This is a genomic window from Rhodoferax sp. GW821-FHT10B06, from assembly GCF_059415605.1.
The window spans coordinates 114,655-225,020 of the sequence record NZ_JBWKNO010000005.1; the positions used below are offsets into that span (position 1 = coordinate 114,655).

109 protein-coding genes and 1 pseudogene (1 of these 110 running past the window's edge) are annotated in these 110,366 nt (G+C 61.9%); 69 read left to right on the top strand and 41 right to left on the bottom strand.

Annotated elements, in window-relative coordinates:
- Nucleotides 1–8: 8 nt before the first annotated feature.
- From AC07O2_RS09975 to AC07O2_RS10000, 6 genes and pseudogenes are all read right to left on the bottom strand, one after another.
- Nucleotides 9–431 carry a hypothetical protein gene (locus tag AC07O2_RS09975; protein ID WP_495075577.1) on the bottom strand — a complete coding sequence of 141 codons (423 nt, stop codon included), beginning with the start codon at nucleotides 429–431 and terminating at the stop codon, nucleotides 9–11.
- Nucleotides 419–988: a type II toxin-antitoxin system MqsA family antitoxin gene (locus tag AC07O2_RS09980; RefSeq protein ID WP_495075578.1), complete on the bottom strand. Its 570-nt coding sequence runs from the start codon at nucleotides 986–988 to the stop codon at nucleotides 419–421. Before AC07O2_RS09980 ends, AC07O2_RS09975 begins: the two co-directional genes overlap by 13 nt.
- Before the next feature lie 12 nt (nucleotides 989–1,000).
- Nucleotides 1,001–1,387: a hypothetical protein gene (locus tag AC07O2_RS09985; RefSeq protein ID WP_495075579.1), complete on the bottom strand. Its 387-nt coding sequence runs from the start codon at nucleotides 1,385–1,387 to the stop codon at nucleotides 1,001–1,003.
- 125 nt (nucleotides 1,388–1,512) lie between these two features.
- The gene (locus tag AC07O2_RS09990; protein WP_495075580.1) at nucleotides 1,513–1,977 is read right to left on the bottom strand and encodes a restriction endonuclease subunit S domain-containing protein; all 465 of its coding nucleotides are present in this window, start codon (nucleotides 1,975–1,977) and stop codon (nucleotides 1,513–1,515) included.
- A gap of 52 nt (nucleotides 1,978–2,029) precedes the next feature.
- Nucleotides 2,030–2,263: pseudogene (locus tag AC07O2_RS09995) on the bottom strand (hypothetical protein); the annotation flags it as partial.
- A gap of 111 nt (nucleotides 2,264–2,374) precedes the next feature.
- Nucleotides 2,375–3,310 carry a LysR family transcriptional regulator gene (locus AC07O2_RS10000; protein ID WP_495075581.1) on the bottom strand — a complete coding sequence of 312 codons (936 nt, stop codon included), beginning with the start codon at nucleotides 3,308–3,310 and terminating at the stop codon, nucleotides 2,375–2,377.
- Between the two features lie 170 nt (nucleotides 3,311–3,480).
- Between AC07O2_RS10000 and AC07O2_RS10005 the strand changes: the two genes are divergently transcribed.
- The 10 genes from AC07O2_RS10005 (at nucleotide 3,481) to AC07O2_RS10050 (ending at nucleotide 12,633) form a co-directional block, all read left to right on the top strand.
- Nucleotides 3,481–4,182, top strand: coding sequence for a pirin family protein (locus AC07O2_RS10005; protein WP_490591959.1), 702 nt, complete (start codon nucleotides 3,481–3,483; stop codon nucleotides 4,180–4,182).
- 171 nt (nucleotides 4,183–4,353) lie between these two features.
- Entirely contained in the window at nucleotides 4,354–5,007 is a 654-nt protein-coding gene (locus AC07O2_RS10010) for an isochorismatase family protein (RefSeq protein WP_495075582.1), read from the top strand.
- A 47-nt stretch (nucleotides 5,008–5,054) separates the two neighbouring features.
- A complete protein-coding gene (locus tag AC07O2_RS10015; protein ID WP_495075583.1) occupies nucleotides 5,055–6,941 on the top strand; it encodes an amidohydrolase in 1,887 nt (628 codons plus the stop codon).
- Nucleotides 6,941–7,348, top strand: a complete 408-nt coding sequence (locus AC07O2_RS10020; RefSeq protein WP_495075825.1) for a DoxX family protein — start codon at nucleotides 6,941–6,943, stop codon at nucleotides 7,346–7,348. Before AC07O2_RS10015 ends, AC07O2_RS10020 begins: the two co-directional genes overlap by 1 nt.
- Nucleotides 7,338–8,333, top strand: a complete 996-nt coding sequence (locus tag AC07O2_RS10025; protein ID WP_495075584.1) for an SLAC1 anion channel family protein — start codon at nucleotides 7,338–7,340, stop codon at nucleotides 8,331–8,333. The genes AC07O2_RS10020 and AC07O2_RS10025 overlap by 11 nt, the downstream gene beginning before the upstream one ends.
- Nucleotides 8,334–8,569: 236 nt before the next feature.
- On the top strand, nucleotides 8,570–9,406 hold the full coding sequence (locus tag AC07O2_RS10030) for an alpha/beta fold hydrolase (protein ID WP_495075585.1): 837 nt from the start codon (nucleotides 8,570–8,572) through the stop codon (nucleotides 9,404–9,406).
- Complete coding sequence (locus tag AC07O2_RS10035; protein ID WP_495075586.1) at nucleotides 9,403–9,765, top strand: helix-turn-helix domain-containing protein; 363 nt, start codon at nucleotides 9,403–9,405, stop codon at nucleotides 9,763–9,765. The genes AC07O2_RS10030 and AC07O2_RS10035 overlap by 4 nt, the downstream gene beginning before the upstream one ends.
- 148 nt (nucleotides 9,766–9,913) lie before the next feature.
- The gene (locus AC07O2_RS10040) at nucleotides 9,914–10,804 is read left to right on the top strand and encodes a helix-turn-helix domain-containing protein (RefSeq protein ID WP_495075587.1); all 891 of its coding nucleotides are present in this window, start codon (nucleotides 9,914–9,916) and stop codon (nucleotides 10,802–10,804) included.
- A 132-nt stretch (nucleotides 10,805–10,936) separates the two neighbouring features.
- On the top strand, nucleotides 10,937–11,302 hold the full coding sequence (locus tag AC07O2_RS10045; protein WP_495075588.1) for an H-NS histone family protein: 366 nt from the start codon (nucleotides 10,937–10,939) through the stop codon (nucleotides 11,300–11,302).
- Between the two features lie 125 nt (nucleotides 11,303–11,427).
- Entirely contained in the window at nucleotides 11,428–12,633 is a 1,206-nt protein-coding gene (locus AC07O2_RS10050) for a DUF2252 domain-containing protein (protein WP_495075589.1), read from the top strand.
- 54 nt (nucleotides 12,634–12,687) lie between these two features.
- On the opposite strand, the gene AC07O2_RS10055 is transcribed toward AC07O2_RS10050, so the two are convergent.
- From AC07O2_RS10055 to cyoA, 7 genes are all read right to left on the bottom strand, one after another.
- On the bottom strand, nucleotides 12,688–13,224 hold the full coding sequence (locus tag AC07O2_RS10055) for a response regulator transcription factor (RefSeq protein WP_495075590.1): 537 nt from the start codon (nucleotides 13,222–13,224) through the stop codon (nucleotides 12,688–12,690).
- Nucleotides 13,214–14,539 (bottom strand): ATP-binding protein, encoded by a 1,326-nt coding sequence (locus tag AC07O2_RS10060; RefSeq protein WP_495075591.1) that lies wholly within the window; start codon nucleotides 14,537–14,539, stop codon nucleotides 13,214–13,216. The genes AC07O2_RS10055 and AC07O2_RS10060 overlap by 11 nt, the downstream gene beginning before the upstream one ends.
- Before the next feature lie 8 nt (nucleotides 14,540–14,547).
- Nucleotides 14,548–15,339: an SURF1 family protein gene (locus AC07O2_RS10065; protein WP_495075592.1), complete on the bottom strand. Its 792-nt coding sequence runs from the start codon at nucleotides 15,337–15,339 to the stop codon at nucleotides 14,548–14,550.
- 2 nt (nucleotides 15,340–15,341) lie between these two features.
- A complete protein-coding gene (gene cyoD / locus AC07O2_RS10070) occupies nucleotides 15,342–15,761 on the bottom strand; it encodes a cytochrome o ubiquinol oxidase subunit IV (RefSeq protein WP_495075593.1) in 420 nt (139 codons plus the stop codon).
- A complete protein-coding gene (cyoC, locus tag AC07O2_RS10075) occupies nucleotides 15,758–16,393 on the bottom strand; it encodes a cytochrome o ubiquinol oxidase subunit III (protein ID WP_495075594.1) in 636 nt (211 codons plus the stop codon). The genes cyoD and cyoC overlap by 4 nt, the downstream gene beginning before the upstream one ends.
- Complete coding sequence (cyoB, locus tag AC07O2_RS10080; protein WP_495075595.1) at nucleotides 16,386–18,389, bottom strand: cytochrome o ubiquinol oxidase subunit I; 2,004 nt, start codon at nucleotides 18,387–18,389, stop codon at nucleotides 16,386–16,388. Before cyoB ends, cyoC begins: the two co-directional genes overlap by 8 nt.
- Nucleotides 18,390–18,476: 87 nt before the next feature.
- Complete coding sequence (gene cyoA, locus AC07O2_RS10085; protein WP_495075596.1) at nucleotides 18,477–19,550, bottom strand: ubiquinol oxidase subunit II; 1,074 nt, start codon at nucleotides 19,548–19,550, stop codon at nucleotides 18,477–18,479.
- A 166-nt stretch (nucleotides 19,551–19,716) separates the two neighbouring features.
- Here cyoA and AC07O2_RS10090 point away from each other — a divergent pair, with 166 nt between their 5' ends.
- Nucleotides 19,717–21,060, top strand: a complete 1,344-nt coding sequence (locus tag AC07O2_RS10090; RefSeq protein ID WP_495075597.1) for an MFS transporter — start codon at nucleotides 19,717–19,719, stop codon at nucleotides 21,058–21,060.
- Nucleotides 21,061–21,167: 107 nt separating this feature from the next.
- On the opposite strand, the gene AC07O2_RS10095 is transcribed toward AC07O2_RS10090, so the two are convergent.
- The gene (locus tag AC07O2_RS10095; RefSeq protein ID WP_495075598.1) at nucleotides 21,168–21,767 is read right to left on the bottom strand and encodes an SIS domain-containing protein; all 600 of its coding nucleotides are present in this window, start codon (nucleotides 21,765–21,767) and stop codon (nucleotides 21,168–21,170) included.
- A gap of 262 nt (nucleotides 21,768–22,029) precedes the next feature.
- On the opposite strand from AC07O2_RS10095, the gene hppD reads away from it, so the two are divergent.
- From hppD to AC07O2_RS10120, 5 genes are read left to right on the top strand one after another with little or no spacing between them, the layout of a single operon-like run.
- Nucleotides 22,030–23,139: a 4-hydroxyphenylpyruvate dioxygenase gene (hppD, locus tag AC07O2_RS10100; protein ID WP_495075599.1), complete on the top strand. Its 1,110-nt coding sequence runs from the start codon at nucleotides 22,030–22,032 to the stop codon at nucleotides 23,137–23,139.
- Nucleotides 23,136–23,477 (top strand): 4a-hydroxytetrahydrobiopterin dehydratase, encoded by a 342-nt coding sequence (locus tag AC07O2_RS10105; protein WP_495075600.1) that lies wholly within the window; start codon nucleotides 23,136–23,138, stop codon nucleotides 23,475–23,477. Before hppD ends, AC07O2_RS10105 begins: the two co-directional genes overlap by 4 nt.
- The gene (phhA, locus tag AC07O2_RS10110; protein ID WP_495075601.1) at nucleotides 23,474–24,361 is read left to right on the top strand and encodes a phenylalanine 4-monooxygenase; all 888 of its coding nucleotides are present in this window, start codon (nucleotides 23,474–23,476) and stop codon (nucleotides 24,359–24,361) included. The genes AC07O2_RS10105 and phhA overlap by 4 nt, the downstream gene beginning before the upstream one ends.
- A gap of 1 nt (nucleotide 24,362) precedes the next feature.
- Nucleotides 24,363–25,067 carry an SDR family oxidoreductase gene (locus AC07O2_RS10115; protein ID WP_495075602.1) on the top strand — a complete coding sequence of 235 codons (705 nt, stop codon included), beginning with the start codon at nucleotides 24,363–24,365 and terminating at the stop codon, nucleotides 25,065–25,067.
- 9 nt (nucleotides 25,068–25,076) lie between these two features.
- Nucleotides 25,077–26,327, top strand: coding sequence for an amino acid aminotransferase (locus tag AC07O2_RS10120; RefSeq protein ID WP_495075603.1), 1,251 nt, complete (start codon nucleotides 25,077–25,079; stop codon nucleotides 26,325–26,327).
- A 108-nt stretch (nucleotides 26,328–26,435) separates the two neighbouring features.
- On the opposite strand, the gene AC07O2_RS10125 is transcribed toward AC07O2_RS10120, so the two are convergent.
- Entirely contained in the window at nucleotides 26,436–26,744 is a 309-nt protein-coding gene (locus AC07O2_RS10125; RefSeq protein ID WP_495075604.1) for a BON domain-containing protein, read from the bottom strand.
- A 192-nt stretch (nucleotides 26,745–26,936) separates the two neighbouring features.
- A complete protein-coding gene (locus AC07O2_RS10130) occupies nucleotides 26,937–27,407 on the bottom strand; it encodes an Lrp/AsnC family transcriptional regulator (protein ID WP_495075605.1) in 471 nt (156 codons plus the stop codon).
- A gap of 130 nt (nucleotides 27,408–27,537) precedes the next feature.
- Between AC07O2_RS10130 and AC07O2_RS10135 the strand changes: the two genes are divergently transcribed.
- From AC07O2_RS10135 to AC07O2_RS10155, 5 genes are all read left to right on the top strand, one after another.
- Nucleotides 27,538–31,086: an indolepyruvate ferredoxin oxidoreductase family protein gene (locus AC07O2_RS10135; protein ID WP_495075606.1), complete on the top strand. Its 3,549-nt coding sequence runs from the start codon at nucleotides 27,538–27,540 to the stop codon at nucleotides 31,084–31,086.
- Nucleotides 31,087–31,280: 194 nt separating this feature from the next.
- A complete protein-coding gene (yajC, locus tag AC07O2_RS10140) occupies nucleotides 31,281–31,616 on the top strand; it encodes a preprotein translocase subunit YajC (RefSeq protein WP_495075607.1) in 336 nt (111 codons plus the stop codon).
- A gap of 27 nt (nucleotides 31,617–31,643) precedes the next feature.
- A complete protein-coding gene (gene secD / locus AC07O2_RS10145) occupies nucleotides 31,644–33,524 on the top strand; it encodes a protein translocase subunit SecD (protein ID WP_495075608.1) in 1,881 nt (626 codons plus the stop codon).
- A gap of 12 nt (nucleotides 33,525–33,536) precedes the next feature.
- Nucleotides 33,537–34,487 carry a protein translocase subunit SecF gene (gene secF, locus AC07O2_RS10150; RefSeq protein ID WP_495075609.1) on the top strand — a complete coding sequence of 317 codons (951 nt, stop codon included), beginning with the start codon at nucleotides 33,537–33,539 and terminating at the stop codon, nucleotides 34,485–34,487.
- 14 nt (nucleotides 34,488–34,501) lie between these two features.
- Nucleotides 34,502–36,934, top strand: a complete 2,433-nt coding sequence (locus AC07O2_RS10155) for a DUF1631 family protein (protein WP_495075610.1) — start codon at nucleotides 34,502–34,504, stop codon at nucleotides 36,932–36,934.
- A 22-nt stretch (nucleotides 36,935–36,956) separates the two neighbouring features.
- Here the strand turns inward: AC07O2_RS10155 and AC07O2_RS10160 are convergent, their stop codons facing one another.
- Genes AC07O2_RS10160 through AC07O2_RS10170 form a run of 3 tightly spaced genes read right to left on the bottom strand, consistent with a single transcriptional unit; the run spans nucleotide 36,957 to nucleotide 39,877 of the window.
- A complete protein-coding gene (locus tag AC07O2_RS10160) occupies nucleotides 36,957–37,460 on the bottom strand; it encodes a Smg family protein (RefSeq protein WP_495075611.1) in 504 nt (167 codons plus the stop codon).
- 45 nt (nucleotides 37,461–37,505) lie between these two features.
- Nucleotides 37,506–38,651, bottom strand: a complete 1,146-nt coding sequence (gene dprA, locus AC07O2_RS10165) for a DNA-processing protein DprA (RefSeq protein WP_495075612.1) — start codon at nucleotides 38,649–38,651, stop codon at nucleotides 37,506–37,508.
- Nucleotides 38,652–38,662: 11 nt separating this feature from the next.
- Nucleotides 38,663–39,877, bottom strand: a complete 1,215-nt coding sequence (locus tag AC07O2_RS10170; protein WP_495075826.1) for a LysM peptidoglycan-binding domain-containing protein — start codon at nucleotides 39,875–39,877, stop codon at nucleotides 38,663–38,665.
- A 271-nt stretch (nucleotides 39,878–40,148) separates the two neighbouring features.
- Here AC07O2_RS10170 and def point away from each other — a divergent pair, with 271 nt between their 5' ends.
- From def to AC07O2_RS10190, 4 genes are read left to right on the top strand one after another with little or no spacing between them, the layout of a single operon-like run.
- The gene (gene def, locus AC07O2_RS10175) at nucleotides 40,149–40,670 is read left to right on the top strand and encodes a peptide deformylase (RefSeq protein WP_495075613.1); all 522 of its coding nucleotides are present in this window, start codon (nucleotides 40,149–40,151) and stop codon (nucleotides 40,668–40,670) included.
- The gene (gene fmt, locus AC07O2_RS10180) at nucleotides 40,670–41,635 is read left to right on the top strand and encodes a methionyl-tRNA formyltransferase (protein ID WP_495075614.1); all 966 of its coding nucleotides are present in this window, start codon (nucleotides 40,670–40,672) and stop codon (nucleotides 41,633–41,635) included. The genes def and fmt overlap by 1 nt, the downstream gene beginning before the upstream one ends.
- Nucleotides 41,635–42,369, top strand: a complete 735-nt coding sequence (locus AC07O2_RS10185) for an AzlC family ABC transporter permease (RefSeq protein ID WP_495075615.1) — start codon at nucleotides 41,635–41,637, stop codon at nucleotides 42,367–42,369. The genes fmt and AC07O2_RS10185 overlap by 1 nt, the downstream gene beginning before the upstream one ends.
- The gene (locus AC07O2_RS10190) at nucleotides 42,366–42,704 is read left to right on the top strand and encodes an AzlD domain-containing protein (protein ID WP_495075616.1); all 339 of its coding nucleotides are present in this window, start codon (nucleotides 42,366–42,368) and stop codon (nucleotides 42,702–42,704) included. The genes AC07O2_RS10185 and AC07O2_RS10190 overlap by 4 nt, the downstream gene beginning before the upstream one ends.
- A 12-nt stretch (nucleotides 42,705–42,716) precedes the next feature.
- On the opposite strand, the gene AC07O2_RS10195 is transcribed toward AC07O2_RS10190, so the two are convergent.
- Both AC07O2_RS10195 and AC07O2_RS10200 read right to left on the bottom strand, forming a co-directional pair.
- Nucleotides 42,717–43,499: an anti-sigma factor gene (locus tag AC07O2_RS10195; RefSeq protein WP_495075617.1), complete on the bottom strand. Its 783-nt coding sequence runs from the start codon at nucleotides 43,497–43,499 to the stop codon at nucleotides 42,717–42,719.
- 20 nt (nucleotides 43,500–43,519) lie between these two features.
- The gene (locus tag AC07O2_RS10200; RefSeq protein ID WP_495075618.1) at nucleotides 43,520–44,113 is read right to left on the bottom strand and encodes an RNA polymerase sigma factor; all 594 of its coding nucleotides are present in this window, start codon (nucleotides 44,111–44,113) and stop codon (nucleotides 43,520–43,522) included.
- Between the two features lie 129 nt (nucleotides 44,114–44,242).
- Here AC07O2_RS10200 and AC07O2_RS10205 point away from each other — a divergent pair, with 129 nt between their 5' ends.
- From AC07O2_RS10205 to AC07O2_RS10215, 3 genes are all read left to right on the top strand, one after another.
- Nucleotides 44,243–45,433: a phosphoglycerate kinase gene (locus tag AC07O2_RS10205; protein WP_495075619.1), complete on the top strand. Its 1,191-nt coding sequence runs from the start codon at nucleotides 44,243–44,245 to the stop codon at nucleotides 45,431–45,433.
- Between the two features lie 131 nt (nucleotides 45,434–45,564).
- The gene (locus AC07O2_RS10210) at nucleotides 45,565–47,298 is read left to right on the top strand and encodes an ABC transporter permease (protein WP_495075620.1); all 1,734 of its coding nucleotides are present in this window, start codon (nucleotides 45,565–45,567) and stop codon (nucleotides 47,296–47,298) included.
- 9 nt (nucleotides 47,299–47,307) lie between these two features.
- Nucleotides 47,308–48,609: an ABC transporter ATP-binding protein gene (locus AC07O2_RS10215; protein WP_495075621.1), complete on the top strand. Its 1,302-nt coding sequence runs from the start codon at nucleotides 47,308–47,310 to the stop codon at nucleotides 48,607–48,609.
- 64 nt (nucleotides 48,610–48,673) lie between these two features.
- On the opposite strand, the gene AC07O2_RS10220 is transcribed toward AC07O2_RS10215, so the two are convergent.
- Entirely contained in the window at nucleotides 48,674–49,264 is a 591-nt protein-coding gene (locus AC07O2_RS10220; RefSeq protein ID WP_495075622.1) for an OmpW/AlkL family protein, read from the bottom strand.
- 112 nt (nucleotides 49,265–49,376) lie between these two features.
- Nucleotides 49,377–50,504, bottom strand: coding sequence for a fatty acid desaturase (locus AC07O2_RS10225; protein ID WP_495075623.1), 1,128 nt, complete (start codon nucleotides 50,502–50,504; stop codon nucleotides 49,377–49,379).
- 262 nt (nucleotides 50,505–50,766) lie between these two features.
- Here AC07O2_RS10225 and pyk point away from each other — a divergent pair, with 262 nt between their 5' ends.
- The 3 genes from pyk (at nucleotide 50,767) to AC07O2_RS10240 (ending at nucleotide 54,112) form a co-directional block, all read left to right on the top strand.
- Nucleotides 50,767–52,200, top strand: a complete 1,434-nt coding sequence (gene pyk / locus AC07O2_RS10230; RefSeq protein ID WP_495075624.1) for a pyruvate kinase — start codon at nucleotides 50,767–50,769, stop codon at nucleotides 52,198–52,200.
- 280 nt (nucleotides 52,201–52,480) lie between these two features.
- Complete coding sequence (gene fba, locus AC07O2_RS10235) at nucleotides 52,481–53,545, top strand: class II fructose-bisphosphate aldolase (RefSeq protein ID WP_495075625.1); 1,065 nt, start codon at nucleotides 52,481–52,483, stop codon at nucleotides 53,543–53,545.
- 45 nt (nucleotides 53,546–53,590) lie between these two features.
- Nucleotides 53,591–54,112 carry a YidB family protein gene (locus AC07O2_RS10240; RefSeq protein WP_495075827.1) on the top strand — a complete coding sequence of 174 codons (522 nt, stop codon included), beginning with the start codon at nucleotides 53,591–53,593 and terminating at the stop codon, nucleotides 54,110–54,112.
- Between the two features lie 69 nt (nucleotides 54,113–54,181).
- Here the strand turns inward: AC07O2_RS10240 and AC07O2_RS10245 are convergent, their stop codons facing one another.
- The 3 genes from AC07O2_RS10245 to AC07O2_RS10255 form a co-directional block, all read right to left on the bottom strand.
- Nucleotides 54,182–55,666, bottom strand: coding sequence for a M20 family metallopeptidase (locus AC07O2_RS10245; RefSeq protein WP_495075626.1), 1,485 nt, complete (start codon nucleotides 55,664–55,666; stop codon nucleotides 54,182–54,184).
- An 85-nt stretch (nucleotides 55,667–55,751) separates the two neighbouring features.
- A complete protein-coding gene (locus AC07O2_RS10250; protein ID WP_495075627.1) occupies nucleotides 55,752–56,639 on the bottom strand; it encodes an alpha/beta hydrolase in 888 nt (295 codons plus the stop codon).
- Nucleotides 56,640–56,712: 73 nt separating this feature from the next.
- The gene (locus AC07O2_RS10255; RefSeq protein WP_495075628.1) at nucleotides 56,713–57,315 is read right to left on the bottom strand and encodes a TetR/AcrR family transcriptional regulator; all 603 of its coding nucleotides are present in this window, start codon (nucleotides 57,313–57,315) and stop codon (nucleotides 56,713–56,715) included.
- A gap of 172 nt (nucleotides 57,316–57,487) precedes the next feature.
- On the opposite strand from AC07O2_RS10255, the gene AC07O2_RS10260 reads away from it, so the two are divergent.
- The 7 genes from AC07O2_RS10260 (at nucleotide 57,488) to AC07O2_RS10290 (ending at nucleotide 63,748) form a co-directional block, all read left to right on the top strand.
- Nucleotides 57,488–57,913 carry an RbsD/FucU family protein gene (locus AC07O2_RS10260; RefSeq protein ID WP_495075629.1) on the top strand — a complete coding sequence of 142 codons (426 nt, stop codon included), beginning with the start codon at nucleotides 57,488–57,490 and terminating at the stop codon, nucleotides 57,911–57,913.
- The gene (locus AC07O2_RS10265) at nucleotides 57,913–58,593 is read left to right on the top strand and encodes a GntR family transcriptional regulator (RefSeq protein ID WP_495075630.1); all 681 of its coding nucleotides are present in this window, start codon (nucleotides 57,913–57,915) and stop codon (nucleotides 58,591–58,593) included. Before AC07O2_RS10260 ends, AC07O2_RS10265 begins: the two co-directional genes overlap by 1 nt.
- Before the next feature lie 42 nt (nucleotides 58,594–58,635).
- Nucleotides 58,636–59,550: a dihydrodipicolinate synthase family protein gene (locus tag AC07O2_RS10270; RefSeq protein WP_495075631.1), complete on the top strand. Its 915-nt coding sequence runs from the start codon at nucleotides 58,636–58,638 to the stop codon at nucleotides 59,548–59,550.
- A gap of 22 nt (nucleotides 59,551–59,572) precedes the next feature.
- Nucleotides 59,573–60,889, top strand: coding sequence for an extracellular solute-binding protein (locus AC07O2_RS10275; RefSeq protein ID WP_495075632.1), 1,317 nt, complete (start codon nucleotides 59,573–59,575; stop codon nucleotides 60,887–60,889).
- An 82-nt stretch (nucleotides 60,890–60,971) separates the two neighbouring features.
- The gene (locus AC07O2_RS10280) at nucleotides 60,972–61,835 is read left to right on the top strand and encodes a carbohydrate ABC transporter permease (protein ID WP_495075633.1); all 864 of its coding nucleotides are present in this window, start codon (nucleotides 60,972–60,974) and stop codon (nucleotides 61,833–61,835) included.
- On the top strand, nucleotides 61,828–62,658 hold the full coding sequence (locus tag AC07O2_RS10285; protein WP_495075634.1) for a carbohydrate ABC transporter permease: 831 nt from the start codon (nucleotides 61,828–61,830) through the stop codon (nucleotides 62,656–62,658). The genes AC07O2_RS10280 and AC07O2_RS10285 overlap by 8 nt, the downstream gene beginning before the upstream one ends.
- 25 nt (nucleotides 62,659–62,683) lie before the next feature.
- Nucleotides 62,684–63,748, top strand: a complete 1,065-nt coding sequence (locus AC07O2_RS10290; protein ID WP_495075635.1) for an ABC transporter ATP-binding protein — start codon at nucleotides 62,684–62,686, stop codon at nucleotides 63,746–63,748.
- A 1-nt stretch (nucleotide 63,749) separates the two neighbouring features.
- On the opposite strand, the gene pdxR is transcribed toward AC07O2_RS10290, so the two are convergent.
- Nucleotides 63,750–65,201, bottom strand: a complete 1,452-nt coding sequence (pdxR, locus tag AC07O2_RS10295; protein ID WP_495075636.1) for a MocR-like pyridoxine biosynthesis transcription factor PdxR — start codon at nucleotides 65,199–65,201, stop codon at nucleotides 63,750–63,752.
- 96 nt (nucleotides 65,202–65,297) lie between these two features.
- Here pdxR and AC07O2_RS10300 point away from each other — a divergent pair, with 96 nt between their 5' ends.
- Complete coding sequence (locus AC07O2_RS10300; RefSeq protein ID WP_495075637.1) at nucleotides 65,298–65,960, top strand: pyridoxamine 5'-phosphate oxidase family protein; 663 nt, start codon at nucleotides 65,298–65,300, stop codon at nucleotides 65,958–65,960.
- Between the two features lie 87 nt (nucleotides 65,961–66,047).
- Here the strand turns inward: AC07O2_RS10300 and fusA are convergent, their stop codons facing one another.
- Entirely contained in the window at nucleotides 66,048–68,042 is a 1,995-nt protein-coding gene (gene fusA, locus AC07O2_RS10305; protein ID WP_495075638.1) for an elongation factor G, read from the bottom strand.
- 3 nt (nucleotides 68,043–68,045) lie between these two features.
- On the opposite strand from fusA, the gene AC07O2_RS10310 reads away from it, so the two are divergent.
- Nucleotides 68,046–68,354 carry a hypothetical protein gene (locus tag AC07O2_RS10310; RefSeq protein ID WP_495075639.1) on the top strand — a complete coding sequence of 103 codons (309 nt, stop codon included), beginning with the start codon at nucleotides 68,046–68,048 and terminating at the stop codon, nucleotides 68,352–68,354.
- Between the two features lie 128 nt (nucleotides 68,355–68,482).
- Here AC07O2_RS10310 and AC07O2_RS10315 read toward each other — a convergent pair whose 3' ends face one another.
- Complete coding sequence (locus AC07O2_RS10315; protein WP_495075640.1) at nucleotides 68,483–69,157, bottom strand: response regulator; 675 nt, start codon at nucleotides 69,155–69,157, stop codon at nucleotides 68,483–68,485.
- Nucleotides 69,158–69,191: 34 nt separating this feature from the next.
- Entirely contained in the window at nucleotides 69,192–69,665 is a 474-nt protein-coding gene (locus AC07O2_RS10320) for a MarR family winged helix-turn-helix transcriptional regulator (protein ID WP_495075641.1), read from the bottom strand.
- Between the two features lie 148 nt (nucleotides 69,666–69,813).
- Here AC07O2_RS10320 and recA point away from each other — a divergent pair, with 148 nt between their 5' ends.
- Entirely contained in the window at nucleotides 69,814–70,917 is a 1,104-nt protein-coding gene (gene recA, locus AC07O2_RS10325; protein ID WP_495075642.1) for a recombinase RecA, read from the top strand.
- A 54-nt stretch (nucleotides 70,918–70,971) separates the two neighbouring features.
- A complete protein-coding gene (gene recX / locus AC07O2_RS10330) occupies nucleotides 70,972–71,436 on the top strand; it encodes a recombination regulator RecX (RefSeq protein WP_495075643.1) in 465 nt (154 codons plus the stop codon).
- Between the two features lie 80 nt (nucleotides 71,437–71,516).
- Here the strand turns inward: recX and argC are convergent, their stop codons facing one another.
- On the bottom strand, nucleotides 71,517–72,428 hold the full coding sequence (gene argC, locus AC07O2_RS10335; RefSeq protein WP_495075644.1) for an N-acetyl-gamma-glutamyl-phosphate reductase: 912 nt from the start codon (nucleotides 72,426–72,428) through the stop codon (nucleotides 71,517–71,519).
- Nucleotides 72,429–72,553: 125 nt separating this feature from the next.
- Here argC and sucC point away from each other — a divergent pair, with 125 nt between their 5' ends.
- From sucC to AC07O2_RS10380, 9 genes are all read left to right on the top strand, one after another.
- Nucleotides 72,554–73,720, top strand: a complete 1,167-nt coding sequence (sucC, locus tag AC07O2_RS10340) for an ADP-forming succinate--CoA ligase subunit beta (protein WP_495075645.1) — start codon at nucleotides 72,554–72,556, stop codon at nucleotides 73,718–73,720.
- A 9-nt stretch (nucleotides 73,721–73,729) separates the two neighbouring features.
- A complete protein-coding gene (sucD, locus tag AC07O2_RS10345) occupies nucleotides 73,730–74,626 on the top strand; it encodes a succinate--CoA ligase subunit alpha (protein ID WP_495075646.1) in 897 nt (298 codons plus the stop codon).
- 89 nt (nucleotides 74,627–74,715) lie between these two features.
- Nucleotides 74,716–75,414, top strand: coding sequence for a TerC family protein (locus AC07O2_RS10350; protein WP_495075647.1), 699 nt, complete (start codon nucleotides 74,716–74,718; stop codon nucleotides 75,412–75,414).
- Nucleotides 75,415–75,651: 237 nt separating this feature from the next.
- The gene (locus AC07O2_RS10355) at nucleotides 75,652–76,437 is read left to right on the top strand and encodes a Stp1/IreP family PP2C-type Ser/Thr phosphatase (protein ID WP_495075648.1); all 786 of its coding nucleotides are present in this window, start codon (nucleotides 75,652–75,654) and stop codon (nucleotides 76,435–76,437) included.
- Between the two features lie 46 nt (nucleotides 76,438–76,483).
- On the top strand, nucleotides 76,484–77,164 hold the full coding sequence (locus AC07O2_RS10360; RefSeq protein WP_495075649.1) for an FHA domain-containing protein: 681 nt from the start codon (nucleotides 76,484–76,486) through the stop codon (nucleotides 77,162–77,164).
- A gap of 116 nt (nucleotides 77,165–77,280) precedes the next feature.
- Complete coding sequence (locus AC07O2_RS10365) at nucleotides 77,281–78,069, top strand: 3',5'-cyclic-nucleotide phosphodiesterase (RefSeq protein WP_495075650.1); 789 nt, start codon at nucleotides 77,281–77,283, stop codon at nucleotides 78,067–78,069.
- Between the two features lie 189 nt (nucleotides 78,070–78,258).
- Nucleotides 78,259–78,693, top strand: a complete 435-nt coding sequence (locus AC07O2_RS10370; protein WP_495075651.1) for a pilin — start codon at nucleotides 78,259–78,261, stop codon at nucleotides 78,691–78,693.
- A 102-nt stretch (nucleotides 78,694–78,795) separates the two neighbouring features.
- The gene (locus AC07O2_RS10375; RefSeq protein ID WP_495075652.1) at nucleotides 78,796–80,505 is read left to right on the top strand and encodes a PglL family O-oligosaccharyltransferase; all 1,710 of its coding nucleotides are present in this window, start codon (nucleotides 78,796–78,798) and stop codon (nucleotides 80,503–80,505) included.
- Nucleotides 80,506–80,734: 229 nt separating this feature from the next.
- Nucleotides 80,735–82,087, top strand: a complete 1,353-nt coding sequence (locus AC07O2_RS10380) for a PglL family O-oligosaccharyltransferase (RefSeq protein WP_495075653.1) — start codon at nucleotides 80,735–80,737, stop codon at nucleotides 82,085–82,087.
- Nucleotides 82,088–82,099: 12 nt separating this feature from the next.
- Here AC07O2_RS10380 and AC07O2_RS10385 read toward each other — a convergent pair whose 3' ends face one another.
- Both AC07O2_RS10385 and moaC read right to left on the bottom strand, forming a co-directional pair.
- Complete coding sequence (locus AC07O2_RS10385; RefSeq protein WP_495075654.1) at nucleotides 82,100–83,182, bottom strand: adenylate/guanylate cyclase domain-containing protein; 1,083 nt, start codon at nucleotides 83,180–83,182, stop codon at nucleotides 82,100–82,102.
- Nucleotides 83,183–83,242: 60 nt separating this feature from the next.
- Nucleotides 83,243–83,731 (bottom strand): cyclic pyranopterin monophosphate synthase MoaC, encoded by a 489-nt coding sequence (moaC, locus tag AC07O2_RS10390; RefSeq protein WP_495075655.1) that lies wholly within the window; start codon nucleotides 83,729–83,731, stop codon nucleotides 83,243–83,245.
- Nucleotides 83,732–83,787: 56 nt separating this feature from the next.
- Between moaC and tfpZ the strand changes: the two genes are divergently transcribed.
- Both tfpZ and AC07O2_RS10400 read left to right on the top strand, forming a co-directional pair.
- A complete protein-coding gene (gene tfpZ, locus AC07O2_RS10395) occupies nucleotides 83,788–84,546 on the top strand; it encodes a TfpX/TfpZ family type IV pilin accessory protein (protein WP_495075656.1) in 759 nt (252 codons plus the stop codon).
- 80 nt (nucleotides 84,547–84,626) lie between these two features.
- On the top strand, nucleotides 84,627–86,105 hold the full coding sequence (locus tag AC07O2_RS10400; RefSeq protein ID WP_495075657.1) for a M48 family metalloprotease: 1,479 nt from the start codon (nucleotides 84,627–84,629) through the stop codon (nucleotides 86,103–86,105).
- Nucleotides 86,106–86,132: 27 nt separating this feature from the next.
- Here the strand turns inward: AC07O2_RS10400 and AC07O2_RS10405 are convergent, their stop codons facing one another.
- Together AC07O2_RS10405 and AC07O2_RS10410 are read right to left on the bottom strand one after the other, a co-directional pair.
- Entirely contained in the window at nucleotides 86,133–86,468 is a 336-nt protein-coding gene (locus tag AC07O2_RS10405; RefSeq protein WP_495075658.1) for a phage holin family protein, read from the bottom strand.
- 33 nt (nucleotides 86,469–86,501) lie between these two features.
- Entirely contained in the window at nucleotides 86,502–87,197 is a 696-nt protein-coding gene (locus tag AC07O2_RS10410; protein WP_495075659.1) for a TerC family protein, read from the bottom strand.
- Nucleotides 87,198–87,581: 384 nt separating this feature from the next.
- On the opposite strand from AC07O2_RS10410, the gene AC07O2_RS10415 reads away from it, so the two are divergent.
- Nucleotides 87,582–88,007 (top strand): DUF3717 domain-containing protein, encoded by a 426-nt coding sequence (locus tag AC07O2_RS10415; RefSeq protein ID WP_495075660.1) that lies wholly within the window; start codon nucleotides 87,582–87,584, stop codon nucleotides 88,005–88,007.
- 172 nt (nucleotides 88,008–88,179) lie between these two features.
- Here the strand turns inward: AC07O2_RS10415 and AC07O2_RS10420 are convergent, their stop codons facing one another.
- Both AC07O2_RS10420 and purB read right to left on the bottom strand, forming a co-directional pair.
- Nucleotides 88,180–88,740, bottom strand: coding sequence for a YaeQ family protein (locus AC07O2_RS10420; protein ID WP_495075661.1), 561 nt, complete (start codon nucleotides 88,738–88,740; stop codon nucleotides 88,180–88,182).
- Between the two features lie 70 nt (nucleotides 88,741–88,810).
- Complete coding sequence (gene purB / locus AC07O2_RS10425) at nucleotides 88,811–90,214, bottom strand: adenylosuccinate lyase (RefSeq protein ID WP_495075662.1); 1,404 nt, start codon at nucleotides 90,212–90,214, stop codon at nucleotides 88,811–88,813.
- Nucleotides 90,215–90,334: 120 nt separating this feature from the next.
- Here purB and AC07O2_RS10430 point away from each other — a divergent pair, with 120 nt between their 5' ends.
- The 3 genes from AC07O2_RS10430 to metW all read left to right on the top strand — a co-directional run bounded on the left by AC07O2_RS10430 (nucleotide 90,335) and on the right by metW (nucleotide 92,830).
- Nucleotides 90,335–90,949, top strand: coding sequence for a glutathione S-transferase C-terminal domain-containing protein (locus AC07O2_RS10430; RefSeq protein ID WP_495075663.1), 615 nt, complete (start codon nucleotides 90,335–90,337; stop codon nucleotides 90,947–90,949).
- Between the two features lie 166 nt (nucleotides 90,950–91,115).
- A complete protein-coding gene (gene metX, locus AC07O2_RS10435) occupies nucleotides 91,116–92,249 on the top strand; it encodes a homoserine O-succinyltransferase MetX (protein WP_495075664.1) in 1,134 nt (377 codons plus the stop codon).
- Entirely contained in the window at nucleotides 92,246–92,830 is a 585-nt protein-coding gene (metW, locus tag AC07O2_RS10440) for a methionine biosynthesis protein MetW (protein ID WP_495075665.1), read from the top strand. The genes metX and metW overlap by 4 nt, the downstream gene beginning before the upstream one ends.
- Here the strand turns inward: metW and AC07O2_RS10445 are convergent.
- Nucleotides 92,811–93,776, bottom strand: coding sequence for a helix-turn-helix transcriptional regulator (locus AC07O2_RS10445; RefSeq protein WP_495075666.1), 966 nt, complete (start codon nucleotides 93,774–93,776; stop codon nucleotides 92,811–92,813). The genes metW and AC07O2_RS10445 overlap by 20 nt on opposite strands.
- A gap of 86 nt (nucleotides 93,777–93,862) precedes the next feature.
- Between AC07O2_RS10445 and AC07O2_RS10450 the strand changes: the two genes are divergently transcribed.
- Nucleotides 93,863–94,504 carry a LysE family translocator gene (locus AC07O2_RS10450; RefSeq protein ID WP_495075667.1) on the top strand — a complete coding sequence of 214 codons (642 nt, stop codon included), beginning with the start codon at nucleotides 93,863–93,865 and terminating at the stop codon, nucleotides 94,502–94,504.
- 84 nt (nucleotides 94,505–94,588) lie between these two features.
- Here the strand turns inward: AC07O2_RS10450 and AC07O2_RS10455 are convergent, their stop codons facing one another.
- Entirely contained in the window at nucleotides 94,589–95,017 is a 429-nt protein-coding gene (locus AC07O2_RS10455) for a universal stress protein (protein ID WP_495075668.1), read from the bottom strand.
- Nucleotides 95,018–95,160: 143 nt separating this feature from the next.
- Here AC07O2_RS10455 and AC07O2_RS10460 point away from each other — a divergent pair, with 143 nt between their 5' ends.
- Genes AC07O2_RS10460 through AC07O2_RS10480 form a run of 5 tightly spaced genes read left to right on the top strand, consistent with a single transcriptional unit; the run spans nucleotide 95,161 to nucleotide 100,598 of the window.
- Nucleotides 95,161–96,054: a phosphoribosylaminoimidazolesuccinocarboxamide synthase gene (locus AC07O2_RS10460; protein ID WP_495075669.1), complete on the top strand. Its 894-nt coding sequence runs from the start codon at nucleotides 95,161–95,163 to the stop codon at nucleotides 96,052–96,054.
- A gap of 13 nt (nucleotides 96,055–96,067) precedes the next feature.
- Nucleotides 96,068–97,429 carry an adenosylmethionine--8-amino-7-oxononanoate transaminase gene (gene bioA / locus AC07O2_RS10465; protein WP_495075670.1) on the top strand — a complete coding sequence of 454 codons (1,362 nt, stop codon included), beginning with the start codon at nucleotides 96,068–96,070 and terminating at the stop codon, nucleotides 97,427–97,429.
- Entirely contained in the window at nucleotides 97,395–98,606 is a 1,212-nt protein-coding gene (gene bioF / locus AC07O2_RS10470) for an 8-amino-7-oxononanoate synthase (RefSeq protein ID WP_495075671.1), read from the top strand. The genes bioA and bioF overlap by 35 nt, the downstream gene beginning before the upstream one ends.
- A complete protein-coding gene (gene bioD / locus AC07O2_RS10475; protein ID WP_495075672.1) occupies nucleotides 98,593–99,366 on the top strand; it encodes a dethiobiotin synthase in 774 nt (257 codons plus the stop codon). The genes bioF and bioD overlap by 14 nt, the downstream gene beginning before the upstream one ends.
- Nucleotides 99,363–100,598: a cytochrome P450 gene (locus AC07O2_RS10480; protein ID WP_495075673.1), complete on the top strand. Its 1,236-nt coding sequence runs from the start codon at nucleotides 99,363–99,365 to the stop codon at nucleotides 100,596–100,598. Before bioD ends, AC07O2_RS10480 begins: the two co-directional genes overlap by 4 nt.
- Nucleotides 100,599–100,636: 38 nt before the next feature.
- Here AC07O2_RS10480 and AC07O2_RS10485 read toward each other — a convergent pair whose 3' ends face one another.
- Together AC07O2_RS10485 and AC07O2_RS10490 are read right to left on the bottom strand one after the other, a co-directional pair.
- Complete coding sequence (locus tag AC07O2_RS10485; protein ID WP_495075674.1) at nucleotides 100,637–101,392, bottom strand: FadR/GntR family transcriptional regulator; 756 nt, start codon at nucleotides 101,390–101,392, stop codon at nucleotides 100,637–100,639.
- 24 nt (nucleotides 101,393–101,416) lie between these two features.
- Nucleotides 101,417–102,337 (bottom strand): dihydrodipicolinate synthase family protein, encoded by a 921-nt coding sequence (locus AC07O2_RS10490; RefSeq protein WP_495075675.1) that lies wholly within the window; start codon nucleotides 102,335–102,337, stop codon nucleotides 101,417–101,419.
- 230 nt (nucleotides 102,338–102,567) lie between these two features.
- On the opposite strand from AC07O2_RS10490, the gene AC07O2_RS10495 reads away from it, so the two are divergent.
- The 6 genes from AC07O2_RS10495 to AC07O2_RS10520 form a co-directional block, all read left to right on the top strand.
- The gene (locus AC07O2_RS10495; protein WP_495075676.1) at nucleotides 102,568–104,526 is read left to right on the top strand and encodes an ABC transporter substrate-binding protein; all 1,959 of its coding nucleotides are present in this window, start codon (nucleotides 102,568–102,570) and stop codon (nucleotides 104,524–104,526) included.
- Nucleotides 104,527–104,624: 98 nt separating this feature from the next.
- Entirely contained in the window at nucleotides 104,625–105,611 is a 987-nt protein-coding gene (locus AC07O2_RS10500) for an ABC transporter permease (protein ID WP_495075677.1), read from the top strand.
- A gap of 6 nt (nucleotides 105,612–105,617) precedes the next feature.
- Complete coding sequence (locus AC07O2_RS10505) at nucleotides 105,618–106,766, top strand: ABC transporter permease (protein ID WP_495075678.1); 1,149 nt, start codon at nucleotides 105,618–105,620, stop codon at nucleotides 106,764–106,766.
- 2 nt (nucleotides 106,767–106,768) lie between these two features.
- Nucleotides 106,769–108,487, top strand: a complete 1,719-nt coding sequence (locus AC07O2_RS10510) for an ABC transporter ATP-binding protein (protein WP_495075679.1) — start codon at nucleotides 106,769–106,771, stop codon at nucleotides 108,485–108,487.
- A 38-nt stretch (nucleotides 108,488–108,525) separates the two neighbouring features.
- The gene (locus AC07O2_RS10515) at nucleotides 108,526–109,722 is read left to right on the top strand and encodes a mandelate racemase/muconate lactonizing enzyme family protein (protein ID WP_495075680.1); all 1,197 of its coding nucleotides are present in this window, start codon (nucleotides 108,526–108,528) and stop codon (nucleotides 109,720–109,722) included.
- Nucleotides 109,715–110,366, top strand: partial view of an aldose 1-epimerase gene (locus AC07O2_RS10520; RefSeq protein ID WP_495075681.1) — the 5' portion only. It continues 269 nt past the right edge of the window; only the first 652 of its 921 coding nucleotides appear in the window; it begins with the start codon at nucleotides 109,715–109,717; its stop codon lies off the right edge, out of view. Before AC07O2_RS10515 ends, AC07O2_RS10520 begins: the two co-directional genes overlap by 8 nt.

Sequence of the window (110,366 nt, forward strand, 5' to 3'; positions counted from 1 at the left end):
CTTAGCGCCTACTGCAAGCCCAAAGGAAGCGCCCTTGCGTCAAGACCGAGGGCTTGCAACTCACGCCGAAAATGGGTCATCGCCAACGGGTAGGCTTGAGCCACCAGCACATACTGGTATTCGTTGTCCTCCATCAGAGGGTTCACGGACTCCTCGTTAACTTCCGGCGCGTAATAAAACTTGGCTTCATAGTCACCGGCAAATGTTGCCTGGTCTTTCGGGTCTTTTGAATTGGTTGCCGTCGCGTTCAACTTAATAAGAACCGACACTTGTAAAGACCCTCCTTGCACGGAAGGAACAGCCAGGCCAAGCTCAATATCTTGGTGCAAATCCAGTTGCATCTCGGTGCCTGTCGCATCGCCTCGGTTCTCCCCATGGAAAGCCAATGCGCGGAAGCTGCGCAGAATCGGGCGCGGATTTATTGCTTCCATGGCACGGCTCCTACCGAGAAGGAGCGCAATTGGCGCGGGTTGTACCGAGGGTCAGGTCGATCCACTTTCTCACGTACTACCGTGAGGTGAATAACATTGGACTGCATGGGTACAGTGATGGGCTCGGCCATAAAGTCGGCCTCCATACCTTTCTCTGCCACTAAAGCCCAAAAGGCCTCTTTGCTACGGCGTACCAGCCGCAACAGCGTGTCCATGGACTCTGACTGGACTACATCGTCGTTTTCGTATTTGCTGAAAGCCACTGGGCCGCCGCCGAAGAGTTTGGCCGCTTGTGCCTGTGTCAATTTGAACTGCTTGCGTAAGGCTATGATCTCGGCCCCGGTGAGCAGACCGTCCACCTGCTTGCGCCACGCCATCAGCGCACGCTTGTTTAGCTTGCTTTCTGCTGCACCGGCAAAGTCGGAGCCACAGGCATCGCACTGCTTGAACAACAAGGGCAACATCGTTTTTTGCGCCTTGTATTCGCTCTCTACCATTTCGCTATGGACGGATACGTGCCCCTCGCCGCACAGCGGGCAAAGTTCTTGTGTATTCATCATGCTTTTCCTTTAACTCAGGTGGCAAGACACTAGAAGCATCAACTTCCCGCTCTTGCCCACCGCAAACTTCACAAAATATTCCAACGTTGCCGACTTACCGGTCGCCGCCATGACCTCAGAGCGTCGTATCCGGTAAGCATCGCAGGCTGCTATGCCTGACTTACCGTTTTCGCACCATTCTGAATCGATGTAATCGCGCGGGTCCAGCGACTGCATCAATGCAGCGACTTGCTCTGTGTCGCTGTCAAACAGCTTGTGCACATCGCCAATGCAGGTCCGGGTAAAAAGATGGATGCAGTCAGGGTCGTCCACCAACTGTTTGACGCGTGCCAAGTCATACAACGGCCCTCCTTCAATCTTTATCCGCCCGGTACCCGGTTGGGTGGGCGGATTCATACTGTACTCTGAAAGGACAAATATTTTTACCATTATGGTAATTTTAAAGGTAAAAGTAGGGGCATTTTTCCGACTGAACTGGTTGTAATCACAGCTATTTTGGTGGATTCAGTTCTAAAAACAAGTCATTGGCTTTGCTGCGCCACCAGCGCCTCTGCCAGATGGGCTTGGGTGGATTGGCTGGCGGACAGCCGCTGGCGCAGTTGGGCTACGCGGGTGACGATGCGGGATTGTTCGGCGAGGGGAGGTACGGGAACGACAAAGTTCCCAATCTTGCCCACGCTAAGGTTGTAAAGCCCACTCGTTGTAATCGCCAAACGCTTCATTTCGTCCATGCCGCTCGGGGCATTCAAAAACAGCTTGATGAAAGCCATGCAATCTTGCTGAAGGCAACGAACGCGGATGAGGTGGTTCTGGAAAACACAAGGATCTATTGATCCATCCCAAACTGCGCAGCGTCCAATTTCGTCTGCGCTGCCATTGCCTTCCACGATCAGCAAATCACCTGCGATCAAGCGCCACTTTGCCAAATCTTCTTGCGTGAGTTCAAAGCGTTCAATCTCACCGAGTCTCAGAGCGTCACGCTGCACGTTTGCGACCCGTAAGTATGGATAGTGCTCTCTGACGGGCCTGCACAACTGTGTCCTTGACCTCCACCACGGCCAGCGGAATGTTGGGCTTGTAGAACAGGGCGTAGTTGGCGCGCAGTACGGTGCTGGCATCGCGCCGGGCTGTTTTGCCGCGCACCACGACGCGACCAGCGCGCAGGGGGAATTCGCGGTAGATCTGGTCTAGCGGGTGCCACCCTGCGCGCTCCATGGCGGGGCGGATGCACTTATCGCAAATGTCACTCTCGGAAAGCGATTTTTTATCCATGCCGCTGGGTGTTTCCCTGGTGCGTTGCGTTCACACGGTGGAACGCGTCACGGGTGGATGAAGCTTGATTTTGCCATTCGTGTGGCGGGTATCGACCGCGTACTTGGATGGCTAGCGCCCTGCTCTCGCTGCTGGCTCCTGGGCCCACGGCGCCTGCGCGAAATGGCTGGCCAGGAACTCGATGAGCGCTTGCACCCGCGCCGGCCGCGCGCGACCCGGGGGGGTGACGATGTGCAGGGCGATGGGGGGTACTTGCCAGTCGTCCAGCGCGGTCTCTAGCAGCCCCGATTGCAGGTCTTGCCAGGCCAGAAACTCGGGCTGCAGCGCCAGGCCCAGGCCGGCCCGCAGCGCGGGGATCAGGCCTTCGGCGTTGTTGGCGCGCAGCGTGGCCGGGACCACCTGTGAAAACTCACCCAGCCGCGCGTGCTGGAAGCGCCAGGCCTCGCCAGTGCGGGTGTGCACATAGCGCAGTGCGCGGTGTGTGGCTAGGTCGCGCGGATGGCTGGGGCGGCCATGCTGCGCGAAGTACGCGGGCGCGCCCACCAGCAGCAGGCGCACCGTACACAGGCGTCGCGCCAGCAGGCTGGAATCTGGCAGGTTCGAGATGCGTAGCGCCACGTCAAACCCGTCGGCCACCATGTCGATCAGCTCGTCGCTGAAATGCAGGTCCGGGGCCACGTCGGGGTGCAGGGCCATGAACTCCGGCAGAGCGGGTGCCAGGTGCGACACACCAAACGACATGGGCGCTGCAATGAGGATGGGGCCGCGCAGGTTCTTGGATTGCTCTGTAACTTCGGCCTCTACCGCTTCACCTTCGCTGAGGATGCGCGCCGCGCGCTCCAGCGAGGCCTGGCCGCTGGCGGTGAGCGACATGCGCCGCGAGGTGCGGTGGAACAAGGTGGTTTTGAGCCGGCCCTCCAGACGCGTGAGCGCCTTGGATACGGTGGGTTGCGAGATGCCCAGCTCGGCGGCCGCCTTGGCGAAAGAGCCGGTTTCGGCCACCTTGGCGAAGATGGCCCAGGCTTCGAAGTCAGGCAGTCTGGTCATGTGTCAGTGGCGCCCGGCCGCCCGAAGCCACTGAGCGCCCCCTCGGGGGGCAGCGATGAGCGTGGAGCATGTAGATTTTGGAATGGATTGTTTTCCATCTTTTCTATTCTCTTATTGATCGCCGAATCATAAAGTCTCTCCATCGCAACACAACTTCTCGGAGAAACACCATGATTGAACGCAGACCTTTCGACTCCCTCGGCGGCGCAGACCACGGCTGGCTCAATGCCAAGCACCACTTTTCGTTTGCCGAATACCACGACCCGGCACGCATGGGCTGGGGTGCCCTGCGGGTGTGGAACGACGACACGATTGCGGCTGGCACGGGCTTCCCTCCGCATGCCCATGCCAATATGGAAATCATCACCTACGTCCGTGAAGGTGCCATCACCCACCAGGACAACCTGGGCAACAAGGGCCGCACCGAAGCGGGCGACGTGCAGGTGATGAGCGCGGGCACCGGTATCCGCCACTCGGAATACAACCAGGAACCCGGCGTGACCAAGATCTTCCAAATCTGGATCATGCCCGACGGCCGCGGCCTGCCACCTTCCTGGGGTGCCAAGCCCTTCCCCAAGGGCGACCGCTCCGGCAGTTTTGTGGCACTGGCCAGCGGCCTGCCAGGTGATGAAGGAGCCTTGCCCATCCGTACCAACGCACGGGTGTCCGGGGCCACGCTGAAGGCCGGTGAAACGGCGGAGTACCACCTGGGTAAGAACCGCCGCGCCTACCTGGTGCCCGCCATTGGCGAAGTGGAAGTGGACGGCGTGCGCCTGCTGGCCCGCGATGGTGCCGCCATCAGCGACGTGGAGACCATCCGCGTCACGGCCATCGCCGATGCCGAGCTGGTGCTGGTGGACACCGCACCCTAAGTTTGGGGCGACGCTGCAAGGGCTTGTAACAAGCTCTTGCACTGCCAGCGCACATTTGTTCAAAAAATAGCGCAAACCATCTATCTGCTGCGGCTCTGCGTATCTAACGTGCACCGGGTACGTACCTAGTCGTTCGCAATACACATTTTTCAGATGCAAGGAGTTCCCACCATGGCCATTACCGCGACACCCACCGCAGGCGCCAAGTTGCTCACCCCCCATGATCACACCCTGGTCATGATCGACTTCCAATCGCAAATGGCCTTTGCCACCAACTCCATCGACCCGGTGCTGCTGCGTTCCAATGCGGCCCTGGTGGCCAGCGCCGCCGCCGGCTTTGGTGCCTCGACCATCCTCACCACGGTGGCCGAGAAAAGCTTCTCTGGTCCGATGTTTGAGGAAGTCACTGCGCCCTTCCCTGGCCAGGCCCTGCTGGACCGCACCTCGATGAACACCTGGGAAGACGCGGCTGTGATTAAGCGCATCAACGCCATTGGCAAGAGCCGCATCGTGCTGGCCGGTCTGTGGACCAGCGTGTGCATCGTTGGCCCGGCTCTGTCGGCGCTGGATCAGGGCTTCGAGGTGTATGTGATTGCCGATGCCTGCGGCGATATTTCCAATGAGGCACACAACCGCGCCATGGAGCGCATGGTGCAGGCCGGCGCGCAGCCCATGACTTCGCTGCAATACCTGCTGGAACTGCAACGCGACTGGGCGCGTACCGACACCTACGACATGACCACCGGTGTGGCCAAGAGGTTTGGCGGTGGCTACGGCATCGGCATCAACTACGCCCGCGCCATGTTTGGTGCGCACGAAGGCTAAGCCGCGACCGACGCAACACAGTTCTATCTGACTGAGAAGGACCCACCATGGCTGAAGCAAGCTACCCCGACCTGATCCTGCACCGCGGCATGTTCACTACGCTGGACCGCGCCAACCCAACGGCCAGTGCGGTCGCCATCCGGGACGGCCGCTTCACCCATGTGGGGCGCGACCACGAAGTCATGCCGCTGGCGGGGCCGAACACCAAGCTCATCGACATGCGTGGCAAGCGTGTGCTACCAGGCCTGATCGACAACCACCTGCACATCATCCGGGGTGGGCTTAACTTCAACCTGGAGCTGCGCTGGGACGGTGTGCGCAGCCTGGCCGATGCCATGGGCATGCTCAAGCGCCAGGTGGACATCACGCCCGCGCCGCAGTGGGTGCGGGTGGTGGGGGGGTTCACCGAACACCAGTTCGTGGAGAAGCGTTTGCCCACCATTGCCGAGTTGAATGCAGTGGCGCCCGACACACCCGTTTTCCTGCTGCACCTGTACGACCGCGCCTTGCTCAACGGCGCTGCACTGCGTGCTGTGGGCTATACCAAGGACACGCCTGCACCACCCGGCGGCGAGATCGTGCGCGACAGCGCGGGCAACCCGAGTGGCTTGCTGCTGGCCAAGCCCAACGCCTCCATCCTCTATGCGACGCTGGCCAAAGGCCCGAAGCTGCCGTACGAATACCAACTGAATTCCACCCGCCACTTCATGCGCGAACTGAACCGCCTGGGCGTGACCGGCGCTATCGACGCCGGTGGCGGCTTCCAGAACTACCCGGACGACTACCAGGTCATTGAGGAATTGGCCAAGGCTGACCAACTGACCATCCGCCTGGCTTACAACCTGTTCACGCAAAAGCCCAAGCAGGAGAAGGCCGATTTCCTGAACTGGACGGCCACTTCCCAATACAAGCAGGGCACGGACTACTTCCGCCATAACGGTGCGGGCGAGATGCTGGTGTTCTCCGCCGCCGACTTCGAAGACTTCCGCCAGCCGCGCCCCGACATGGCGCCCGAGATGGAAGGCGAGCTTGAAGAAGTGGTACGCCTGCTGGCGCAGAACCGCTGGCCCTGGCGCCTGCACGCCACCTACGATGAGACCATCAGCCGTGCGTTGGACGTGTTCGAGCGCGTGAACCAGGACGTACCGCTGCAAGGCCTGAATTGGTTCTTCGACCACTGCGAAACCATCTCTGACCAGTCTATCGACCGCATCGCTGCACTCGGTGGTGGCATCGCCGTGCAGCACCGCATGGCCTACCAGGGCGAATACTTTGTCGAGCGCTACGGCCATGGTGCGGCCGAGGCCACGCCGCCAGTCAAGAAGATTTTGGAGAAAGGCGTGAAGGTTTCCGCCGGTACCGACGCTACCCGTGTCGCCTCCTACAACCCCTGGGTCTCGCTGTCCTGGCTGGTCACCGGCAAGACCGTCGGTGGCATGCAGCTGTATCCGCAACGCAACTGCCTGGACCGCGAAGCCGCGCTGCGCATGTGGACCGAGAACGTGACCTGGTTCAGCAACGAAGTCGGCAAGAAGGGCCGGATCGAAGTCGGCCAGTTTGCCGACTTGGTGGTGCCCGACCGCGACTTCTTCGCCTGTGCCGAATCCGAGATTGCCGACACCACGGCGCTGCTCACCATCGTCGGCGGCAAGGTGGTGTATGGCGCGGGCGATTTCGCCGCGCATGACGAGAACCCATTGCCGCCGACCATGCCCGACTGGTCGCCGGTGCGCCGCTTTGGTGGCTACGCCGGTTGGGGCGAACAGGGTGCGCCCCTGCAGGCCGTGATGCGCCAGGCGGCAGCGGCCTGTGCCTGCGCCAATGACTGCAATGTGCACGGGCACCAGCACGCCACCGCCTGGAGCAGCAAGCTGCCGATTGCCGACCTGAAGAGCTTTTGGGGCGCGCTGGGCTGCGCCTGCTGGGCCGTTTGATGGACGCGCTGCGGCAACTATTCATCGCGCCCTGGGTGCATTGGCTGGCGCTGCTGTGCCTGTGCGCGGCCTATCTGCAGGGCGCATTCGACAAGGCGCGTGACTTCCCTGCGGCAGCAGCCGAGATGCGGCGCTTTGGCCTGGCGCCGGCGGCACCCTTGGCGGCCCTCACCATCGCTTTTGAATTCGGAGCTTCGGCCATGGTGCTGACCGGCTATTACCGCTGGCTGGGGGCTGTGATGTTGGCGGCCTTCACCGCGCTGGCGAATTGCCTGGCGGATCGCTTCTGGTCCACAGACGGTGCGCAAAAGCGCGTGCTGGCGAATGCATTTTTCGAACATTGGGGTTTGGTCGGGGGCTTCATCGTGGTTGCCTGGTACGACCTGGGAGGTCACAGTGGTATCTGAAGCAAGCTCCGTCCCTACGCTGGCACCCGCAGCGGAGAAACCGCTGTTGGCGCGGTTGTCGATTTCCATGTTTTCCATGGTGATGGGCATTGGCGGCCTGGCCAATGCCTGGGCGGGGGCGCACCGGGTTTTTGGTCTGCCCTTGGTCATCAGCCAAATCTTGTTGTTCATCGCCGTGCTCAGTTTCGTTGTACTGGTGCTGCTGCACCTGGCCAAGCTGAAGTTTTGTTTTGCCGAGGTGATGGAGGAGTTTGCGCACCCTGTGCGGTCCAGCTTCTTCCCGGCGGTGTCGGTGGCGACCGTGGTGTTGTCCATCGGTCTGCGGCCTTATTCCTGGGCCTTGGCGGATGCGCTGTGGTGGATAGGCGCAAGCATGCATTTCACATTCGCCGTGACCCTGATCCGGCGCTGGATATTGCATGCGCAGGACGAAGGTGTGTTGACGCCGGCCTGGTTCATACCGGTGGTGGGCAACATCCTGGTGCCGGTGGGCGGTGTGCCGCTGGGCCATGTGGAGATCAGCTGGTTCTTCTTCTCCATCGGTCTGATTCTGTGGCTGTCGTTCTTCACCATCGTGCTGCACCGCGTGCTGTTTGTGCCGACGATGAGCCAGCGCAGCATGCCCACGCTGTTCATTTTGCTGGCGCCGCCATCGATTGGTTTGTCGGCCTATCTTGCCTTCACGGGCGGGCAGCCGGGGGCGCTGGGCGACATGCTGTACTGTCTGGCCTTGTTCATCGCCATTTTGCTGGCGAGTCTGGGCCGGCATCTGGCGCACGGTGCGTTTTTCATGAGCTGGTGGGCCATGACCTTTCCGGCCGATGGCTGGGCCGGCGCCACCTTGGGCTACTACCTTGCGCGCCCCACGACCTACACCCTGGTGATTGCTGTCGTGGCACTGGCGGCGGCCACCATGATCGTGTCTTGGATCGTGGTTCGTACCGTTCTGCATATGGCCAGCGGTGCAGCGTTCCGCGAAGACTAGTACTGCACCCCGGAAGTAGCGGAACAAAATGAAAGTGATGGATTCGTTCTCAGGGTTAGGCGCAAGCCGCAGCGAAGGCTGTACGCCTTCGCAAGGTTTGCAACGACGCCATGGGGACGAAGACGCGCTTTCATGTTTCGTTACTTCCGGGGTGCAGTACTAGGTCCTTGCCCTTCTCCATTCTTTTCTCAACCGCAGCACAAGCCGCTGCAACAACCCTCGGAGATATTTCAAGCATGTCCAGTGTTACGACCAAAGACGGCGTCCAGATCTTCTACAAGGATTGGGGGCCCAAAAGCGCGCAGCCGATCATGTTCCACCATGGCTGGCCACTCTCCAGCGACGATTGGGATGCGCAAATGCTGTTCTTCATACAGCATGGCTACCGCGTTGTCGCGCACGACCGGCGCGGCCACGGGCGCTCGGCGCAGGTGAGCGAAGGGCACGACATGGACCACTATGCTGCCGATGCCTTCGCGGTGGTGGAGGCGCTGGACTTGAAGAACGTGGTCCACATCGGTCACTCCACCGGCGGGGGCGAGGTCGCGCGCTACGTCGCCAAGCACGGCCAGCCCAGCGGCCGCACTGCCAAGGCGGTGCTGGTGAGCGCGGTCCCGCCATTGATGCTGAAGACGGCCAGCAATCCCGAGGGCCTGCCCATGGAAGTGTTCGACGGCTTCCGCAAGGGCGTGGCCGAGAACCGTGCACAGATGTTCTTGGATGTGCCTGCAGGGCCGTTCTACGGCTTCAACCGCCCGGGGGCCAAGGTCTATCCGGGCGTGGTCCAGAACTGGTGGCGCCAAGGCATGATGGGTAGCGCCAAGGCGCACTACGAGGGTATCAAGGCCTTCTCGGAAACCGACCAAACCGAGGACTTGAAGGCGATCACCGTGCCAACGCTGGTGCTGCACGGCGATGACGACCAGATCGTACCGATTGCGGACTCCGCCCTGAAGGCTGCCAAGCTCTTGAAGAACGGCACACTCAAGGTCTACCAAGGCTACCCCCACGGCATGCTCACCACCCAGGCCGACGTGATCAATCCAGACTTGCTGGCTTTTGTGCAGTCGTGATACGCCAGGCGCCCCTGCCACCGGGGGCGCCCACATTGCCGGAGCAGGAGCACGAGGCGATTCTGCAGGCTTTGGTGGAGGCCCTGCTGGCGGCATTGGAGGCTCCGTATCCCATCGACAGCCCGTTCATTGGGCAATTGTTGCGGGCGCTGCAAACCCATGTGCTGGCGCAGGTGGGCACTGCCTACCTGGGTCGCTTGGTGCCGCAGCAGCGGGTTCTGCGCCACCGGCTTGCGCTGTCGGTGGTGCTGCTGAAGAGTGATATGTCTCTGCCCGATATTGCCGCAGCATGCGGCTTCAAGGACGTACGCCATTTCTCGCGCAGTTTCCGCCGCGTGATGGGGGCTCCGCCGAGGTAGGCGATACCCATCAGCCGTGGCTGGTTGTATGGCCGCTCGTCACTAAAAAGTGCTACCGTGCAAATACCTATGCTTCTTGAACTCTCTTCCGGTCTGTTCACCCGCTTGGGCTCAAAGGCGCGCAATGCGGCTTGAGCATGCACCCACTGTGCAGCCGCCTCTGGTACAAGCCAAGGACTCCCTGGGTTGCGTGGCCAGCCGGCTGCACCAGGACCAGGAGCTGGCCGGCGCGGGGGCGCGCTTCTACCGTAAACGCGTCGAAAACCCCGGCCTGAGCCCCGTCTTCACCCCGGCCAGCGACCGCGGCTACCTGGTGGGCATCTCGTTGAACGGGGGCCACTGCCGCCGCATCTTCCATGGGCACCATACCTCCTCGCACGAGTTTGAAGCCAGCGCGGTGTATGTGCGGAATTTTGCCGACGATTACCGGGCCGATCTGCAAGGGCCATTCGACTTTTTGCTGGTAGAGATTTCGCGTGAATTCTTCGACAGCGCTACCGATGAGCGCGACGGCCGGCGCGTCACCGGCCTGGAGTGTGTGACCGGCATGCACGACCCGGTGCTGGCCAACCTGGCCCGCGCCATGGCCCCCACGCTGGCGCGGCCGCATGAAGCCAGCACGCTGTTTGTGGACCAGATGAGTGTGGCCATAGGCACCTACCTGATTGAGCAGTACGGCGGTGCGATGACGCGCCCGCTGCGCCCGAACCGGCGCTTGTCGCGGCAGCACGAGGCGCACGCCAAGGAGATGCTGTTGGGCAGTCTGGACGGCAAGCTGTCGGTCAGCGACATCGCCCAGGCCTGCGGTCTGTCACGCAGCTATTTCATCCGCGCATTCCACGACACCCTGGGCCAGACGCCGCACCAGTGGCTGATGAAGCAGCGCGTGGACATGGCCTGCGGACTCCTCGCGCAAGGTGCACAGTCACTGGCCGATATTGCGGCTGGCTGTGGCTTTGCCGACCAGAGCCATTTCACCCGGGTCTTCACCCAACACATAGGCACGCCGCCGGGCACTTGGCGGCGGAGGCACGGTTAATCGCGCTTGCGATTGCCGGTTTTTTGCGCAGGGCGGCCAACTTGGCGCGAAAATGCGGACGCTGGAATAAAAAGAGGTTAGATTGTCTCTACGCCACCGCAGCGGTGGTTCCAGTCTGTTAACGACGTTACCTTGGAAATCTTCATGGCAAAAACTTTGGCAAGCATTCAGCGTCAAATTGACAAACTTCAAAAAGAAGCAACTGCGATCCGTGCAAAAGAAGTCGGCGGCGTGATTGAGCGCATACAAAGTGCCATCGCCTTTTACGGCCTGACCGTGGACGATCTCTTTGGTGCCAAGTCTGCCGCCAAAACACGGGGGCGGCGCAAGGCCGCGGACCCGGCGGCAAAAGCGGCTGCCAAGCCCAAGGCCGAGCGTGTCATCAAGTACCGGGACGAAGCGGGCCATAGCTGGACCGGGCACGGCAAGCGCCCCGGCTGGTTCAAGGCCGCGCTGGAAAGCGGCAAGACGGCCGAGGACCTGCTGGTGAAGTCCTGATCCCACTGCCTGCACCTGCAGTTCTTTGGCGCAATGATTTATAAAAAATAAGACTCTGGCGCAGGTATCACTTGCGCTGGCAGCTCTTGTTTTTGTAGCGCCTGTGTGGATGGATGGGAGGCCGCATGGATGTAGTGCAGCAGATTTTGGACTTCAACGCGGGCCGCGAGCCCGAGCGCTTGCAGATCAAGTACGACAAGATGCAGGCCGATGCATTTGTCTTTCTGCGCGGTAGCTGCCATCTGTTCTACCAGCAGCTGGCGTGCAAGGGGGTGTTCAAGTCGGCGCCGCCGGTGTGGTCTTGCGGCGACCTGCATTTTGAGAACTTCGGCAGCTACAAGGGCGATAACCGGCTGGCCTATTTCGACATGAATGACTTCGACGAAGCCATTCTGGCGCCTGCCAGTTGGGACCTGGTGCGCATGCTGACCAGCCTGCAGGTGGGCGCACACAGTCTGGGCCTGCGTGCAGACGAGGCGCAGCAGCTGTGCGAGGGCTTTCTGCACAGCTACGCCAGCACCCTGTCGCAGGGCAAAGCCTATTGGGTGGAAACGCAAACTGCGCGCGGTCTGGTGGGCGACCTGCTGGACGGGCTGCGTAGTCGCCAGCGCCCGGAATTGCTGGATGCCTATGCTCCGGTGACCGGCAAGAAGCGCACATTCAAGGGTGGCCGCAAAAAGACCCTGCCCGCCAGCCGTGAGCAGCGGGCGCAGGTCAATGAGCAGATGGCCGCCTTCGCGGCGACCCAGGCCGAACCCCACTTCTACAAGGTGCTGGACGTAGCACGCCGTGTGGCTGGCACCGGCAGCCTGGGCGTGGAGCGCTACGCAGTGCTGGTGCAGGGCAAGGGTTCGCCAGACGGTAACTACCTGCTGGACCTGAAGCAGGCCCTGCCCTCGGCTCTGCAGGCCTATGTGCCCTGTGCACAGCCGGCCTGGCCATCACAGGCGGCGCGCATTGTGGAACTGCAGCGGCGCGTGCAGGCGGTGTCCATGGCGTTTTTGCAGCCCGTGGTGCGGGGGCGCACCTCCTATGTGCTGCGCGGGCTGCAGCCCACCGAAGACAGGGTCAGCCTGGATCGCGCCCGGCAGTCGCTGGCCGATATCCAGAAGGTGATGGCCACCATGGGCCAGATCGTGGCCTGGGGCCAGCTGCGCAGCGGCGGACGGCAGGGTTCGGCTACGGCCGACGAACTCATCGCCTTTGCCCAGGGCCCCAAGTGGCAGGCCAAGCTGCTGGAGGCCGCTGCGGACTGCAGCAAGCAGGTGGAGCACGACTACCAACGCTATGCCCAGGCCTATGCGGACGGTGTTTTCCGTGTATGGAAATAATGCTGCCGTCGCAGAAGATACCTGCGCAGGCAGCTATTTATTTAGTAGCAAATCTTATTTGACCTGCTGCTTTTCCAGCTTGCGCGCCAGGGTGCGGCGGTGCATGCCCAGGCGCCGCGCGGCCTCGGAGATGTTGAAGCCGGTTTCCGCCAGGATTTGGTGGATGCGTTCCCATTCCAGGGTTTTGATGGAGCTGGCCCGGTTGGTCAGCTGCACCTCGGCATTGCCGGCGGTGGATTCAAACGCGGCCTCGATATCGTCGGTGTTGGACGGCTTGGCCAGGTAGTGGCAGGCGCCCAGTTTGATGGCCTCCACTGCGGTGGCGATGCTGGCAAAGCCGGTCAGCACCACGATCAGCATGGTCGGGTCGTGGGTGGCCAGCATCTGCACGCAGGCGAGGCCGGAGGCATCGCCATTCAGCTTCAGGTCCACCACCGCATAGCCGGGGGTGTGGGTTTGCAGCAGGGTGCTGACCTCTTCCAGGCTGCTGGCCTGCCGTACCTGGTAGCCCCGGCGCTCGAAGGAGCGGCTGAGCGTGCGGGCAAAGGCGGCGTCGTCTTCGATGATCAGCAGCTGGCGCTCAGTGGACATGTGCGGCGCCCCCTTGCAACACGATGGACGAGAGCGGCAGGCGGATGCGGACTTCGGCACCACCTATCGATGGGTTACTGGCCGACACCGTGCCGCCCAGGGTGCGTGCTACGTTGACCACCAGGAACAGGCCCAGGCCGCTGCCGGCGCGTCCTTTGGTGGACTGGTAGGGCTTGCCCACATGCTCCAGCATGGCCGGCGGGAAGCCGGGGCCGGCGTCGGTGACGCGCAGGGTCAGGGTCTCTTCATCGCAAGATGCTTCCAGACGCACCAGCCGGGGCGAGGCTTCAAAGGCGTTGTCCAGCACATTGCAAACCATTTGCTGGATGGTGGAGTCGGAAACCATGGGTAAGTCTTGCACCAACTGATTGTCGTAGACCAGGGCCGTGGCCGAGCGGGTGGCGCGCCATTCCCTTACCAGTTCGTCCAGAAAGGTGCAGATGGAGGTCTTCGCGGGCGCTTCGCCACGGGTCTCGCCGGCCGACAGCAGGATGCCGCTGACAATGCTTTTGCAGCGCTTTACCTGGGCCTGCATCTCACCTACCTCTTGCAGCAGTTCCGGGTCATTGGTGAAGGTGGGCATGCGCTTCCAGTCGCCCAGGATGACCGCCAGCGTGGCCAGCGGCGTGCCCAGTTCGTGCGCGGCGCCGGATGCCAGCAGGCCCATGCGCACGATGTGCTCTTCTTCGGCGGCGCGCTGGCGCAGGCTGGCCAGGCGCGCGTCACGCTGGCGCAGATTGCGCTCGATGCGGGTGATGAACACCACCAGCAGGATGGCGTTCAGCGCAAAGCAGACCAGCATACCTTCCACATAGGGGCTGTACAGGCCCAGGTCGTGGGCCATGGGGAGTGGCAGGGGCTGGGCGAATACGGCCAGGCCCGCAAAGCAGGCCGCGGTAATCGCCACCATGGTCCAGGTGGCCCAGGTGCGCAGCAGCACAGCGCCCAGCGTGACCTGCAGCAGGTATAGAAAAGTAAACGGGTTGCTGACGCCGCCGCTGAGGTAGAGCTGGGCCGTCAGCGTACCCACATCAACCAGCAGGGAAATGAACAGCTCGCCGTTGGACACATCGCGGTGGGTACGCCAGTACAGCAGGCTGGTCAGGTTGAACAGCAGCAGGCAGGACAGCACGGCCAGCATGGGCTGCAGCGGCAGGTGGATGCCAAAGCCGTAGTGCACGATGGAGATGGTGGCCACCTGGCCGAACGCGGCAAACCAGCGCAGCTGTATCAGCTGCTGCATGTTCATGATGTCTGCGCTGTCGTCCAGTTCGGCGCTGCTGGCGGGACTGTTGCTGGTGGGGGCGGGCTTCATGGCGAGAGTCAGGATAGCGCAACACCCTTTGCTGCGCGCCGCAGCCTCCACTCTACGCGCCCCACGAACCAGCTGGCACCCGCTACCATCAAGGCCAGGGTGTACCAGGTGAGCGCGTACACCAGATGGCTGTTGTGGAAGTTGATGACCGTCAGCCCCGCCACCGGCAGGGTCGCAGCGCTGGCTGAGTCGCTAGGCTGGGCGTCCGCATCCACAAAATACGGGGCAACCGGCGCCAGGCCACGGGCTGCTGCAATCGCCTGTACATCGCGCGAGTACCAGCGGCCGTCAGCGGCATCGTTGCGGCGCAGAAAGCCACCGCCGGGCTCGGTCAGGCGCAGCAGCCCGGTGACCGTGGTGCTGCCCTGGGGCCCGGCATCGCGCCGGCTGGCGCGTTCGCGTGCCTCGGGCGGCACAAAGCCCCGGTTCACTAGCACCAGGCTGCCGTCGGCCAGCTGCAAAGGGGTCAGCACCCAGAAGCCGGTGCCTTGCACGGTGCTGGCCTGTACCAGGGTTTCCTTGTCGTGCAGGTAGCTGCCGCTTAGCGTCACGTGGCGGTATTCATCGGCGGCGGCATTGACCTGCGGCCATTGCGCCTGGCTGGGGGCTGGCGTGGGCGCGGCATGTACACGCTGTTCCACTCGGGCTATCAGGTCCAGCTTCCAGGCGCGGCGTTCGACCTGCCAGGTGCCCAGCGCCAGGAAGCCGACAAACAAAAAGGCCGCGCACAGTGCGAGCGCGGCCAGGGCCCCGGCAGGGCGCGGACCACGTCCGGGCGCTGCGGTGGTGTGTGTCGCCACGCTCAAGGCATGTTCTTCATTTCATGCGCGGAGACAGGCATCATGTTGTGGTTGAGGTGGTACATCACCCACAGCGAGCCAGCCAGCATGATGACCACGACCATGACGGTGAAGATCAGTGCCAGCAGCGTCCAGCCGCCTTCGGACTTGGTGTTCATGTGCAGGAAGTACACCATGTGCACCACGATCTGCACGGCGGCGAAACCCAGCACCACAAAGGCGGTGGTGGCGGGCTTGTCGAAGACCTTGGCCATCACCAGCCAGAACGGAATCGCCGTCAGGATGATGGACAGCACGAAGCCGGTCATATAGCCGCCGAAAGTGCTGTGCGCTGCACCGTCGTCATGGCCGTGGCCATGGTCGTCTGCGCCGTGCGCGTGGGAAATGTGGGTATCGGTGTGGCTATCGTTGTGTGCGCTCATGCCAGCACTCCCATCAGGTAGACAAAGGTAAATACGCCAATCCAGACCACGTCCAAGAAGTGCCAGAACATGGACAGACACATCAGGCGGCGGCGGTTGGCGGCGGTGAAGCCGTACTTGCCGACCTGCACCATCAGTGTGATCAGCCAGATGATGCCGAAGGTCACGTGCAAGCCGTGGGTGCTGACCAGCGTGAAGAACGAGGACAGGAAGGCACTGCGTTGCGGGCCTGCGCCTTCGTGGATCAGGTGCACAAATTCATACAGCTCCAGGCCGATGAAGACCGCGCCGAACAGGCCGGTGATGGCCAGCCAGCCCAGGGTGGCGCTGACCTTGTTCTTCTGCATCTCCAGCATGGCAAAGCCATAGGTGATGGAGGACAGCAGCAGCATAGAGGTGTTGACCGCCACCAGGGGCAGATCGAACAGTTCGGCGCCCGAAGGGCCGGCCGCGTAGCTGCGGCCCACCACCGCGTGCACGGCGAACAGGCAGGCGAAGATGAGACAGTCGCTCATCAGGTAGATCCAGAAGCCCAGCGCCGTGCTGTTCTCGACGTGGTGCTCGTTGGGCAGGTAGTAGCGGTATTTGTCCGACGCGCCTGCGGCGGAGGTGTGGGCGGTGGTGTTAGACATGTTGGGCAAGCAGACGGGTACGGACGGCTTCGGTACGGACGACTTCGTCCGCGCTGATGTGGTAGTCACGTTTGTAGTTGAAGGTATGCACGATCGTGGCGACTACCAGGGAGAGGAAGGCCAGGATGGCCAAAGGCCACATATGCCAGATCGCCGCGAAGCCAAATACCGTGCTCAGGCCTGCCAGGATGGCGCCAGCGCCGGTGTTCTTGGGCATGTGGATGGCGATGAAGCCGTCCGTGGGGCGAACATAGCCGTTCTTCTTCATGTCCCACCAGGCGTCGTTGTCATGCACCACGGGGGTGAAGGCGAAGTTGTAGGCGGGCGGTGGCGAGGAGGTCGCCCATTCCAGCGTACGGCCTTGCCATGGGTCGCCGGTGTGGTCGCGCAGCGATTCACGGCGCATATAGCTGACGACCAGCTGGATCAGGAAGCAGCCAATGCCGATGGCGATCAGTGCCGCGCCGAAGGCCGCGATCTGGAACCAGATCTGCAACGAGGGGTCTTCAAAGTGGCTCATGCGGCGGGTCACACCCATCAGGCCCAATACATACAGCGGCATGAAGGCGAAGTAGAAGCCGATGAACCAGAACCAGAACGAGCACTTGCCCCAGAACGAATCCAGCTTGTAGCCGAAGGCCTTGGGGAACCAGTAGGTGATGCCGGCCATCAAGCCGAACAACACGCCGCCGATGATCACGTTGTGGAAGTGGGCGATCAGGAACAGGCTGTTGTGCAGCACGAAGTCGGCCGGTGGCACCGCCAGCAGCACGCCGGTCATGCCGCCGATCACGAAGGTGATCATGAAGCCGATGGTCCACAGCATGGGGACTTCAAAGCGGATGCGGCCACGGTACATGGTGAACAGCCAGTTGAAGATCTTCGCCCCGGTGGGGATGGAGATGATCATGGTCGTGATGCCGAAGAACGAGTTGACGCTGGCCCCCGAACCCATGGTGAAGAAGTGGTGCAGCCAGACCAGGTAGGACAGGATGGTGATCACGACCGTGGCATAGACCATGGAGGCGTAGCCGAACAGACGCTTGCTGCAGAAAGTGGCGACCACTTCGGAGAACACGCCGAACACCGGCAGCACCAGGATGTACACCTCGGGGTGGCCCCAGATCCAGATCAGGTTCACGTACATCATGGCGTTGCCGCCGAAGTCGTTGGTGAAGAAGTTGGTGCCGACATAGCGGTCCAGTGACAGCAGTGCCAGCACGGCGGTCAGGATGGGGAATGCGGCGACGATCAGCACGTTGGTGCACAGTGCGGTCCAGGTGAACACGGGCATGTTCATCATCTTCATGCCGGGTGCGCGCATCTTCACGATGGTGGCCAGCAGGTTGATACCCGATAGCAGCGTACCCACGCCGGCGATCTGCAGCGACCAGATGTAGTAATCCACCCCCACGTCGGGGCTATAGAGCAGGCCGGACAGCGGTGGGTAGGCCAGCCAGCCGGTGCGGGCGAATTCGCCCACGAACAGCGACATCATCACCAGCACGGCACCGCTGGCCGTCATCCAGAAGCTGAAGTTGTTCAAGAAGGGGAAGGCCACGTCGCGTGCGCCGATTTGCAGTGGCACCACGAAGTTCATCAGGCCGGTCACCAGGGGCATGGCCACGAAGAAAATCATGATCACGCCGTGGGCGGTGAACACCTGGTCGTAGTGGTGCGGCGGCAGGAAGCCGGCGTTGTCACCAAAGGACAAGGCCTGCTGTGCACGCATCATCACCGCGTCGGCAAAGCCGCGCAGCAGCATCACCAGGCCGAGGATGACGTACATGATGCCGATGCGTTTGTGGTCGATGCTGGTGAACCATTCGCGCCAGAGGTAACCCCAGAGGCGGAAATAGGTCAGCGCGCCCAGCACTGCTACGCCACCGATCGCCACGGCGATGAAGGTGGCCAGCAGAATCGGCTCGTGGAATGGAATGGCGTCCCAGGTGAGACGGCCGAATATGAGCTTTGTTAGGTCGAGGTTGTCGAACATCGTGATTCCGGATGCCAAAAAATAAACGGCTCAGGCCGAAATGCCGGTATGAGCGGCGCGGAGAGAAAGAACTGGCTGGGCTACGCCTCAGATCGGCTGGGTCGCGGCGCTAACCGTCGTGCCCAGAGGATCATTGACCGTGCACATGGCGCCCACGTATTTGCGGTTGGTGGCGTCCACACCAATGCGGCTACGGGTTGCGGCATCCATCGAGGCAATGTTGTACTTGCCTTCCGGTCCGGCCACGCCGCCCTGGGCATCGATGGCCATCATGTCCTTCATGCACATGCGGTTGCTTTCTACGCAGCGGTTCAGGATGGCGTCATACAGGTCTTCGGACACGGAGGCATAGCGGTGTACCGGGTCACGGTTGCTGGGTTGTTCCAGCTTCAGGTAGGCGTCGCGGCCCAGCGCGCCACCGTCACCAGCCTTGGCGGTCTTGACCCACTGCTCGAAATCGGCCTCGTTCACGCCATGGAACTTGAAGCGCATGCCCGAAAAACCGGCACCGCTGTAGTTGGCCGAGAAGCCTTCGTATTCACCCGCCTTGTTGATCACGGCGTGCAGCTTGGTTTCCATGCCTGGCATGGCGTAGATCTGGCCGGCCAGCGCGGGCACGAAGAAGGAGTTCATCACCGAGGAGGCGGTGATCTTGAAGCTGATAGGGCGGTCTACCGGTGCCACCAGCTCGTTCACCACGGCAATGCCTTGCTCGGGGTAGATGAAGAGCCACTTCCAGTCCAGTGCCACGACTTCCACCACCAGGGGTTTGGCGTCGGCGGGGATCACGCGGTCGGCGTCCAGGCGCTGCAGCGGGCGGTAGGGGTCCAGCGTGTGGGTGCTGATCCAGGTGATGGCGCCCAGGGCAATGATGATCAGCAGCGGTGCGCCCCAGATCATCAGTTCCAGCTTTGTGGAGTGGTGCCACTCGGGGTCGTAGGTGGCTTCGGTATTGCTTTTGCGGTAGCGCCAGGCAAACAACAGCGTCAGGATGATCACCGGGACGATGATCACCAGCATCAACAGGGTGGAGACGATGATCAGGTCCCGTTGCTGTACGGCGATGTCGCCGGACGGGCTCATGAGTACTGCTTTACATCCGGCCAGCAGAGCGATGGCCGGCAATAGAAGCAGTGCGCGGAGATTTTTGAGTGATGGCATGCCAGGCAGGTAGAAAAAGCGAGAACACAAAAGGGTTAAGTATTTTCCCTGATATATGGAGCCATGAACTGGGACATTTTGTCCTATGCCTGTGGCAATATGTCTCTCACGGCGCGATCTGGCTACACCCGTCCTTCGCGCCGCTTCAATATAGCAAGGAGCAAGTATGGTGCCAAGCATCGCGCAAGAATATCCCTCCACGCCAATACGCACTGCGGAGTCGTCGGCCCATACTCTTGGCCCTGAAAATCAGGGGCACGTGGCCCCCAGCGACATCGCTGTGGGTGTGGTGATAGGACGCACCTCCGAGTACTTCGACTTCTTTGTATACGGCCTGGCCTCGGTGCTGGTGTTTCCCTCGGTGTTCTTCCCGTTCGATGGACGGCTGGAAGGCACGCTGTATTCCTTCATCATCTTTTCCTTCGCATTCATTGCGCGCCCCATAGGCTCGGCCCTGTTCATGGCCATCCAGCGGCGCTGGGGGCGTGGTGTCAAGCTGACCACGGCGCTGTTCCTGTTGGGTATCTCGACCGCGGGCATGGCGTTCTTGCCGGGCTATGCCAGCCTGGGCTTTACCGCCATCGTGATGCTGTCGGTGCTGCGCTTCCTGCAGGGCATTGCACTGGGTGGCTCCTGGGACGGTCTGCCCTCGCTGCTGGCGCTGAATGCACCGCAAAACCGCCGCGGCTGGTACGCCATGCTGGGCCAGCTAGGCGCGCCTATCGGTTTCATGGCCGCCAGCGGCCTGTATCTTTACCTGCATTCCAGTCTGTCCTCGGTGGATTTCCTGGATTGGGGCTGGCGCTATCCCTTCTACGTGGCCTTTGCCATCAACGTGGTGGCCTTGTTTGCGCGCCTGCAACTGGTGGTGACCGATGAGTTCACCCGCCTGCTGGAAGACCGCGAGCTGGAACCTGCCGGCACCATCGAGCTGGTGCGCGCCGAAGGCTACAACGTGTTCCTGGGCGCGTTTGCTGCGCTGGCCAGCTACGCACTGTTCCACCTGGTGACGGTGTTCCCGCTGTCCTGGATCAACCTGCATGCCTCCCAGCCGGTGAACAGCGTGCTGTTGGTGCAAATCTTCGGCGGTGCCATTGGTATCGTCGGTGTGATCGCCTCGGGCTTGATCGCCGACCGTATCGGCCGACGTAGCACCCTGGGCCTGCTGGCCTGCCTGATTGCGGTGTTCAGCGTGTTTGCGCCCATTCTGCTGGACGGCGGCCCGGCCATGCAGGATGCCTTCATCCTGATCGGCTTTGCGCTGCTGGGCTTGTCGTATGGCCAGGCAGCAGGTGCTATGACCAGTAACTTCAGCGCCAAGTACCGCTATACCGGAGCGGCATTCACGACCGACATGGCTTGGCTGATAGGTGCCGCCTTTGCACCCTTGGTGGCATTGGGCTTGTCGGCGCGCTTTGGCTTGGCTTATGTCAGCATTTATCTGCTGTCGGGCGCGATCTGTACCCTGGCCGCGTTGCGCGTCAACAGGGTGCTGGCCGACCGCGATTGAGGTGCATGCGAACTGGGCGCCATCACTGCACTCGGTTCAGGTATAAAAATAGCTGCTAGCGCAGGAATTACCTGCACTAGCAGCTATGTTTTTTGTAGCTATAGAAGTCAGGCCGCAGCGCTGGCGTAATTCTGTGGAAACAGTTTTCGCTCAATCAGCTCGATCAAGATGTGCAACACCTTGATATGCAGCTCTTGCACCCGGTCGGCGAACTGACCACCGGGTGTGCAGATATACACCGTGCTCAGGGCCTCCAGCGCTTCGCTGCGCTTGCCACTGAGGATGATGACCTCCATGCCCAGTGCGCGGGCGGCGGCGGCGGCGCGTACCACGTTCTTGCTGGTGCCGCTGGTGCTCAGGGCCACCAGGCAGTCGCCGGGCCGGCCATGGGACTCGACATAGCGTGAGAACACCTGCTCGTAGCCCAGGTCATTGCCCACGCAGGTCATATGGCCGGCGTCGCTGATGGCGGTGGCGGCCAGGCCGGGGCGGTCCAGGCGGTAGCGGCCGGTCAGCTCCTCGGCGAAGTGCATGGCATCGCACATCGAGCCGCCATTACCGCAGGAATACACGCGGCCCTTGTTTTCGAACACGCGTATCAGCAACTGGGCCGCATCTTCGATGGTGGCCAGCGCCGCTGGGTTGCTCAGCAGTGCGGTTAGTGCTGCCTGGGCCTCGTTCAGGCTGGATGTGATGTGGTTTTGCATGGGCTCTCCGATGGTGGCGCTGGACTATACCGCTGGTGCGGCGCGGTGTGGGAAGGCCCTACCAGACGGGTGGACGCATATGCCGTGTTGCAGTGCAAAAAAATGCGTACCAAATAGATCGAAGGACTGAATATTCTAAATATTTGAAAAATGTGCATGAAACATGTGTTTTCAAGCGCGTTGCAGATGTAATTTGCAGACCACCTGCACGTCCAAATCTCCACAATCAAGCTTTTCAAAACCGTGTTCAAGGAGCTACGTCATGCATACAGCAGCAGGAGATTTATTCGACAACCCGATGGGACTGATGGGCTTTGAATTCGTAGAGTTCGCCTCGCCCACGCCGGGCCTGCTGGAGTCGGTGTTCGAGCACATGGGCTTTACGCTGGTGGCGACACACCGCTCCAAAGACGTGTTGCTGTACCGCCAGGGCGACATCAATTTCATCGTCAACCGCGAGCCTAAGAGTGTGGCGGGTTATTTCGCGGCGGAACATGGTCCCAGCGCTTGCGGCATGGCGTTTCGCGTGAAAGATTCGCACCACGCCTACCGCCGTGCCTTGGAGTTGGGGGCGCAGCCGATCGAAATCCCCACCGGCCCCATGGAGTTGAACCTGCCCGCCATCAAGGGCATAGGCGGCGCGCCGCTGTACCTGATAGACCGGTATGAAGACGGCAAGTCCATCTATGACATCGACTTCAACTTCATCGATGGCGTGGACCGCCACCCGGTGGGCCACGGCCTGAAGCTGATCGACCACCTCACGCACAACGTCTACCGTGGTCGCATGGCTTTCTGGGCCGATTTTTACGAGCGCCTGTTCAACTTTCGTGAGATACGCTTCTTCGACATCAAGGGCGAATACACCGGCCTGACCAGCAAGGCCCTGACTGCGCCGGACGGCAAGATCCGTATCCCACTCAATGAAGAGTCGCGCCAGGGCGGCGGGCAGATTGAAGAATATTTGATGAAGTTCAACGGTGAAGGCATACAGCACATCGCCCTCATCTGCGACGACTTGCTGGCGGCCGTGGACAAACTGGCCTTGGCCGGCGTGCCGCTGATGACGGCGCCCAACGAGGTGTATTACGAAATGCTGGACAGCCGCCTGCCCGGCCACGGCCTGGACGTGGGCGCCTTGCAAACCCGGGGCATCCTGGTGGACGGCAGTACCGACGCTACCGAAGGGGCTACAGGCTCTGGCACACCACGCCTGCTGCTGCAGATCTTTTCGCAGACCCAGCTGGGACCGGTGTTTTTTGAATTCATCCAACGCCGGGGTGACGAGGGCTTTGGCGAGGGCAATTTCAAGGCCTTGTTCGAGTCGCTGGAGCGTGACCAGATTCGCCGCGGCGCGCTGGAAACCGCATGAAAGCCAGCCCTGACGCAAGTGCCGTGCACAAATTAGACCCGCAGACATTTGGCGAATGGCGGCCTGAATTCCAACATTGGCGCTTCAGTACCGAACGTGGCGGCCTGATGGTGCGTGAGTTCGTCTTTGCGGACTTTGCTGCAGCTTTCGGATTCATGGCCCAGCTCGCTGTGGTGGCAGAGAAGCATGACCACCACCCGGAGTGGCGCAATGTGTACAACCGGGTGGAAATCACCCTCACCACGCACGACGTGCAAGGACTGTCGCAACGCGACCTGGCGCTGGCACGCCATGCGGATGCGGCCTACCTAGGCTTTACCTCTCATCTACCAGCATGAACCCAACTTCGAATACCAAACATGGCTTGGCCGCAGGTGACGCCCACCCTCCCGAGCGGGCCGACTGGACCATAGACCAAGGCTGGGACAACTACAGTCCCGAAGAACACGCCACTTGGAAAACCCTTTACGAGCGCCAGACCCGGCTGTTGCCCGGCCGCGCCTGCGATGAGTTTGTGCAGGGCATGCGCGACCTGTCCATCGGCGCGGACCAGATACCCGATTTCCGGCGGCTCAGCGAAGTGCTGATGCAGCGTACCGGCTGGCAAGTGGTGGCGGTGCCCGGGCTGGTACCCGACGAGGTGTTCTTCGAACATCTGGCAAACCGGCGTTTCCCGGCGGGCCAGTTCATCCGCAAGCCGCACGAGCTGGACTATCTGGAAGAACCCGACGTGTTCCACGACGTGTTTGGCCATGTGCCCATGCTGATGAATCCCACGATTGCCGACTACATCCAGGCCTATGGTGTGGGCGGGCTGCGGGCGCAGAAGTTGGGCGTGCTGGACAAGCTGGCGCGCGTGTACTGGTATACGGTGGAGTTTGGCCTGGTGCAGCAAAAAGACGGTTTGCGCATTTATGGCGCGGGCATAGCGTCGTCTTCGTCGGAGAGCATTTTTTCGCTGGACAGCGCATCGCCCAACCGCGTGCGTTTTGATCTGCCGCGCGTCATGCGCACCCACTACCGCATCGACGATTTCCAGGAAACCTATTTCGTCATTCAAAACCTGGATGAGCTGTTGGAGCTGGCCCACATCGACTTCGGCCCTTTGTACGCCCAGATACAAGGAATGCCCGAATGCCAACCGGGCCAGTTACTGGACGGCGACCTGGTGCTGACACATGGCACCGGCAGCTACCACCAGGCCAAACGAGGAGCGCACTGATATGCAGACATCCCGTAGCACCGTGATGGTGACCGGTGCCGCTGGCAACCTGGGGCGCGCCGTGGCGGACGTATTCGCCAACAGCGGCGCTAATCTGGTGCTGCTTGACATGCGGCGCGAAGATCTGGAGTCGCGCTATGGCCTGGAGGGCGACGGCCGTCTGTTTGCGCCGGCCAATCTGCTGGACCTTGAGCAGGTGCAAACCGCCATGCAGGCCGCTATTGCCCGCTTCGGACGGATTGATGTGCTGTGCAACCTGGCCGGCGGCTTTCGCATGGGCGACGCGGTGCATGCCACTCCGGCCAGTACATGGGACTTCGTGCAGGACATCAATATCCGTACGCTGCTGAATATGGCCCGCGCCGTGGTGCCGCATATGCTGGAGCACGGTGGTGGCAAGATCGTCAATGTGGGTGCCTACGCTGCCCAGCGCGGAGCCGCCTACATGGGGGCTTATTGCAGCGCCAAAAGCGGTGTCATCCGCCTGACGGAAACCATGGCCGCAGAACTGCGCGAGCAGCACATCAACGTCAACTGCGTGCTGCCCACCATCCTCGACACCCCGGACAACCGGGCGGCGATGCCTGATGCAGATCCCACGCGCTGGGTGGCCCCCAAGGCGCTGGCCAGCGTGGTGGCTTTCCTGGCGTCGGACGCGGCCAGCGCAGTGCACGGAGCGGCCTTGCCCGTGACCGGATTGAGCTGAGGGCCTGCCATGTTCCAACATATCCCGGCCTTCGCGGGCGACCGCATCTTCAGTCTGAATGAAAGCTTTCAAAAGGACCCCAGACCCCACAAGGTGAATTTGTCGATAGGCATTTATTGCGACGAGGAAGGGCGCGTGCCGGCCCAGGACGCGGTGCACCAAGCCGAAACACAGATCGCGGCCGCCCGACGGCCCAAACCCTATCTTCCGATGGAAGGGGCGGCCAACTTCCGCCACGCCATGCAGGCCTTGCTTTTCGGTGAGGGGCATGAAGCGCTGGCCAGTGGCCGGGTGGCCACCATCCAGACGGTGGGCTCCAGCGGCGGCCTCAAGGCGGGCGCCGAGTTCATTCGGCGATGGTTTCCGTCCAGCGGCGTGTGGTTGAGCGACCCCAGCTGGGACAACCACCACAGCCTGTTTGAAAGCGCGGGCATCGCGGTGGGAAGTTATCCCTATTACGACCCCGTAAACGGGCTACACTTTGACGCCATGTTGGGCGCCTTGCGCACTTTGCCTCCTTTCAGTGTCGTGCTGCTGCATGCCTGCTGCCACAACCCCACCGGGGTGGATCTGAGCCCTGCCCAGTGGGAAGAACTGGTGCCGATCATCCAGACGCATCGCTTGATTCCATTTCTGGACCTGGCTTACCAGGGGTTTGGCGAGGGTATTGAAGAAGACGCGTTTGCCGTGCGGCTGCTGGCCCAGGCGGGCATCCCTTTTTTGGTGGCGAATACCTTGTCCAAAAGCATGGGTTTGTATGGCGAGCGTTGTGGGGCTCTCAGCGTGGTGTGCGCCGACGCGCAGCAGGCTGACTGCGTGCTGGGGCAGCTGAAGTTCACCGTACGCCAAAACTACTTCAGTCCTCCCGCCCATGGTGGACAGATTGCGGCCCAAGTCCTCGGTGATCCGGAGCTGCGGGCTTCGTGGGCCTGTGAAGTGTCGGCCATGCGCGAGCGCATCCGGGGCCTGCGGGTGCAATTGCATGCTGCGCTGACCCGCAAGTTGGGTGGAGGGGATTTCGACTATCTGCTGCGCCAGCGCGGTATGTTCAGCTATACCAATCTGCGCGCGGAGCAGGTACAGCGCTTGCGTGAAGAACACGCCATCTACCTGGTGGATTCAGGCCGCTTGTGCATCTCGGGCTTGAATGCAGCCAACCTGGACCGGGTGGCTAGCGCGATAGCGGCCGTGCATCGAGGGGCAGTAAATCGGACATGGCAAAAAGAAACCCATAGGCGCGGCCTGATGCAGTCTGGCTGATCTTGGGCTTGTCGGGTACCGCTGGGTACCAGGGGACAGGCCCAAGACCGGCGTTTCAAACCGCATCCGGTCGCGCCCATTGCGGCTCCAGCGGGAGCCACCGTGGCATCAATCGTTGCTGTCGTTGGAGAAGGTACGGACGGTGCTATAGGCATTCACCACGCCAGGTACTTGGCTGGCTACATAGCGTGCCTTGGACTCTTCACGTGGGCCTTGGGTCCAGCCGTGCAGGGTCACCGTGCTGCCTTCGGCGGTCACGGTCACCTTCTTGGCAGCGTCGCCCATGCTGCTGTCCAGCGCGGATTGCACGGCACCGGCCAGGTCGGCAGTATTGGCGGCGGCATGGGCCGGCAGGAAGGCACCCGCAGCCAGTGCGAACAGGGCGGAAGCGGCAATGCGGTTGAAAGTGCGTGTCATGGTGGATCCTTGTGTTGTGGCACCGTTTTCAGTGCGATGGGGTGATCTTCCCAAGCCGGGCCATGTTTTGTGTTGCGACAGCGCGCGAGCCGTATTACATCTGCAATCTAGGGTGAAACCCTAGGCATTTGAAATGCTATGAAATGGATAGCTATCAGCGCAGATATTACCTGCGCTAGAGGCCTAAAAATCTTATGAAACCAGATGGCCCAGCGGCAATACGCCATGGCCCTTCACTTCGCCCAATGAAAAGCTGGTGTGCAGGTCCTTCACATTGGGCAAATTCACCAGCACCTGCCGGGCGAACTGGCTGAAGGCATTCAGGTCGCGCGACACCACCTGCAGCTCGAAGGTGCCGGTGCCGCTGATGTAGTGGCAGGACACCACCTCGGGGATGTTGCGTATCGCTTCCTCCAGCCCCTGCAGCGCCGGGCCGCTGTTTTGCACCGCGTCCAGCCGCACAAAGGCTAGTACGTCCAGGCCGATTTTGTGGCGGTCGATCTCGGCGCGATAGCCGCGGATATAGCCGGCCTCCTCCAGCGCCCGCACGCGCCGCCAGCAGGGTGCGGCCGACAAGCCCACGCGTTGGGCCAGCTCGGCATTGGTCAGCCGTGCATTGGCCTGCAAGGCATCGAGGATGGTGAGGTTAAACTTATCAAGCATGGATTCACTGTATCTGCGCAAGATCCTTTCGCGAAGTAGGGGAAACGAGGCAAAAAACGCAAACACTTACCGCGTGTGCCGGCATACACTTTTTCTCAAAGCGGAGCCCACTCCGTTGGAGACAAGCACGATGAATGCACCGTTGCCCGACAGCATCCGCAAGGCTTTGGAAAGCGCCTCGTTGGATGACAAATACCGCCTGGACCACGGGCGCGCCTTCATGAGCGGGGTGCAAGCCCTGGTCAAGCTGCCCATGCTGCAGCAGCTGCGCGATGTGCAGGCCGGCCACCACACGGCGGGCTTCATCAGCGGCTACCGGGGCTCGCCGCTGGGCACTTACGACCAGGCGCTGTGGAAGGCCGAGAAATACCTCAAAGCGCAGAACATCGTGTTCCAGCCCGGCGTGAACGAGGAGCTGGCCGCCACCGCTGTATGGGGTACGCAGCAGCTGGGCTTCTCCCCCCCGGGCACTAACAAGTTCGACGGCGTATTCGGCATCTGGTACGGCAAGGGGCCGGGCGCGGACCGCTGTTCGGATGTGTTCAAGCACGCCAACATGGCCGGCACCACGGCCTTGGGCGGCGTGATCGCGGTGGCCGGCGACGACCATATTTCCAAAAGCTCCACCGCCGCCCACCAGAGCGACCATATCTTCAAAGCCTGTGGGCTGCCGGTGTTCTTCCCGACCAATGTGCAGGAGATATTGGATTTGGGCCTGCACGCGTTTGCCATGAGCCGCTTTTCCGGCGTCTGGGCCGGGATGAAGACCATCCAGGAAATCGTCGAGTCCAGCGCAACCGTGTGGGTGGACCCGGGGCGGGTGGACATCCAAATTCCCACCGACTTTGTGATGCCGCCGGGCGGCCTGCACATCCGCTGGCCCGACCACGCGCTGGAGCAGGAGGCGCGCCTCATGCACTACAAGTGGTATGCCGCCCTGGCCTACATCCGCGCGAACCGGCTGAACTACAACGTGATCGAGGGCCCGAACGATAGATTCGGCGTGATCGCCAGCGGCAAGGCCTATAACGACACGCGTCAGGCGTTGCTCGACCTGGGGCTGGACGACGTAACCTGCCGCCGCATCGGCCTGCGCCTGCACAAGGTCACCGTGGTCTGGCCACTGGAAGCCCAGCTGACACGTGAATTCGCCACCGGCTTGCAAGAGATTTTGGTGGTGGAAGAAAAGCGCCAGGTCATCGAATACCAACTGAAGGAAGAGCTGTACAACTGGCGCGCCGATGTGCGGCCGAATGTGCTGGGTAAGTTCAACGAGCCCGAGGGCGACCTCAGCGGCGGGGAATGGTCCATGGCCAACCCCACGGCCAACACCTTGCTGCGCGCCAATGCCGACCTGTCGCCCGCGCTGATCGCCCGCGCCATCGCCCAGCGGCTGCACAAGCTAGGCGTGGATGCCGACGTGGCCGCCCGTATGGACGCCCACCTGGCCGTGCTGGATGCGCAGGACAGCGCTCTGCGCGCGCTCAGCCAGCGCCATGCGCCGGTGGCCCGCCTGCCCTGGTACTGCTCGGGCTGCCCGCACAACACCAGCACCGTGGTGCCCGAGGGCTCGCGCGCCATGGGCGGCATAGGCTGCCACTTCATGGCCACCTGGATGGACCGCAGCACGATTGCCTTCACCCAGATGGGCGGCGAGGGCGTGCCCTGGGTAGGCCAGCAGCCCTTCACCACCGACCAACACATCTTCGCCAACCTGGGCGACGGCACCTACTTCCACAGCGGTCTGTTGGCGATACGCCAGGCCATTGCCGCAGGGGTGAACATCACCTACAAGATTTTGTACAACGACGCCGTGGCCATGACCGGTGGCCAGCAGGTCGGTGAGCGCCCGGAAGGTCACTCGGTTGTGCAGATAGCGCAGTCTGTGCTTGCGGAGGGTGCTATCAAAACCGTAGTGGTGACGGACGAGCCCGAGAAGTACCAGGGCGTGGCGCTGGCGGCCGGCGTGGAGGTCAAGCACCGTGACTTGCTGGACGATATCCAGCGCGAGTTCCGGGAGATCCAAGGCACGACCATCATCATCTACGACCAGACCTGCGCCACTGAAAAGCGCCGCCGTCGCAAGCGCGGCACCCTGGTGGACCCGGCGGTGCGGGTGGTCATTAACGAGCTGGTCTGCGAGGGCTGTGGCGACTGCGGCGACCAGAGCAACTGCCTGAGCGTGGAGCCGCTGGAGACGCCGTTCGGCCGTAAGCGCCAGATCAACCAGTCCAGCTGCAACAAGGACCTGAGCTGCGTGAAAGGCTTCTGCCCCAGCTTTGTCACGGTGGAAGGCGGGCAGCTGCGCAAGAAGCGCGGCGACCAGGCGGCGTCGCCCTTCAGCGGCGGCCTGCTGCCCGAGCCCCAATTGGCCAGCACCGCCACGGTGTGGGGCATTGTGGTGGCCGGCGTGGGCGGCACCGGCGTCATCACCATAGGCCAGCTGCTGGGTGTGGCCGCGCATCTGGAGGGCAAGGGCATCGTCACCCAGGACGCGGCCGGCCTGGCGCAAAAAGGCGGCGCCACCTGGAGCCATGTGTTGATCGCCGACACGCAGGACAGCATCCGCACCACCCGTGTGGGCCAGGCGGCGGCCGACCTGATTTTGGGCTGCGACCCGGTGGTCACCGCCGCAGCGGAAACCCTGCTGCGCATGCGTCCGGGCCGTACCCAGGTGGTGTTGAACACGCACAGCGCACCCACGGCGGCCTTTGTGCACAACGCCGACTGGACCAACCCCGGCGAGGCCTGTGGGGCCGACATTCTGCAAGCAGCGGGGGCTGGCGGGGTGAGCAGCTTCGACTTCGATGCCGCCGCCAACCGTCTGATGGGCGACAGCCTGTACGCCAACCCCATGCTGCTGGGCTACGCCTGGCAAAAGGGCTGGGTACCGCTGCAGCTGGATTCGCTGCTGCGCGCCATCGAACTCAACAATATGGCGGTGGAGGCCAACAAGACCGCCTTCGCCTGGGGGCGCCGCGCCGCGCTGGACCCGGCCAGCGTGGCGACGCCTGCCCAGCCCATTACCTGGCATCAGCGCGAATCGCTTGACGCGATGCTTCAGCGCCGGGTGGAGTTCCTGACGGGCTACCAGAATGCCGCCTACGCCGACAGCTACCGTGCTTTCGTTGCCCAGGTGCGCCAGGCCGAGCAGCCGCTGGACTCGCGCCTGCCACTGACCGAGGCCGTGGCCCGCTACCTGTTCAAGCTCATGGCCTACAAGGACGAGTATGAGGTGGCGCGGCTGCAGACCGATCCGGCCTTTCTGGCCCGGATTGGCGAGCAGTTCGAGGGCGACTTTCGCCTGCACTACCACCTGGCGCCGCCGCTGCTGTCGCGCAAAAACGCCAAGGGCGAGTTGCAAAAGCGCAAGTTCGGCCCGGCCACCGGCTTGCTGCTGCGCTGGCTGGCCCGGCTAAAAGGCCTGCGCGGCACGCCGTTCGACCCGTTTGGCTATCAGGCCGAGCGCCGTGCAGAGCGTGCCCTGGTGGATGAATACCGGGCCAGCATCGCCCAGCTGCTACCGGTTTTGACGCCGGCCAACCATGCGGCGGCGCTGGCGTTGGCCCGTGTTCCGGAGCGCATCCGGGGCTATGGCCACATCAAGCAGCGGCATCTGGTGGCCGCCCGGGCTGAATGGGTGGCGCAGACGGCTGCTTTTAACTCCAGTACAAAATAGGTCTCTGGCGCAGGTATTACCTGTGCTGTAAGCTATATTAAATATAGCAACCCTTGGCCACACACGCCCGGCCTGTGCTCGGTTTGGGCGCAGCAATCCTGCCGCATACAATCGGCGTTGCCCTCGCCTGGCGGGTCGGCGCTCGTCGCGCCCTGCCTGCGGGTTTATTTTGTATTTCGAAGTTGGAGCCATTTGTGTTCATTTCCTCTGCTTTTGCCCAAACTGCCCCCGCTGCTGCAGCCGCCGGTGGTGACATGATGTCGTCCATTACGGGCATGCTCCCGCTGATCCTGATGTTCGTGGTGCTGTACTTCGTCATGATCCGCCCCCAGATGAAAAAGCAGAAAGAGCACCGCGCCATGATCGACGCGCTGGCCAAGGGCGATGAAGTCGTCACCACCGGCGGCCTGCTGGGTAAGGTCACCAAGCTGGGCGACGGCTTTGTCAGCCTGGAGATCGCCAACGGCGTTGAAGTACAGCTGCAACGCAGCGCTGTCGTCCAAGTCCTGCCCAAGGGCACGGTTAAATAATTAGAAGCTGGAAGCGCAAGCGCGATCATGAATCGATACCCGGTATGGAAGTACGTGATCCTTCTGGTCGCGCTACTGGTGGGGACCATTTACACCCTGCCCAATTTCTTTGGTGAAGCACCCGCGGTGCAGGTCTCGGCGGCTCGCTCGTCGGTCAAGATCGACAGCACCACCCTGGCCAAGGTGCAAGAAGCCCTGGCTGCCAATAGTCTGGCGCCCACGCTGGTCGAGATCGACGGCAACTCGGTCAAGGCCCGTTTTGATTCCACCGACAGCCAGCTCAAGGCCAAGGACGTGGTGCAAAAGGCGCTGGTGCCCGATGCCAACGACGCCAGCTACGTGGTTGCGTTGAATCTGCTGTCGCGTTCGCCCTCGTGGCTGACCGCACTGCGTGCCGTGCCCATGTATCTGGGCCTGGACTTGCGTGGCGGCGTGCACTTCATGCTGCAGGTGGACATGCAGGCCGCGCTGAGCAAGAAGGCCGAGTCGCTGACCGGCGACCTGCGCTCCAGCATGCGCGACAAGAATGTGCGCCATAGCGGCATCAGCCGCAATGGCCAGGCCATCGAAGTGCGTTTCCGCGACAGCGAAACCCTGGCCGCCGGCAAGGCCGTGGTGCAAGACCAGTTCCCCGACCTGATCACCACCGACGCGCCCGACGGCACCGAATACAAGCTCACCGCCACTATCCGCCCCGAGGCCGCGCGCCGCGTGCAGGACCAGGCGTTGAAGCAAAACATCACCACCCTGCACAACCGTATCAACGAACTCGGCGTGTCCGAGCCGGTGATCCAGCAGCAGGGCCTGGACCGCATCGTGGTGCAGCTGCCGGGCGTGCAGGACACCGCCAAGGCCAAGGACATCCTGGGCCGTACCGCTACCCTGGAAGTGCGCCTGGTGGACGAAAGTACCGAAGCCGCCGCTGCCTCCGTGGGCAATGGCGCCGTACCGTTTGGCGATGAGCGCTACCTGGAACGCAGCGGCCAGCCGGTGATCGTCAAGAAGCAGGTCGTGCTGACCGGCGAAAACCTGACCGATGCCCAGCCCGGCTTTGAAAGCCAGACCCAGGAGCCCACCGTCAACCTGACGCTGGACGCCAAAGGTTCGCGCATCTTCAAGGATGTGACGCGTGAAAACATCGGTAAGCGCATGGCCATCATCCTGTTCGAAAAGGGCAAGGGCGAGGTCGTGACCGCGCCGGTGATCCGTTCCGAAATCGCCGGTGGCCGGGTGCAGATCTCGGGCCGCATGACGACCCAGGAAGCCAGCGACACCGCATTGCTGCTGCGCGCCGGCTCGTTGGCTGCGCCGATGGAAATCATCGAAGAGCGCACCATCGGCCCGAGCCTGGGGGCGGAGAACATTTCCAAGGGCTTCCACAGCGTGCTGTGGGGCTTCCTGACCGTGGCGGCCTTCATGTGCGGCTACTACATGCTGTTTGGCGTGTTCTCGAGTATTGCGTTGGCTTTCAACTTGCTGCTGCTGGTGGCCGTGCTGTCCATGCTGCAGGCCACCTTGACCTTGCCCGGTATGGCGGCGATGGCTCTGGTGTTGGGTATGGCGATTGACTCCAATGTGCTGATCAACGAACGCGTGCGTGAAGAGCTGCGTGCCGGCGCCTCGCCGCAGGCCGCTATCCACGCCGGTTTTGACCGCGCCTGGGCGACGATTCTGGACTCGAACATCACCAGCGCAATCGTGGGTATCGCCCTGCTGGCATTTGGCTCCGGCCCGGTGCGCGGCTTTGCGGTGGTGCACGTGCTGGGTATTGCGACCAGTATCTTTTCCAGTGTGTTCTTCTCACGTGGCTTGGTCAACCTGTGGTATGGCCGCCAGAAGAAGCTCAAGACCGTGTCCATCGGCACTGTGTGGCGGCCCGATGCCGCCGTTGAAACCAACGCCAAGTAAGGACGCGACACCATGGAGTTTTTCAAGATCCACCGCGACATCCCGTTCATGCGGCATGCGTTGGTGTTCAACATCATTTCCTTCCTCACCTTTGTGGCGGCGGTGTTCTTCCTGTTCTCGCGCGGCCTGCATTTGTCAGTGGAGTTCACTGGCGGCACTCTGATGGAGGTCAGCTATTCTCAGCCGGCCGACCTGACCAAGGTGCGTACGGTGGTGGCCGGCCTGGGCCTGCAGGATGTGCAGGTGCAGAACTTCGGCACCTCGCAGGACGTGCTGATTCGCATGCCGGTGCAAAAAGGTGTGACCTCGGCCCAGCAAAGCGACCAGGTACTGACCGCGCTGAAAACCGAAGACGCATCGGTGCAGCTCAAGCGCACCGAGTTTGTCGGCCCGCAGGTCGGCGACGAACTGGCGGTGGATGGCCTGAAGGCCCTGGCCTTTGTGGTCGTGGGCATCATGCTGTACTTGGCCGTCCGGTTCGAGTGGAAGTTTGCCGTGGCGGCCATCTTCGCCAACTTGCACGATGTGGTCATCATCCTGGGCTTTTTTGCCTTCTTCCAGTGGGAATTTTCGTTGCCGGTGCTGGCGGCGGTATTGGCCGTGCTGGGTTACTCGGTGAATGAATCGGTGGTGATTTTTGACCGTATCCGCGAGAACTTCCGCCGCATGCGCAAGATGACGCCGATGCAGGTGATCGACAACGCGATCACTTCCACCATCAGCCGCACTATCATTACCCACGGCTCGACCCAGATCATGGTGCTGTCCATGCTGCTGTTCGGCGGCCCGACCTTGCATTACTTTGCGCTTGCGCTCACTATTGGTATTTGCTTCGGTATTTACTCATCCGTGTTCGTGGCCGCGGCGATTGCCATGTGGCTTGGTATCCAGCGAGAAGATCTAGTGAAGTCGTCCTCCAAGAAAGAAGATCCGAACGATCCCAACGCAGGTGCGACTGTCTGACCTGCTATTGACGTATGGCTGCAGCCGCTCCTTCTTCTGCTGACCTGCAACTCGCCCGCACAGCGCGCGAGCGCTTTGTCACGGAGGCATGTCAGGGCCTGGAGGTCACTGGACGCGTGGTCGGCGCCCGGTTGACGGCCCTGATCGAGGAAGTTCGCCCGGCACGCGAGATGCAGGAACGGCGTGATGCCTGGACCGCATTCCAGCGCCAGGGCCGCGTGTGGGAGCAGGCGACAGCCAATGCCTGGCGCCAGGCTCTGAAACCCCAGGCGCCGGCTTTGCCGGTACGTAGCTCGTCCATGCAGTTCGAGTTGATGGGCGACGATGTGGTCGAGAACAAGATACTGGCATCGCGTCTGTCCCTGTCCATCCAGGATCGACTGGCCGAACCCTATGCGAATGCCAGTGCCGCCATCCAGCAGCTGGAAGGACGTGGCGAACTCGCTGCGCAGGACCCTTTGCGTCCCGAGGTGCTGATGCTCTGGCTGGTTGAGCAATGGGCGGGCTCTGGTCTGCCGCGCAATATATTGCAACTGGTCACCGACGTCTTGCAACGTGAGCTTGGCACGCATCTGCTGGCAGCCTACGCGGCTTGCAATGCGTTTTTGTTGTCCAGCGGCGTGCAGGTCACGTCAGATTTGCGGGGCCGGGTGAAGCGTACGGCCTCCGGTTCAGCTTCAGATGCCCCGCGTTTCACCAAGGAGCCGCAATTCCGCCCGGGAGATGAGGATTCCGAATGGGACGGAATGCAAATTGCGCCGTCTTCTTATTCCGGAGGTGGATTCACGAATGCCCGTGGCCCAGGAACTCCCCCCATGAGGCCGTTTGGCACTGAGGGTGTTCCAGGCAACGCCGCTCAGGGCGGTGGGGCGAATAACCAGGGGTCTGTCCAGCGTGGGCGCCATCCAGCGGACGAAACCCGCATGATGACAGTGGCTTCGCCCATGTTGCGGGCGCGGCGTCGTGCCCAGGGCGTCATGGGCCATTTGAAGCGCATGTTGAGTGACCATGTGAGTGGTTTTGATGCCACGGTGGCGCAACCGATTTCACCCGCTTTGGCGCGCGCCGTGGCGCGCCCCGAAGATGGAGGCAGTACCAGTCCCTTGCCTATTGGGCTGATGTCCACCGGCCGCTACGAATATGGCCAGGCGGATGTTTCCCAGGCTGCGGGCATTTTGCGCGAGCGCTCCAACCAGCTTAAACAAAAAGCCGCCACCGCCTCGGAAAAGGCCACCATTGAGATTGTGGCCCTGATGTTTCAGAGCATCCTGGCCGAAGAGCGCATACCTCCGTCGGCGCGCGTCTGGTTTGCCCGTTTGCAGCTACCGGTATTGCGCGTGGCGCTGGCCGAGCCCGAGTTTTTTGGCACGGTGGATCACCCGGCACGCCAGTTGATCGACCGTATGGGTTCTTGCGTCATGGGCTTTGATGCCAGTGCGATTGGCGGCACCGCGCTGGAGTCCGAGATTCGGCGCGTGGTGCAGGTGATCGAACAGTACCCTGAAACGGGCCGGCGCGTGTTCCAACTGGTTTACGACGAATTCGTCCTGTTCCTGTCCAAGCATTTGACCGAAAAAGGCAGTACCCAGCGCCTGGTGACGCTGGCGCAGCAGGTGGAGCAAAAAGAAACCCTGGCCATCCAGTACACCATTGAGCTGCGCAATATGCTCAAGGACATGCCGGTGCGCGAGGAGATCCGCGAGTTCCTGTTCAAGGTCTGGGCCGAGGCTCTGGCCATGGCTGCTGTACGCAACGGCCGGCAGCATGAGGAAACCGTGGCTTTGAAGAAGGCGGCCTCAGAGCTGGTCTGGTCGGCCAGCGCCAAGCCGAACCGGGCCGACCGCGCACGTGTAATCCAGAGCCTACCCATGCTGCTGCAGCGCCTGCGCCAGGGCATGGGTCTGTTGGGTCTGGATACGGCCGCGCAGGAAGGGCATATCAAGCGTATCAGCGATACCTTGGCCGACGCCTTCATGTCCAAGACCGAGGCCATTCCGCAGTCGCGCTTGGAAGCCATGTCGGTACACCTGGCGAATCTGGAAGATTTCTTCAGCGACGACGATCTGGGTGACCTGCCGCTGGATGCCGAAAATATCGAAATGATGCTGGGCATGGATGCCTCCAGCATCGATGTGATTGCCGATGGCGGCTCCAAGCCCAGTGAAGCCATGTTGGCCTGGGCGCAAGAGCTGCAACTGGGCCATTGGTTTGTGTTGGACCACAACCGCCAAGTCAACCGTGTGCAATTTGCCTGGCGCAGCGAGCGCAAGCAACTGCATTTGTTTGCCTCCATGGACGGGCATAGCTATTTGATCCAGGCGCGTCGCCTGGCGGCTTATCTGCAGGCTGGCCTGCTAGTGCCGCAGGAAGATGAGACCTTGACCTTGCGCGCCACCCGCGACGCCCTGAACAAGCTGGACGCTAATCCCGAACGCCTGTTGGCCTAATTCCGAGGTGCCACGCGGGCAGTCAGTGCGCGATACGCTCCGATGCGTCGTCGCAGAGTTCGTCCAACACCAGGGCGTCGGGTTCTTCGCCAAAACTCCAGTAGACCATCAGGATGATGATTTTCAGGTCGTCCAGGCAGACTGGGTTGTCGCCTGTGGCCATGGCGCGGTCCAGTACGATTTCCCGCATCGCAGCAGGCAGTACCCCCGCATCTTCCAGAAAGTGGATGAAGCCCAGGCAGTCTGCACCCAGTCGGTCTTGCTCAGCCACCGAGTAGATGCGCATGCTGTCGAGCGTGGGCGAAACGGTGGGTGGCAAGTTGGTCAGAGTGCCCGGCGTGCGGGCGATCAGGGCCGGGTCTGTGCCCATTGCGGCCAGTTGCAGACCATCCAGCCAGCGCATGGCCTCGGCGATTTCGTCTGCAGCAAAACCCACCGCGCTCAGCTTGCGCTCCAGCAGGGGGGCTTCGGGGCAGGCATCACCCCGCCAGTAGTTCTCATAAACGAAAACAAGTACTTCAAACATGGACCCAATATAGCGCAGATCGGTGCCGCGCGACGGCCCGAGCAATCAGGCCGCGGCCATACGCTGGAATAGCCCGCCCGGCAGACGCGCGACGCGGTTGTCCAGTTCCAGTTCCAGCAGCTGAACCTGTAGGCTGGCGGTATCCATGCCTGTGCGTGCCACCAATGCGTCCAGGCTGACTGGGTCGTAACCTAGCGCGTTGAGCAGAGGGTCTTCTGCATCATTTTCCTCGTTGACGCAGGTTCCATCTGCGCTGGTAGCTATGGTTTTGGAAGCAATCTGGGGTTGTAGCTCCTCCAGCACGTCTTGAATGTTCTCTACCAGCTTGGCGCCTTGCTTGATCAGCGCGTGGCAGCCGCGGGCCTGTGGCGACTGGATGGAGCCGGGAATCGCAAACACTTCTTTACCTTGTTCGGCCGCCAGCCTGGCGGTGATCAGCGAACCCGACTGCAGCGCGGCCTCGACCACGAGCGTACCTTGCGTCAGCCCGGCGATCAGTCGGTTGCGCTTGGGGAAGTTGGCCGGCAGCGGCGGTGTGCCCAGCAGGTACTCGCTGAGCAATACGCCATGCCGGGCAATGCGGTGCGCCAGTGCCAAGTTGCGTTTGGGATAGACCCGGTCCAGGCCGGTGCCGACTACCGCCACCGTGGCCAGGTGGTCGGCGTGTGCGCCCTCCAGTGCCCCTAGGTGGGCGGCGCTGTCTACACCCAGCGCCAAGCCGGACACGACGGTCCAGCCTGCCTGTGCGCAAGCCTGGCCAAACTGCTGGGCATGCGTTTCGCCCTGGGCTGTGGGGTTGCGGCTGCCGACTATGGCGATGCTGTGCTGGCTGACGGTTTCCCACAGGTCGATGCGGCCCAGGGCAAACAGCAGCAGCGGCGGGTCGGCCATGGCCAGCAGCGATTCCGGGTAGAGGGCGTCCCCCAGGGTGATGACGGCGCGCTGGCCCTGGGCCGGGTCGGCCTGTGCCAGCCAGTTTTCGGTGCTTTCGAGTTGGGCTACGGCATCGGGCGGTGGCAGCTGTAAGGCCTTGGCTTGCGCCGGGGTGACGAATTGTTCCAGCGCGGCGCGGGACTGTGTGAAAACGTCCTGGGGAAGGCCATAGGCAGCCAGCAGGCGGCGTGCGGTTTCGTTGCCTATGCCCGGTGTCAGCACCAGGCGTAGCCATGCCGCCAGTTCTTCCCGCTCCATGCGTGCTGTGCTTAGTGCGGCGTGGTTACGCGATCACCAATCTTGACGCCTGACTTGATTTGCAGGATCAGCCCATAGGACAGCCGCTCGAAGGGGCGGAACACCATCAGCAGGCCGTTGTTCTCGTCGGGCAGCTTGATGTCGGTTTTGCTGGGGTCGGTTTTGTCCTGCATGCGCGGGCCGTCGGACAGCAGGGACAGCACATGGCCGCGCTCTATGCCGTCCTTGGTGCCACGGTTGATAACCACGATCTGGTTCTGCGCCGCATTGGTCACAGCGCTGCCATAGACCGAGACAATCCGGCCGTCCACAACACTGGAGGGCGCCCGCGGCACGAAATTCAGCAGCTCACGTTCGGGTTCGGGCACCAGGCGGTCACCGGTGCTGATCTCTTCCTTGGTCGCCACGATGTCGAGGCTGGCGGGGACGACATCCAGCAGCGGTTTGCCGTCACGGTCCTTGTCCTTGGAGACTTGCGTGCTTTCGCTGGAAAGCAGTGCGGCCTTGCCCACGAACTGGGCTTCGTAACCCAGGATTTCCTGGGTGCCAGGGTCCCGCAGGGGTGTGGCATTGCGGAACACTCGGAAGTTCAGCGGCTTGCCGCGCGCGTCGCTCAGCGGGGCATTGGCCGGGCCGCGTGCATAGGCGCGGTCGCCACGGCTCAGCAGCACACGGTCTTCCTGGGTGGCGACGATGCGGGGGGCTAGCTCCAGCGTGGTGGCGTCAATGATCAGTGGTTCGGCCAGGAAGGGCTCGATCAAATGGGTCTTGAGTGTAGGCAGGGCGTTGTCCGATAGCAGCTCGCTGCGCGTGCGCGGTGACAGGCGCACGGTCTGGGCCACGTCGCCGGTCGGTACCGCGCCGGCTTGCAGCAGGGCGCGGCCATCTTTCTTCACCAGGCGCAGTTCCTGGCCGGGGTAGATGCGGTGCGGGTTGCGGATTTCCTGCTGGTTCATGCCCCACAGTTCGGGCCAGCGCCAGGGGCTGGTCAGGAACAGGCCAGAAATGGCCCACAGCGTGTCACCGGTCTTTACGGTGTAGCGGTCCGGGGCATTGGGGGCCAGAGCGCTGAGCGGCACGCCCGCCTGGGCAACCTCGTTGGCGGTGGCCTGCTGGGTGGGTGAAATGGGGTAGTTCTGTGCCTGTGCCGTGGTGCCCAGCATGCCGGCGCAGAGCGCCATTCCCGTCGATGCCAAGGCCCAACGTGCCCCCACTCCCGCCATCATGTATTTCATATGTTGTTGCACCACAAATGCCCGCCTGATGGGTTGCTGCCCCGGATGGAGCGGCTCCCTTGCATAACGGAAAACTTAGACAAATTACGCGCGATTCTGCGCCCAAGCCCCTGCTTGGGCAACGAATATCCGGCAGGGGCCGCTCCCCATATCCTAAAAGTAGCGAAAATAGCGACACACGACATGCCGAATGCCAGACTGGACAGCCCCGGGCTCTTCAGCCTGGCTTTCAGCATGTCTTCGACATTTTCGGTGAGATTCCATGGCGCTACTTTCAATTCTCCAATATCCAGATCCCAAGCTGCACACCTTAGCACGACCGGTTGCTGCGGTGGATGCGCGCATCCGCTCCCTGATCCAGGACATGCTTGAAACCATGTACGACGCCAACGGCATCGGCCTGGCGGCTACCCAGGTGAATGTGCACGAGCGCCTGGTGGTGATCGACGTATCCGAAGAGCGCAACGAGCCCCTGGTGCTGATCAACCCGGAGATCGTCTGGGCCAGCGAAGAGCGCGTGGTGAACGACGAAGGCTGCCTGTCCGTGCCGGGTATCTACGACGGGGTGGAGCGCTCCACCCAGGTCAAGGTGTCGGCTCTGGACGGCGAGGGCGTGTTGCGCACCATCGAGGCCGAGGGCCTGCTGGCCGTGTGCATCCAGCACGAGATGGACCACCTGAAGGGCAAGGTATTTGTGGAATACCTGTCGCCGCTCAAGCGCAATCGCATCAAGAGCAAGATGCTCAAGACTCGGCGCACGCTGGGCAAGTCGGACGTAGCTTGATGCGCGTCATTTTTGCGGGCACGCCCGAATTCGCCCGGGTGGCCCTGGAGGCTTTGCTGGCGGCGGGCCATGAGATCGTGCTGGCGCTGACCCAGCCGGACCGCCCCGCAGGCCGGGGCATGAAGTTGCAGGCCTCGCCGGTCAAACAGCATGCGCTCGCCCACGGCATCCCTGTGGCCCAGCCGCGCAGCCTGCGGCTGGACGGCAAATGCCCTGAGGACGCGGCCGAGGCGCAGCGCCTGCTGCAGGCTGCGCAGGCCGACGTGATGGTGGTGGTGGCTTACGGGCTGATCCTGCCGCAGTGGGTACTGGATTTGCCACGCACCGGTTGCTTGAACATCCACGCCAGCCTGTTGCCGCGTTGGCGCGGCGCGGCGCCTATCCACCGGGCCATTGAGGCGGGCGATACCGTTACCGGCGTGACCATCATGCAGATGGATGCCGGACTGGATACCGGAGATATGTTGCTGGTCGAGTCCCTGCCCATTCTGGACAGTGATACCACCGGCAGCCTGCACGACAAGCTGGCCGCGCTGGGCGGACGTATGGTGGTGCAGGCGCTGGCGCAGCAGCCTGCCCTGGTTCGTACGGTGCAGCCGGAAGAGGGCGTTTGCTACGCCCACAAGATAGAGAAGCGCGAAGCCGCGATCGACTGGACGCAAAGCGCACAGACCATTGTTCGCCGTATCCGCGCCTTCAACCCCTTCCCCGGCGCGGCGACGCTGCTGGGCGGCGAGAGCCTGAAGGTCTGGTCGGCCTCGGTGTCGGATGCACCTGCGCCCGCGGGTCAGGCTTGTGGGTCAATTTGTGCTCTAGCGCAGGAATACATTGCGGTAGTAGCTATGAATTCTGTAGTAAATATCCATGAACTGCAGCGCCCGGGCGGCAAGCGCCTGCCGGTGGCCGAGTTCCTGCGCGGGGCCGATCTGCAGCTGGGCATGGCGTTTGAGGCGGTGGCCGCCTGATGTTCTTGCAGCGTGCGAACCGTGTCCACGCCGAGTTCAGGGTGGGGGCTGCCGAAATGTGGCCGCAGGCGCCCGGCATGGCGGCCTGGGGCCTGATGACCGGTGTGGCCATGGCCAAGTCCGGCATGGGCATGCTGGAGGCCTTGTTTATGGCCTTGACCGTGTTTGCGGGCAGTTCGCAGCTGGCGGCTACGCCCCTGCTGGTGGCCGGCGCGCCCGCCTGGGTGGTACTGGCCACGGCGTTTTGCGTCAACCTGCGCTTCGTGGTGTTCAGCCTGCACCTGCGGGCCTACCTGGCACATTTGCCCTGGCTGGAGCGCATCAGCCATGGCTACCTGACCACCGACATGACCTACGTGCTGTTCACCCGGCGCTTCCAGCACCCGGCGACGGACGCCGCCGGGCGGCGCGCCCAGGAGGCTTATTTGGCGGGCAGCAATAGCGTTACCTGGGTCAGCTGGATGCTGCCCAGCATCGTCGGCGTGGTGTTGGCCAACTTCATCCCCACCGCCTGGGGGCTGGGTTTTGCCGGGATTTTGTGTTTGCTGGGCATACAGTGCTCGCTGGCAACGACACGCTTGCGTTTGCTGTCGGCGGCGGTGGCGGCGATTGCGGCGGTGATCGCCTATGCTCTGCCGTTCAAGCTGAATATTGTGGTGGCGATTGCGGTGGCGGTATTGATCTGCCTGGGGGCGGAGAAACTGCGCCCAGCACCTGTCGGGACCGCTGCATGAATGCTGATATCGACTTCCATACCCTGGCCATCATCTGCGGCCTGGCCTGCGTGACCGTGTTGACGCGTTGCTTTTTCTTCCTGTCCAGCAAGAGTTGGAGCCTACCAGCCTGGATGCTGCGGGGCTTGCAATATGCGCCGATAGCCGCCCTGTCGGCCGTGGTGCTACCCGAGATCGTGATGGCGCAAGGCCATCTGATCACTACCTGGATGGACGCCCGCGTTTTTGGCGCTGCGGCAGGTGCGCTTATCTATTTTTGGCGGCGCGACGTGTTGCTGACCATCGTGGTTGGCATGGCCGTGTATCTGCCGCTGCATCTGGGCCTGGGCTGGTAAGCACCAGCGGTGCTACATCACCTTCTGAATCAATGACCCTTTGAATAGCACGGGGCCGGTGGGCCCCCCCTGTCCTGGTACACCGCCCTTGGGCTCCAGGCTGATGGCCAGGGTGGGGATTTCCTTTACATCGCCCTCGCCGGCCGTGAGCTGCAGCAGCTTGTCGCGCCCCAGTACGCCCAAGGAGCGCGGGCTGCCCGCCGGTGGCAGAGCCCACAGCTGAAGAGATTTGTCGCCGGCTTCCTGGAAGTTGCCCACGCGTTGCAACACCAGCTTGTGGTTTTTGGGGTCGAAGGTCACCAGCATGGATGCGGCTGCGGCGTTGTCTTGCAGTACCGCCACGTACTCGATTTGCGGTGCGGACTGTATTTGCGTCTGTAGGGATGCGATCTGGTCGGTCAGGTGTTGCTGCTGGTTCAGACCCACCACTACGGCCACCGCCGCTGCAGCAACCCCGGCAAAAGTGGCGCCGCGCCAGAGCAGCAGATTGCGCAGCCAGCCGCCGGGGCCGGTTGGCGTTGTGGCGGGGATGCGAGCGTTCCGCATGGCTTGTTGCTCCTGTTCGGCGCGCAGCAGATTGTCTATGCGCGTCCAGACGGCGGCTGCCGGTGGAGCCTGCTGCTGGAGTTCGGCCACACTGCCCAGGCGGGACTGCCAGATCAGCGCGGCGGCGCGCACGGGTGCCTGCTCGCGCGCCAGGGTTTCAAAGCGGCGGCGCGCGCCTCCGCGCAGGGTGCCCAGGGCGTAGCTGGCCGCCAGGCGGTCCAGAAGTTCGGGGTGTTGGGGAAGATGCATGGTCCAGTTCTCAGGGCAACTCAGGCAAAACGTGCCATGCACACGCGCAGTTGTTCCAATCCGCGGCGTATCCAGCTCTTCACCGAGCCCAGCGGCAGGCGCAACTGCTCCGCCAGTTCGCTGTGGCTGAGGTCGCGCAGATAGGCTAGGCTGACCAGCTCGCGTTGGCGCTTGTCCAGCCGGGTCATGCACTGGTGCAATGCCCAGGCCTGCTGGCTGGCCTGGGCTGTGTCCATGGGGTTGGGGCTGTCGCTGTCCAGCGTGTCGGTTAGGACCTCGTCCAGCTCCTGGGTGATGTTGCTGCGGTCTGCCGTGCGGCGGCGCAAAAAGTCCAGTCCACGGCTGCGCACGATCAGGCCCATCCAGGCCAGCGGTGGGCTCAGCGACGCCCGGTAGCTGCCGGCCGAGCGCCAGATGGTCATATACGCCTCTTGCAGCACGTCCTCGGCCCATTCCCGTTTGCCCACGACCCGCATAGCCAGCCCGTAGAGCTTGGACGAGGTGTGCTCGTACAGCTCCTTGAGCGCGGGCGCATCCTGGGCGGCGATGCGGTCCAGCAAGGCCATCAAAGCATGGTCCGGGTTGGTTGAATGGGACAGGGCAGTGGCGTTCATGGGGCGACAGTGTCAGGCGGAAATGCTGGATGCAGTCTAGCGGTGGATACGCGGCAAATTGCATATTGGATGCAGGCAGGCTTTTAGAATGCGCCACGCGACTTTTTTCACAACCAACCCAGCACTGCCATGAACGTCATCCGTTTCTCCGATCTCTGCGCCCAAGGCAAAGCCTCTGGCCAACGTGTTTTCATCCGTGCCGACCTGAACGTGCCGCAGGACGATAGCGGGGCCATCACCGAAGACACCCGCATCCGTGCTTCCGTGCCCTGCATCCAGATGGCGCTGACTGCCGGTGCTGCGGTGATGGTGACCTCGCATCTGGGACGTCCCACCGAAGGTGCGTTCAAACCCGAGGACTCGCTGGCTCCGGTGGCCAAGCGCCTGGGTGAGCTGCTGGGCCGTGAAGTGCCGCTGCTGGCCAACTGGGTGGACGGTGTCACGGTCGCCCCCGGCCAGGTGGTGCTGCTGGAGAACTGCCGCGTCAACGTCGGCGAAAAGAAGAACAGCCCCGAGTTGGCGAAGAAGATGGCCGCCCTGTGCGACATCTTCGTGAATGACGCCTTCGGCACTGCCCACCGTGCCGAGGGTACGACCTACGGCATCGCCGAATACGCCAAGATCGCCAGCGCCGGCCCGCTGCTGGCTGCGGAAATCGACGCCATCACCAAGGCCCTGGCCCATCCCCAACGTCCGTTGGCGGCCATTGTGGCGGGCTCCAAGGTGTCGACCAAGCTGACCATTCTGAAGAGCCTGTCTGAAAAGGTCGACCAGTTGATCGTGGGCGGCGGTATCGCCAACACCTTCATGCTGGCCGCCGGCCTGAAGATCGGCAAGTCGTTGGCCGAACCCGATCTGGTGGACCAGGCCAAGGCCGTGATCGAGTCCATGAAGGCCCGTGGCGCCGCTGTGCCGATCCCGGTCGATGTAGTGACGGCCAAGGCCTTCTCCGCTGACGCCGTGGCTACGGTGAAAGCCGCGACCGATGTGGCAGATGACGACCTGATCCTGGACATTGGCCCCCAAACCGCAGCCGCCCTGGCGACCCAGCTGAAGGCTGCGGGCACCATCGTCTGGAACGGTCCGGTGGGCGTGTTCGAGTTCGACGCATTTGCCCATGGCACCGAAACCATCGCCCGTGCGATCGCTGAAAGCGCTGCGTTTTCTATAGCAGGCGGTGGAGATACCCTGGCCGCTATCGCCAAATACGGCATTGAAAAGCAGGTGGGTTACATCTCCACCGGCGGCGGCGCTTTCCTGGAGATCCTGGAAGGCAAAACTTTGCCGGCCTTCGAAATCCTGCAAAAACGCGCAGCCTGATCTGCGCATGCGCCAACCGCCTCGGTATTTTTGAATACCGGGGTGGAGTTTCACAATGCGGACACATGGTGGTGTTCTACTCGCTCGCCATACACTGAAACTTGACTTCCCGCGCTGAGGGATTGCTAGACATGTTTGAGCTTTTTCATCTGCAGGCGCGTGGCGGCAATGTGTTCGCGAAAAAACCCAACCGCTGGGACCTGGCGTTGCTGCCACTGGTGCTGGCCATTCTGCTGGCGCTGGCGTTTGGTGCATCGCAGATGGCTCGCCCTTTTGCGATGGGCGAAGCGCTGGAAATCTCGCTGGACCCGGCCTATCTGCCTTATTACCTGCTGCGCACGATCCTGCGCATGTTCATTGCGCTGGGCTTTTCGCTGCTGTTCAGCTTTGTCTTCGCCGCGATAGCCGCCAAGTACCGTACGGCCGAGAAGGCCATGATCCCTATCCTGGACATTCTGCAGTCGGTGCCGATTCTGGGCTTTCAGGCGATTGCGATTGCGCCTTTTATCGCGCTTTTCCCGGGCAGCCTGCTGGGTGTGGAATGTGCGGCGATTTTCGCCATCTTCACCTCGCAGGCCTGGAATATGGCGTTCAGCCTGTACCAGTCGATCCGCACCGTGCCCGAAGAACTCAAGGAGGCGGCGCGGGTATTCCGGCTGTCGGGCTGGCAGCGCTTCTGGCGTCTGGAGTTGCCGTTTGCCATGCCGGGGCTGTTGTGGAACATGATGATGTCCATGTCTGGGGGGTGGTTTTTTCTGGTGGCGGCCGAAGCCATTTCGGTGGCCAACCAGGATATCAAGCTGCCTGGTATAGGCTCTTATATTGCGGTGGCCATCGAGGCAGAAAACGGCTGGGCTATTGCCTGGGCGATTGGGGCGATGCTGGCGGGCATTCTGTTGTACGACCAGCTGTTCTTTCGGCCTTTATTGGCCTGGGCCGACAAGTTCCGTTTTGAAGAATCTCAAGGCGACACCGCGCAGCAATCCTGGCTGCTGGACTGGATGCGCCGCAGCCGCTGGATGAGCGCGCTGAGCGCCGCAGGCTGGAGCTTGCTGCGCCGTGCGCTGGGCTGGTTCAGTGTGCGCCATGATGGCACGGCGGTTGATGCGCGGCCTCGGGTCCAGAACCCGCTGTGGCCGCGTATTTGGGATGGCGTGTTGCTGCTGGTTGCCTTGCTGGCGGTGTACCGTCTGGTGGTGTTTGTGCACAGCGATGTGGGTTGGGGTGAGGCCGGCCATGTGGTGGTCTTGGGCTGCATTACCTTGTTGCGGGTCATGCTGTTGATCGCTTTGGCTTCCGTCGTATGGGTGCCAGTCGCCGTGTGGATCGGTTTGCGGCCCCAGTATTCGCAGCGGGTGCAGGCGGTGGCGCAGTTTTTGGCGGCATTTCCGGTGAACCTGATGTTTCCGCTGGTGGTGTTCGTACTGGTGACGCTGCGCTTGAATCCGAATATCTGGCTCAGCCCCTTGATGGTGTTTGGTACCCAGTGGTACATCTTGTTCAACGTGGTGGCCGGCGCGGCAACCATTCCTAATGAACTGCGGTTGGCGGCAGACAACCTGGGCGTCAAGGGCTGGCTGAAGTGGAAGCGTATCTACCTGCCCGCCGTGTTCCCCAGCTACCTTACGGGTGCCATTACCGCCAGTGGTGGCTCCTGGAATGCCAGCATCGTGGCCGAGTACGTCACCTGGGGCAAGACCACGCTGGTAGCCGATGGCCTGGGCAGTTATATCAAGCAAATGACCGATGCCGGCGATTTCCACCGCATTGCGCTGGGCATTGGCGTGATGTGTATTTTTGTGATGTTTTTAAACCGTTTCTTCTGGCGCAAGCTGTACTTGCTGGCCGAAGACCGCAGCCGCTGAGGAGCCAAGATGGGCAAGAACCTACTCATTGAACTGGGCGGTGTCGCCAAGTCATTCCAGGCTGCTGACGGCACGGCCCGCACGGTACTGGACAGGGTGGATTTCCAGCTGGCCGAGGGCGAAATTGTCGCCTTGCTCGGCAAATCCGGCTCGGGAAAATCGACTCTGCTGCGTATCATGGCCGGCCTGATTCCGGCCGACCACGGCCAGGTCAGCTACCGCCAGAAGCCCATTTATGGCCCGGTGGCGGGCATCGCCATGGTTTTCCAGTCGTTTGCGCTGTTTCCCTGGCTGACGGTGCAGCAGAACGTGGAGCTGGGTCTGGAGGCCCAGGGCGTGGCGCCCGACGAACGTGCAAAGCGTGCCGATGCGGTGCTGGAAATGATCGGCTTGGCCGGTTTTGGTGGTGCCTTGCCGCGCGAGCTGTCTGGCGGCATGAAGCAGCGCGTGGGGATTGCGCGCGCGCTGGTGACCAACCCCGACATACTGTTGATGGACGAAGCCTTTTCTGCCCTGGATGTATTGACCGGCGAGACCCTGCGCAACGACATGCTGGAGTTGTGGGACGGCGACAAGATCCCGACCAAGGGCATTTTGATTGTTTCGCACAATATCGAAGAGGCTGTGATGATGGCCGACCGCGTCATCATCCTGTCCAGCGACCCGGGCCGTATCCGTGTCGAGGTGAAGATTGATTTGCCGCGCCCGCGCGATGTGGACGGGGTCGAAGTCCGAGCCTTGATCGACGAGGTTTATGGCCTGATGACCATGCGTCCGGCACAAGAAGTGGCGCCTGGCATGCCGACCACCTTGCACCTGGGCTATCGCTTGCCGGAAACCGACATTACCCGCATCGAAGGGGTGCTGGACTTGCTGGCCGATACACCGTTTGACGGCCATGCCGACTTGCCGCAATTGGCCGAGGAATCCGAGCTGGCCGACGAAGAGCTGTTCCCCACCTACGAGGCCTTGGGCATGCTGGGTTTGGCCCATGTGGACAAGGGCGACATCATGCTGACCGCGCTGGGGCGCAACTATGTGGAGGCAGACCAAGCCCAAAAGCAGGAAATTTTCGGCCAGCAGTTGCTGACCCACGTGCCTTTGGCGGCGCATATCCGGCGCAGCCTGGAAGACGAGCCCTCTGGAAGCTTGACCGAAAAGCGCTTCCTGGATCTGCTGGAGGAGTTCATGGAGGCCGACAAGGCCAAGCGCGTGCTGGAGGTAGCCATCGAATGGGGACGTTATGGCGAGGTCTACAGCTATGACTACCACACGGGTCGATTGACCTTGCCAGAGCAGTCCGAGGATTGAGCTGCGGCGCGGCAGGCTTTTCTGTCAAGAAAAAAGCGCCTGATAGGCGCTTTTTCATGGGGGCTTAGAAGCGCCAGCCCAGACCGACGCCGTACAGAACCGGATCAATTTTGAAGGTGCCTAGCTTGGCGCCGCCGGCACTCACATCGGTGCGGATGTAGACCTTTTTCACGTCAAAGTTCAAATACAGATTTTTGGCCAGCGGGATGTCCACACCCGCTTGCAGGGCGGGGCCAAAGCTGTTGCGATCCACATCGACGCCGGCTGGAAGATTGACTGCGCTGATGCGGGTGTAGTTGAGGCCCGCACCCACATAAGGTTTGAAGCCTGCGGTGTTGAAGTGGTACTGCAGCGTCAGTGTGGGCGGCAGGTGTTTGAAGCTGCCAATCTCGGTGTTGCCGGCACTCAGGGTTTGCTTTTGTGGAACAGTCAGCACCAGCTCGGCGGCTATCTGGGGTGTGAAGAAGTAGCTGATGTCTACTTCGGGCAGCCATTTGTCATTGATGCTCAGCGAGAGCGGTGTGCTGTCGCCGTTGCTGCTTTGAAGGTACACGGCACGTGCACGTACCAGCCAAGGTCCCTCGGTTGCGGATTGGGCAAAAGCCGAGGCCGAAACCATGGCACACAGGGCGGCAGCAAGCAGGGTTTTTTTCATGATTTTCTTTCGATCACGGTAGCGGGGATATTCCCAGCCCTGATTACAAAAGAGGTTATCGCTGGCCACTTTGCGCCCGGTCAAAATGGCTGCGAGCCCTGCTTGCGCTATATCAAATGTGGGCCCATTCAGGTCGGGGCGTGGCGTGGCGTGGGGTGCTGGTGGAGTTACCGGCAAAATCGGTCCAGCAATTGCGCGTCAGGTCATATAGCTTGCAGCTGCGGGCGGTTTGAAAGTACCAGCGCCAGGAGAACGCCTGGATGATGATGCGTCCCGGCAGCAGCTCTTCCAGCGTTCTCTGGGCTTCTTTCAAGCGGTACAGCGGAATGCTCATGTCCACGTGGTGGGCCGTGTGCTCCATGATGTGGTGCATCAGTGCGCCAATTTGGAACGAGAAGGTGAGGTGCACTGTGGTCGATACGAAAGGCTGTGCCTTGGCCCAGGTGGCGCGGTCGCCATGCCAAGACACCTTGGTGTGGGTGTGGTGCACATAGACCACAAAGCCGATCATGGAGAACCAGAACAGCAGTGGTACGACAAAGCCGGTAGCAATGAGCAGGGCCAGTGATTGCTGCGTCACCAGTGCGGCCGTGGCAATGGCTGCCAGCCACAGCAGTCCAAAGCTGGAAATCAGCACGCAATCCCAGGTGAAGATGGTGCGCTGCGTGCCCATGCTGGACTTGCTAGGAAAGAACATGCGGCGCCACCATATCTCCACGATGTAGTAGAGGCCCGGTGCCCAGCCGCTGCGGTAGATGCGCTGCATGAAGCGCTGCCGGGGCGACAAGGCCTGGTATTCCTCGGGTGTCAGCGGTGCCCAGACGAAGTCCACGCCCTTGAGGTTGGTGAAGCCGTGGTGCACCACGTTGTGGCCTACATCCCACAAGCTATAGGCCGTCAGCGACGGCAGGAAGGCAATGCGCCCCAGCCATTTGTTCAGGCGGCGGTGGGGCGTCAGGCTTTGATGGCAGCCATCGTGGCCGATGATGAACAGACGCCCAATCACGAAACCTGCTGCCAGACCGCACAGCAGCTTCAGCCAGGGCGATGCCAGCAGCACGGTGGCACTGAGTGCCACCGCGAGCAAGGCGTAGTCCAGCGCGAGCAGGAACAAGGCCCTCAGGGTTGTACGCTGGGAGAGTGGAATCAGCCAGGAGCGTATGACTTTGCGGTGCGGCAGTGGCTCGCCCGGAGGGAGCGGACTCGGAAGGAGGGGCGTACTGTGGATGGAAGAGGTCATAGGGAAAACACGGGTCAGGAATCTACACGCGGCACGTAGTGGCGGCGGCACACGCAAAAGTTGCGTGCCATGATGCTAACCGCGCGGGATGAAATGCCTCTGACCAGGATCAATACTGTGTGCAATAGAGTTGATGCGCCCAATTTGAGCGAGCCGAATGGCAATAGCTGAGTGCCCGCTGACGGGGGCTCAGGCTGTAACCTTTTGGTAACTTGTTTCATGTAAAAATCGAAACTAAATTACATATCCGGAGACTTATCCCATGCCCCGCCTTGCTACCAAAATCGTTGCCACCTTGGGCCCAGCCTCGAACAGCCCGGAAATCCTGGAGCAACTGATCCGTGCAGGCGTGAACGTTGTGCGGCTGAATTTCAGCCATGGCAAGGCACAAGACCATATCGATCGCGCCATGATGGTGCGTGAGGCCGCCAAGCGCGCGGGCGTCGAAGTGGCCATCATGGCCGACCTGCAAGGTCCAAAGATCCGCGTTGCCAAGTTCGCCGAAGGCAAGGTGATGCTGGAGCCCGGTCAGAAATTCGTGCTGGACGCTGCGCGCGCCGAGCCCGGTGACATCAATGGCGTAGGCCTGGATTACAAAGAGTTGCCACGCGAGGTGAAGTCTGGCGACGTACTGCTGCTGAACGACGGTCTGATCGTCATGACCGTGGAGTTTGTGCGCGGTGAAGCCGTGCACACGGTGGTGAACCTCGGCGGTGAGCTGTCCAACAACAAGGGCATCAACAAAAAAGGCGGCGGACTGACCGCGCCGGCGCTGACTTCCAAGGACATGGAAGACATCAAGACCGCGATGTCTTTCCAGGCCGATTACGTGGCCGTCAGCTTCCCCAAGAACGCGACCGACATGGAAATGGCGCGCCAGTTGTGCAATGTGGCTGCTGCCGAATACCGCCACAAACCCGGCATGATCGCCAAGATCGAGCGTGCCGAAGCTATTCCGCTGCTGCAATCAATTCTGGATGCCAGCGACGGCATCATGGTGGCGCGCGGCGACTTGGCTGTGGAAGTGGGCAATGCCGCCGTGCCAGCGCTGCAAAAACGCATGATCCGTATGGCACGTGCCAGCGACAAGGTGGTGATTACCGCCACCCAGATGATGGAAAGCATGATCACCAACCCCGTGCCCACCCGTGCCGAGGTCAGCGATGTGGCCAATGCGGTGCTGGACGGCACCGATGCGGTGATGCTCAGCGCGGAAACCGCGGCCGGCAAATTCCCGCTGGAAACCGTGCTGGAAATGGCCAATATCTGCCACGAAGCCGAAAAGGCCGAATATGGCGAGCTGGAAGCCGACTTCAAGGGCAAGATTTTTGAACGCATCGACCAGTCCATCGCCATGGGCGCATTGTTCACCGCGCAGCATCTGGGTGCAAAGGCGATTGTTGCCATGACCGATAGCGGCTCTACCGCCTTGTGGATGAGCCGCCACAGTATCCACGTGCCTATCTATGCCCTGACGCCGCGCTTGGCCACCCAGCGCAAGATGTGCCTGTACCGCAATGTGGTGCCTTTGCTGATGGACGCCAGTAGCGACCGTGACACGGCGTTGGGCCAGGCGGAACGCCATTTGACGCAGCGCGGCATCGTACAGCGCGGCGACATTTACGCCATTACTTGCGGCGAACCCATGGGTGCTCCTGGCGGCACCAATATGCTGAAGATCTGCCAGGTCGGCTAAACCTCTCCCGCCCTGCCGCCGGGTTTTAACCCGGTCCAACGCCCGCTTCATGCGGGCGTTTGTGTTTCCAGGCACCAGCAGGTTTAGTTCGGCTGTAAAACTGTTGTTTCAAAATGAAAAAATCGGGTGTTTGCCAGGGTTGGCCCGTGTTTTGCGAATCCTTTGGCGCAGGGGCAAGGCTAAAATTAACAGAGTTACCAAGCGGTTACGGAGAAATTGGTATCCGTACCAGCCTCGATTGGCCGCCTTGTCCTGATTCTTAACTCTCTGGAAGCACCCTATGGCACTCGTCTCTATGCGTGAATTGTTGGACCATGCCGCCGAAAACGGCTATGGCATTCCGGCTTTCAATGTCAACAATCTGGAGCAAGTCCAGGCCGTGATGTCGGCTGCGGACGAAGTGGGTGCTCCCGTCATTCTGCAAGCCAGCGCGGGTGCGCGTAAATATGCGGGTGAGCCCTTCATCAAGCATCTGATTCAGGCGGCGCTGGAAACCTGGCCGCACATTCCTCTGGTCATGCACCAGGACCACGGCCAAAGCCCTGACGTGTGCCAGGGCGCGATCAACCTGGGTTTCAGCTCGGTGATGATGGATGGCTCTTTGCATGCCGACGGTAAAACCATCGCCAGCTACGACTACAACGTGGAAGTTACCGCCAAGGTGGCCGCCATGGCCCACAAGGTGGGCGTGACCGTGGAAGGCGAGCTCGGCTGCCTGGGCTCGCTGGAAACCATGAAGGGCGACAAGGAAGACGGCCACGGCACCGATGCCACCATGACCATGGACCAGCTGCTGACCGACCCTGAGCAGGCCGCAGACTTCGTCAAGCGCACCCAGATCGATGCCCTGGCGATCGCCATCGGTACCAGCCATGGCGCCTACAAGTTCACCCGTAAGCCTACGGGCGACATTCTGGCGATCTCGCGCATCAAGGAAATCCACCGCCGTATTCCCAACACCCACCTAGTGATGCACGGCAGCTCCAGCGTGCCGCAGGAGTTCCTGGCCATCATCCGCGAACACGGCGGCGACATGAAGGAAACCTATGGCGTACCGGTGGAGGAGATCCAGGAAGCCATCAAGTACGGCGTACGCAAGATCAATATTGACACCGATGTGCGCCTGGCCATGACGGCGGCCATCCGCAAGTACTTCACACAAAACCCCGACAAGTTCGATCCGCGCGACTACCTTAAACCCGCACGCGAAGCCGCCAAGCAGCTGTGCAAGCAGCGTTACCTGGAGTTCGGCTGCGAAGGTCAAGCCGCCAGCATCAAGGGCGACAATTTGGTGGTGGTGGCCAGCCACTACGCCGAGGGACGCCTGGCCCAAGTGGTGCACTGAAGCACCCTGTAGCCCGGGGACGCAGAAGGCTGTATCGCCGACAATCTGCCTGCGACCGCTGCGGTTGCAGGCAGACTCAACTCCTTCGAAGGAAACACCATGGGCTTACTTGACTCGGTTCTCGGCGCGGTTTTGAACAACGGCCAACAGCAACAACAGCCCCAGGGCGGCGGGCTGGGCGGCATCATTGGCATGCTGGCCAGCAACCCGCAACTGATCCAGGCGGTGACCGGCATGCTGGGCAATAACAGCCAGCTCGGTGGCTTGGGTGGCCTGGTGGAGAAATTCCAACAAGCCGGCTTGGGCGATGTTGTGGGTTCGTGGATCGGAACCGGGCAGAACCAGCCCATTTCGGCCGATCAACTCTCCAGCGTGCTGGGCTCGGATGCGCTGTCTGGTCTGGCGGCCAAGTTGGGTGTGGATCCATCCGAGGCAGCCGGCCAGCTGGCCCAGGTGTTGCCAGGTCTGGTAGACCACCTCACCCCCTCCGGCCAAGCTCCGCAAGAAGGGCTGGGCGACAGCGGTGACCTGATGGGCGCGTTGAGCGGAATGCTACAAAAACTATAACTGCTCGCGCAGGTATTACCTGCGCTGGCGGTCTTTTTTGTATATAAACCTGCAGGCTGCTACGGCGGCTTATACGGCTTGCGCTGCGAAGCTGGTTACCACCTGTGCTACGGCTGCAGTGAGCTTTTTGGCGTAGGGTACGTGCAGGAACTCATTCGGGCCGTGGGCATTGCTTTTTGGGCCCAGCACGCCGCAAACCATCATCTGGGCTGTCGGAAAGCCTTGCGACAGCATATTCATCAACGGTATCGTGCCGCCCTGCCCTATGTAGCCGCAGGGCGCGCCAAATTGGGCTTGCGAGGCTGCATGTAGCGCCTGTTCGAACCAGGGTGCGGTGCTGGGCGCGTTCCAGCCGGTAGCGGCGCCTTCGGGGTGGAAGGTAACACGTGCCTGGTAAGGCGCGTTGTCTTCCAGAAGGGTTTTCAGTTCTTGTACGGCTTGCGGCGCATCGACCAGCGGAGGTAGACGCAGCGACAGTTTGAAGGCGGTGTAGGGGCGCAGCACATTGCCGGCGTTCTTCAGTTCTGGCAGACCTTCGGCGCCGGTCACGCTCAGGGTCGGTGCCCAGGTACGGTTCAGCAGGGCCTGCATCGGGTCGGTGGTGGTGGGCAGGGCGAAGGTCGTGGCGCCACCGCAGTCGTAATGCGCCCAGGGGAAGCGCTTGTAGATTTCATCGCCCAGGATCGCGGCGGTGGCCTGGGCCTGGGCTAGCCGGTCGGCAGGCACTTCGCAGTGGAAGCTGGCGGGCAGCAGGCGGCCGGTGGCGCTGTCTTCCAGCCGGTCCAGCACCTGGCGCATGATGCGAAAGCTGGACGGCACCAGACCGCTGGCATCGCCGGAGTGGATGCCTTCGGTCAGCACCTCCACCTTCAGCACGCCGCTGGCCATGCCGCGCAGGCTGCTGGTCAGCCATAGCTGGTCGTAGTTGCCGGCGCCCGAGTCCAGGCAGATTACCAGGGCCACGTCGCCCAGGCGGTTGTTGTCGGGCGCACGCAGCGCATCCACATAGGGCAGCAGGTCGTAGGAGCCGCTTTCTTCGCAGGTCTCGATCAAGCCCACGATGCGTGGGTGCGGCAGCTTCTGTTCTTTCAGCGCTTGCACGGCAGCAATGCTGGCGTAGATGGCGTAGCCATCGTCGGCACCGCCCCGGCCGTACAGTTTGCCGTCTTCGTATTTGGGCGTCCACGGCCCCAGGTCGTTGCGCCATCCGCTGAATTCGGGCTGTTTGTCCAGGTGGCCATACATCAACACAGTTTGTTGTGTTGCAGTCTGGCTGGCGGCCACTTCGAAGAACAGCACCGGTGTGCGACCTTCCATGCGGATGATTTCCAGCTTCAGGCCTTCTACCTTCTGTGCTTCGACCCAGCTGGCGGCATTGCGCAGCACGGTTTCCAGGTGGCCGTGGGCCGCCCAATCGGCATCGAAAGCCGGTGACTTTGCCGGAATCGCAATGTAGTCACTTAGTTGCGGCACGATGGCTTCGTCCCAGCGCTGGCTCACCTGGGCCAGGGCCTGTGCCGGATTGAGGGTAGAAGGAGCGACGCGGGCATTCATGGCAGTTCCTGCAGGCAGCAAAAGCCTTATTGCACCACAATGCCAGCGCCAGCACAGCCGTGGCACTTGTTGCCCGGTTGGGTGCTTACGCGGTCACGAATGCAGCGACCTCAGCCAGCACCGCCGGGTCTTGCAGAATGCGCCGGTGGCCCAAGCCCTGGGTGGCTACCAAGCGGGCATTCTGGATCGCCTGGCTATAGGCCAGGCCGTCGGCAAAGCGGTTGACCCGGTCGCCGCGGTCGTGCACCACCAGGGTCTGGGCGCGGATGCGTGGACCCACCGCGGCCGGTTCCAGCTGGGTCAGCACAATGCCTTCACGGGCTTCCAGGCGTTGCTCCAGTCTGGCGCGCACGGTTTCCCGCAGACCAAAGACCCGGGCGAACTGGTGGGTGTATTGGCGCGGCGAAGCCGGTGGCGCCAGCAGCACCAGCTTGGCCGCCGGCAGGCCGCGCGCCAGCGCAAAGGCTGCGGCATTGGCGCCCAGCGAGTGCGCAACTACTGCCTGCAATAGCTGTCCGTCTTGTTGCAGGCGGGCGCTGACATATTCCATGGCCCGGGTGAACTGCGGCAGATTGCTGGTCTGGCCGGCGCTGCGGCCGTGGGCCGGCATCTCTACCAGCACCGGGCGCAGGCCTTGCTCCGCCAGTACCTGGGCCAACGGCAGCATCTGGGCCGCATGGCCACCCCAGCCGTGCAGCAGCAACACGCAGGACGCGTCGGCGGCTGCTGGCAGGCTGTAGACCGTCAGGCTGGCCTGCTCAAAGGCCCAATGTTCGGTCTGCCAGCCTGGGCCCCAGGCGTGCTTGCGGCCCAGCCATTTGAGCGGCAGTGGCGTGCCGAACAAGCGGTAGGCCGAGTGCAACGCGAGCGACGGCGAAACCTGCTGCATGGCGCGCAAACCCCAGCGCAGCCAACGGGTCATGGCATGGGTGTCGTAATAGCTCAAAGCGGCTGGCAACGTGGCATCGGTCATGGTGAGCTCCTTGGTGAAATAAATAGCACAGTTGTGCGAAATTTGAATAAAAAAACAGGCACACACGCAGGGTTCAGGTTTGGTAGCTGGCAATCAGCCGGGTCCAGCTGGTCTGGGTGCGCTCGGTGGCGCGCGGGTCGCGCAGGAAGCGGGCATCGTGCAGCAGGCCTATGACCAGGCTGTACAGCTCGCCCACCAACTGGTCCGCATCGGTGTCGGCCCGTAACTGCCCTAGCGTGATGGCTTGCTGCACCGTGCGGCACAGTGCTGCGCGCCAGATGCTGATGGCCTGCACCAGATGGTCGCGCAGCTCGCCTTCCCGGTCGTGCAGCTCGAAGGCGCCAGCGGTAAAGATGCAGCCACTGCGCACCTCCACCTGGCAGACCCGCAGGCTCCAGCGCCGCATGATTTCGTGCAGCCGGGGCAAGCCCTGGGGTTGTTGCATGGCGGGCGTAAACACGTCGGCCACAAAGCGGTGGCCGTATTCGTCGACGACAGCTTTTTGCAATGCCTCGCGCGAACCTATGCGCGAGAACACTCCGCTTTTGGACAGGCCGATGCGGTCAGCCACGGCCTGCAGGCTGATTGCTTCCAGGCCCTGGGCGGCCGCCAGTTCCATAGCGGCGCTGACGATGGTGGCGCGGGTGAGCTCGCTCTTCTGGGTTTTTGCATCCATTCCAAAATATTAGCACGACTGTGCGAAATTTGGGGCGATGCAGCATTAGGTATTTGCCCGCACGGGTTTGTACCGGTACTGCTTCTGCCCGTCGTACCTATAGTGACGTAGCACACAACTGACATGTTAGTGCGCAAGCAGATCCCGTTTTACATTCGCCGCCCTTCGCTCCATGCTTAAAAACCTGTCGCCCCTGCTGTCTGCCGACCTGCTGCACATCCTGGCCTCCATGGGCCATGGTGATGAGATCGTGTTGGCTGACGCCAATTTTCCAGCGGCGACCAACGCCAAGCGTCTGGTGCGCCTGCCCGGTGTGGAGGCGACCCGGGTGTTGGATGCCGTTTTGTCGGTGCTACCTTTGGACAGCTTTGAGCCCCACGCGGCCTTCACCATGCAAGTGGTGGGCGACGCCAGCGCCGTGCCGCCCGCAGTGCAAGATTTCGCCCAAACCCTGCAGCGCCACGGCGAGCAGCCACCCGCTTCGTTGGAGCGCTATGCGTTCTATGCCCGCGCAGCCCAGGCCTTCGCGGTCGTTGCCACCGGTGAAACCCGGTTGTACGGCAACATCCTGCTCAAAAAAGGCGTGGTGGCTTCGTGATGGCAACCGTCAGCTTAGAACCCACCAGCCAGCGTGCGCGGGCTTACCAGGGCTTTACCCAGCAAATCCTCAGCGGCAGCATCCGGCCCGGGCAATTCATTTCCCAGCGGGCCTTGATGACCCTGCTGGACATGCCGCTGGGCGCGGTGCGCGAGATGATCCCCCGCCTGGAGGCCGGCGGCCTGGTCAAAACCGTGCCCCAGCGCGGCCTGCAGATCGCCCATGTGGACTTGAAGCTGGTGCGCAATGCCTTCCAGGTGCGCAGCCTGATCGAGCGTGAGGCGGTGCGGCATTTCACCACCAGCGTCAGTGCGGCCGAGCTGGAGGCCATTACTGCCAGCCACCAGGACATCCTGCAACGCGCCAGTGCCGACCAACCTGATGCCACGTTGCTGGACGACGCCCAGGCGGTGGACTGGGGCCTGCACGACCGCATGGTGGACGCGCTCGGCAACGAAATCATCTCCGAGATCTACCGCGTGAACAGCCTGCGTGTGCGGCTGATCAAGCTGGAGCAAAGCGTGATTACCCCGGCCCGCCTGATCCCCGCCATGCAGGAGCACCTGCGCTTTATCGCCGCCCTGCAGCAGCGTGACGCTGCCGCAGCCGAACAACTGCTGGAGGCGCATCTGGACAGCGCGCGCCACCGCGTGCTGACGGTGGACCTTCCCGTCCTTTAGTCCCGCAATGTCTTTCCCCGCAACTTACCTAGGAGCACTTTTTTGACACACGCTATTAAGGGCCTGTGGCCCGCCTTGTTGATGCCTTTTGATGCCAGCGGCCAGGTCGATCTGCCGCATACCCTGGCGCATATCCAACGCATGTTGGCCGCAGGTTGTGATGGTGTGACCTTGTTTGGTACCACCGGCGAAGGCCTGTCGTTCAGCCTGGCCGAGCGCAAGAGCTTGCTGGAGGCGGTGCTGGCCAGCGGTGTGCGTCCTGACCAGATCGTCGTCACCATCTCGGCCTGCGCACTGGCCGAGGCGATTGAACTGGGCCGCCATGCGATCGCGCTGGGTTGTACACGCCAGTTGCTGATGCCGCCTTTCTTCTTCAACCACCCGCGCGAGGCGGGCGTGGTGTCCGCCGTCAGCCAGGTGATCCGTGGCATAGGCTCGGACGATTTGCGCGTGCTGCTGTACCACTTCCCCTCGCTGAGCAATGTGACCTTCACATACGCGGTTGTGGCCGAGCTGATGCGCTTGCATCCAAAGCAGGTGGTCGGCTTCAAGGACAGCGCGGGGGACTTGGCGCATTCGCTGGACATCATCAAGGCCTTTCCCAAGCTGGCGATTCTGGTGGGCTCGGAAGCGCATATCGCCACCGCCATGCGCGCCGGTAGCCCGGGCTCGATCAATGGCCTGTCGAACCTGGCACCGCATTTGATCAGCCGCGTCATGCGTAACCCTGAGACCGTGTCCGCAGCCGATGAGGCGCTGATCGTGGACCTGCTGAAGCTGCTGAGCCTGATGCCCAACATGCCCTTCGTCAGCGCCTACAAAACCGCCCTGGCCGAGCAGACCGGTGACGACACCTGGCTGAATGTGCGCGCACCGTTGACGCCGCTGGATAACACCGAGGCGCAGGCAGTGCGCGCCGCGTATCGTGCGCTAGGCCAGGACGCCGCATCCCTGTAGATAAAAACTAGGAGACAAACACATGACACGTTCCATCCCACGCCGTACCGTTTTGCAGGCTGCAGCTGGTGCTACCGCGCTGGCGGGTTTGCCAACTGCACATGCCCAGGGCGCTTTCGACTGGAAGCGCTACAGCGGCCAGAGCATCGAGGTGCATTTGATCAAAAGCCCGCGTGGTGAGCTGCTGCAGAAGTACCAGAAGGAGTTCGAAGACCTGACCGGCATCAAGGTCGGTGCCGAGCAGGTGCCCGAGCAGCAGTCGCGCCAGAAGACGGTGATCGAGTTCAACTCCGGCAAGACCAGTTTCGACGTGGTGCACCTCAGCTACCACGTGCAGAAGCGCCAGTTCGCCAAGGGCAAGTGGATGGAGGATTTGCGCGGCTTGTTTACCAGCGCGGCCGCACCCGATTTCGATCTGAAGGACTACTCCGCCGGCGGCATGTTCTACGCCACCCAGAGCGACGGCCGCATCGACAGCCTGCCGTTCAACCTCGACCCCTGGGTGCTGTACTGGAACAAGGAACTCTTCGCCGCCAAGGGCGTGGCCTACCCCACCAGCTATGCCGACATCGTGAACGCGGCGAAGAAGCTGCACGACCCAGCCAATGGCGTGGTGGGCTTCGTCGGCCGCGGTTTGAAGAACGCCAACGTGCCTTTGTGGACCGGCTTTTTCCTGGGCTTTGGCGGCCAGTTTTTTGATGCCTCTGGCAAGCTGCTGACTGACTCGCCGGAGGCCCTGGCCTCGGCAAATATGTACCGCGACCTGCTGAAGAACACCGGCCCGGCCGGTGTGGCCGGCTACAACTGGAACGAGGCGCAAAGCCTGTTCCTGCAGGGCAAGGCCGCCATGTGGATCGATGGCTCCGGCTTCGCGCCGCCGCTGGAAGACGCGGCCAAGTCCAAGGTGGTGGGCAAGGTGGGCTACGGCATCTTGCCGCCCGGCCCCAAGCTGCAGGTGTCGCCCACATTTGGTGACGGCATTGGCGTGTCGGCCTATTCCAGCAAAAAGGGCCCGGCCTGGTACTACATCCAATGGGCCACCGGCAAGGCGATGCAGGCCCGCATGCTGGCAACCGCATCAGGCGCGCCGGTGCGCTTGTCGGCATACTCGAATGCCGAGGCGATTGCCAACCTCAAGGTACCGCCAGAGTGGCTGTCTGCAGTGGCGGGTTCGCTGAAGATTGCCCGCCCCGGCCTGCCCATCATCGAGCCGGTAAACGAGTTCCGCGATGTGTTCGGCATTGCGCTGAGCAACATGCTCAGCGGCGGCGATGTGGCGGCCGAACTGAAGAAGGCCACGGCTGACTTCGCCCCGGTGGCGGCCAAAGCCGACGCCTGATCCGACAGCCCGCGCTCCGGCGCGGCTCGTTTTCACCTGTCCCTTATGTGCGCTCTTTACGGCGCACGTGGAGTCTGTTGGCATGCGCAAGCTTTCGCCTTTTTTATGGTTCATCCTGCCCGCCGTGGTGGTCATCACGGCGGTGATCGTCTTCCCCTGGATGTTCACGCTGTGGATGAGTCTTTTCGACTGGAAGATCGGCTCCAAAGCCACTTTTGCCGGCCTGGGCAATTACGCTGAGCTGATAGGCAATACGCGCTTTCTGGAGTCGGTTGCCCACACGCTGATCTTCACCGCGCTGGCCGTGGCCGCACCGCTGGTGCTGGGCACCGCCGCCGCGTTGGTGTTCAACCAGAAGTTCGCCTGGCGCGGCTTTTGGCGCGGTGCTTTTGTGCTGCCCATGATGGCTACGCCGGTGGCGATTGCGCTGGTGTGGGTGATGATGTTCCACCCGCAGCAGGGCGTGCTGAACTACCTGCTGTCCCTGGTCGGCATAGGCCCCAGTGAATGGGTGTACTCGCCCAAGCTGGCGATTCTGTGCCTGGTGATGGTGGATGTGTGGCAGTGGACACCGCTGGTGATGCTGATCGTGCTCGGCGGCCTGGCCTCCTTGCCCACCGACCCGTTCGAAGCCGCCTACATGGAGGGCGCTAGCCGCTGGCAGACCTTCCGTTACGTCACCTTTCCGCTGCTGCTGCCCTTCATTCTTGTGGCTGCCGTTGTGCGGCTGATCGATGCTTTGAAGACCTTCGACACCATTTACGTGATCACCCAGGGTGGGCCGGGTACATCGACCGAGACCATCAATATCTACCTGTACCTGCAGGCGTTTTCGTTCTACCAAGTGGGCAAATCGTCGGCCGTGGTGGTGGTGTTTTTTGTCTTGGTGGTGGCTTTGTCCATGCTTCTTTTCTGGCTGCGCGAGCGCTCAAAATATTATGAATAACACCCGTGACCGCCTACGCGACAAGCTGCTGCTGGGTTTGTGCGTGTTCCTGCTGGTGTCTCCCGCCATCAGCTTCTTTGTGTGGATGCTGTCGCTGGCATTCAAGAACGAGGTGGACAACCTGGCCTACCCGCCGGTGTTCATCCCCAGCCCGCCCACGCTGGCGAACTTCGTCAAGGTGTTCGACAGCGGCCCGTTCTTCCAGTACCTGCTGAACAGCATCATGGTGTCGGGTACGGCGACCATCGTGGCCTTGCTGATCGGTGTGCCTGCCGGCTACGGCGTGGCCCGAATGAAGGCGCGTAAGCTGCTGATGGTTATCCTGATCGCCCGCATGACGCCGGCCATCAGCTTCTTGATCCCGCTGTTCACGCTGTTCCAGGCGCTGGGGCTGACCGGGACCTTGGCGCCGGTCATCATCACCCACCTGGTGATCACCGTGCCCATCATGGTCTACATCGTGTCGGGGTATTTCGAGACCTTGCCCATCGAGCTGGAAGAGGCGGCGGTGGTCGATGGCTGCTCACCCTGGCAGCGCTTTCGCCATATCGCCCTGCCGCTGGCCCGGCCTGGCATTACGGTGGCGGGCATTCTGGCCTTCATCTTTTCGTGGAACAACTTCATCTTCGGCGCCGTGCTGGCCGGGCGTGAGACGCGCACCCTGCCGGTCGCCATCTACAACGTGCTGACCTTCGAGCAGATTGCCTGGGGGCCGCTGGCTGCGGCGGCCTTGCTGGTCACCTTGCCGGTCCTGATCCTCACCTTGCTGATCCAGAAAGAAATCGTTGGCGGCCTCACTGCGGGTGGCGTCAAAGGTGGTTAATCCCTTTTTCCGAGCATAAAAATCCATGGCATCCGTAACCCTCTCCGGCATTGAGAAATCCTTTGCCAACGTGCCCGTCATCAAGGGCGTGGACATCTCCATTGGCGACGGTGAATTCGCCGTTTTCGTCGGCCCCAGCGGCTGCGGCAAATCCACCCTGCTGCGCATGCTGGCTGGGCTGGACGCGCCCAGCGCAGGCCAGATCCGCATTGGCGACAAGGTGGTCAACGATCTGCCGCCCAAGGAGCGCGGCATCTCCATGGTGTTCCAGACCTATGCGCTGTACCCGCACATGACGGTCGAGGCGAATATGGGCTTCGGCCTGATGATTGCCGGCACCCCCCAGGGCACCATTGCCAGCAAGGTCGCGGGCGCCGCCAAGATGCTGGGCCTGGACAAGATGCTGGACCGCCTGCCGCGCCAGCTCTCCGGCGGCCAGCGCCAGCGCGTGGCCATGGGCCGGGCCATGGTGCGCGACCCGCAGGTCTTTCTGTTCGACGAGCCGCTGAGCAACCTGGACGCCAAGCTGCGCGTGCAGATGCGCACCGAAATCCGCGCCCTGCACCAGCGGCTGAAGACCACGTCCATCTACGTCACCCACGACCAGATCGAAGCCATGACCATGGCCGACCGCATCATCGTGCTGCGCGACGGCAAGGTGGAGCAGATCGGCACCCCGGCCGAGCTGTACGACCGGCCGTGCAATAGCTTCGTTGCCACCTTCATCGGTTCGCCTGCTATGAATGTAGTAGCTGCTAGCGCAGGCAATACCTGCGCCAGAGCCGATTTTGGTGGTCAAGTCCTATTGGAAGACAGGTTTGCCAACCTGGGCCAGCGCCGCGTGCTGCTGGGCCTGCGGCCCGAGCATCTGCAGGTGCGCCCGGCAGGCGAGCCTCATGGCATTCCTTGTGAGGTGAAGGTGGTCGAGTTCAGCGGTGCCGACACCTTGCTGACCTGCGAAGCCCAGGGCCAGCCCATCCAGGCCCTGGTGCATGACCGCTTGCTGGTGAAGTCTGGCGACAACATCACGCTGGCGATTCCGGCTGAGCGGGTCCATGTGTTTGACGAGGCCACGCAGCAGCGCTTGTAGCTCAGCCCAGCTTGCGGACGATGGCCGCCAGTTTCTTCACCGCTGCCTCCATCTGCTCCACCGGCACCTGGGCATAGCCCAGCATCAGGCCGTTCCACACTGGCCCACTGCCTACGGCGTGGGCGCTCAAGGGGTGGGCCACGATGCCTTTTTGCAGCGCCTGGGTGCTGACCGCCAAGTCGGAAATCGCGGCGTCCAGCACCAGCGCCAGATGCATGCCGGCCGAGCCACCGTGCACGCTTCCTACATCGCCCAGTTGCCGTTCCAGCGCGCTGCGCAGGGCATCGCGCCGCTGCCGGTAGAGACGGCGCATGCGGCGCAAATGGGTGGCGAACTGGCCGCTGCGCAAAAACTCTGCCAGGGCCAGTTGGTCTGCGGCGCGGCCCCGGGGTACCGACTGCGTCACCAGCCGCTGTAGCGGCTCCACCCAGTTCTGCGGCACCACGATGAAGCCGATGCGCAGCGCCGGGAACATGGTTTTGCTGAAGGTGCCCAGGTACAGCACTGGCGCGTCCGGCTGCAGACCCTGCATAGCGGCCAGCGGCGGGCCGTCATGGCGGAATTCGCTGTCGTAGTCGTCCTCGATCAGCAGTGCGCCCGTGGCCTGGGCCTGGGCGATCAGCGCCAGCCGTCGCGGCAGACTCAGCACACTGCCCAGCGGGTACTGGTGCGACGGTGTGGCGTAGACCAGCTTGGGTGGATGCAGGCGCCAGTCGGCGGCGCTGGGCGCCATGCCGTCGGCATCCACCGCAATGCCGTGGACCCGCAGCTCGGCAGCTTTGAACGCCGTCAGCGCACCGCGGTAGCCGGGGTTCTCCAGCCACACGGTGTCGCCCGCATCGGCAAAGGCGTGGGCGCACAGGTCCAGGCTGCTTTGCGTGCCATCGGTGATGAAGACCTGGCGCGCCTCGCAGACCACGCCGCGCGAGGCGCGCAGGTGCTCGGCAATGGCCTCGCGCAGCGCGGGCTGGCCCGCCGGCCCGCCGTAGTTCAGCTGCACGGTGGACATGTTGCGCCAGGCGCGCTCCACCAGGCGCCGCCAAGCCGGCAGCGGGAAGTCGGCCAGGGCCGGCACACCGGGCACGAAGGCGCCCATCAACTGGGCTTCGGGCAGGGGCTCGGTGGTTTGGGCGCGCCGTGACAGGCTGGGGGCTGGCTGGTCCGGGCGGGCGCGTGGTGCGGGGCGGGCCAGGGCCATGTCTGCCACCCGCGTGCCGCGCCGGTCCGGCTGCACATAGCCTTCGGTGGCCAGTTGCTCATACGCGTACAGCACGGTGTTGCGCGACACGCCCAAATCGCTGGCCAATTGGCGTGTCGCCAGCAGGCGCGTGCCGGCAGCCAATGTGCCGCTGCGTATGGCGGCGCGCAGGCAGGCATGCAGTAGCCGCTGGCGCGGCCAGCTTAGCTGCGCATGGGCCTGGCTGAATTGCGCGAACAGCACGGAGTAGTCCATCAGTGGCCCTATAAAATGAATTGCTTATGGTTCTATTTTTAGAGCCACAAAAAATTATAGTGCGCAGCCTTTCACTCTTCTTCTGGAACCTGCTCCATGACCGACACCGCCGTCGCACCGCCCAGCGCACGCACCCGTATCCGCCGCGTGGCCGAGAACGCCGACTACCAGCGCAGCACGCTGCACGCCATCATCGACGCGGCCTATGTGTGCCATATCGCTTTTGCGGACGACAAGGGCACGCACAACATTCCCACCGCCTGCTGGCGCGAGGGCGAGCACCTGTACATCCACGGCTCGAACGGCGGCCGCTTGCTGAAGCTGTTGGGTGCGGGCACCCAGGCCTGCGTGGCCATCACCCATGTGGACGGTCTGGTGCTGGCGCGTTCGGCTTTTAACCATTCGATGAACTACCGATCGGCCGTGGTCTACGGTTGCTTTGAGCGGGTAGTGGAAGACGCCGACAAGCGCGCTGCGCTGGACGCTTTCATGGACAAGCTGGCGCCGGGCCGGAATGCGGACATCCGCCGTGGTAATGACAAAGAGTTCGCCGCCACCACCGTGATGCGTATTGCGCTGACGGAAGCTGTGTGTAAGGTGCGCACCGGCCCGCCCATCGACGATGCGGAGGACATGGACATCCCGGTGTGGACCGGTGTATTGCCGCTGGTACAGGTCCACGCCGCTCCGGTGGTGGACGTACCTGGGCCCGGCGACTTGCCGGCCTATGTGCGGCAGTGGCAGGACGCTACTGTTTAGATAGCTGCTAGCGCACATGGAATGTGCGCTAGCAGCTGATTTTGTGCATAAAGAAAGGGCGAGCCTTGCGGCTCGCCCTTTTCAGGCTCAGGCCTGGCGTGGCGCTTCGGCGTAGTGGTCAAACTGCATCGTGTAGCTGGCACGCCCGGCGGTCAGCGCACGCAGGCTGCCGATGTAGCCAAACAGCGTCTGCAGCGGCACCATGGCGCGCACGACCGCCGCATTGCCGCGCTGGTCCTGGCTGCGCACCTGGCCGCGCCGGCGGTTCAGGTCGCCGATCACATCGCCCACGTGGTCCATGGGCGTGGTGACCTCCACGGCCATCACTGGCTCCAGCAACGTCGGCCCGGCCTCGCGCAGCGCCTGGGTGAAGGCGGCCGCACCGGCTACCTCAAACGCCAGCGTGGACGAGTCCTTCTCGTGGAAGCTGCCATCTTCCAGCGTGACCAGCAGATCCACCACCGGGTGGCCGGCCAGCACGCCGGCCAGGGCCGCGCGCCGCACGCCTTGTTCCACACTGGGGATGTATTCCCTGGGGATCACACCGCCGGTGATGGCGTTCTCGAAGCGCAGACCTGCGCCGCGCTCCAGCGGCTCCACGCGTAGCGCCACTTCCGCATACTGGCCAGGGCCGCCGCTCTGCTTCTTGTGCAGATAGCGCACGTTGGCCGCACGCGCAATGGTCTCGCGCATGGCCACTTGCGGCGGGCCGGTGTGCACCGTCACGCCGAAGCGGCTGCGCAGTTTCTCCAGCGTCACTTCCAGCTGCAGCTCACCAACGCCGGACAGCAGGGTCTGGCCGGTGTCGGCGTCCTGGCCCAGGCGTAGGCTGGGGTCTTCGTCCACCAGCGTGTGCAGGCCGCGCGAAAAGTTGTTTTGCTCGTCGCGCGAGTGCGGCTCCACCGCCATCGAAATGACAGGTTCGGGCGCATGGATTTCCTCCAGTACCAAGGGCTGCGCGGGGTCGCTCAGCGTGTGGCCGGTCTTGCTGGCCTTGAGCCCTGCCACGGCGACGATGTCACCGGCTTGCGCCAGTGCCAGCTCTTCGCGCCGGTCCGCGTGCATTTGCACCACGCGCGACAAGCGCTCGCGCTGGCCGGTATTGGCGTTCAGTACCTGGCTGCCCGCATGGGCTTCGCCACGGTAAACGCGCAGATAGCTCAGCGTGCCGTGTTCGTCGTGCACCACCTTGAACACTAGCGCGGCAAAGCCGTCACCCGGTGGCAGGTCAGTGTTGCGGTCTTCGGGCGCGGGCAGGTAGTCCACCACCGCATCCAGCAGCGGCTCGACGCCTTTGTTCTTCAGCGCGGCGCCGCCCAGCACGGGCACGAAGGCGCCGGCCAGTGTGCCCTGGCGGATACATGCGCGCAGCTGCGCTTCCGAGATGTCTTCACCGTTCAGATAGGCGGTCAGCAGTGCGTCGTTTTGCTCCACGGCGGTCTCTACCAGGGTGCGACGCGCAGACTCCACGGCGGCCTGCATATAGGCGGGCACAGAACTGCGTTCCAGCGTCGGTTTGCCTTGGGCATTGGGCGGCCAGGTCAGGGCTTGCTGGGTCAGCAGATCGACTACGCCGCTGAACTCGGCTTCCGTGCCTATGGGCAGCTGCAGCACCAGGGGTTTGACGCCCAGGCGCTCGGCCATCATCGCCACCACGCGCGTGAAGTCCGCGCCGGTACGGTCCAGCTTGTTGACCAGCGCAATGCGCGGCACATGGTATTGGTCGGCCAGGCGCCAGTTGGTTTCGGTTTGTGGCTCCACGCCGGCCACGCCGTCGAACACCACGACCGCGCCGTCGAGCACGCGCAGCGAGCGGCTCACCTCGATGTTGAAGTCGATGTGGCCGGGCGTGTCAATCAGATTGATCTGGTGGTCGCGCCAGGCCACGGTGGTGGCTGCGCTGTTGATGGTGATGCCGCGCGCCCGCTCCTGCGGGTCATAGTCCATGGTGGCGTTGCCGTCGTGTACCTCACCGGTCCGGTGGATTTCGCCGGTGGAGAACAGCACCCGTTCGCTGACGGTGGTCTTGCCAGCGTCGACGTGGGCGATGATGCCGATATTGCGAAGTTGTCGCGTGTTCATGCTATGTTCCTTAAAGACAAAACCCCTGGCCTGCTCAATGCTGGCCAGGGGTTTCAACGGCTGTTCCACAGCCTTGAAAAAATCCCGCAGCTAGCGGTTTATGTCTTGCGCGTCGGCAGCGACACCAATGGACGAGCGCAAGCCCACCATCCACTGGTGCGGATGAATTGCGGCGATCAGCTTGTCAAAGGTACGCATAGAAACTTTCTTAAAAACACAGGCCCAGAAAACAAAAAACCCCGCGCAAATTGCCGGGGTTGTGTGGGTTCCGGCAAGGCGCATAAGCCCTCCGAAAAATCGGAAGGTTTCTAGAGGATCAAAGCTTGGGTGGACATACGCATGATCGCAATTATAAAATTTTCTGTAGGTTTTGTCTTTGGGTGCTTATGTTTCAATAGTAATGTGCTATGTAACATTCAAGGCACACATTACGGCGTAAATCACGGCGCAATCTTTTCCAGGCAGTAGCCCAGGCCGCGCACGGTGGCGATGCGGATCGGGCCTTTTTCGATCTTCTTGCGCAGCCGGTAGATGTAGACCTCGATGGCGTTGACGCTGACCTCTTCGCCCCATTCGCATAGGCGCTCGATCAACTGCTCCTTGCTGACTAGGCGGCCGGCGCGCTGCAGCAGCACCTCCAGCAGGCCCAGTTCGCGGGCTGACAGCTCGACCAGCTTGCCGTCGATGGTGGCCATGCGCCCTGCGTGGTCGTAGACCAGCGGGCCGTGCTGGATGCTGCTGCTGGCGCCGCCTGCACCGCGCCGCGCCAGGGCGCGCACGCGCGCTTCCAGCTCCTGCAGCGAAAAGGGTTTGGCCATGTAGTCGTCGGCGCCGTAGTCCAGGCCTTTGACGCGTTCTTCCACGCTGTCGGCAGCGGTCAGTATCAGCACCGGCAGCGAGGAGCCGCGGGCGCGCAGTTTCTTCAGCACCTCCAGCCCATGCATCTTGGGCAGGCCCAGGTCTAGTATCAGCAGGTCGAACTCGCGGTTGGTCAGCAGCGCCGCGTCGGCCTCGCTGCCGCTGGACACATGGTCCACCGCCGCGCCTGAGGCCCGCAGCGCCCGCAACAGGCCGTCGGCCAATACCTGGTCGTCTTCCGCAATGAGAATGCGCATACGTGTCCCCTTTATAGGTTTTCTTCGACCAATTCTAGGCCGCGTAGGCTTCTAGGCCCAGCGTGACCACGGTCGCTACCTCCTGGCCGACAGCAGCGCGGAATTCGTCCTCTGTCTGGGCCACGGCGTCGCGATAGGCCTGCAGCCAGGCCAGGCCGGTGGCGGTGAACACCACCCGGCGGGCGCGGGCGTCCAGCGGGTCGGGTTCGCGCGCCACCATGCCCCAGGCGGCGCATTGGTCCACCAGGTCGCCCATGGCCTGTTTGCTCATGCCGGCTTGCGCGGCCAGTTCGGTCAGCCGTGCGCCCTGCAGCGGCAGGTGCCGTGTGATGTGGATGTGGGCGGCGCCCACTTGCGCGCGCGCCGCCAGGTTGCCCAGGGCCAGCGGTACCTCGATATTGCGCGCCATCAGCTCCAGCACGCGCGCGTCGAACTGACGCAGGGCAGCGTCCAGCCGCCGCCCCAAATGGGTCTCCCGCCAAGCCTGGTCTGTCGTGATGGAAGCCATGGATTAATGGTAAGGCAAACTGACTAAAAATATGCTTTGCAGGTTTAAAACAGCGCTTTAAACTACTGTTCAAGCATCCAGCCTGTTGTTAATAGCAGGCCATGCAGGCCCACTAGCTCTTGACCCCTTGATTTTGAAAGACACCGCCATGAACCCTACCGCTGCTCGCGCTCCCGCTGTCGCCCCCACCCCCGCTGCCCTGGCTGAAAAAGCCAAAGCCCTGCAAGCCGCTCTGGCGCAGATTGAAAAGCAGTTCGGCAAGGGCACCATCATGCGCCTGGGCGAGGGCGAGGTGATCGAGGACATCCAGGTGGTTTCCACCGGCTCGCTGGGCCTGGACGTGGCGCTGGGCGTCGGCGGCCTGCCACGTGGCCGGGTCATCGAAATCTACGGCCCAGAGTCCAGCGGTAAGACCACGCTGACCCTGCAAGTAATTGCCGAGATGCAAAAGCTGGGCGGCACCTGCGCCTTCGTCGATGCCGAGCACGCGCTGGACACACAGTACGCACAGAACCTGGGCGTGAACCTGCAGGAAATGCTGATCAGCCAGCCCGACACTGGCGAGCAGGCCCTGGAAATCGTCGATTCGCTGGTGCGCTCCGGTGCCATCGACCTGATCGTGGTGGACTCGGTGGCAGCTCTCACGCCCAAGGCCGAGCTGGAAGGCGAAATGGGCGACAGCCTGCCCGGCCTGCAAGCCCGCTTGATGAGCCAGGCGCTGCGCAAGCTGACCGCCACCATCAAGAAGGCCAACTGCATGGTCATCTTCATCAACCAGATCCGCATGAAGATCGGCGTGATGTTCGGCTCGCCCGAAACCACCACCGGCGGCAACGCGCTGAAGTTCTACGCCTCGGTGCGCCTGGACATCCGCCGCACCGGCACCATCAAGAAGGGCGACGACTCCATCGGCAACGAAACCAAGGTCAAGGTGGTGAAGAACAAGGTCGCGCCCCCGTTCAAGACGGCCGAGTTCGACATCCTGTTCGGCGAAGGTATCAGCCGCCATGGCGAAATCATCGACATGGGCGTGGAAGCCAAGATCATCGAAAAGTCCGGTGCCTGGTATGCCTACAACGGCGAAAAAATCGGCCAGGGCCGCGACAACGCCCGCGAATTCCTGCGCGAGAACCCCGGCCTGTCGATCGAAATTGAGAACAAGGTGCGCGAGTCCCTGGGCATTCCTCTGGTCCCTGTGGTGGAAGAAGCCAAGGAAGTGAAAGAAGGCAAGAAGGCCAAGGCTGAGGCATAAAGTGCCTGCCAGCGCAGCTAGTACCTGCGCTGGTAGCTATTAAAGAGATAGCACATGGCGTTTCCATCGGCCACCGCACCCATCAGCCTCAAGGGCCGTGCCCTGCGCCTGCTCAGCGGCCGCGAGTATTCGCGGGTAGAGCTGGAGCGCAAGCTCGCGGCGTTTGAAGAAACCCCGGGCGAGCTGGCCCAGGCGCTGGACGAGCTGCAGGCCAAGGGCTTCATCAACGAGCAGCGCGTGCTGGATTCGGTGCTGTACCGGCGCGCCGGCAAGCTGGGCGCCTCGCGCATCCGCCAGGAGTTGCAAAACAAGGGCCTGGACCCGTCTGCCGTGCTGGATGCAGTAGCCGGTTTGCAAGCCACGGAGCTGGAGCGTGCCCGCGACGTTTGGCGCAAGAAGTTCGGCAGCCCGCCGGTGGACGCTGCGGCACGCGCCAAGCAGCAGCGCTTTTTGTTGGCGCGGGGCTTTTCGTCGGACGCCGTGCGGCGCGTGGTGGCCGGCAGCGACGACGATTGCTGAGAATAGGTTTACAAGCTTTTTAGGCCGCTGGCGCAGATAGCACCTGCGCTGGAAGCTATAAAAAGTGTAGTAACCTGGTTTTACAGGCCCAGCATCAGCTTCAGGTTTTGCACTGCGGCACCGCTGGCGCCCTTGCCCAGGTTGTCGAGACGGGCGATCAGCACCGCGTGGCGGTGGGTTTCGTTGGTAAACACGCGCAGCTCCATCTTGTTGGTGTCGACCAGCGCCAGGGCGTCCAGTTTGCCGCTGTCGCCAGGGGCTTCGACCGTGACCCATTCGCTGCCCGCGTAGTGCTTGGCCAAGGCGTTGTGCAGGTCTTGGCCGGTGGGCTTGCCGGGCAGCAGGTCCAGATGCAGCGGCAGCTGCACCAGCATGCCCTGGGCGAAGTTGCCCACGGACGGTACAAAGATTGGTCGGCGGGTCAGGCCGGTGTAGCGCATGATTTCCGGCAAATGCTTGTGCTGCAGGCCCAGCGCGTAGATTTCAAACAGCGGCGCTTCGCCCTTTTCATAGGCTTCGATCATGCTGCGTCCGCCACCCGAGTAGCCGCTGACCGAGGGCAGTGCCAGTGCAGCGTCCGGGTCCAGCAGGCCGGCATCCACCAGCGGGCGGATCAGCGCAATCGCGCCAGTGGCGTAGCAGCCGGGGTTACCCACGCGGTCAGCTTGCGCCACGGCTTCTTTCTGCCCAGCTACCAATTCAGGAAAGCCGAAGACCCAGCCCGGCGCCGTACGGTGGGCCGTAGAAGCGTCGATGATCTTGGGTTTCTTGCCGGGCAGGCTGTCGATCATGGCCACCGACTCAATGGCGGCATCGTCGTGCAGACACAGGATGACCAGGTCCACCGTGGCCATCAAGGCGCGCTTGGCTGCGGGGTCTTTGCGCAGCTCGGGGGCGATGCTGACCAACTCGATCTGCGGCATGGATTGCAGGCGTTCGCGGATTTGCAGACCGGTGGTACCGGCTTCGCCATCGATGAAGACTTTGGACATGGTGAGCCTATGCTGTAAGGTGTTGTGCGTTGCAGCATGATACATTCGCGGGCTGACAGAACGCAGCTCGCAAGTCTTATACAAGACAGACGGGCAGAACCCCATCCATTCCTGAGAGAGCCCTCATGAAGATTCACGAATACCAAGGCAAGGAAATCTTGCGTAATTTTGGTGTGCCAGTGCCGAAGGGCATTCCGGCATTCACGGTGCAAGAAGCGGTGGAAGCCGCCCAAAAACTCGGCGGCCCAGTGTGGGTTGTCAAGGCACAGATCCACGCAGGCGGACGTGGCAAGGGCGGCGGCGTCAAGGTTGCTAAGACCATTGACGACGTGAAGAAGCTGGCCGGTGAAATCCTGGGCATGCAGCTGAAGACGCACCAGACCGGTCCTGAAGGCCAGAAAGTTCGCCGCCTGTACATTGAAGACGGCGCCGACATCAAGAACGAACTGTATGTGTCCCTGGTGACCGACCGCGCCACGCAGAAGGTGGCCCTGATCGCTTCCAGCGAAGGCGGTATGGACATCGAGGAAGTGGCGCATTCCACGCCCGAGAAAATCGTCACCGAGATGATCGACCCGCTGACCGGCATTACCCCCGAGCAGAGCAAGAAGGTGGCTGCAGCCATCGGCTTGACCGGCGTGTCTATTGACCAGGCCGTAGACATCTTCGCCAAGATCTACAAGTGCTACATGGACACCGATGCGTCCTTGGTGGAAATCAACCCGTTGAACTGCGACTCCAAGGGAAACCTGATGGCCCTGGACGCCAAGTTCAATTTCGACCCAAATGCGCTGTTCCGCCACCCAGAAATCGTCGCCTACCGCGATCTGGACGAAGAGGACGCTGCCGAAGTGGAAGCCTCCAAGTTCGACCTGGCCTACATCAGCCTGGACGGCAACATTGGTTGCCTGGTGAACGGCGCCGGCCTGGCCATGGCCACCATGGACACCATCAAGCTGTACGGCGCTGAGCCTGCCAACTTCCTGGACGTGGGCGGCGGTGCCACTCCCGAGAAGGTCACCGAAGCCTTCAAGATCATGCTGAAGAACAAGAAGGTTGAGGCCATCATGGTCAACATCTTCGGCGGCATCATGAAGTGCGACACCATCGCCACCGGCGTGATCACGGCCTGCAAGGCAGTGAACCTGTCTGTGCCTCTGGTCGTGCGTATGAAGGGCACCAACGAAGACCTGGGCAAGAAGATGCTGGCCGAGTCCGGTCTGCCCATCATCAGTGCGGACAGCATGGCTGAAGCGGCCGAAAAAGTTGTCGCAGCCGTTAACGCCCGCTAAGGAATCGTCATGTCCATCTATATCAACAAAGACACCAAAGTCATCACCCAAGGTATTACCGGCAAGACCGGCCAGTTCCACACTGAAAAGTGCCAGGAATACGCCAACGGTAAAAACGCTTTCGTCGCGGGTGTGAACCCCAAGAAGGCCGGCGAGTCGATTTTCAATATCCCAATCTACGCCTCCGTCAAGGAAGCGGCTTCGGAAACCGGCGCAACCGTGTCGGTGATCTACGTGCCGCCAGCCGGCGCTGCTGCCGCGATCTGGGAAGCCGTTGAAGCCGATCTGGACCTGGCGATCTGTATTACCGAAGGCATCCCCGTCAAAGACATGCTGGAAGTGCGCAACCGCATGAAGGCCAAGGAAGCCGCTGGCGGTAAGAAGACCCTGCTGCTGGGCCCCAACTGCCCCGGTCTGATCACTCCTGACGAAATCAAGATTGGCATCATGCCCGGCCATATCCACCGCAAGGGTCGGATTGGCGTGGTCAGCCGTTCCGGCACGCTGACCTACGAAGCTGTGGCGCAACTGACCGAAATCGGTCTGGGTCAATCCAGCGCCGTCGGCATCGGTGGCGACCCGATCAACGGTCTGAAGCATATCGACGTGATGCAGGCTTTCAACGAAGATCCAGATACCGATGCGGTCATCATGATCGGTGAAATCGGTGGTCCGGACGAAGCTGAAGCCGCTCGCTGGTGCAAGCTGAACATGAAGAAGCCTATCGTTGGCTTCATCGCTGGCGTGACCGCTCCCCCCGGCAAGCGCATGGGCCACGCCGGTGCGCTGATCTCCGGTGGCGCCGACACGGCGGATGCCAAACTGGCTGTGATGGAAGAGTGCGGTTTCACCGTGACACGCAATCCATCCGAAATGGGCAAGCTGCTGAAAGCTCTGCTGAAGTAATAGAGGTTGCCGCTACAGGCAGCCTTCGAATCCATGCCGGGCACCTTGGGTGCCCGGCGTTGTTTTAACGTGCTTGTAGAGGGCGGTATATGTTTTTTGGACTAGATTTCACCTCGCCCCTGTTCTGGAGCGCGTTTGGCTCGATTGTTTTGGCCAATATCGTCCTGAGCGGCGACAACGCCGTGGTAATCGCCATGGCAGCCCGCACTTTGAAGCCAGAGCAGCAGCAGAAAGCCATCGTATGGGGCAGCGCTGCCGCCATCGTGATGCGGATTGTGCTGACGGTGGTGGCCATCAAATTGTTGGCTATGCCGTTTCTGAAGTTGCTGGGCGCGGCCTTGCTGGTGTATATCGGGGTGGATCTGCTCAAGGACGAGGGCGAAGGCGATGGCGGGCATGGCAAGCAGATCCATGGGTTGCTGGCGGCCATTCGGACTATTTTGATTGCCGATCTGGTCATGAGTCTCGATAACGTGCTGGCCGTGGCAGCAGCAGCCAACGGAAATGTTCCTTTGTTGGTGCTGGGTTTGTTGGTGAGCATTCCCTTGATCGTGTTTGGCGCCACTTTGCTGACCAAGGTGATGGAGCGATTTCCCATCATCATTACGATTGGTGCGGCGCTTTTGGGATTTTTGGCGGGTGAAATGCTGTTGACGGATCCGGCCGTTGTGACCCAGTTTGGCGAAACCAAGGAGCAGACCGTGAATTTTGCCGGTGTGATCGGCGCCGTATTGGTGGTTGCTTTGGGTACTTGGTTGCAAAAGCGCAGCAATTCCACGCCAGTTTGATTCGCACACCCTCTATTTTTAGGATGTGACGTGAAAAACTGCCCCGCTGCGGGCTTTTTTTGCCGCCTAGTTGTAACAAAATACAGCGGAAATAGATGTCTGCATCTGATGCGCAGAGGCGAAAGGCGGATCATTTATGTGCTCAGGCTCAAGGTCGTGGCAAACTAGACCTAGCCGGTTCATATCCCGCAAGCCGTCTATTGCATTGGAATTTCACGAGCTCAGTTCGACAACAAGATGATTTACGAGTTCTGTACGCAGACCCACCCTGGTCTTTTGCGCGAAAACAATGAAGACGCTGCGGCTTTTGACGAGCCCAGCGGGTTGGCGGTATTGGCGGACGGTATGGGGGGCTACAACGCAGGCGAGGTCGCCAGCAGCATGGCGACTACGTTTGTCCACACCGAGTTGGCGCGGTGGCTGTTAGAGGCAGGGTCCCAGGCGAGTGGCCGGGATCTTCGCCGAGCCATGGATGCTTGCGTGCACAACGCCAATTTGGCGGTGTACACCGCAGCCAACGTGAATGAGCATTACGCGGGCATGGGTACGACCTTGGTGGTGGGCATCTTTCAAGATAGCCGTGTGCTGGTGGGCCATATCGGCGATTCACGGTGCTATCGTTTTCGGCGCAATGTATTGCAGCAAATCACCAAGGACCATTCTTTGTTGCAGGAGCAACTGGATGCAGGACTGATTACGCCTCAGCAGGCTGCGACATCCAATAACAAAAATTTGGTGACACGTGCCTTGGGGATAGATGACAGCGTGCTGCTGGAGGTGCATGAGCATGGGGTAGAAGAAGGTGACCTGTACCTGATGTGTTCGGACGGGCTCTCGGATATGGTCGATGATGCGCCGATCGCACGTATCATGGAGACCGACGCCCCACTTGCGCAAAAGGCCAGACAGCTGATTAGCATCGCCAATGCGCATGGTGGGCGAGATAATATTACGGTCCTGCTTGTCCAAGCGGTGGCCGGCGCCAAGAAGCGGGGACTCGTATCCCGGCTATTGGGAAGCTAGATCCATTCACAGGTGCCAATTCCATGAATAGACACGGTAACTGACCATGCCAAAACTGATTGTTTCAATCGACGGCGTAGTCATCAAAGAGGTGCAGTTGACCAAAGACCGCACGACGCTGGGCCGTAGGCCGTATAACGATATCGTGATCGATAACTTGGCGATCAGTGGGGAGCATGCGGTGGTACTGATGGTGGGCAATGAAGTCCATCTGGAGGACTTGAACAGCACCAATGGCACCTACATCAACGGTAAGGCAGCCCGCAAGCAAATTTTGCAGAACAATGATCTGATTGAAGTCGGCAAATACAAACTCAAGTTTGTGGGCGACGGCATGGATTCGGGTTTCGAGCGCGGCATGGCTTCTCGGCCCAGCCCTTTGGCCGGTGGTGTTGGCCAGCAGGTGCGCCGTGTGTCGCACCATTCGGCATCCATGCCGCTGGTGGGGGCTGAAATAGCGCCGCATATTACGGCCGCCATACGCGTGTTGTCCGGTGCAGCGGCAGGGCGTGAGGTCACCTTGACCAAAATAGTAACGACTTTGGGTAAGCCAGGCATTGCTGTTGCTGCGATTACGCGCCGCCCGCACGGCTATGTTGTGGTGCATGTAGAAGGTGATACCCAGCCCGTGCTCAATGGCAGTGCGATAGGGGCTACGCCGGTGGCGCTGAAAAATGGCGATCTCTTGCAGTTGGCTGGCACACAAATGCAGTTTGTGCAGCCTTGACAAAACCGGTGTCTGGTTGAAGCATGGGCACCGCGCTGCTTCAAGAAGTCTACTTCCGTAGCTGACACCGATGGGATGGCGCGGCCCATTTTCAAAATGAATCAAAGGGTCTGGTCATGAAGGTCCGTGTGCTGGGATGCTCTGGTGCCATTGCCAAAGACTGCAGAACCACGTCCTTTTTGGTTGATTCTGATGTCTTGATTGATGCCGGTACCGGCGTTGGCGATCTCACATTGGATGAAATGTGCGCAGTCAACCACATCTTCCTGACCCATTCCCACTTGGACCACGTTGCAGCGCTGCCCCTGATGGTGGATGCTGTGGCTTCTCAGCGGACCGGACCATTTCAGATTTATGCGCTGGCCGGCACCATTGCCGCGCTCAAAGCGCATATTTTCAATAATGTGATTTGGCCAGACTTCAGCGTGATTCCCTCAGAGGCTGAGCCATTTATCCGTTTCAACGAAATCAGCTTGGGTCAGATAGTGCACGTCCGTGACAAGCGTATTGAGGCCTTGCCTGCCGTACATTCTGTGCCCGCCGTGGGTTACGCCGTATCCGCAGATGGGCCAAGCTGGGTATTCACAGGCGACACGGAGCGCAACCCAGCATTCTGGCTGCGCTTGGCGCAGCTGGATGTAGCCGCTCTGGTGATTGAAACTGCGTTCAGCAACCGCGAAAAAGATCTGGCCCGTCGTAGCCTGCACTTGTCCCCTGCGACCTTGGCGGAGGAACTTAAATGCATTGGCGAGCAGCAGTTCCCGATTTTCATCACCCACACCAAGCCGTTCGAGACCAAGTTGATCATGGATGAGATTGCCCAGTTTGAGGCAGTATTACCGTTGGATCGCACCGCCCCCCATGACATCCGTTGGTTGCAGGCGGGGCAGGCGTTTGAAGTTTAGTTAGTCGCACGGTGAAGATGTCAAAATTGTCATTCTTTCGCGAGCAAACCAATAAGGTGACATTGCTGTCAGGGACTGATGGATTTTTTGACCGGAATCGACATGTGCAGACTCAATCCGTGGCATATTCCTCTGGCACGTAATGTGCTGGGTATGCTCGTCTCAACATTTTCTTTTAGGAGCTTATCAATGAAGCGATCTCTGCAAAAAGGCTTTACCCTCATCGAATTGATGATTGTGGTGGCAATTATTGGTATTCTGGCTGCGGTAGCGTTGCCTGCATATCAAGATTACACCGTACGAGCCAAGGTTTCTGAGGTGATTTTGGCTGCTTCATCTGCCAAGACGTCGATTTCTGAAGCAGCACAGGTTTTTGGTCAAATGCCGGATGTTGCTAGTGCAACGGTGAACAATCAAGTTTCCAAATACGTAAGTGCGGTTTCTTATACGACCACGGCAACAACGAACGGCACCGTCACAGCCACTGGTCAAGGTGAAGCTCGAATTGCTGGCTCTAATATCCAGTTGGTTGGTACCTATTCGTCCACGACCGGGCAGGTTATCTGGATTTGCTCTGGCACGATTACGGCTAAGTACCGCCCTGCAAGCTGCCAAGGTACTTGATAGATTTTTTTATTAAAAAGGCCTCCTTCGGGGGGCTTTTTTTATGTGTATAAAATTCGCATTGGGCAGTATTTGTCGTAATAAAACTGGAATATTTTCATTTTGAAACAGCCAATTCCTCCTTTGTGGTTGGGCCTCTGGGTTCCGTTGCTCGCAATGGCATGGCTCATTCCCAATCATTATTATCCGTGGGCCACATTTCATACGGATGCGTGGGTTGCGGTAATGTTGTCTTTTGCGGCATTGGCCGTCATTGTGCGGTCGAGTGAAGGAGTCGATTGGCATGGCCTACCTGTATTTGTAGCCATACTTTCCCTTGTTCCATTTATGCAGTTTTTTGCGGGAATGATTCCGTACGCGGGTCAGGCTTGGGTATGCACTGCCTATTTATTGGGTTTTTTATGCGCGCTGTTAATTGGTTCTCGCTGGGAGGCCTCCACGCCTAATATGGCTGCTGATGGCTTATTTCTTGCGATTGGCATTGCCGCCATGGTATCTGTCTGTTTGCAGCTGCGGCAGTGGTTAGGCATAACGTTCGATTTTGATAAATTAGAGGTTTGGGCTGCGGAATTTTCACCTGGTCGTCCATCTGCGAATTTAGGACAACCTAACCAACTGGCGACCTTGCAAATTTGGGGGTTGTTGGCTTGTGCATGGGGAATATGTAGAAAAAAGATTGGAATTACATTTTCTATTGCCGCAGCGTTGATTTTGTTGTTTGGTATAGTGATGACTCAATCACGGATGGCATTTTTAGCTTTGTTTGTGATTATGTGTGGGACCTGGGCTTGGCGAAAGCTATGGCTTTCTCCTCGAGTACCTCAAGCGGTAACACTGCTTTTTTTATATTTTGTTGTTTGTACATTTTTATTGCAATATTTCAGCAAAATATTAGGGCTCGACGTAGAAATTCGTGCCACCTCTTTGGGCGGCGCTTCTACGCAGTTGCGACTTAAAGCCTATAGCTTGTTCTTGGATGCAGTCGTAAGAAGTCCATGGTCGGGGTATGGCTGGAATCGGTTGGCTGTTGCGCAATTGGCGGTTGCACAAGATCACGCAAATTTGACTGCATTTTTTCTTCAATCCCATAATTTATTTCTGGATTTGGTTCTTTGGTGTGGCATTCCCATAGGCGGGGCCGCCGCTTTTTATTTATCGGTATGGATAATTGGTTCGCTTAGAAGAGTCTCAAATAAATACGATGCAATTCTAATTGCATTTATTCTTTCCGTTGGGGTCCATGCAATGCTGGAGTTGCCTTTGCATCATGCCTATTTTCTTTTGCCGACAGGATTGGTAATGGGTATGTTGAATCAAAGCCTACACAATCGAGTTCTATTTAAAATTAATCGATGGGCGATGTTATTAATGTTTTTGGCGATTTTTACATTGTTGGGTTTTATTGTTAGAGATTATTTTCGGGTTGATGCAAGTTTTAGGGCGTACCGGTTAGAAGTCGCCCGCGTTGGAAACTTACCCCCTGGTGAGATTCCTGATGTTGTTTTGTTAAATGATTTGGCAGAGTTCATTCGCTACGCACGAAAAGATGTTGATTCTGATATAAGTGATGAAGATTTGCAGGGTTTGAAAAAAATCACAAGCAGTTTTCCAACACCATCAAATATGTTAAATCTGGCTAAGGCACTCGCCTATCGTCACCAAACGAAAGAAGCATACGAGTGGATAGAGAAAATTGAAAATGTTTTACCGAGGGGGTCTTTCCAGGATTTGCAGCGTATATGGATAAACCTATCGCTGACAGAGCCTGCTATTGCAGCTGTGAAGTGGTCGATTCCTGCCCAGCATCCGTAATCCGCGACTTACCCGTTGAAAGTTTTTTATATTAGAAATTACGTGAACTTGTTGTGTTGTATTAATGCGTGCGCTGGACCTCATTGACTGGCGGTTCTGGGTAGCGTGTGCCGTGCTTGCGCTTCCCTGGCTTAATCCATTCGCACCGGGCCCCACTTCAGCCGTTGGCCCCTGGTTGACTTCGTGCTGTGTGGTGGCTGTGCTGTTGTTGGCGCAGCTCTTTTGGTCCGTGGATCTTCGTGCTTCGGTGCTTGGCTGGCCTCGCGTCGCCGCCAGTGCCTGGCTGCTGGCAGGCGCACTCAGCAGCGCCATCGGCCTTGTCCAGTACTTCGGCCTAAGCGCGCAATTGACGCCTTGGGTAAATGCCACCCCGCTGGGCGAGGCGTTTGGTAATTTGCGGCAGCGCAATCAGTACGCCAGTTTGACCAATATCGCTTTTGCCGCCTTGCTGTGGTGGGTGGTGCAGGCCAAGCCGGTGGTGAGCGCTGCTTGGCTGCGGGGCACTCAGCTGGGTCTGGCTGTGCTGCTGGCGGTGGGGAACGCGGTGTCGTCTTCCCGCACGGGCATGTTCCAGATGCTGGTGTTGCTGGCCCTGGTGCTGCTGTGGGGCGGCTGGCGGTGGGCGGATGTGCGTAGGGTGGCGGTGGCCCATGTGCTGGCCTATGTGGCTGCGTTGATGCTGTTGCCGATGCTCATCGGCCTGGACCCCTGGTCCAGCGGGGCCTGGGCGCGCCTGCAGGCGGGGGATGCGGTGTGTTCCAGCCGGTTGACTCTGTGGCACAACGTGTTGACCCTGATTTCCTTGCGTCCCTGGGGCGGCTGGGGCTGGGGCGGGCTGAACTACGCGCACTACATCACCCTGTTTGATGGCCCGCGCTTTTGCGACATCCTGGACAACGCGCACAACCTGCCCCTGCACCTGGCGGTGGAGTTGGGCATCCCTGCGGCGTTGATTGCATGCGGCCTGTTGTTGTATTGGGTGCTGCGGTCGAAACCCTGGGCAGAAACGGATGCCACACGTCAGCTTGCCTGGTCGGTGCTGGCGGTGATCGGACTGCACAGCCTGCTGGAATATCCGCTGTGGTACGGGCCGTTCCAGATCGCGGCTGGCCTGGGCGTACTGTTGCTCTGGCGAGGCCCATCGTTATTTGAAAGAAATCGGGCTCTGGCGCAGTTAATCTGTGCGCTGCTAGCTACTGCATTGATAGCATTTTGCAGCTATGTGGCCTGGGATTACCACCGCATCAGCCAGATCTATTTGTCGCCTGATGACCGTGATCCTGCTTACCGTATGGACACCCTGGACAAGCTGCATGCGAGCTGGATGTTCCATGACCAGGTGGAGTTTGCCGAGCTGTCAATTACGCCGCTGACCTTGGCCAATGCGCCTGAGCAGTACCGCATGGCGCTGGAGATGCTGCATTTCTCGCCCGAACAACGTGTCATAGAGCGGGTGATAGACGCCGCCTTGCTGCTGGGGCGGGACCGGGATGCGGTCTTCCATCTGGCGCGCTACCAGGCGGCTTTTCCGGAGGGGTATGCCGAGTGGATGGCTGCGCACCGGGCGCCACCACGGCCCTAGGAGCCCGTCTGGCTAGTCGGTGTTGAGCTCCACAATGCCGTCCACAAACTCCTTGATGGCCTGTTGCGCCTTGCTGTCGATGGACGTGAACTCCACAGGGCATTTGTAGGCGCCCTGCACCTCGGTCACGCGCAGCACCTTGGCGTAGATGTCGGTCAGCTCGCCGCTGAGCAGCGATAGCGACAGCGCCATCTTGATATCGTCGAACGGCAGCAGGGGCACCGGGCTGAGGACAAACATCCCGCCATAGCCCAGGTCCACGATGCGGCCCGCGTACTGCCGGGGAATGACGGACTTGCCGTCAAGCACCTGGAAGGCCAGCGGCATGTCTACCTCTACCCGCGGGCTGTTGCGTACCTCGCGCCGCGGCGTGGTCATCGGGTGGCTGCCGCGCAGGGCCAGCAGCTCGACCATGCGCACGCTGCCTTTTTTGCCTTTGACCTGTACCTCGTTGATGTCGCCGACGTCGATGTAATCCTTGGCCAGCTGGTAAGTGCTTTCGCTGAGCAGGATTTGCCCGCGCAGACTGTGCGACTCGACCCGGGACGCCAGGTTGACCTGGTCGCCGATGACGGTGTATTCGGTGTACAGCTTTGATCCCAGGTGGCCCACCACCACGTCGCCGGTGTTGATGCCTATGCCCATGTACAGCGGACTCATGCCCAGGTGCTGGTTTTGCGCGTTGATGTCGTCCATGGCCAGCTGCATCTCGATGGCGCAGGCCAGCGCCGCCTCAATCGGGTTGTCCAGCGCCTTGGGCGCGCCAAACAGCACCATGATGCCGTCGCCCATGAATTTGTCGATGCTGCCGCCATGGTGCAGGATGATTTGGGTCATGCGTTCCAGGTAGCGGTTCAGGGCGGTCACCATGTCCATGGCGCTACAGGCTTCCGCCATGGCGGTGAAGCCACGCAGGTCGGACAGCAGAATCGTTACCTGCCGGGTTTCGCTGTCTATGGCGTGGGCCGCGGCACGGTTAATCGCCTCGTTGACGGCCTGCAGGCGGGCTGCATCACCTTGTGGAGATTGGGGATTGCCGGGGTCGAATATTTCGACCAATCTGGCGGCAAGTTGTTTCCGATCGACGTGCCACATGGTGACTCCCGCAGTTCAGCGACAGACCAGAATAGCAGAACCAAGCCGTGCCATTCAATCCTATGCGGTGGGCGCATCCGCCCGGTAGCTGCCGGACTGGCCACCGTCTTTTTGCAGGACCCGCACCGCCTCGATCACCATGCCGCGGTCAACCGCCTTGCACATGTCGTAGATGGTCAGTAGCGCGACCTGGACCGCGCACAGCGCCTCCATTTCCACGCCGGTAGGGCCCACGGTTTCCACGGTGGCACGGCACTCCACCGCCGGTGGTTGGGCATGGCAGACGAAGTCCACGGCCACCCGGGTCAGCGCCAGCGGATGGCACAGCGGCACCAGATCGCTGGTCTTCTTGGCGGCCTGGATGCCGGCGATGCGGGCGATGCCCAGCACATCACCCTTTTTGGCGTTGCCGCCCTCGATCAGCGCCAGCGTGGCGGCCTGCATGGCGATACGCCCGTTGGCCACTGCCGTGCGATGGGTATGGGCCTTGGCGGCCACATCGACCATATGGGCTTGGCCGTGCGCATCAAAATGCGTCAAAGAGGGCATGCCCGGCCTCCGTTACGATTTACAAAGTGTTCACTCATTTCGCGGATCATACGGCCATGCTTTATTGGAAAGATCGTTTCAGGGCTTCGGCCATCCATCTGGGTCTTTGCTTATGCGTCGCCTTGCTGGCGGGCTTGCTGGTGCTGGGCGTGTGGTACCCCTATCCGTACCGCGAGATCTCTGGCGGGCGTGAGCTGTTTATGCTGGTGGTGGCGGTGGACGTGGTGTTGGGCCCGCTGCTGACCTTCGCCATCTTCACCCGCAGCAAGCCCTGGCGCGTGCTGCGGCGTGACTTGGTCGTTATTGCCCTGTTCCAGCTGGCGGGCCTGGGCTATGGCTTGTGGACGGTGTACCTGGCGCGGCCGGTGCACCTGGTGTTTGATATCAGCCGCTTCCAGGTCGTGCACGCAGTAGATGTACCTGAGGTGTTGCTGGACAAAACGCCCCCTGGTATACGTGCCTTTCCCCTGGATGGTCCCAGCCTGCTATCTGTGCGGCCCTTCAAGGATAACAACGAAAAAATTGACGTCACCCTGGCTGCCATGGGCGGTGTGGACGAGGCGGCACGCCCCGACCTGTGGCAAAGCTATGCCGCCGGCCAGGCCGGCGTGCTGAAGTTTGGCAAGCCGACTGCGGAACTCAAGACACGTTTCCCCGACCAGGCCGCTGCCATCGACCAGGTGTTGGCCGCCGCCGGGCATACTGCGCAGAACACGCTCTACCTGCAGATGGTGGGGCGCAAAAGTTTCTGGACCGTGTTTGTCGATGCCCGTACCGCCCAGGTGGTGGCCTTTCTGCCGCTGGATTCATTTTGAAAAAATACAGACAAAATAGGCCGTTGGCGCAGGTATTACGTGCACCAATAGCTCATCTTTTGATAGCGTCCAATGTGATGATGGCCTGGCCTGCTGTGGCCCAGGCGCAGGGCGCTGGGGGCTCCCAATTGCCCAGCCTGGGCGACGGCAGCAGCATGAGCACCAGTGCCGAGCGGCGCCTGGGTGAGCGCATCGCCCGAGAGTTGTACCGTGACCCGGACTACATCGACGACCCGGTGCTGGTCGAATATGTGCAAAGCATCTGGCAGCCCTTGCTGGACGCGGCCCGCCAGCGTGGCGAACTCACAGATGAGATGGACCAGCGCTTCGCCTGGGAGGTGCTGATGGGCGCCGACCGCACCATCAATGCTTTTGCCCTGCCTGGCGGCTACCTGGGCCTGCACCTGGGTCTGGTGGGGGTTGTCACAAGCCCGGACGAGCTGGCCTCGGTGCTGGGGCATGAGCTTAGCCACGTTACCCAGCGGCATATCTCCCGCATGATGGAATCCCAGGGTCGGACCACGCCCTGGCTGATCGGTGCGATGATTCTGGGCGCCCTGGCGGCCAGCAAAAGCCCGGATGCGGCCAATGCCATGATCGTCGGCGGGCAGGCGGCCGCGGTGCAGAACCAGCTGAACTTCTCGCGCGACATGGAGCGCGAGGCCGACCGCATAGGCTACGGCGTGATGACCCAGGCCGGCTTCGACCCGCTGGGCTTTGTCAGCATGTTCGAAAAGCTGCAGCAGGCCTCGCGCCTGAGTGACAACGGCTCTTTTCCCTACCTGCGCACCCACCCGTTGACTACCGAGCGCATTGCTGACATGCAGTCGCGCCAGGCCCTGGATGCGCGCCCCGCGCCGCGTCCGCCCAGTGCAGTCCATCCCATGATGGCCGCCCGCGCCCGGGTGCTGGGCAGTCCCGGCGTGGATTTGCTGCGCGCCTGGGTTGGTGAAGCAAAAATGCTGCGCCCCACCGGCCCGGCCATGGACACCCGTGCCGCTGCTGTGCTGTATGCGGGCACTTTGGCTGCCATGCGCCAGCGCGACTTTGTGCAGGCACGCAGCCTGGTGGAACGGCTGCAAGCCCTGGTGACACCCGAACCCGCAGCCGCGCGCCTGGCGCGCTTGCTGGCAGCTGAAATCGAATGGAACGCGGGTGATGCGGTGGCCACGGCGGCCTTGCTGGATCTACAGGCACCGGGCCGGCCTGAACTGCTGCTGGGCTCCCAGGTGCGTACCCGCCTGGGCCAGGCGCCCGAGGCTATTGCCCGGCTGCAGCCCTGGGTGGCCTTGCATCCGCGCGATGGCACGGCCTGGCAGCTGCTGGCGTCGGCTTACAACGCCCAGGGCCAGACCCTGCGCGCGATCCGCGCCGAGGCCGAGATGCAGGTGGCCCGGCTGGACTACAACGGCGCGCTGGACCGCTTCCGTGCGGCGCAGGACATGGTGCGTCATCCCCCGCCGGGTAGCGGGCCCGTGGATGACATCGAAGCGTCCATCATCGACACCCGCACCCGCCAGGTCCAGGCACACCTGAAAGAGCTGGCGCAGGAAAAATAAGCCTGTGCGGCGGTGTGGTTCGGATGCTTAGGAGATTGCGGCGTCGATCACGATGCCCAGCGCCGAGTACAGCAAGGAGCCGATCAAGGCTGCTGTGAACCCGGTCACATGGAAGCCCACCAGCAGGCCGGACGCCGACCAGAACATCAGCGCGTTCACCACGAACAGGAACAGCCCCAGCGTGAGGATGGTGACCGGCAGGGTCAGTACCACCAGCACCGGGCGCAACACCGTGTTCAGCAGGCCGATCACCAGGGAGGCGATCAGCGCGACCGTGAAGCTTTGCACTTGCACGCCGTTGTACAAATGGGCCACCAGAAGTAACGCGGCTGCGCTCAGCAGCCATTTGAGTAGGAGTTTCATGGCCCCAAGGATACGCCGATTAGCGTGCCTGCTTTAAGCCGACGGCTGGGCTTTACGCCGGGCGCTCCAACTGCCCGTGGCCAGCACGCCGGCGATGGCGATGGCATACAGGCCCCAATGCGCAGCGGTACTCCAGGGCGCCGTCGGGCCGAACACCGATGCCAGCAGGGACTCGCCCACGATCATCTTGGCCGCGGTGAAGGCCAGTACGGCAGCACCCAGCTGGATGATGATGGGAAAGCGTTCCACCAGTTTCAGCACCACCGTGCTGCCCAGTACCACGATAGGCACGCTGACCAGCAGGCCGATGATCACCAGGTCAAACGCCCCATGCGCGGCGCCGGCCACGCCCAGCACGTTGTCAATACCCATCAGCGCGTCGGCGATCAGAATGGTCTTCATGGCGCCCCAGAAGGTGGTGACTGCCGGGCCGTCATGGGCGTCTTCGCTGCCCTGGTCGGCTAGCAGTTTGTAGGCAATCCAGAGCAGGCCCAGGCCGCCGACCAGCATCAGGCCGGGAATCTTCAACAGCCAGACCACGCCGATGGTCATGGCCGAGCGCACGATGATGGCGCCGACCGTGCCCCAGACAATTGCCTTTTTTTGCAGATGCTGGGGCAGGCTGCGTGCGGCCAGCGCGATCACGATGGCGTTGTCCCCCGCCAGCACCAGGTCAATCAGGATGATGGCCAGCAGGGCGGACCACCAAGGGGCTGATAAAAATTCCATAAAAACACTCCATTGCCGTCACTGTCACATTGGGTCAGCGCAAACGGGTAGATCGGGTGTGGATGGAGTAAGTGGCCGCCAAGCACGCTTCGATCCCCGCCATTGCCGGTGGGTCTCGAAGGTCTTGCTCGGCACGGGTCCTGCGACCATGCCCCACGCGCCGGATGCCGCTAGGGCAACGTGTTGACGACGGGTGGATACCCACAGGCTGTGCCATGGGCGGGAGCTACTCCCCTTCAACCCCCAATTAGACCATAGCAAAGATGTAACTGGCAGATGTATTTCTTGAGATCCAGGCAAGGGCATAGGGGTGGAAAACGGGGCTATGATCCATCCCCCTCCGTTGCGACTCACGCGACACCCGCAGCAGCCTTTCACGCCCCCATGGCCGGAATCCACATCACTGACATCGAAGCCGCCATCAATTATTGGCGGGCCCGCAAGCCGTCAACCGATGGTGTGACCCTGTGTGCCGAACTGCGCGCACTGGCCGAGGTGTATGCGTTGATGGTGTACCACCACGAGGACGAGGCGGACGAAGCCTCGATGCCGCCCAAGGCCTATGACGCCTGGCTGGGCTGGTACCAGACTACGCCCGATACGCCTTGCATCGCCATCTGCTCCACCTTCCAGGGCGACGCCTTGTGCAAGGGGTGTGGCCGCACGTTTGAAGAGGTTCAGCTCTGGCCCGCCATGGGCCCGGCAGAAAAGCGTGTGACCTGGCGCCGCATCACTCTGGAAGGCGACTCCTGGCGCTTCAACCGCTATGCCGAGCGCGCCGCCGAAGGGCGCATACCTGCTATTGATTGAATAGCTGCTGGCGCAGACAAAATAAGCGCTAGGGGCCTAAAAGATCAAGAACCCAACGGATAGCTACTCCTTCCAGGGATACCGTGGAACCGGCTCTGCCGAGCCACTGGTATCGCCCCCTGCAAGGGGGTGGCGAAAACGCGTAGCGTGTAGCCTGGGGGTGTGCCTCTATCTACTTCCAGCGGATGCATTCGACATCCACACTGCCTAAATTGCTGCTCAGCGTCAGCGCGCCTTCCTGAATGGTCGCTTGCAGCTGCATGCTGCGCTCCGCCAGGCTGGCCAGGGCCTGAGAGGCTTCGGTGGGCACGCGCCAGACCTGCAGGTTCTGCGGGCGGGACAGCTTGGATTCCATGCCGCGCCACCAGATGTCCGCCGAGGAGCTGAACGGGTACAGCGACACCTGGTCGGACTTGCCGCAGGCCTTGATCAGGGGTTTGTCTTCGGGTTGGCCGACTTCGATCCACAGCCGCGTCTGGCCGGTGAAATCGCGCAGGCTGACATCCGGGTCGTCCGGGTTGCTGAGCCCCGCGCCAAAGGTCAGCACGCCGTCACCTTTGCACACGCTGTTGAGCTGGTAGGCATTCAGCGCCAGCGCCACCAGGCGCACCATCATGCGTTCATCGGTCTCGCTGGGGTGGCGCGCCAGGGTCAGCGCGTGGTCGGCGTAGTAGTTGTGGTCGATGTCGGCAATCTGCAGATTGGCTTTAAAGATCGTGGACTTGAGAGCCATGCTGATTACTATTCTTTTTGTAGCTGCTAGCGCAGGTGATACCTGCGCTAGCAGCTTTCTTTTTCTTAAATTATGCGCGACGTGCCAGATCGGCAGCGATGCCGATGTACGAGCCCGGTGTCATGGCCAGCAAGCGTTGCTTTTCGGCTTCGGGGATCTCCAGCGAGGCGATCAGGCCGTGCAGCGCCTCGGCGGTCACGGTCTTGCCACGCGTGACTTCCTTGAGCTTTTCGTAGGCACCTTGCACGCCAAAGCGGCGCATCACCGTCTGGATCGGCTCGGCCAGCACTTCCCATGAGCTGTCCAGATCTTCGGCCAGGGCTTCTTCGTTGAGTTCCAGCTTGTTCAGGCCGGTCATCAGCGATTGGTACGCCAGCGCGGCATAGCCCACGGCCACGCCCATATTGCGCAGCACGGTGGAGTCGGTCAGGTCGCGCTGCATGCGGCTGATGGGTAGCTTTTCGCTCAGGTGGCGCAGCATGGCGTTGGCCAGGCCCAGATTGCCTTCAGCGTTTTCGAAGTCGATCGGGTTGACCTTGTGCGGCATGGTGCTGGAGCCGATTTCGCCGGCCTTCAGGCGCTGCTTGAAGTAGCCCAGGCTCACATAGCTCCACACGTCGCGTGACCAGTCGATCAAGACGGTGTTGGCGCGGGCGATGGCGTCGAACAGCTCGGCCATGTAGTCGTGCGGCTCGATCTGGATGCTGTAGGGCTGGAAGGTCAGGCCCAGGCCCCAGGGGTTGATGCCGGTGTCGGGGCCGTGCTCTGGCGTTTCGATGACCTTGCGGCTGAAGGCTTCCCAATCGAAGTCGGGCCAGGCGGACAGATGGGCGTTGTAGTTGCCCACGGCGCCGTTCATCTTGGCCATCAGCGGCACATCGGCGATCTTGTCGCGGGCCTTGCTCAGGCGCACCAGCACGTTGGCGACTTCCTTGCCCACGGTGGTGGGGCTGGCGGTCTGGCCATGGGTGCGACTGAGCATGGGCACGTCGGCGAAGGCGTGGGCCATTTCGCGCAGCTTGGTGATCAGCGCGTCCAGGCCGGGCAGCAGCACCTGGCTGCGTGCGCCCTTGAGCTGCAGCGCGTGGCTGGTGTTGTTGATGTCTTCGCTGGTGCAGGCAAAGTGCACGAACTCGCTGGCGTGCTCCAGCTCGGGCCGGGCCTCGAACTTGGACTTGATCCAGTATTCCACCGCCTTGACGTCGTGGTTGGTGGTTTTTTCGATTTCTTTGATGGCCTTGCCATCGGCTTCGCTGAAGTTCTTCACCAGATTCAGCAAATAAGTACGTGCACCGGGTGTCAGCGGCTTGAATTCGGCGAACCCGGCATCGCTCAGGGCAATGAACCAGGCCACTTCGACCTGGACGCGGCGTTGCATATAGCCCAGTTCGCTCATTAAAGGGCGCAGGGCGGCGAGTTTGGCGGCGTAGCGGCCATCCAGTGGCGACAGAGCCGAAATGGTGGATAAAGTCATAAGCGAATTGTAGGTGCCACGCCACGCCCGGTCGTCAGAACGCTGTTGCGCGGGGGTGAATCGATAGAATGGGCCTCAACCAAGCCGCCTGTTCCAGGCCATGTCTCTGTTCTATTGCCCATGAAACTCATTGGATCCCTCAGCAGCCCCTACGTGCGCAAAGTGCGCGTGGTGATGGCTGAAAAAAAACTTGATTACCAGTTTGTGCTGGACGACGTCTGGACTGCCGGTAGCCAGGTGGGGGAGTCCAACCCCCTGGGCAAGGTGCCATGCCTGGTGATGGAGGCCGGCGAAGCCATTTTTGACTCGCGCGTCATCGTGGAATATCTGGACACGCTGTCGCCCGTGGGCAAGCTGATCCCCGCGCAAAGCCGGGAACGGGTAGAGGTCAAGACCTGGGAGGCCCTGGCCGATGGCGTCTGCGAAGCCGGTGTGTTGGCCCGTATGGAATCCACCTGGGTGGAGCGCTCGAACGAGCAGCGCAGCCAGGCCTGGATAGACCGCCAAATGGCCAAGGTGGAGTCCGGCCTCAAGGCCATGGCCCGCGGCCTGGGTGACAAGGCCTTCTGCAGCGGCATCCATTTCAGCCTGTCGGATATCGCGGTGGGTTGCGCTCTGGGTTGGCTGGATTTCCGTTTCCCGGACCTGGCCTGGCGCTCCAATCACCCCAATCTGGCCAAGCTGCAGGAAAAGCTGGCGCAGCGCCAGAGCTTTGTGGATACCAAGCCGCAGTAGTCCGCGCAGCTTGTCCGGTAGCAGCCCCGGTTGCTATACTTCTTACCAGCGCCAATTTGCTCCAGCTTGCGGGCGCTTTATAAATACAGCTAAAGACGGACCGCTCCTGTACCAGCCCGGCCTCGTTTTTAGCGTTGCCGGGTTTTTTATTTCCGTATCTTTTCGTATGGGAGCGCGCTTGATCGCTACACCTCAGTCCGCACACTTTCCAGATAGCCTGCGCTTGCAGGGCGGTGGGTCCATCCGTGCCTACGATCTGGCTTTTGAAACCTATGGCACGCTGAACGCCGACAAGTCGAATGCGGTGCTGGTCTGCCATGCGCTGAACGCCTCGCACCACGTGGCCGGCGTGTACGCCAACCAGCCCAAGTCGGCCGGCTGGTGGGACAACATGGTGGGCCCGGGCAAGCCGTTGGACACCGACCGCTTTTTCGTCATCGGCGTGAACAACCTGGGCTCCTGTTTTGGTTCCACCGGGCCCATGCATGTGAACCCCGATTCCGGCCAGGTCTATGGTGCAGACTTCCCTGTGGTGACGGTGGAAGACTGGGTCAACGCCCAGGCACTGCTGCTCGATCAGTTGGGCATCCGCAAGCTCGCTGCTGTGATGGGCGGCAGCCTGGGCGGCATGCAGGCCTTGGGCTGGACGCTACAGTATCCAGAGCGTGTGGGGCATGCGGTGGTGATCGCCAGCGCGCCCAATCTGACGGCCGAGAACATCGCCTTCAACGAGGTGGCGCGCCGCGCCATCGTTACCGACCCGGACTTCCACGGCGGCCACTTTTACCAGCATGGGGTGGTGCCGCAGCGCGGCTTGCGCATCGCCCGCATGATCGGTCACATCACCTACCTGAGTGATGACGTGATGAACACCAAGTTTGGCCGCCAGCTGATCGGCGATGGCTACCGCTACACCACGCAAGACGCTGAGTTCCAGATTGAAAGCTATCTGCGCTACCAGGGCGACAAGTTCAGCGATTACTTCGACGCCAATACCTATCTGCTGATCACCCGCGCACTGGACTACTTCGATCCGGCGCGGCATTTTGGCGGCAGCCTGACGGGGGCTTTTGCCCAGGTGCAGGCCAAGTTCCTGCTGGTCAGCTTTACGACCGACTGGCGCTTTTCGCCCCAGCGCAGCCGCGAGATGGTCAAGGCCCTGCTGGACAACCGCCGCACCGTGAGCTACGCCGAGATCGACGCACCCCACGGCCACGATGCCTTCTTGCTCGACGATCCGCGCTATATGGCGACCGTGCGGGCCTACTTTGACCGTATTGCTCAAGAGGTGGCGGCATGAGCGCGCACAGCATGATGGAATCCATTGCCCGCCTGGTGCCCCAGGGCGCGCGCGTGCTCGACCTGGGCTGCGGCGACGGCGCCCTGCTGGCCCATCTGCAGGCCACGCGCGGCTGCACTGGCTACGGCATCGAGATCGACGACGCCAAGCTGCTGACCTGCGTGCAGCGCGGTGTGAACGTGATCCAGCTGAACCTGGACGAGGGCCTGGCCATGTTCGACGACGCCTCGTTCGATGTGGTGCTGCAGATCGACACCCTGCAGCATTTGCGCAATGCCGAGGTCATGCTGCGCGAGACGGCCCGTGTGGGCCGCATGGGCGTGCTGGCCTTCCCCAACTTCGCGCACTGGCCGAACCGCATGAGCATTCTGCGCGGCCGCATGCCGGTGACCAAGCGCCTGCCCTACCAGTGGTACGACACGCCGAACATCCGCGTCGGCACCTTCAAGGATTTCGAGGTGCTGGCCGAGAAGAACGACCTGCATATCCTGGACGCCTTTGGCCTGCAGGAAGGCCGCGAGGTGCGCTTCTGGCCGAATGCGCTGGCTGGTACGGCCGTGTTCAAGTTCCAGCGGGGCTGAGATTCGCCAGCCCGTGCAAACGGGTGGCCAGTGTGTGCAACGCCTCGCGCAAGGCTGGCGGCTGCTGCACTTCAAAATCAAATGGCAGTCGCGCCAGCTCACGGGCCAGCCAGTGCACATCGTCGACCTGGCTGTGCAGCAGCACGCCGTCCGCCAGCGGTTGCAGCAAGCCCATGCTGTCAAACAAGGCTTTGCGGGCGGTGTCCAGATCGGTTTTCAACAACACCTCCACCTGTATGGCGCGCGGTAGGCTTGCCACGCCCAGGGCCAAGTGGCGTACCGCATCAAAGTCCTCCGGCGGCACAAAGTGGCGCTCGTTGAATGCCACGGCCTGCACCCGGTCCAGCCGGAACGAGCGCAGCGCGTGCCGTAGATGGCAGTGGCCCACCACGTACCAGCGCCCGCCCCGGTGCGCCAGGCCGTAGGGGTCAAAGTCCCGCGCGCTGGTGGTCTGGTCGGCTGCACGGTAGTCCAGATGCACTTGCTGGTGCCGGTAGGCGGCCAGGCTCAGGGCCAGCAGGGCCTGGTTGTCAGGCACCGGCACGGCGCGTGGCTGGTCCAGTGCCACGGTTTCGCCCAAGGCCCGCACGCGCTGTTGCAAGGCGCTGGGCATCACCCGCTCCAGCTTGGCCTGGGCACTCTCAACCGCCGGTGTGGCCTCTGCCAGGCCCAGTCCGCGCGCGGCCAGCAAGCCCAGGGACACCGCCAGCGCTTCGTCGTCGGTAAACACCATGGGTGGCAGCTTGAAGCCGGGCATCAGGCGGTAGCAGCCATGGCGCCCGCGCTCGGCCAGTATGGGAATGCCCAGGTCTTCCAGTTTGCCGATGTAGCGGCGCAGCGTGCGCCCGTCCACACCCAGGCGCTGCGCCAGGTCGGGGCCGCTCAGGCTGCCGTGGCTTTGCAGCAGCTCCAGCACGGTCAGCACGCGGGTGGTGGGCGAATACATGGCGGCAAGTTTAGGGTTTTATCAGGACCGATTCCGCCCTGATGGAGTTTTAGAGTCTGGGTTTTCAGCTACGGAACGTTCGCACCATGACCCATTACGCCCACCTCTGGCTATTTTTCTTGATGGTTTTAGGCATCATCGCCTTGCCCGGCATGGACATGGCTTTTGTGCTGTCCAACGCCCTGGTGGGTGGGCGCAGGGCGGGCCTGTTCGCCGTGGCGGGCATCGTGGCCGGGGGCATCTGCCACGTGGTGGCGGGTGCGTTAGGTATAGGCTTGCTGCTGCGCCTGGTGCCAGGGTTGATGCAGGTCATGCTGCTGGGCGGGGCTGTCTACATCGCCTGGATTGGCGTGGCCGTGCTGCGCAGCCAGTCGGCCCTGGGTGCCTTGCCCGCCGTGGGCACGCCACCACCTTGGGTCATCTTCCGCCGCGCGGCGCTGACCTGCCTGATGAATCCCAAGGCCTATTTGTTCATGTTGGCCATCTTCCCGCAGTTTTTGCGTCGGGAGTACGGGCCGGTGTGGATACAGGCGGTGGCGCTGGGCGGCATCATCGCCTTGACGCAAACCGCGGTGTACGGCTTTCTAGGCTTGGCGGCGGGCAGCTCGCGGGACTGGCTGGAGCGCCGCCCCCAGGCCGCAGTGGCGGTGGGGCGCTTGGTGGGCGGGGTGTTGGTATTGGGGGCTGTGTGGACGGCAGTGCGGGGCTGGCAAGAGCTTGCTATCTAATTAGTAGCTGCTTGCGCTGGTATTTCCTGCGCTGTAGGCATTTTTCTTGCGGAAAATAAGCCCAGGCCGTTGCCCATGCTTGGCTTATTTGATGAGCAGAACCGGAACGTCTGACGTGGCCAGCACGCGCTGGGCTACCGAGCCTAGTAGCAGATCGCTGATGGCTGTGCGCCCCTTGGAGCCCATCACCACCATGTCGTACTTGCCGGCTTTGGCGCAGGCCACGATTTCCTGCGCCACGTGGCCGGTGCGTACCACCATGTCGTGCCGTATACCGGTGGCGTCCAGCAGCTTTTGGGCGGGCTTGAGGTCTTTTTCGCTGAGTTCACGCAGGTAGTCGGCCACCACCTCAGACCCCACATAGATTTTGGCGTGGCGCAGCGACACGTCGTCGTGTACGTTGATCAAGGTGATGGAGTGCTTGGCCGGTGCCAGCTGGGCGAATAGCTTGCGCGCATATTTGACGGCATGCAGGGCCGATTTTGAACCGTCGATGGCTAGCAGCACTTTCATGGTGTCCCCTTGGATAGGCAAAAGTTCAGCATACGCCTGCGGGCTGACGGCGGGCTGAAAACCTGGTTTTCGGTTCCACGTCGCAGGAGTTTTACACTTGCGGGCTCCGGCCTTATTTTTCTGCCCCTTAGATTGTTGCCCCGATGACCACCGTTCACACCTCCTCCATCCATAGCCTGCCCCTGCTGGCGCGCGGCAAAGTGCGCGACAACTACGCTGTAGGCAAGGACCGCATCCTGATGGTCGCCAGCGACCGCCTGAGCGCTTTTGACGTGATCATGGGCGAGCCTATCCCTGGCAAAGGCATTTTGCTGACGCAAATGGCCTTGTTCTGGTTCGAGCGGTTGGGCCATATCTGCCCGAATCACCTCACCGGTGACGCCCCCGAGAGCGTGGTCCAGCCTGACGAAATCGCCCAGGTGGCGGGCCGCTCCATGCTGGTCAAGCGTCTGCAGCCGATTCCGGTCGAAGCTGTGGTGCGTGGCTACCTGGCCGGCAGCGGCTGGAAGGAATACCAGGAGAACAGCGCCGTCTGCGGTGTCGTGCTGCCAGCCGGCCTGCAAAACGCCTCCAAGCTGCCCGTGCCCATCTACACCCCGGCAGCCAAGGCCGCGGTGGGCGACCATGACGAGAACATCACCTTCGACAAGACCGTGGAAATGATCGGCCTGGACCTGGCCACCCGCATCCGCGACCTGAGCATCCAGATCTACAGCGCTGCCGCCGAGATTGCCCTGGCCAAGGGCGTGATCATTGCCGACACCAAGTTCGAGTTCGGCCTGGATTCCGACGGCACGCTGGTGCTGATGGACGAGGTGCTGACGCCCGATTCCTCGCGCTTCTGGCCCGTCGAAGGCTATGTCGAAGGCACCAACCCGCCCAGCTACGACAAGCAGTTCGTGCGCGACTGGCTGGAGCAGGTGCAGATCGACGGCAAGCCCTGGAACAAGACCCCGCCCGCCCCCCGCGTGCCGCAAGAGGTCATCGCCAAGACCGCCGCCAAGTACCAGGAAGCGCTGCAACGCCTCACGGCCTGAGCGCCCGCCCCCTATGGCCACCCTTGCGGCGCGCAGCCTGGCGCATATCTGGCACCCCTGTACCCAGATGCAGCGTGCGGCCCAGCTGCCGCCGCTGGCTATCAGCCACGGCCAGGGCGTGTGGCTGTATGACGAAGACGGGAACCGCTACTTCGACGCCATCAGCTCCTGGTGGGTGAACCTGTTCGGCCATGCTGACGCGCGCATCAACGCCGCGTTGAAAGACCAGCTGGACCGCCTGCCGCATGTGATGCTGGCCGGCTGCACCCATGCGCCGGCCGTGGAGCTGGCCGAGCGCCTGTCTGCCCTCACCGACGGCGTGCTGGGCCATTGCTTCTACGCCAGCGACGGTGCCTCTGCCGTGGAAATCGCGCTGAAGATGGCCTTCCACCATTGGCGCAACCGGGGCCTGGCCGACAAGCGCGAGTTCGTGTGCTTGCGCCAGGGCTACCACGGCGAAACCCTGGGCGCGCTGGCCGTGACCGATGTGCAGATCTTCCGCGACGCCTACGACCCGCTGCTGATGCAGTCGCACCAGGTCATGTCACCCGACGCGCGCCAGGCCCTGCCCGGCGAATCCGCCGCCGACGTGGCGCAGCGCGCCGCCGCCGAGCTGCAGACCCTGCTGGAGGCGCGTAGCGGCCAGATCGCCGCGCTGATACTGGAGCCGCTGGTGCAGGGAGCCGCCGGCATGGCCATGTACCACCCGGCCTATCTGCAGGCCGCGCGCGCGCTGTGCGACCAGCACCAGGTGCTGCTGATTGCCGACGAGATCGCCGTGGGCTGCGGCCGCACTGGTACTTTCTTTGCCTGTGAACATGCGGGCATCTGGCCGGATTTGCTGTGCCTGTCCAAGGGCATCAGCGGCGGCTATCTGCCCTTGTCCCTGGTGCTGTCGCGCGACAGTGTTTATGACGCCTTTCTGGACGACGACGTGGCGCGCGGCTTCTTGCACTCACACTCCTACACCGGCAATGCACTGGCCTGCCGCGCCGCGCTGGCCGTGCTGGACCGCTTTGCGCAGGATGACGTGCTGGCCCGCAACCGCCAGCAGGCCGCCGGCCTCAGCGCCGCGCTGGCGCCCCTGCAGGCCGACCCGCGCGTGGAGAACTTCCGCCACCTCGGCATGATTTGGGCCTTCGACGTGAAGGAGCCGCTGGTGGGCGCGCGCTTTGCCGAGCGTTTCCATCTGGCCGGCCGCGCCCGCGAGCTGCTGATACGCCCCATAGGCCGCACCGTCTACCTGCTGCCACCGTACTTGCTGGACGACACGCTATCGCCCTGGCTGGCCCGGCAAGTCATGGCCACGCTGGACGATGTGCTGAACCAGATTCCTGAAGATGCTGCTAGACCACCTGAACCGCCAACTGCGTGAGCGCGCGGCCCAGAGCCTGACGCGCACGCGCCGCACTGCCGAGACGCCCTGCGCGCCGCAGCAGCGGGTAAACGGCCGCGACATGCTGGCCTTTGCCAGCAACGACTACCTGGGCCTGGCCCAGCACCCGGTGCTGATCGACGCGCTGGCCGAAGGCGCCCGCCGCTATGGCGCGGGCAGCGGGGCTTCGCACCTGGTCAGCGGCCATTCCCGCGCGCATACCCAGCTGGAAGCCGAATTGGCCGCCTGGCTGGCGCCGCATATTCCCCAGGCGCAGGCCTTGTATTTCTGCACCGGCTATATGGCAAATATGGCTTTGGTGCAGGCGCTATCTGCGCAGAGTGCTACGATTTTTGCAGATAAGCTGAACCACGCCTCGCTGGTGGACGGTGCGCTGCTGTCCAAGGCGCCGTTCCAGCGCTACGCCCACCGCAACCTGGTGGTGCTGGAGCGTCAACTGGCTGCCTGCACAACCCCTATCAAGCTCATCGTCACCGATGCGGTGTTCAGCATGGACGGCGACCTGGCCGACCTGCCCGCCCTGCTGGCCCTGGCCGAGCAATACGACGCCTGGTTGGTGGTGGACGACGCCCATGGCTTTGGCGTGCTCGGCGCGCAGGGGCGGGGCAGCCTGGCCCACTTCGGCCTGCGCAGCGAACGCCTGATCTACATGGGCACGCTGGGCAAGGCAGTCGGCGCGGGCGGCGCTTTCGTGGCCGCCCACCCCACCATCGTCGAGTGGCTGGTGCAAACCGCGCGCCCCTACATCTACACCACCGCCGCGCCGCCGGCCATCGCGCACGCCGTCAGCGCCAGCCTGGCCTTGATCGCCAGCGCCGAGGGCGAGCAGCGCCGTGCCCAGCTGCAGCAGCGCGTAGCCCAGCTGCGTGCCGGCCTGGCAGACTTGATTGCCGCCTATCCCGCTGCCAGCTGGCAGCTGGTGGATTCCGCCAGTGCCATCCAGCCCCTGGTGGTGGGCGACAACGCCGCGGCCATGGCCGTGTCTGCCGCGCTGGACGCCCAGGGCCTGTGGGTGCCCGCCATCCGCCCACCGACTGTGCCCGTGGGCACCGCCCGCCTGCGCATCACCCTCAGCGCGGCGCACAGCCCGCAAGACGTGCAGCGCCTGCTGGACGGCCTGGCCCAAGCCGCCAAGGACCTGTATGACCGACACTGAACCCACTTCCGTACCCGGCGCCCCCGAGGCCGACGCCCTGTTCCTGCGCGACCGACTGGGCCACTTGGCGCGCGGCTGCTTCGTGACCGGCACCGACACCGAAATCGGCAAGACCAGTATCAGCGCGGCCCTGCTGCACTGGTGCAGCCAGCAGGGCTGGCGCAGCGCGGGCCTGAAGCCCGTGGCCGCCGGCGTGGACGGCCGGGGCGTGAACGAAGACGTGCGCGCCCTGCGCGACGCCAGCTCGCTGCTGCTCAGCCATGCCGAGGTCGGCCCGCTGCAGTTCCGCGCTGCCTGCGCGCCGCAGATCGCCGCCGCGCTGGAGGGCCACACCATCGATTCGCAAACCTTGGTGGAGCATGCGCAGTCCTTGGCTGAGCGCGCCGACGTGCTGGTGGTGGAGGGCGTGGGCGGCTTCTGCGTGCCCCTGGGGCCGGACTTCGATACCGCCGACCTGGCCCAGGCCCTGCATCTGCCCGTGGTGCTGGTGGTGGGCCTGCGGCTGGGCTGCATCAACCACGCGCTGCTGACGGCCGAGGCCATCCGCGCGCGCGGCTTGCCACTGGCTGGCTGGGTGGCCAACACGCTGGACCCCGGCATGGAACATATATCGGGCAACCTGGACACGCTGCGCCACGAGTTCATGCGCCGCTACCAAGCGCCCTGCCTGGGGCTGGTGCCGCGCCTAGCCGCCCCCAGCCCGGCTGCCGTGGCCTCGTACCTGGACGCCGACGCCCTGCGCGCCGTGTTCGCCCTATGAGCCTGGCGCCGACCCTGGAGCCCTGCGCGCCCTTCGTGGACGCAGCCTTCTATGCCAACCCCTACCCGGCCTACCAGGCCCTGCGCGAGGCCGGCCCCATCCACTGGAGCACCGAGTTTTTCGGCGGTGCCTGGCTGCTGACCCGCCACGCCGATGTGGAGCAGGTGCTGCGCGACCCGCGCTTTTCCGCCCAGCGCACAGGCGGTTGGGTCACAGACCGCGAGCAAGAGAAGGGCGAGCTGGCCGGCTTCCAGCAGCTGTTCGCCCGCGCCATGCTGTTCCTGGACGCGCCCGACCACACCCGCATCCGCAAGGTGTTGAACGCCGGCTTCAAACCTGAGGCGATCCAGGCCCTGGTGCCGCACATCGAGCACACGGTGAACCAGCTGCTGGATGCGGTGGCCGACCAGCCCAGCTTCGACTTCATGCAGGCCGTGGCCCGTCCGCTGCCGGTGCGCGTCATCGCCAAGATGATGGGCATAGACGACGCGGCCAACGCCGACTTCGTCACTTGGTCCGACGACCTGGCGGTATTCATCGGCGCCCCGCTGGCCACCCACGCCCAGGCGCGCCGCGCCCAGGCCAGTCTGCTGGCCATGGGCCGTTACTTCGAAACCCTGGTGGCACAGCGCCGCCAGAGCCCGGGCGACGACCTGGTCAGCCGCCTGCTGCAGGCTGAAGATGCCGGTGATATCCACAGCCACGCCGAGCTGCTGGCCCAGTGCGCCATGCTGCTGTTCGCCGGCCATGAAACCACGCGCAATCTGCTGGGAAATGGCCTGTATGCGCTGCTGAGCAACCCGGATCAATGGCAGCGCCTGCAACAAGAGCCTGCCTTGCTGCCCGGCGCTGTCCGCGAACTGCTGCGCTTCGACAGCCCGGTCCAATACACCGGCCGCCGCGTTGCTGCGGATATGGAGTTGCACGGTCAGCAGCTGCGCCGCGGCGATCTGGTCGTGCCCTTGATCGGCGCAGCGAACCGCGACCCGGCACGGCATCCTGAGCCCGACCGGCTGGACGTGGCGGGACGCGATGGCGGTTCGGTGTCCTTCGGCTCGGGCGCGCATGTCTGCATAGGCGCGATGCTGACGCGGGTGGAGGCGGAGATCACTTTCAGGCTGCTGTTGCAGCGCTTTCCCCATGTGAGCTTGGGTGAAGCTGCAGTGCATTGGGTGGCGAATCCGGCTTATCGGGGAGTAGTGGCGTTGCCGGTGAATGTGGGTGGCTCTTGAACGCTGGCGAGAGATCTTGCCTTTACTCGAAAATTGGCTCACTTGCCGAACATGCGGTCGCAAGCGTTCGTCAGGTGCTGGCGCATGGCCAATTCTGCCGCTCCACTGTCGTGGCGCTGCAGAGCATGCAGGATGGCTTCATGTTCTGCCTGCACCGTCTTCTGGCGGTCCCTGCTCTTGAGCAGCGAGAGATTACGCATCATGTTCATGCTGAACAGCAACTGCTCCTGCATGGATGCAATGGCCGAGACGAAGAACTGGTTCTTCGAGGCCCTGGCCACGGCGAGGTGAAACTCGAAGTCCTCATTCGCCCCCAGTGCCTGCTCAGCCACCACGGTGTTGAGTTGGGCGTAGGCGCGCTCGATCTCCGCCAGACTGGCGTCGTCCACTTGTTTCGCAGCCAACGCGGCGGCACCCGACTCCACAACGATGCGGAAGTCAAAGCAGCGCCGCAGGTCGGAGATGGATTCGAGTGGCGCAAAACGGGGGATGTTCGGGTCGGGCAGCCGGGTGACAAAGGTGCCTGAACCCTGGCGGCTGGTGATGATGCCATCGGCCCGCAAACGCGACAAGGCCTCGCGGATGGTGGGGCGCGATGCCGTAAAACGCGCGGTCAGCGCTTGCTCGGTGGGCAGCCGGTTGTGCCGGCTGGTGGTGGGCCGCGTCGAGCGACTTTCGCCCAATGCCTGGTCGGCAGGAGGCTGGCCCCCCTCGGTCAACTCGCCGCGCATGATGCTGCCCAGAATTTCGCGGTAAACGCGATCGACGAGGCTGGTAGTCGGGCGGTCAGTCATGGCGGGAGTAGGCAGGCAAAGCTTTCAAAGCCGCTGGTCGCAGGCCAAAAGAGCGGCCGCGACGGTCCTGATCTCGGCCATCCGGTCTGCGGGCGAGGCGCTGAGTAGCGGCAGGTGCGCACCCATGTCGGCCACGCCGCTGAGCGTGACGGCATCGTGCAGCACGCGGATCAGCGAGATCGAGTCACGCAGGGTTTCCAGGGGCATGAAGGCGTCGTACAAAGTCTGCGCGCGTGCCGTGTCGGCATGTTTGAGCGCCTGCAGCAAGGCCATGCAGGCCTTGGGCGCAATGCAGCCCGAACCCGTGGTGAAGGAGGCCAGGCCAAACTGGCTCACATGTGCAGGCGCAGGCCGTTCTCCCATGCCACTGACGATGCGGGCCGGTGTGATGCGTTCCACCAAGGCCCGCAGGTAAGGATCGTTGACCGGGTCGTCGCGCACGATGGCGTACTTGACGGCCAGAATCCGCCCACTGTCCACCAGCCGGCCCAAGGTGGCCACATCCAGGTACTGCTCGCTCTTGATGTAGAGCGTGACGGGGATGCCCGCGGTGTCGACAAACCGCGAGATGCCTTCGGCCACACCTTCGGGCGTGGTGAAGCCCTGCATGGGCAGGACCATGGCCGTGCGATAGCGGCTGCCACGCAGCAGTTGGGCCTGGTCCATCATTTTTCCAAAGTCAGGGCCAATGGCCGGGATCACCCGCGTGGTGTCGGACGCGCTGTCGGCCAGTTGCTCCAGCAGCAAGGCGTAGTCACTAATCGAGGTGTGGTACAGGTTGGCGTTGCCGCCGTAGAGCAGAGTGCGGATGCCACCGGCCTCGATGTGGCGGATGAGCTTGCGGTTTTGTGCCTCGTCAATCGACAAGTCGGCGCGCCGGGCCAGTGGTGGCACGGCCAGAACGGAGGAGGAAAACTCGTCGACATGCAAGGGTGCGATGTTCATGGATACCTCGGGATGTGGTGGTTCCAGGACGGGTAAGCGTCCCATGGGAATGATCAAAAGTGCTTTAGATTGTATGGAATCCTCAGAATTTGTCAGGCAAATTTGTTTTTATTGATTTCTGCTGGTGGCCTTGTCTTCACATTTCCCCGAGTAAAGCAGGATTGACAAGCAAAAATTCGTCTGACAAAGTGGTGTTGGTCGGGGTTCGAACATTTATTCGGAGACAAGCCATGAAAGAAGAGACAAGAACAAGCTTGGGTGGTATGCGTGCAGGCCGACGCACGGTGCTCAAGGGCTTCGCTGGCGCAGCGGCCTTGGCGGGCATGGGGCAGTCAGCTCTAGCCCAGCAAGCCAAGGAAGCCCCTGCACTGGCCAAGCTGGTGACGGACGGCAAATTGCCTGCGCTGGCCCAGCGTCTGCCCGCCACACCACTGGTCATTCAGGCTGAGAAAGTGGGCGTTTACGGTGGCGCCCTGCGCCGGGGGTTGCGCGGCAGTGCCGACCACAACGGCATCTTGCGGCTGGTAGGCAACCAGGGACTGGTGCGCTGGAACCTGGCCTTCACCGAAGTCTTGCCCAACGTGGCCGAAAAATGGGAGGTCAATGCCACTTCCACCGAGTTCATTTTCTATCTGCGCAAGGGCATGAAGTGGTCGGATGGCAAGCCCTTCACGGCCGACGATGTCGTTTTTTCGATTGAGGATTGCGCCAAAAACACCGAGTTGTTCAAGACGCCTCCGGGCACGCTGGTGATTTCGGGCAAGCCCGTGGTGGCCAGCAAAATCGACGAGACCACGGTGAAGTTCACCTTCCCCGCTTCTTACGCCATGTTTCTGGAGCAGCTGGCCACGCCACTGGGCCAATACCCCACGCTGTACGCCAAACACTACGCCAGCCAGTTCCATCCCAAGTACAACAGCAACGTGGCAGCACAAGCCAAAGCGGCCAACCTGTCGGACTGGACGGCCCTGTTTCGCAGCAAATGTGGCGACATCGAAATCCCGGCGCGCTGGGGCAATGTGGACAAGCCCACGCTGGATCCCTGGGTTGTGACCGAAGCCTATACCGGCGGCGTGACGCGTGTAGTGATGGACCGCAACGCCTACTTCTGGCAGGTGGACCAAAGCGGCCAGCAACTGCCCTACATCGACAAGCTCAGTTTCAGCATTGCGCAAGATGTGGAGTCGCTGATGCTCGACGCCCTGTCGGGCAAGCTGGACATCCAGGAACGCCATATCGACTCGCTGCAGAACAAGCCCACGCTGTCGCAAAACCAGCAAAAAGGCGGCTACCGTCTGGTGGAGTTGGAGGCAACCAGCGCCCAGCAGGTGCAGATCTACCTGAACCTGACGCACAAAGACCCGAAGATGCGCGAGATGTTTGGCAACAAGCAGTTCCGCCAGGCGCTGTCGATGGGCATCAACCGCAAGGAAATCATTGATCTGGTGTACCTCGGCCAGTCCGAACCTTTCCAGACCGGTCCTCGCCCCGGCCACCCCTGGTACAACGAGAAGCTGTCCCGCCAGTTCACCAACTTTGACCCCAAACAGGCCAACGATATTCTGGACAAGATTGGCTATGCCAAGCGTGACGCGCAGAAGTTCCGCCTGCGTCCGGACGGCCAGCGGGTTTTCTTTTCGATTGACGTGATCCCCACGCTCTATCCAGACGCCGTGGACACATTGGAGTTGGTGAAGCGGCACTGGGCCGACATCGGTGTAGACATGAAGGTCAATACCATTGAGCGCGCCTTGTTCTACACACGTGGCGACAACAACGACCATGACGGCGCGACGTGGCCCGGCCCGGGTGGACTGGACCCGATGCTGGACCCCCGTGATTATTTTGCGCAGCACCCGCAGGGCTCGCGCTATGCGATTCCGTGGACCATCTGGTTTGCCTCCAATGGCAAAGACGGCCAGGAGCCGCCCGAAAGCCAGAAGCAGCGCAAGAAGCTGTTTGACGAAGCGCTGGCCACCGCCGACCTGAAGAAACGCGGCGAGGCCATGAAAAAAGTGTTCGACCTGTGTGCGGATGCCTATGAAACCATTGGTGTTTGCCTTGCCGTCAACACCTTCGGCATCGTCAAGAACAATCTGCAAAACGTGCCCAAGAAGTATCCCAATTCGTGGACCTGGCCCAACCCGGGGCCTGCGCTGCCACAGCAGTTCTTCTTCACCCGGACTTGACCCGCACACCGAGTTTGCAGCCGACGTGTACAGGCCGCAAACCGGCTGGTGGTTGACGCCACCAGTGGGGTTGTGCGCCGCTTTCAAGGGATACCGATATGTTCGTTTTCATCGTCAAGCGGATGCTGTGGATGCTGCCGTTTCTGCTGGCCATCAGCTTTCTATCGTTCGTGTTGATCCAGCTGCCACCCGGCGACTACGTCACCACCTACATCGCCACGCTGGCGGCCTCCAACGAGGTGGTGGACCAGGCCACGGCAGCAGATCTGCGCAACCGGTTTGGCCTGGACCAGCCCATGGTCATCCAGTACTGGAAGTGGATCTCCAACATCGTTTTGCACGGTGACTTTGGCCTGAGTTTCGAGTGGCAGCAGCCGGTAGGTGACCTGATCTGGGAGCGCATGGCCTTGACGTTGTTGCTCACCTTCTCGACGCTGCTGGTGACTTGGGGCATTGCCTTGCCCATCGGCGTGTTCTCTGCGGTCAAGAAGTATTCGATTGGCGACTATGTGGTGACCTTTCTTTCGTTTCTTGGTCTGGCCGTGCCCAGCTTTTTGCTGGCCCTGGTGCTGATGTATGTCGCAGCAGTTGAATTCGGGCAGAACGTGGGTGGCCTGTTTTCAGACCAGTACCTCACGGCGCCCTGGAGCATGGCCAAGGTGGTGGACCTGATGCAGCACTTGTGGATCCCGGTGATCATCCTGGCCGTGTCGGGTACGGCCAGCCTGATCCGCGTGATGCGCGCCAACATGCTCGACGAGCTGAACCGACCCTATGTGACCACGGCCCGCGCCAAGGGCTTGTCGGAGTTCACGCTGCTGGTCAAGTACCCGATGCGCATGGCGCTCAACCCCTTTATCTCCACCATCGCCTGGCTGCTGCCCAACCTGGTTTCGGGCTCCATCATCGTGGCCATCGTGCTGAGCCTGCCCACGGCCGGCCCCCTGCTGCTGCAATCGCTGATGAGCCAGGACATGTACCTGGCAGGTGCTTTCATCCTGCTGATCTGCGTGCTGACCGTTACGGGCTCGTTGATCAGTGACATTCTTCTGGCGCTGGTGGACCCGCGCATCCGTCTTGAGTAACGCATCTTGAACACTCCTGCTGCATCCTCCCCCGCCATCGACGGCATAGCCGGACAGACGGCCAGCCGTCTTGCCGTTGCGTCCCAATGGCAACTGGTCTGGTGGGCCTTCAAGCGCCACCGGCTGGCCATGGTGGGCCTGTTTGTCACTATCGGGCTCTACGTGATTGCCGTGCTGCCCGGCTTCTTTGCGGTCAACGACCCATCGCAACAGAACCGGCGTGCCGTGTTCTATCCGCCGCAGACCGTGCACTTCATCGATACCGGTGCGGATGGCTGGTCGATCCATCCCTACATCCGTCCTTACGTACTCAAGCGTGACCCGGTCACGCTGGCATCGGTGTACCAGGAGGACAAGGAGCGCAAGGTGCCGCTGCGCATGTTTGGCGAGGGTTACGAATATTCGGTGTTCGGCCTGTTCAGTTCGCGCATCCATCTGTTTGCCACGCAGGATGCCGACCAGCCGCTGTTCTTGTTTGGCGCCGACCGATTGGGGCGCTGTGTGTTCAGCCGCATCATGGTAGGCACCCAGATTTCTCTGTCGGTCGGTTTGCTGGGCGTGATTCTGTCGCTCACGCTGGGGATTATTCTGGGCGGCATTTCGGGCTACTACGGCGGGCGCATCGACTTTGCGATCCAGCGCGTCATTGAGCTGGTGCTGTCTCTGCCCACCATCCCGATCTGGTTGGCGCTGGCGGCGGCTTTGCCGCAGGATTGGCCCGCCACCCTGAACTACATGATGATCACCCTGATCTTGTCGCTCACCGGGTGGGCGCAGCTGGCCCGTGTGGTGCGCGGACGTTTCCTGAGCTTGCGCACCGAAGAATTTGTGACCGCTGCACGGCTGGATGGTGCGTCTGAAGGCCGCATCATCTTCCGCCATATGCTGCCCAGTTTTTCGAGCCACATCATTGCCTCGGTGAGCCTGGCCATTCCGGCCATGATTCTTGCCGAAACTTCGCTCAGCTTCCTGGGCCTGGGCCTGCAGCCGCCCACCATTTCCTGGGGCGTGCTGTTGCGTGAAGCCCAGAACATCCGCTCCATTGCCACAGCGCCCTGGCTGTTTGCACCCGGTGCTGCCGTGGTGTTGGCCGTGATTGCCCTCAACTTCCTGGGGGACGGTTTGCGTGACGCCTCCGACCCGTACAACAAATGACCATGACCCCAGGAACTTCCACCCCAAGCGCGACCCAGGTGTCGCCCATTCTGCTGCAGGTCAATAACCTGAGTACGCACTTTGCCGTGCGCAACGGCAGCATCAAGGCCGTGGACGGCATCTCGTTCAATGTGGAGCGCGGCCGTACGCTGTGTGTGGTGGGCGAAAGCGGCAGTGGCAAAAGTGTCACCGCCCGCTCCATCCTCCAGATCGTCGACGAGCCCGGGCGCATTGCTGGCGGCTCCATGGTGCTGAACCGGGCCGACGGTTCCAGTGTGGACCTGGCCAAACTCCATCCACGCGGCAAGGAAATCCGAGCCGTGCGGGGTGCCGAGATCGCCATGATTTTTCAGGAGCCCATGTCATCGCTGTCGCCGGTACATACCGTGGGCAACCAGATCATCGAGGTGCTGCGGCTGCACATCAAGATGGGCAAGCTCGAGGCACGGGCCCGCTGCATCGAACTGCTGGCGCAGGTGGAGATTCCCCACCCCGACAAGGCCGTGGACCGCTACACCTTTGAGTTCTCGGGTGGCATGCGCCAGCGCGTGATGATTGCCATGGCCCTGGCTTGCAATCCATCACTTTTGATAGCAGATGAGCCAACCACCGCGCTCGACGTGACCACGCAGGCCGAGATTCTGGACCTGATCAAGCGCCTGCAGAAAAGCCACGGTATGGCGGTGATGTTCATCACCCACGATATGGGCGTGGTGGCCGAGATTGCCGACCAGGTCATCGTGATGCACAACGGCAGGATCGTGGAAACCGGCCCGGTGGACCAGATCTTCCATGCGCCGCAGCACGACTACACCCGCATGCTGATCGGCTCCGTGCTCAAACTGGGGCGCAAGGCCGAGATCCGGGTGCGGCGCAAGGCACCAGATCCTGCACAGCCGCCCATTTTGGAGGTGAACGATCTGAGCATGCATTTTGGTGGCCCCAAATCTTCTACCAAGGCCGTGGACGGGGTGTCGCTGAGTCTCATGCCGGGGGAGTCCCTGGGTATTGTGGGCGAGTCTGGCTCCGGCAAAACCACCATGGGCCGCTGCCTGCTGCGGGTCTACGACCCTACGGCGGGCGCCATCAACTACCGCCAGCCCGATGGCACCGTGATCGATCTGGTGACGGCAGACAAACATATGCTCAAGCAGTGCCGGCGTGAGATGCGGATGATTTTCCAGGACCCGGTGAGCTCCCTCAACCCGCGCATGACGGTCGCACAAATTGTGGGGGAACCACTGCTGGTCAATGGCTTGGCCACTGGCAAGGAGCTGGATGAACGCGTGGCCGACCTGCTGCAGAGCGTGGGGCTGGAGCCGGCCTGGCGCGAGCGTTATCCCCATGCCTTCTCGGGCGGCCAACGCCAGCGCATCGGCATTGCGCGTGCCATTGCGCTCAATCCGCGCATCATCGTGGCCGACGAGGCCACGGCGGCGTTGGACGTGTCCTTGCGTTCCCAGATGCTGGATCTGCTGCTGAATCTGCAGGACAAGCTGGGCCTGTCCTTTATCTTTATCAGCCACGACATCGCCGTGATCCGCTATTTCTGCGACCGGGTTGCCGTGATGTACCGGGGCAAGGTGGTGGAAACCGGCCCTACCGAGCAGGTGTGCGATGCACCTACCCATGCCTACACGCAGGCCCTGCTATCGGCCATACCGAAACCGGACCCGCGTGCGCGCAGCATGCATATGCGGTTTCGCTATACAGGAACCTAGTACTGCGCGGGTGCCCTTTTTCATTACGGAGATACAGCATGAAAATCGACAGACTGCGCGTGTTCATGTCGCGCGACAAGAACCGGCCACGTGTCATTCTGGCGATGGACACCGACGAGGGCATCACCGGCTGGGGCGAGTGCTACAACCACGGGCCAGACAAGGCGCTGTTCCCGCTGTTTGACTACCTGGTCACCTTTCTCAAAGGCCAGGACCCGCGCCGCATTGAGTTTCTGGTGCACTATCTGATGCAGCAGACGCGCTTTCCACCGGGCGCGTTGGGTTTGGCCGCAATCGCGGCGATTGACCATTGCCTGTGGGACATTTCGGCCAAGGCCCTTGGCGTGCCTGTGTACATGCTGCTGGGCGGCCACGTGCGGGACCGGGTGCAGGTCTATGCAGGCATGTACACCGCGCCCGACGCGGCCCAGGCGCGCGACGAAATGGATGCGCTCAACGAGCAATGGGGGCTCAAGGCATTCAAGCTCAGCCCCTACCGCATTGACATGCACCGCCACCGTTGGGGCGAGGTGGTCAAGACCTCGGCAGACTACTTCCGCACGCTGCGCGAAACGGTCAAGCCCGAGTACGAAATCGCCTTCGATGCACATGCCAAGATTTTCGAGCCGGCCCAGGCCATGCAGCTAGGCAACGCACTCGCGCCCTACGACCCGCTGTTTTTTGAAGAGCCGATCCGACCCGAGAACTTTGAGGCCTGGGGCGAGCTCAAGCGCGGTCTGCAGTGCACATTGGCTACCGGTGAGTCGCTGTACAGCCGCTTTGAGTTCCTGCGGCTGCTGCAGGTCCGCGGGTGCGACATCATCCAGCCTGATGTGTGCGTCGTGGGCGGTCTGCTGGAGATGTGCAAGATTGCCGCGCTGGCCGAAGCCCATTTTGTGACTATTGCGCCGCATAACCCTATGGGCCCGCTGGCCACCGCCATCAATGTGCATTTCAGCGCCGCCCAGACCAACTTCCGCATTCTGGAGTACCGCCTGCCGCAGGGTGCCGGCTATGTGTACGGCACCGAGGCCGCCGTCAGCGCAGAAAGCCGCGATGAAGGCGCCTGGTACGTAAAAGACCCGTACCTGCCCAAGGACGGCTACCTCGAGTTGCGCCCGGATCGCCCGGGTTGGGGGGTAGAGATGAACGAGGAACTGCTGGGTACCGAGGAATACATCCACTGGGAACGCAAGGTGCCGGTCAAGCCGGACGGTTCGACCGGCTATGCCTGAAGCCGCCCTGCACCCCGTCATCACCTTGCACGCAGGTGGCGCATCCGCCCGCCTTGTTCCGCATGCGGGAGGACGGGTGTCCGCACTGCGCCTGGAAAGCGGCGGGGGCGAGGTGGTGGACGTTCTCCACCCGTACCCCGAAGACTTCTTCGACCCCATAGCGTGGGCCAAAGGCGGCATCTATCCACTGATGCCGTATTCCAACCGGATTGCCAACGCGCTGCTGCATGTCCAGGGTGAAACCCATGCCCTGCGCTCGCACCCCGGTGCCATGCCCCATAGCCTGCACGGTAACGCCCACGCCCAGCCCTGGCAGGCCACACAGTCAGGCCCCGACACCGCTACGCTGACCCTGGACAGCCCAGCTGGCCCAGCCTGGCCCTGGCATTACACCGCCAGCCTGCACTTCGAGCTGACGCCTTCGCAGCTGCGCGTCGGCCTGACGTTGCGCAATGCAGACACGCGCACCATGCCGGCCGGCATGGGCCTGCACCCCTTCTTTCGGCATGCTCCTGCAGCGCGGCTCAGCTACCGCGCCACCACGCTATGGCCGGTGACGCCGGACTACCTGGCCGGCACCGCGCGGCCACTGCGGGCCGATGAACAGCATGCAACGCCACGCCATCTGCCGCAGGGGGCTGTGA

What these genes read in the sequence shown, in the direction of transcription:
- AC07O2_RS09975 (WP_495075577.1), bottom strand. Translation starts at nt 431, where the DNA reads ATGGAAGCAATAAATCCGCGCCCGATTCTGCGCAGCTTCCGCGCATTG.
- AC07O2_RS09980 (WP_495075578.1), bottom strand. Translation starts at nt 988, where the DNA reads ATGAATACACAAGAACTTTGCCCGCTGTGCGGCGAGGGGCACGTATCC.
- AC07O2_RS09985 (WP_495075579.1), bottom strand. Translation starts at nt 1,387, where the DNA reads ATGAATCCGCCCACCCAACCGGGTACCGGGCGGATAAAGATTGAAGGA.
- AC07O2_RS10000 (WP_495075581.1), bottom strand. Translation starts at nt 3,310, where the DNA reads ATGACCAGACTGCCTGACTTCGAAGCCTGGGCCATCTTCGCCAAGGTG.
- AC07O2_RS10005 (WP_490591959.1), top strand. Translation starts at nt 3,481, where the DNA reads ATGATTGAACGCAGACCTTTCGACTCCCTCGGCGGCGCAGACCACGGC.
- AC07O2_RS10010 (WP_495075582.1), top strand. Translation starts at nt 4,354, where the DNA reads ATGGCCATTACCGCGACACCCACCGCAGGCGCCAAGTTGCTCACCCCC.
- AC07O2_RS10015 (WP_495075583.1), top strand. Translation starts at nt 5,055, where the DNA reads ATGGCTGAAGCAAGCTACCCCGACCTGATCCTGCACCGCGGCATGTTC.
- AC07O2_RS10020 (WP_495075825.1), top strand. Translation starts at nt 6,941, where the DNA reads ATGGACGCGCTGCGGCAACTATTCATCGCGCCCTGGGTGCATTGGCTG.
- AC07O2_RS10030 (WP_495075585.1), top strand. Translation starts at nt 8,570, where the DNA reads ATGTCCAGTGTTACGACCAAAGACGGCGTCCAGATCTTCTACAAGGAT.
- AC07O2_RS10050 (WP_495075589.1), top strand. Translation starts at nt 11,428, where the DNA reads ATGGATGTAGTGCAGCAGATTTTGGACTTCAACGCGGGCCGCGAGCCC.
- AC07O2_RS10055 (WP_495075590.1), bottom strand. Translation starts at nt 13,224, where the DNA reads ATGTCCACTGAGCGCCAGCTGCTGATCATCGAAGACGACGCCGCCTTT.
- AC07O2_RS10060 (WP_495075591.1), bottom strand. Translation starts at nt 14,539, where the DNA reads ATGAAGCCCGCCCCCACCAGCAACAGTCCCGCCAGCAGCGCCGAACTG.
- cyoD (WP_495075593.1), bottom strand. Translation starts at nt 15,761, where the DNA reads ATGAGCGCACACAACGATAGCCACACCGATACCCACATTTCCCACGCG.
- cyoC (WP_495075594.1), bottom strand. Translation starts at nt 16,393, where the DNA reads ATGTCTAACACCACCGCCCACACCTCCGCCGCAGGCGCGTCGGACAAA.
- cyoB (WP_495075595.1), bottom strand. Translation starts at nt 18,389, where the DNA reads ATGTTCGACAACCTCGACCTAACAAAGCTCATATTCGGCCGTCTCACC.
- cyoA (WP_495075596.1), bottom strand. Translation starts at nt 19,550, where the DNA reads ATGCCATCACTCAAAAATCTCCGCGCACTGCTTCTATTGCCGGCCATC.
- AC07O2_RS10090 (WP_495075597.1), top strand. Translation starts at nt 19,717, where the DNA reads ATGGTGCCAAGCATCGCGCAAGAATATCCCTCCACGCCAATACGCACT.
- AC07O2_RS10095 (WP_495075598.1), bottom strand. Translation starts at nt 21,767, where the DNA reads ATGCAAAACCACATCACATCCAGCCTGAACGAGGCCCAGGCAGCACTA.
- hppD (WP_495075599.1), top strand. Translation starts at nt 22,030, where the DNA reads ATGCATACAGCAGCAGGAGATTTATTCGACAACCCGATGGGACTGATG.
- AC07O2_RS10105 (WP_495075600.1), top strand. Translation starts at nt 23,136, where the DNA reads ATGAAAGCCAGCCCTGACGCAAGTGCCGTGCACAAATTAGACCCGCAG.
- phhA (WP_495075601.1), top strand. Translation starts at nt 23,474, where the DNA reads ATGAACCCAACTTCGAATACCAAACATGGCTTGGCCGCAGGTGACGCC.
- AC07O2_RS10115 (WP_495075602.1), top strand. Translation starts at nt 24,363, where the DNA reads ATGCAGACATCCCGTAGCACCGTGATGGTGACCGGTGCCGCTGGCAAC.
- AC07O2_RS10120 (WP_495075603.1), top strand. Translation starts at nt 25,077, where the DNA reads ATGTTCCAACATATCCCGGCCTTCGCGGGCGACCGCATCTTCAGTCTG.
- AC07O2_RS10125 (WP_495075604.1), bottom strand. Translation starts at nt 26,744, where the DNA reads ATGACACGCACTTTCAACCGCATTGCCGCTTCCGCCCTGTTCGCACTG.
- AC07O2_RS10130 (WP_495075605.1), bottom strand. Translation starts at nt 27,407, where the DNA reads ATGCTTGATAAGTTTAACCTCACCATCCTCGATGCCTTGCAGGCCAAT.
- AC07O2_RS10135 (WP_495075606.1), top strand. Translation starts at nt 27,538, where the DNA reads ATGAATGCACCGTTGCCCGACAGCATCCGCAAGGCTTTGGAAAGCGCC.
- secD (WP_495075608.1), top strand. Translation starts at nt 31,644, where the DNA reads ATGAATCGATACCCGGTATGGAAGTACGTGATCCTTCTGGTCGCGCTA.
- secF (WP_495075609.1), top strand. Translation starts at nt 33,537, where the DNA reads ATGGAGTTTTTCAAGATCCACCGCGACATCCCGTTCATGCGGCATGCG.
- AC07O2_RS10155 (WP_495075610.1), top strand. Translation starts at nt 34,502, where the DNA reads ATGGCTGCAGCCGCTCCTTCTTCTGCTGACCTGCAACTCGCCCGCACA.
- AC07O2_RS10160 (WP_495075611.1), bottom strand. Translation starts at nt 37,460, where the DNA reads ATGTTTGAAGTACTTGTTTTCGTTTATGAGAACTACTGGCGGGGTGAT.
- dprA (WP_495075612.1), bottom strand. Translation starts at nt 38,651, where the DNA reads ATGGAGCGGGAAGAACTGGCGGCATGGCTACGCCTGGTGCTGACACCG.
- AC07O2_RS10170 (WP_495075826.1), bottom strand. Translation starts at nt 39,877, where the DNA reads ATGATGGCGGGAGTGGGGGCACGTTGGGCCTTGGCATCGACGGGAATG.
- def (WP_495075613.1), top strand. Translation starts at nt 40,149, where the DNA reads ATGGCGCTACTTTCAATTCTCCAATATCCAGATCCCAAGCTGCACACC.
- fmt (WP_495075614.1), top strand. Translation starts at nt 40,670, where the DNA reads ATGCGCGTCATTTTTGCGGGCACGCCCGAATTCGCCCGGGTGGCCCTG.
- AC07O2_RS10185 (WP_495075615.1), top strand. Translation starts at nt 41,635, where the DNA reads ATGTTCTTGCAGCGTGCGAACCGTGTCCACGCCGAGTTCAGGGTGGGG.
- AC07O2_RS10190 (WP_495075616.1), top strand. Translation starts at nt 42,366, where the DNA reads ATGAATGCTGATATCGACTTCCATACCCTGGCCATCATCTGCGGCCTG.
- AC07O2_RS10195 (WP_495075617.1), bottom strand. Translation starts at nt 43,499, where the DNA reads ATGCATCTTCCCCAACACCCCGAACTTCTGGACCGCCTGGCGGCCAGC.
- AC07O2_RS10200 (WP_495075618.1), bottom strand. Translation starts at nt 44,113, where the DNA reads ATGAACGCCACTGCCCTGTCCCATTCAACCAACCCGGACCATGCTTTG.
- AC07O2_RS10205 (WP_495075619.1), top strand. Translation starts at nt 44,243, where the DNA reads ATGAACGTCATCCGTTTCTCCGATCTCTGCGCCCAAGGCAAAGCCTCT.
- AC07O2_RS10210 (WP_495075620.1), top strand. Translation starts at nt 45,565, where the DNA reads ATGTTTGAGCTTTTTCATCTGCAGGCGCGTGGCGGCAATGTGTTCGCG.
- AC07O2_RS10215 (WP_495075621.1), top strand. Translation starts at nt 47,308, where the DNA reads ATGGGCAAGAACCTACTCATTGAACTGGGCGGTGTCGCCAAGTCATTC.
- AC07O2_RS10220 (WP_495075622.1), bottom strand. Translation starts at nt 49,264, where the DNA reads ATGAAAAAAACCCTGCTTGCTGCCGCCCTGTGTGCCATGGTTTCGGCC.
- AC07O2_RS10225 (WP_495075623.1), bottom strand. Translation starts at nt 50,504, where the DNA reads ATGACCTCTTCCATCCACAGTACGCCCCTCCTTCCGAGTCCGCTCCCT.
- pyk (WP_495075624.1), top strand. Translation starts at nt 50,767, where the DNA reads ATGCCCCGCCTTGCTACCAAAATCGTTGCCACCTTGGGCCCAGCCTCG.
- fba (WP_495075625.1), top strand. Translation starts at nt 52,481, where the DNA reads ATGGCACTCGTCTCTATGCGTGAATTGTTGGACCATGCCGCCGAAAAC.
- AC07O2_RS10245 (WP_495075626.1), bottom strand. Translation starts at nt 55,666, where the DNA reads ATGAATGCCCGCGTCGCTCCTTCTACCCTCAATCCGGCACAGGCCCTG.
- AC07O2_RS10250 (WP_495075627.1), bottom strand. Translation starts at nt 56,639, where the DNA reads ATGACCGATGCCACGTTGCCAGCCGCTTTGAGCTATTACGACACCCAT.
- AC07O2_RS10255 (WP_495075628.1), bottom strand. Translation starts at nt 57,315, where the DNA reads ATGGATGCAAAAACCCAGAAGAGCGAGCTCACCCGCGCCACCATCGTC.
- AC07O2_RS10260 (WP_495075629.1), top strand. Translation starts at nt 57,488, where the DNA reads ATGCTTAAAAACCTGTCGCCCCTGCTGTCTGCCGACCTGCTGCACATC.
- AC07O2_RS10265 (WP_495075630.1), top strand. Translation starts at nt 57,913, where the DNA reads ATGGCAACCGTCAGCTTAGAACCCACCAGCCAGCGTGCGCGGGCTTAC.
- AC07O2_RS10275 (WP_495075632.1), top strand. Translation starts at nt 59,573, where the DNA reads ATGACACGTTCCATCCCACGCCGTACCGTTTTGCAGGCTGCAGCTGGT.
- AC07O2_RS10280 (WP_495075633.1), top strand. Translation starts at nt 60,972, where the DNA reads ATGCGCAAGCTTTCGCCTTTTTTATGGTTCATCCTGCCCGCCGTGGTG.
- AC07O2_RS10285 (WP_495075634.1), top strand. Translation starts at nt 61,828, where the DNA reads ATGAATAACACCCGTGACCGCCTACGCGACAAGCTGCTGCTGGGTTTG.
- AC07O2_RS10290 (WP_495075635.1), top strand. Translation starts at nt 62,684, where the DNA reads ATGGCATCCGTAACCCTCTCCGGCATTGAGAAATCCTTTGCCAACGTG.
- pdxR (WP_495075636.1), bottom strand. Translation starts at nt 65,201, where the DNA reads ATGGACTACTCCGTGCTGTTCGCGCAATTCAGCCAGGCCCATGCGCAG.
- AC07O2_RS10300 (WP_495075637.1), top strand. Translation starts at nt 65,298, where the DNA reads ATGACCGACACCGCCGTCGCACCGCCCAGCGCACGCACCCGTATCCGC.
- fusA (WP_495075638.1), bottom strand. Translation starts at nt 68,042, where the DNA reads ATGAACACGCGACAACTTCGCAATATCGGCATCATCGCCCACGTCGAC.
- AC07O2_RS10310 (WP_495075639.1), top strand. Translation starts at nt 68,046, where the DNA reads ATGTTCCTTAAAGACAAAACCCCTGGCCTGCTCAATGCTGGCCAGGGG.
- AC07O2_RS10315 (WP_495075640.1), bottom strand. Translation starts at nt 69,157, where the DNA reads ATGCGCATTCTCATTGCGGAAGACGACCAGGTATTGGCCGACGGCCTG.
- AC07O2_RS10320 (WP_495075641.1), bottom strand. Translation starts at nt 69,665, where the DNA reads ATGGCTTCCATCACGACAGACCAGGCTTGGCGGGAGACCCATTTGGGG.
- recA (WP_495075642.1), top strand. Translation starts at nt 69,814, where the DNA reads ATGAACCCTACCGCTGCTCGCGCTCCCGCTGTCGCCCCCACCCCCGCT.
- recX (WP_495075643.1), top strand. Translation starts at nt 70,972, where the DNA reads ATGGCGTTTCCATCGGCCACCGCACCCATCAGCCTCAAGGGCCGTGCC.
- argC (WP_495075644.1), bottom strand. Translation starts at nt 72,428, where the DNA reads ATGTCCAAAGTCTTCATCGATGGCGAAGCCGGTACCACCGGTCTGCAA.
- sucC (WP_495075645.1), top strand. Translation starts at nt 72,554, where the DNA reads ATGAAGATTCACGAATACCAAGGCAAGGAAATCTTGCGTAATTTTGGT.
- sucD (WP_495075646.1), top strand. Translation starts at nt 73,730, where the DNA reads ATGTCCATCTATATCAACAAAGACACCAAAGTCATCACCCAAGGTATT.
- AC07O2_RS10350 (WP_495075647.1), top strand. Translation starts at nt 74,716, where the DNA reads ATGTTTTTTGGACTAGATTTCACCTCGCCCCTGTTCTGGAGCGCGTTT.
- AC07O2_RS10355 (WP_495075648.1), top strand. Translation starts at nt 75,652, where the DNA reads ATGATTTACGAGTTCTGTACGCAGACCCACCCTGGTCTTTTGCGCGAA.
- AC07O2_RS10360 (WP_495075649.1), top strand. Translation starts at nt 76,484, where the DNA reads ATGCCAAAACTGATTGTTTCAATCGACGGCGTAGTCATCAAAGAGGTG.
- AC07O2_RS10365 (WP_495075650.1), top strand. Translation starts at nt 77,281, where the DNA reads ATGAAGGTCCGTGTGCTGGGATGCTCTGGTGCCATTGCCAAAGACTGC.
- AC07O2_RS10370 (WP_495075651.1), top strand. Translation starts at nt 78,259, where the DNA reads ATGAAGCGATCTCTGCAAAAAGGCTTTACCCTCATCGAATTGATGATT.
- AC07O2_RS10385 (WP_495075654.1), bottom strand. Translation starts at nt 83,182, where the DNA reads ATGTGGCACGTCGATCGGAAACAACTTGCCGCCAGATTGGTCGAAATA.
- moaC (WP_495075655.1), bottom strand. Translation starts at nt 83,731, where the DNA reads ATGCCCTCTTTGACGCATTTTGATGCGCACGGCCAAGCCCATATGGTC.
- tfpZ (WP_495075656.1), top strand. Translation starts at nt 83,788, where the DNA reads ATGCTTTATTGGAAAGATCGTTTCAGGGCTTCGGCCATCCATCTGGGT.
- AC07O2_RS10400 (WP_495075657.1), top strand. Translation starts at nt 84,627, where the DNA reads ATGGCCTGGCCTGCTGTGGCCCAGGCGCAGGGCGCTGGGGGCTCCCAA.
- AC07O2_RS10405 (WP_495075658.1), bottom strand. Translation starts at nt 86,468, where the DNA reads ATGAAACTCCTACTCAAATGGCTGCTGAGCGCAGCCGCGTTACTTCTG.
- AC07O2_RS10410 (WP_495075659.1), bottom strand. Translation starts at nt 87,197, where the DNA reads ATGGAATTTTTATCAGCCCCTTGGTGGTCCGCCCTGCTGGCCATCATC.
- AC07O2_RS10415 (WP_495075660.1), top strand. Translation starts at nt 87,582, where the DNA reads ATGGCCGGAATCCACATCACTGACATCGAAGCCGCCATCAATTATTGG.
- AC07O2_RS10420 (WP_495075661.1), bottom strand. Translation starts at nt 88,740, where the DNA reads ATGGCTCTCAAGTCCACGATCTTTAAAGCCAATCTGCAGATTGCCGAC.
- purB (WP_495075662.1), bottom strand. Translation starts at nt 90,214, where the DNA reads ATGACTTTATCCACCATTTCGGCTCTGTCGCCACTGGATGGCCGCTAC.
- AC07O2_RS10430 (WP_495075663.1), top strand. Translation starts at nt 90,335, where the DNA reads ATGAAACTCATTGGATCCCTCAGCAGCCCCTACGTGCGCAAAGTGCGC.
- metX (WP_495075664.1), top strand. Translation starts at nt 91,116, where the DNA reads ATGGGAGCGCGCTTGATCGCTACACCTCAGTCCGCACACTTTCCAGAT.
- metW (WP_495075665.1), top strand. Translation starts at nt 92,246, where the DNA reads ATGAGCGCGCACAGCATGATGGAATCCATTGCCCGCCTGGTGCCCCAG.
- AC07O2_RS10445 (WP_495075666.1), bottom strand. Translation starts at nt 93,776, where the DNA reads ATGTATTCGCCCACCACCCGCGTGCTGACCGTGCTGGAGCTGCTGCAA.
- AC07O2_RS10450 (WP_495075667.1), top strand. Translation starts at nt 93,863, where the DNA reads ATGACCCATTACGCCCACCTCTGGCTATTTTTCTTGATGGTTTTAGGC.
- AC07O2_RS10455 (WP_495075668.1), bottom strand. Translation starts at nt 95,017, where the DNA reads ATGAAAGTGCTGCTAGCCATCGACGGTTCAAAATCGGCCCTGCATGCC.
- AC07O2_RS10460 (WP_495075669.1), top strand. Translation starts at nt 95,161, where the DNA reads ATGACCACCGTTCACACCTCCTCCATCCATAGCCTGCCCCTGCTGGCG.
- bioA (WP_495075670.1), top strand. Translation starts at nt 96,068, where the DNA reads ATGGCCACCCTTGCGGCGCGCAGCCTGGCGCATATCTGGCACCCCTGT.
- bioF (WP_495075671.1), top strand. Translation starts at nt 97,395, where the DNA reads ATGCTGCTAGACCACCTGAACCGCCAACTGCGTGAGCGCGCGGCCCAG.
- bioD (WP_495075672.1), top strand. Translation starts at nt 98,593, where the DNA reads ATGACCGACACTGAACCCACTTCCGTACCCGGCGCCCCCGAGGCCGAC.
- AC07O2_RS10480 (WP_495075673.1), top strand. Translation starts at nt 99,363, where the DNA reads ATGAGCCTGGCGCCGACCCTGGAGCCCTGCGCGCCCTTCGTGGACGCA.
- AC07O2_RS10485 (WP_495075674.1), bottom strand. Translation starts at nt 101,392, where the DNA reads ATGACTGACCGCCCGACTACCAGCCTCGTCGATCGCGTTTACCGCGAA.
- AC07O2_RS10490 (WP_495075675.1), bottom strand. Translation starts at nt 102,337, where the DNA reads ATGAACATCGCACCCTTGCATGTCGACGAGTTTTCCTCCTCCGTTCTG.
- AC07O2_RS10495 (WP_495075676.1), top strand. Translation starts at nt 102,568, where the DNA reads ATGAAAGAAGAGACAAGAACAAGCTTGGGTGGTATGCGTGCAGGCCGA.
- AC07O2_RS10500 (WP_495075677.1), top strand. Translation starts at nt 104,625, where the DNA reads ATGTTCGTTTTCATCGTCAAGCGGATGCTGTGGATGCTGCCGTTTCTG.
- AC07O2_RS10510 (WP_495075679.1), top strand. Translation starts at nt 106,769, where the DNA reads ATGACCCCAGGAACTTCCACCCCAAGCGCGACCCAGGTGTCGCCCATT.
- AC07O2_RS10515 (WP_495075680.1), top strand. Translation starts at nt 108,526, where the DNA reads ATGAAAATCGACAGACTGCGCGTGTTCATGTCGCGCGACAAGAACCGG.